This window comes from Devosia sp. MC1541 (assembly GCF_012847305.1).
GTDB lineage: Bacteria > Pseudomonadota > Alphaproteobacteria > Rhizobiales > Devosiaceae > Devosia.
In genome coordinates, this window is the sequence record NZ_JABBDZ010000009.1 from 1 (window position 1) to 113,392 (window position 113,392).

At 58.3% G+C, this 113,392-nt stretch carries 111 protein-coding genes, 1 tRNA gene, 1 rRNA gene and 2 riboswitches (1 of these 115 cut by a window edge); of the genes, 63 read left to right on the forward strand and 50 right to left on the reverse strand.

Annotated features, from left to right (window positions below; all coding sequences use genetic code 11):
* Positions 1-111 (forward strand): 5S ribosomal RNA (gene rrf, locus HKD40_RS10870); the annotation flags it as partial.
* Positions 112-574: 463 nt separating this feature from the next.
* Positions 575-2,230, forward strand: coding sequence for an alpha-glucosidase family protein (locus HKD40_RS10875; RefSeq protein ID WP_169195922.1), 1,656 nt, complete (start codon positions 575-577; stop codon positions 2,228-2,230).
* A gap of 48 nt (positions 2,231-2,278) precedes the next feature.
* Here HKD40_RS10875 and HKD40_RS10880 read toward each other — a convergent pair whose 3' ends face one another.
* Entirely contained in the window at positions 2,279-3,349 is a 1,071-nt protein-coding gene (locus HKD40_RS10880) for an AbrB family transcriptional regulator (RefSeq protein WP_169195788.1), read from the reverse strand.
* Between the two features lie 102 nt (positions 3,350-3,451).
* Entirely contained in the window at positions 3,452-4,621 is a 1,170-nt protein-coding gene (locus HKD40_RS10885) for a M20 aminoacylase family protein (RefSeq protein ID WP_169195790.1), read from the reverse strand.
* 247 nt (positions 4,622-4,868) lie between these two features.
* Between HKD40_RS10885 and HKD40_RS10890 the strand changes: the two genes are divergently transcribed.
* The 5 genes from HKD40_RS10890 to HKD40_RS10910 all read left to right on the forward strand — a co-directional run bounded on the left by HKD40_RS10890 (position 4,869) and on the right by HKD40_RS10910 (position 10,434).
* Positions 4,869-5,627: an electron transfer flavoprotein subunit beta/FixA family protein gene (locus HKD40_RS10890; RefSeq protein ID WP_169195791.1), complete on the forward strand. Its 759-nt coding sequence runs from the start codon at positions 4,869-4,871 to the stop codon at positions 5,625-5,627.
* The gene (locus HKD40_RS10895) at positions 5,627-6,553 is read left to right on the forward strand and encodes an electron transfer flavoprotein subunit alpha/FixB family protein (protein ID WP_169195793.1); all 927 of its coding nucleotides are present in this window, start codon (positions 5,627-5,629) and stop codon (positions 6,551-6,553) included. Before HKD40_RS10890 ends, HKD40_RS10895 begins: the two co-directional genes overlap by 1 nt.
* 96 nt (positions 6,554-6,649) lie before the next feature.
* Positions 6,650-7,834 (forward strand): amino acid aminotransferase, encoded by a 1,185-nt coding sequence (locus HKD40_RS10900; protein WP_169195795.1) that lies wholly within the window; start codon positions 6,650-6,652, stop codon positions 7,832-7,834.
* Between the two features lie 82 nt (positions 7,835-7,916).
* Entirely contained in the window at positions 7,917-8,975 is a 1,059-nt protein-coding gene (locus tag HKD40_RS10905) for an Mrp/NBP35 family ATP-binding protein (RefSeq protein ID WP_169195796.1), read from the forward strand.
* Between the two features lie 145 nt (positions 8,976-9,120).
* Positions 9,121-10,434: a GH1 family beta-glucosidase gene (locus HKD40_RS10910; RefSeq protein ID WP_169195798.1), complete on the forward strand. Its 1,314-nt coding sequence runs from the start codon at positions 9,121-9,123 to the stop codon at positions 10,432-10,434.
* Here HKD40_RS10910 and HKD40_RS10915 read toward each other — a convergent pair.
* From HKD40_RS10915 to HKD40_RS17900, 5 genes are all read right to left on the reverse strand, one after another.
* On the reverse strand, positions 10,431-11,996 hold the full coding sequence (locus HKD40_RS10915) for an ABC transporter ATP-binding protein (protein WP_169195800.1): 1,566 nt from the start codon (positions 11,994-11,996) through the stop codon (positions 10,431-10,433). The genes HKD40_RS10910 and HKD40_RS10915 overlap by 4 nt on opposite strands.
* Positions 11,997-11,998: 2 nt before the next feature.
* On the reverse strand, positions 11,999-12,826 hold the full coding sequence (locus HKD40_RS10920) for an ABC transporter permease (protein ID WP_199368608.1): 828 nt from the start codon (positions 12,824-12,826) through the stop codon (positions 11,999-12,001).
* A complete protein-coding gene (locus HKD40_RS10925; RefSeq protein WP_169195801.1) occupies positions 12,823-13,770 on the reverse strand; it encodes an ABC transporter permease in 948 nt (315 codons plus the stop codon). Before HKD40_RS10925 ends, HKD40_RS10920 begins: the two co-directional genes overlap by 4 nt.
* 75 nt (positions 13,771-13,845) lie before the next feature.
* Positions 13,846-15,321: an ABC transporter substrate-binding protein gene (locus HKD40_RS10930; protein ID WP_210257090.1), complete on the reverse strand. Its 1,476-nt coding sequence runs from the start codon at positions 15,319-15,321 to the stop codon at positions 13,846-13,848.
* A 132-nt stretch (positions 15,322-15,453) separates the two neighbouring features.
* Entirely contained in the window at positions 15,454-18,150 is a 2,697-nt protein-coding gene (locus HKD40_RS17900; protein ID WP_248306022.1) for a PAS domain-containing sensor histidine kinase, read from the reverse strand.
* 476 nt (positions 18,151-18,626) lie between these two features.
* Here HKD40_RS17900 and HKD40_RS10940 point away from each other — a divergent pair.
* Positions 18,627-18,703: transfer RNA gene (locus HKD40_RS10940), tRNA-His, on the forward strand.
* 371 nt (positions 18,704-19,074) lie between these two features.
* The gene (locus HKD40_RS10945; protein ID WP_169195803.1) at positions 19,075-19,326 is read left to right on the forward strand and encodes a hypothetical protein; all 252 of its coding nucleotides are present in this window, start codon (positions 19,075-19,077) and stop codon (positions 19,324-19,326) included.
* Positions 19,327-19,401: 75 nt separating this feature from the next.
* Here the strand turns inward: HKD40_RS10945 and rpsU are convergent, their stop codons facing one another.
* Both rpsU and HKD40_RS10955 read right to left on the reverse strand, forming a co-directional pair.
* Positions 19,402-19,659 carry a 30S ribosomal protein S21 gene (gene rpsU / locus HKD40_RS10950; RefSeq protein WP_169195804.1) on the reverse strand — a complete coding sequence of 86 codons (258 nt, stop codon included), beginning with the start codon at positions 19,657-19,659 and terminating at the stop codon, positions 19,402-19,404.
* Positions 19,660-19,793: 134 nt separating this feature from the next.
* Complete coding sequence (locus tag HKD40_RS10955) at positions 19,794-21,656, reverse strand: pilus assembly protein (protein ID WP_169195805.1); 1,863 nt, start codon at positions 21,654-21,656, stop codon at positions 19,794-19,796.
* A 501-nt stretch (positions 21,657-22,157) separates the two neighbouring features.
* On the opposite strand from HKD40_RS10955, the gene HKD40_RS10960 reads away from it, so the two are divergent.
* The 5 genes from HKD40_RS10960 (at position 22,158) to HKD40_RS10980 (ending at position 26,118) form a co-directional block, all read left to right on the forward strand.
* A complete protein-coding gene (locus tag HKD40_RS10960; RefSeq protein WP_169195806.1) occupies positions 22,158-22,421 on the forward strand; it encodes a hypothetical protein in 264 nt (87 codons plus the stop codon).
* 167 nt (positions 22,422-22,588) lie between these two features.
* Complete coding sequence (hisS, locus tag HKD40_RS10965) at positions 22,589-24,085, forward strand: histidine--tRNA ligase (protein ID WP_169195807.1); 1,497 nt, start codon at positions 22,589-22,591, stop codon at positions 24,083-24,085.
* A gap of 112 nt (positions 24,086-24,197) precedes the next feature.
* A complete protein-coding gene (locus tag HKD40_RS10970; protein WP_169195808.1) occupies positions 24,198-25,262 on the forward strand; it encodes an ATP phosphoribosyltransferase regulatory subunit in 1,065 nt (354 codons plus the stop codon).
* Positions 25,259-25,951 (forward strand): ATP phosphoribosyltransferase, encoded by a 693-nt coding sequence (gene hisG / locus HKD40_RS10975; protein WP_169195809.1) that lies wholly within the window; start codon positions 25,259-25,261, stop codon positions 25,949-25,951. The genes HKD40_RS10970 and hisG overlap by 4 nt, the downstream gene beginning before the upstream one ends.
* Before the next feature lie 2 nt (positions 25,952-25,953).
* The gene (locus HKD40_RS10980; protein WP_169195810.1) at positions 25,954-26,118 is read left to right on the forward strand and encodes a hypothetical protein; all 165 of its coding nucleotides are present in this window, start codon (positions 25,954-25,956) and stop codon (positions 26,116-26,118) included.
* Here HKD40_RS10980 and HKD40_RS10985 read toward each other — a convergent pair.
* Positions 26,115-26,510 (reverse strand): GtrA family protein, encoded by a 396-nt coding sequence (locus HKD40_RS10985; RefSeq protein WP_169195811.1) that lies wholly within the window; start codon positions 26,508-26,510, stop codon positions 26,115-26,117. The two genes, HKD40_RS10980 and HKD40_RS10985, sit on opposite strands and share 4 nt — an antisense overlap.
* Positions 26,507-27,454 (reverse strand): glycosyltransferase, encoded by a 948-nt coding sequence (locus HKD40_RS10990; protein WP_169195812.1) that lies wholly within the window; start codon positions 27,452-27,454, stop codon positions 26,507-26,509. Before HKD40_RS10990 ends, HKD40_RS10985 begins: the two co-directional genes overlap by 4 nt.
* Before the next feature lie 66 nt (positions 27,455-27,520).
* On the opposite strand from HKD40_RS10990, the gene HKD40_RS10995 reads away from it, so the two are divergent.
* Positions 27,521-28,270 carry a TSUP family transporter gene (locus HKD40_RS10995; protein WP_169195813.1) on the forward strand — a complete coding sequence of 250 codons (750 nt, stop codon included), beginning with the start codon at positions 27,521-27,523 and terminating at the stop codon, positions 28,268-28,270.
* Here HKD40_RS10995 and HKD40_RS11000 read toward each other — a convergent pair.
* The 3 genes from HKD40_RS11000 to groES form a co-directional block, all read right to left on the reverse strand.
* Complete coding sequence (locus HKD40_RS11000) at positions 28,267-28,500, reverse strand: BrnA antitoxin family protein (protein WP_169195814.1); 234 nt, start codon at positions 28,498-28,500, stop codon at positions 28,267-28,269. The two genes, HKD40_RS10995 and HKD40_RS11000, sit on opposite strands and share 4 nt — an antisense overlap.
* Positions 28,501-28,707: 207 nt before the next feature.
* Complete coding sequence (gene groL, locus HKD40_RS11005; protein ID WP_169195815.1) at positions 28,708-30,348, reverse strand: chaperonin GroEL; 1,641 nt, start codon at positions 30,346-30,348, stop codon at positions 28,708-28,710.
* A gap of 58 nt (positions 30,349-30,406) precedes the next feature.
* Positions 30,407-30,697: a co-chaperone GroES gene (gene groES / locus HKD40_RS11010; RefSeq protein ID WP_169195816.1), complete on the reverse strand. Its 291-nt coding sequence runs from the start codon at positions 30,695-30,697 to the stop codon at positions 30,407-30,409.
* A 186-nt stretch (positions 30,698-30,883) separates the two neighbouring features.
* On the opposite strand from groES, the gene HKD40_RS11015 reads away from it, so the two are divergent.
* The 4 genes from HKD40_RS11015 (at position 30,884) to HKD40_RS11030 (ending at position 32,932) form a co-directional block, all read left to right on the forward strand.
* Positions 30,884-31,243: a DUF427 domain-containing protein gene (locus HKD40_RS11015; RefSeq protein WP_169195817.1), complete on the forward strand. Its 360-nt coding sequence runs from the start codon at positions 30,884-30,886 to the stop codon at positions 31,241-31,243.
* Between the two features lie 105 nt (positions 31,244-31,348).
* The gene (locus tag HKD40_RS11020) at positions 31,349-31,540 is read left to right on the forward strand and encodes a hypothetical protein (protein WP_169195818.1); all 192 of its coding nucleotides are present in this window, start codon (positions 31,349-31,351) and stop codon (positions 31,538-31,540) included.
* A 20-nt stretch (positions 31,541-31,560) separates the two neighbouring features.
* Entirely contained in the window at positions 31,561-32,526 is a 966-nt protein-coding gene (locus tag HKD40_RS11025; RefSeq protein ID WP_169195819.1) for a DMT family transporter, read from the forward strand.
* 4 nt (positions 32,527-32,530) lie between these two features.
* Complete coding sequence (locus tag HKD40_RS11030) at positions 32,531-32,932, forward strand: hypothetical protein (protein ID WP_169195820.1); 402 nt, start codon at positions 32,531-32,533, stop codon at positions 32,930-32,932.
* An 84-nt stretch (positions 32,933-33,016) separates the two neighbouring features.
* Here HKD40_RS11030 and HKD40_RS11035 read toward each other — a convergent pair whose 3' ends face one another.
* Positions 33,017-34,450 carry a sigma-54 dependent transcriptional regulator gene (locus HKD40_RS11035; RefSeq protein ID WP_248306023.1) on the reverse strand — a complete coding sequence of 478 codons (1,434 nt, stop codon included), beginning with the start codon at positions 34,448-34,450 and terminating at the stop codon, positions 33,017-33,019.
* Positions 34,451-34,628: 178 nt separating this feature from the next.
* Here HKD40_RS11035 and HKD40_RS11040 point away from each other — a divergent pair, with 178 nt between their 5' ends.
* From HKD40_RS11040 to rsmD, 8 genes are all read left to right on the forward strand, one after another.
* Positions 34,629-35,843 carry an EAL domain-containing protein gene (locus HKD40_RS11040; protein WP_169195821.1) on the forward strand — a complete coding sequence of 405 codons (1,215 nt, stop codon included), beginning with the start codon at positions 34,629-34,631 and terminating at the stop codon, positions 35,841-35,843.
* A gap of 80 nt (positions 35,844-35,923) precedes the next feature.
* Complete coding sequence (locus HKD40_RS11045; protein WP_169195822.1) at positions 35,924-36,790, forward strand: TIGR01459 family HAD-type hydrolase; 867 nt, start codon at positions 35,924-35,926, stop codon at positions 36,788-36,790.
* Between the two features lie 4 nt (positions 36,791-36,794).
* Positions 36,795-37,766, forward strand: coding sequence for a bifunctional riboflavin kinase/FAD synthetase (locus HKD40_RS11050; RefSeq protein ID WP_169195823.1), 972 nt, complete (start codon positions 36,795-36,797; stop codon positions 37,764-37,766).
* 156 nt (positions 37,767-37,922) lie between these two features.
* Positions 37,923-40,847: an isoleucine--tRNA ligase gene (gene ileS, locus HKD40_RS11055; protein ID WP_169195824.1), complete on the forward strand. Its 2,925-nt coding sequence runs from the start codon at positions 37,923-37,925 to the stop codon at positions 40,845-40,847.
* A gap of 159 nt (positions 40,848-41,006) precedes the next feature.
* Positions 41,007-41,567, forward strand: coding sequence for a signal peptidase II (gene lspA / locus HKD40_RS11060; protein WP_169195825.1), 561 nt, complete (start codon positions 41,007-41,009; stop codon positions 41,565-41,567).
* Positions 41,568-41,641: 74 nt separating this feature from the next.
* Positions 41,642-42,355: a hypothetical protein gene (locus HKD40_RS11065; protein WP_169195826.1), complete on the forward strand. Its 714-nt coding sequence runs from the start codon at positions 41,642-41,644 to the stop codon at positions 42,353-42,355.
* Between the two features lie 129 nt (positions 42,356-42,484).
* Complete coding sequence (locus tag HKD40_RS11070) at positions 42,485-44,437, forward strand: pseudouridine synthase (RefSeq protein ID WP_169195827.1); 1,953 nt, start codon at positions 42,485-42,487, stop codon at positions 44,435-44,437.
* A 97-nt stretch (positions 44,438-44,534) separates the two neighbouring features.
* Positions 44,535-45,098 carry a 16S rRNA (guanine(966)-N(2))-methyltransferase RsmD gene (gene rsmD / locus HKD40_RS11075; RefSeq protein WP_169195828.1) on the forward strand — a complete coding sequence of 188 codons (564 nt, stop codon included), beginning with the start codon at positions 44,535-44,537 and terminating at the stop codon, positions 45,096-45,098.
* A 31-nt stretch (positions 45,099-45,129) separates the two neighbouring features.
* Here rsmD and HKD40_RS11080 read toward each other — a convergent pair whose 3' ends face one another.
* The 4 genes from HKD40_RS11080 to znuC all read right to left on the reverse strand — a co-directional run bounded on the left by HKD40_RS11080 (position 45,130) and on the right by znuC (position 47,970).
* Positions 45,130-45,780, reverse strand: a complete 651-nt coding sequence (locus tag HKD40_RS11080) for an outer membrane beta-barrel protein (protein WP_169195829.1) — start codon at positions 45,778-45,780, stop codon at positions 45,130-45,132.
* 93 nt (positions 45,781-45,873) lie between these two features.
* Complete coding sequence (locus HKD40_RS11085; RefSeq protein WP_169195830.1) at positions 45,874-46,284, reverse strand: Fur family transcriptional regulator; 411 nt, start codon at positions 46,282-46,284, stop codon at positions 45,874-45,876.
* A complete protein-coding gene (locus HKD40_RS11090; protein ID WP_169195831.1) occupies positions 46,274-47,092 on the reverse strand; it encodes a metal ABC transporter permease in 819 nt (272 codons plus the stop codon). Before HKD40_RS11090 ends, HKD40_RS11085 begins: the two co-directional genes overlap by 11 nt.
* 89 nt (positions 47,093-47,181) lie before the next feature.
* Complete coding sequence (znuC, locus tag HKD40_RS11095; protein WP_169195926.1) at positions 47,182-47,970, reverse strand: zinc ABC transporter ATP-binding protein ZnuC; 789 nt, start codon at positions 47,968-47,970, stop codon at positions 47,182-47,184.
* 170 nt (positions 47,971-48,140) lie between these two features.
* On the opposite strand from znuC, the gene HKD40_RS11100 reads away from it, so the two are divergent.
* Positions 48,141-49,118, forward strand: a complete 978-nt coding sequence (locus HKD40_RS11100; protein WP_169195832.1) for a zinc ABC transporter substrate-binding protein — start codon at positions 48,141-48,143, stop codon at positions 49,116-49,118.
* Between the two features lie 124 nt (positions 49,119-49,242).
* Positions 49,243-50,424 (forward strand): hypothetical protein, encoded by a 1,182-nt coding sequence (locus HKD40_RS11105; protein WP_169195833.1) that lies wholly within the window; start codon positions 49,243-49,245, stop codon positions 50,422-50,424.
* Between the two features lie 16 nt (positions 50,425-50,440).
* Here the strand turns inward: HKD40_RS11105 and HKD40_RS11110 are convergent, their stop codons facing one another.
* Positions 50,441-50,797 carry a DMT family protein gene (locus HKD40_RS11110; RefSeq protein ID WP_282567614.1) on the reverse strand — a complete coding sequence of 119 codons (357 nt, stop codon included), beginning with the start codon at positions 50,795-50,797 and terminating at the stop codon, positions 50,441-50,443.
* A gap of 112 nt (positions 50,798-50,909) precedes the next feature.
* Entirely contained in the window at positions 50,910-51,164 is a 255-nt protein-coding gene (locus HKD40_RS11115; RefSeq protein ID WP_169195834.1) for a DUF2164 domain-containing protein, read from the reverse strand.
* A gap of 98 nt (positions 51,165-51,262) precedes the next feature.
* Between HKD40_RS11115 and HKD40_RS11120 the strand changes: the two genes are divergently transcribed.
* The 3 genes from HKD40_RS11120 to HKD40_RS11130 all read left to right on the forward strand — a co-directional run bounded on the left by HKD40_RS11120 (position 51,263) and on the right by HKD40_RS11130 (position 52,709).
* Positions 51,263-51,934 carry a hypothetical protein gene (locus tag HKD40_RS11120; protein ID WP_169195835.1) on the forward strand — a complete coding sequence of 224 codons (672 nt, stop codon included), beginning with the start codon at positions 51,263-51,265 and terminating at the stop codon, positions 51,932-51,934.
* Between the two features lie 122 nt (positions 51,935-52,056).
* Positions 52,057-52,275, forward strand: a complete 219-nt coding sequence (locus tag HKD40_RS11125) for an alkylphosphonate utilization protein (RefSeq protein WP_169195836.1) — start codon at positions 52,057-52,059, stop codon at positions 52,273-52,275.
* A gap of 5 nt (positions 52,276-52,280) precedes the next feature.
* Entirely contained in the window at positions 52,281-52,709 is a 429-nt protein-coding gene (locus HKD40_RS11130) for a hypothetical protein (RefSeq protein WP_169195837.1), read from the forward strand.
* On the opposite strand, the gene HKD40_RS11135 is transcribed toward HKD40_RS11130, so the two are convergent.
* The 4 genes from HKD40_RS11135 to HKD40_RS11150 form a co-directional block, all read right to left on the reverse strand.
* Positions 52,690-53,214: a hypothetical protein gene (locus HKD40_RS11135; protein ID WP_169195838.1), complete on the reverse strand. Its 525-nt coding sequence runs from the start codon at positions 53,212-53,214 to the stop codon at positions 52,690-52,692. The genes HKD40_RS11130 and HKD40_RS11135 overlap by 20 nt on opposite strands.
* Positions 53,132-53,467, reverse strand: coding sequence for a DUF4282 domain-containing protein (locus HKD40_RS11140; RefSeq protein WP_169195839.1), 336 nt, complete (start codon positions 53,465-53,467; stop codon positions 53,132-53,134). The genes HKD40_RS11135 and HKD40_RS11140 overlap by 83 nt, the downstream gene beginning before the upstream one ends.
* Positions 53,468-53,547: 80 nt before the next feature.
* Positions 53,548-54,444 carry a cation diffusion facilitator family transporter gene (locus HKD40_RS11145; RefSeq protein ID WP_169195928.1) on the reverse strand — a complete coding sequence of 299 codons (897 nt, stop codon included), beginning with the start codon at positions 54,442-54,444 and terminating at the stop codon, positions 53,548-53,550.
* Between the two features lie 203 nt (positions 54,445-54,647).
* Positions 54,648-55,163: a bifunctional adenosylcobinamide kinase/adenosylcobinamide-phosphate guanylyltransferase gene (locus tag HKD40_RS11150; protein ID WP_248306024.1), complete on the reverse strand. Its 516-nt coding sequence runs from the start codon at positions 55,161-55,163 to the stop codon at positions 54,648-54,650.
* Between the two features lie 279 nt (positions 55,164-55,442).
* On the opposite strand from HKD40_RS11150, the gene HKD40_RS11155 reads away from it, so the two are divergent.
* The 9 genes from HKD40_RS11155 (at position 55,443) to HKD40_RS11195 (ending at position 66,062) form a co-directional block, all read left to right on the forward strand.
* On the forward strand, positions 55,443-56,384 hold the full coding sequence (locus HKD40_RS11155) for a BadF/BadG/BcrA/BcrD ATPase family protein (protein ID WP_169195840.1): 942 nt from the start codon (positions 55,443-55,445) through the stop codon (positions 56,382-56,384).
* Between the two features lie 11 nt (positions 56,385-56,395).
* Positions 56,396-57,877, forward strand: coding sequence for a glucose-6-phosphate dehydrogenase (gene zwf, locus HKD40_RS11160; protein ID WP_169195841.1), 1,482 nt, complete (start codon positions 56,396-56,398; stop codon positions 57,875-57,877).
* Position 57,878: 1 nt separating this feature from the next.
* Complete coding sequence (pgl, locus tag HKD40_RS11165) at positions 57,879-58,574, forward strand: 6-phosphogluconolactonase (protein ID WP_248306025.1); 696 nt, start codon at positions 57,879-57,881, stop codon at positions 58,572-58,574.
* Positions 58,575-58,695: 121 nt separating this feature from the next.
* A complete protein-coding gene (gene edd, locus HKD40_RS11170; RefSeq protein WP_169195843.1) occupies positions 58,696-60,510 on the forward strand; it encodes a phosphogluconate dehydratase in 1,815 nt (604 codons plus the stop codon).
* 295 nt (positions 60,511-60,805) lie between these two features.
* On the forward strand, positions 60,806-61,342 hold the full coding sequence (speG, locus tag HKD40_RS11175) for a spermidine N1-acetyltransferase (RefSeq protein WP_169195844.1): 537 nt from the start codon (positions 60,806-60,808) through the stop codon (positions 61,340-61,342).
* Positions 61,343-61,509: 167 nt separating this feature from the next.
* Positions 61,510-62,259 carry a 16S rRNA (uracil(1498)-N(3))-methyltransferase gene (locus tag HKD40_RS11180; protein WP_169195845.1) on the forward strand — a complete coding sequence of 250 codons (750 nt, stop codon included), beginning with the start codon at positions 61,510-61,512 and terminating at the stop codon, positions 62,257-62,259.
* Between the two features lie 72 nt (positions 62,260-62,331).
* Positions 62,332-63,699, forward strand: a complete 1,368-nt coding sequence (locus HKD40_RS11185) for a glutamate--cysteine ligase (RefSeq protein ID WP_169195846.1) — start codon at positions 62,332-62,334, stop codon at positions 63,697-63,699.
* Positions 63,700-63,763: 64 nt separating this feature from the next.
* Positions 63,764-65,038 (forward strand): phosphoribosylamine--glycine ligase, encoded by a 1,275-nt coding sequence (gene purD, locus HKD40_RS11190; protein ID WP_169195847.1) that lies wholly within the window; start codon positions 63,764-63,766, stop codon positions 65,036-65,038.
* Positions 65,039-65,180: 142 nt separating this feature from the next.
* Positions 65,181-66,062 carry a patatin-like phospholipase family protein gene (locus HKD40_RS11195; RefSeq protein WP_169195848.1) on the forward strand — a complete coding sequence of 294 codons (882 nt, stop codon included), beginning with the start codon at positions 65,181-65,183 and terminating at the stop codon, positions 66,060-66,062.
* A gap of 1 nt (position 66,063) precedes the next feature.
* Here the strand turns inward: HKD40_RS11195 and HKD40_RS11200 are convergent, their stop codons facing one another.
* From HKD40_RS11200 to HKD40_RS11210, 3 genes are all read right to left on the reverse strand, one after another.
* Positions 66,064-67,032, reverse strand: coding sequence for an NAD(P)-dependent alcohol dehydrogenase (locus tag HKD40_RS11200; protein ID WP_169195849.1), 969 nt, complete (start codon positions 67,030-67,032; stop codon positions 66,064-66,066).
* A gap of 118 nt (positions 67,033-67,150) precedes the next feature.
* The gene (locus HKD40_RS11205) at positions 67,151-67,585 is read right to left on the reverse strand and encodes a nucleoside deaminase (protein ID WP_169195930.1); all 435 of its coding nucleotides are present in this window, start codon (positions 67,583-67,585) and stop codon (positions 67,151-67,153) included.
* Between the two features lie 20 nt (positions 67,586-67,605).
* Positions 67,606-69,207: an alpha/beta-hydrolase family protein gene (locus HKD40_RS11210; protein ID WP_248306026.1), complete on the reverse strand. Its 1,602-nt coding sequence runs from the start codon at positions 69,205-69,207 to the stop codon at positions 67,606-67,608.
* A gap of 245 nt (positions 69,208-69,452) precedes the next feature.
* On the opposite strand from HKD40_RS11210, the gene mutL reads away from it, so the two are divergent.
* The 3 genes from mutL (at position 69,453) to ubiA (ending at position 74,143) form a co-directional block, all read left to right on the forward strand.
* On the forward strand, positions 69,453-71,357 hold the full coding sequence (gene mutL / locus HKD40_RS11215) for a DNA mismatch repair endonuclease MutL (protein ID WP_169195851.1): 1,905 nt from the start codon (positions 69,453-69,455) through the stop codon (positions 71,355-71,357).
* A 170-nt stretch (positions 71,358-71,527) separates the two neighbouring features.
* Positions 71,528-73,075 (forward strand): VOC family protein, encoded by a 1,548-nt coding sequence (locus tag HKD40_RS11220; RefSeq protein WP_169195852.1) that lies wholly within the window; start codon positions 71,528-71,530, stop codon positions 73,073-73,075.
* Positions 73,076-73,216: 141 nt separating this feature from the next.
* On the forward strand, positions 73,217-74,143 hold the full coding sequence (gene ubiA / locus HKD40_RS11225; protein ID WP_169195853.1) for a 4-hydroxybenzoate octaprenyltransferase: 927 nt from the start codon (positions 73,217-73,219) through the stop codon (positions 74,141-74,143).
* 169 nt (positions 74,144-74,312) lie between these two features.
* Here ubiA and HKD40_RS11230 read toward each other — a convergent pair whose 3' ends face one another.
* Entirely contained in the window at positions 74,313-74,825 is a 513-nt protein-coding gene (locus HKD40_RS11230) for a DUF6101 family protein (protein WP_169195854.1), read from the reverse strand.
* A gap of 255 nt (positions 74,826-75,080) precedes the next feature.
* Between HKD40_RS11230 and HKD40_RS11235 the strand changes: the two genes are divergently transcribed.
* Together HKD40_RS11235 and HKD40_RS11240 are read left to right on the forward strand one after the other, a co-directional pair.
* Entirely contained in the window at positions 75,081-75,920 is an 840-nt protein-coding gene (locus tag HKD40_RS11235) for a 3'(2'),5'-bisphosphate nucleotidase CysQ (protein ID WP_169195855.1), read from the forward strand.
* 12 nt (positions 75,921-75,932) lie between these two features.
* Positions 75,933-76,172 (forward strand): DUF4170 domain-containing protein, encoded by a 240-nt coding sequence (locus HKD40_RS11240; protein ID WP_169195856.1) that lies wholly within the window; start codon positions 75,933-75,935, stop codon positions 76,170-76,172.
* Positions 76,173-76,175: 3 nt separating this feature from the next.
* Here the strand turns inward: HKD40_RS11240 and HKD40_RS11245 are convergent, their stop codons facing one another.
* From HKD40_RS11245 to HKD40_RS11260, 4 genes are read right to left on the reverse strand one after another with little or no spacing between them, the layout of a single operon-like run.
* On the reverse strand, positions 76,176-77,381 hold the full coding sequence (locus HKD40_RS11245; protein ID WP_169195857.1) for a hypothetical protein: 1,206 nt from the start codon (positions 77,379-77,381) through the stop codon (positions 76,176-76,178).
* The gene (locus HKD40_RS11250; protein ID WP_169195858.1) at positions 77,332-77,553 is read right to left on the reverse strand and encodes a DUF2093 domain-containing protein; all 222 of its coding nucleotides are present in this window, start codon (positions 77,551-77,553) and stop codon (positions 77,332-77,334) included. The genes HKD40_RS11245 and HKD40_RS11250 overlap by 50 nt, the downstream gene beginning before the upstream one ends.
* Positions 77,554-77,600: 47 nt before the next feature.
* A complete protein-coding gene (gene xseA, locus HKD40_RS11255; protein ID WP_169195859.1) occupies positions 77,601-79,214 on the reverse strand; it encodes an exodeoxyribonuclease VII large subunit in 1,614 nt (537 codons plus the stop codon).
* A gap of 39 nt (positions 79,215-79,253) precedes the next feature.
* Positions 79,254-80,141, reverse strand: a complete 888-nt coding sequence (locus HKD40_RS11260; RefSeq protein ID WP_169195860.1) for a LysR family transcriptional regulator — start codon at positions 80,139-80,141, stop codon at positions 79,254-79,256.
* Between the two features lie 151 nt (positions 80,142-80,292).
* Here HKD40_RS11260 and HKD40_RS11265 point away from each other — a divergent pair, with 151 nt between their 5' ends.
* The gene (locus HKD40_RS11265) at positions 80,293-80,556 is read left to right on the forward strand and encodes a DUF1127 domain-containing protein (RefSeq protein WP_169195861.1); all 264 of its coding nucleotides are present in this window, start codon (positions 80,293-80,295) and stop codon (positions 80,554-80,556) included.
* Between the two features lie 212 nt (positions 80,557-80,768).
* Here HKD40_RS11265 and HKD40_RS11270 read toward each other — a convergent pair whose 3' ends face one another.
* On the reverse strand, positions 80,769-81,221 hold the full coding sequence (locus tag HKD40_RS11270; RefSeq protein ID WP_169195931.1) for an invasion associated locus B family protein: 453 nt from the start codon (positions 81,219-81,221) through the stop codon (positions 80,769-80,771).
* Positions 81,222-81,647: 426 nt separating this feature from the next.
* On the opposite strand from HKD40_RS11270, the gene coxB reads away from it, so the two are divergent.
* The 11 genes from coxB (at position 81,648) to HKD40_RS11325 (ending at position 94,106) form a co-directional block, all read left to right on the forward strand.
* Positions 81,648-82,505, forward strand: a complete 858-nt coding sequence (coxB, locus tag HKD40_RS11275; RefSeq protein WP_248306027.1) for a cytochrome c oxidase subunit II — start codon at positions 81,648-81,650, stop codon at positions 82,503-82,505.
* 23 nt (positions 82,506-82,528) lie between these two features.
* Positions 82,529-84,223 (forward strand): cytochrome c oxidase subunit I, encoded by a 1,695-nt coding sequence (ctaD, locus tag HKD40_RS11280; RefSeq protein ID WP_169195863.1) that lies wholly within the window; start codon positions 82,529-82,531, stop codon positions 84,221-84,223.
* 101 nt (positions 84,224-84,324) lie between these two features.
* The gene (locus HKD40_RS11285) at positions 84,325-85,218 is read left to right on the forward strand and encodes a heme o synthase (protein WP_169195932.1); all 894 of its coding nucleotides are present in this window, start codon (positions 84,325-84,327) and stop codon (positions 85,216-85,218) included.
* Between the two features lie 2 nt (positions 85,219-85,220).
* Positions 85,221-85,406: a hypothetical protein gene (locus HKD40_RS11290; protein WP_169195864.1), complete on the forward strand. Its 186-nt coding sequence runs from the start codon at positions 85,221-85,223 to the stop codon at positions 85,404-85,406.
* A complete protein-coding gene (locus HKD40_RS11295) occupies positions 85,406-85,969 on the forward strand; it encodes a cytochrome c oxidase assembly protein (RefSeq protein WP_169195865.1) in 564 nt (187 codons plus the stop codon). The genes HKD40_RS11290 and HKD40_RS11295 overlap by 1 nt, the downstream gene beginning before the upstream one ends.
* 2 nt (positions 85,970-85,971) lie before the next feature.
* Positions 85,972-86,808 (forward strand): cytochrome c oxidase subunit 3, encoded by an 837-nt coding sequence (locus HKD40_RS11300; RefSeq protein ID WP_169195866.1) that lies wholly within the window; start codon positions 85,972-85,974, stop codon positions 86,806-86,808.
* A gap of 63 nt (positions 86,809-86,871) precedes the next feature.
* On the forward strand, positions 86,872-87,651 hold the full coding sequence (locus HKD40_RS11305; protein WP_169195867.1) for an SURF1 family protein: 780 nt from the start codon (positions 86,872-86,874) through the stop codon (positions 87,649-87,651).
* 78 nt (positions 87,652-87,729) lie between these two features.
* Positions 87,730-89,124 carry a threonine synthase gene (gene thrC, locus HKD40_RS11310; RefSeq protein WP_169195868.1) on the forward strand — a complete coding sequence of 465 codons (1,395 nt, stop codon included), beginning with the start codon at positions 87,730-87,732 and terminating at the stop codon, positions 89,122-89,124.
* Between the two features lie 41 nt (positions 89,125-89,165).
* The gene (locus HKD40_RS11315; protein WP_169195869.1) at positions 89,166-90,428 is read left to right on the forward strand and encodes a pitrilysin family protein; all 1,263 of its coding nucleotides are present in this window, start codon (positions 89,166-89,168) and stop codon (positions 90,426-90,428) included.
* 5 nt (positions 90,429-90,433) lie between these two features.
* Positions 90,434-91,054 carry a GNAT family protein gene (locus HKD40_RS11320; protein ID WP_169195870.1) on the forward strand — a complete coding sequence of 207 codons (621 nt, stop codon included), beginning with the start codon at positions 90,434-90,436 and terminating at the stop codon, positions 91,052-91,054.
* A 172-nt stretch (positions 91,055-91,226) separates the two neighbouring features.
* On the forward strand, positions 91,227-94,106 hold the full coding sequence (locus tag HKD40_RS11325; RefSeq protein ID WP_169195871.1) for an EAL domain-containing protein: 2,880 nt from the start codon (positions 91,227-91,229) through the stop codon (positions 94,104-94,106).
* 16 nt (positions 94,107-94,122) lie between these two features.
* Here the strand turns inward: HKD40_RS11325 and HKD40_RS11330 are convergent, their stop codons facing one another.
* Entirely contained in the window at positions 94,123-94,698 is a 576-nt protein-coding gene (locus HKD40_RS11330) for a YqgE/AlgH family protein (RefSeq protein WP_169195872.1), read from the reverse strand.
* A gap of 113 nt (positions 94,699-94,811) precedes the next feature.
* Between HKD40_RS11330 and HKD40_RS11335 the strand changes: the two genes are divergently transcribed.
* The 3 genes from HKD40_RS11335 (at position 94,812) to HKD40_RS11345 (ending at position 96,825) form a co-directional block, all read left to right on the forward strand.
* A complete protein-coding gene (locus tag HKD40_RS11335; RefSeq protein WP_169195873.1) occupies positions 94,812-95,618 on the forward strand; it encodes a protein-disulfide reductase DsbD domain-containing protein in 807 nt (268 codons plus the stop codon).
* Between the two features lie 113 nt (positions 95,619-95,731).
* Positions 95,732-96,220 (forward strand): peroxiredoxin, encoded by a 489-nt coding sequence (locus tag HKD40_RS11340; protein ID WP_169195874.1) that lies wholly within the window; start codon positions 95,732-95,734, stop codon positions 96,218-96,220.
* A gap of 20 nt (positions 96,221-96,240) precedes the next feature.
* A complete protein-coding gene (locus HKD40_RS11345) occupies positions 96,241-96,825 on the forward strand; it encodes a hypothetical protein (protein ID WP_169195875.1) in 585 nt (194 codons plus the stop codon).
* A gap of 83 nt (positions 96,826-96,908) precedes the next feature.
* On the opposite strand, the gene gcvPB is transcribed toward HKD40_RS11345, so the two are convergent.
* From gcvPB to HKD40_RS11405, 12 genes are all read right to left on the reverse strand, one after another.
* Positions 96,909-98,453, reverse strand: a complete 1,545-nt coding sequence (gcvPB, locus tag HKD40_RS11350) for an aminomethyl-transferring glycine dehydrogenase subunit GcvPB (RefSeq protein ID WP_169195876.1) — start codon at positions 98,451-98,453, stop codon at positions 96,909-96,911.
* Entirely contained in the window at positions 98,450-99,793 is a 1,344-nt protein-coding gene (gene gcvPA / locus HKD40_RS11355; RefSeq protein ID WP_169195877.1) for an aminomethyl-transferring glycine dehydrogenase subunit GcvPA, read from the reverse strand. The genes gcvPB and gcvPA overlap by 4 nt, the downstream gene beginning before the upstream one ends.
* A gap of 8 nt (positions 99,794-99,801) precedes the next feature.
* Entirely contained in the window at positions 99,802-100,167 is a 366-nt protein-coding gene (gcvH, locus tag HKD40_RS11360) for a glycine cleavage system protein GcvH (protein WP_169195878.1), read from the reverse strand.
* A gap of 8 nt (positions 100,168-100,175) precedes the next feature.
* Positions 100,176-101,339, reverse strand: a complete 1,164-nt coding sequence (gene gcvT, locus HKD40_RS11365) for a glycine cleavage system aminomethyltransferase GcvT (RefSeq protein WP_169195879.1) — start codon at positions 101,337-101,339, stop codon at positions 100,176-100,178.
* Positions 101,340-101,389: 50 nt separating this feature from the next.
* Positions 101,390-101,485, reverse strand: a riboswitch (glycine riboswitch).
* Positions 101,486-101,573: riboswitch (glycine riboswitch) on the reverse strand.
* Between the two features lie 268 nt (positions 101,574-101,841).
* Complete coding sequence (locus HKD40_RS11370; protein ID WP_169195880.1) at positions 101,842-102,330, reverse strand: ATP F0F1 synthase subunit B; 489 nt, start codon at positions 102,328-102,330, stop codon at positions 101,842-101,844.
* A gap of 5 nt (positions 102,331-102,335) precedes the next feature.
* Positions 102,336-102,932 carry a F0F1 ATP synthase subunit B gene (locus tag HKD40_RS11375; RefSeq protein WP_169195881.1) on the reverse strand — a complete coding sequence of 199 codons (597 nt, stop codon included), beginning with the start codon at positions 102,930-102,932 and terminating at the stop codon, positions 102,336-102,338.
* Positions 102,933-103,033: 101 nt separating this feature from the next.
* On the reverse strand, positions 103,034-103,261 hold the full coding sequence (locus tag HKD40_RS11380) for a F0F1 ATP synthase subunit C (protein WP_169195882.1): 228 nt from the start codon (positions 103,259-103,261) through the stop codon (positions 103,034-103,036).
* Between the two features lie 64 nt (positions 103,262-103,325).
* The gene (locus tag HKD40_RS11385; protein ID WP_169195883.1) at positions 103,326-104,096 is read right to left on the reverse strand and encodes a F0F1 ATP synthase subunit A; all 771 of its coding nucleotides are present in this window, start codon (positions 104,094-104,096) and stop codon (positions 103,326-103,328) included.
* Between the two features lie 8 nt (positions 104,097-104,104).
* Positions 104,105-104,497, reverse strand: a complete 393-nt coding sequence (locus tag HKD40_RS11390) for an AtpZ/AtpI family protein (protein WP_169195884.1) — start codon at positions 104,495-104,497, stop codon at positions 104,105-104,107.
* Between the two features lie 223 nt (positions 104,498-104,720).
* Positions 104,721-108,176, reverse strand: coding sequence for an AAA family ATPase (locus HKD40_RS11395; protein ID WP_169195885.1), 3,456 nt, complete (start codon positions 108,174-108,176; stop codon positions 104,721-104,723).
* 87 nt (positions 108,177-108,263) lie between these two features.
* Positions 108,264-108,938, reverse strand: coding sequence for a thioredoxin domain-containing protein (locus HKD40_RS11400; protein WP_169195886.1), 675 nt, complete (start codon positions 108,936-108,938; stop codon positions 108,264-108,266).
* A gap of 86 nt (positions 108,939-109,024) precedes the next feature.
* A complete protein-coding gene (locus HKD40_RS11405; protein ID WP_169195887.1) occupies positions 109,025-109,540 on the reverse strand; it encodes a DciA family protein in 516 nt (171 codons plus the stop codon).
* A gap of 118 nt (positions 109,541-109,658) precedes the next feature.
* On the opposite strand from HKD40_RS11405, the gene HKD40_RS11410 reads away from it, so the two are divergent.
* Positions 109,659-110,696 (forward strand): A/G-specific adenine glycosylase, encoded by a 1,038-nt coding sequence (locus tag HKD40_RS11410; protein WP_169195933.1) that lies wholly within the window; start codon positions 109,659-109,661, stop codon positions 110,694-110,696.
* On the opposite strand, the gene HKD40_RS11415 is transcribed toward HKD40_RS11410, so the two are convergent.
* The 3 genes from HKD40_RS11415 to HKD40_RS11425 all read right to left on the reverse strand — a co-directional run bounded on the left by HKD40_RS11415 (position 110,693) and on the right by HKD40_RS11425 (position 113,092).
* Positions 110,693-111,184 carry a GNAT family N-acetyltransferase gene (locus HKD40_RS11415; protein WP_169195888.1) on the reverse strand — a complete coding sequence of 164 codons (492 nt, stop codon included), beginning with the start codon at positions 111,182-111,184 and terminating at the stop codon, positions 110,693-110,695. The genes HKD40_RS11410 and HKD40_RS11415 overlap by 4 nt on opposite strands.
* Before the next feature lie 80 nt (positions 111,185-111,264).
* On the reverse strand, positions 111,265-112,323 hold the full coding sequence (locus HKD40_RS11420) for a site-specific DNA-methyltransferase (RefSeq protein ID WP_248306034.1): 1,059 nt from the start codon (positions 112,321-112,323) through the stop codon (positions 111,265-111,267).
* Positions 112,324-112,483: 160 nt separating this feature from the next.
* The gene (locus tag HKD40_RS11425) at positions 112,484-113,092 is read right to left on the reverse strand and encodes a ribonuclease HII (protein WP_169195934.1); all 609 of its coding nucleotides are present in this window, start codon (positions 113,090-113,092) and stop codon (positions 112,484-112,486) included.
* 176 nt (positions 113,093-113,268) lie between these two features.
* On the opposite strand from HKD40_RS11425, the gene HKD40_RS11430 reads away from it, so the two are divergent.
* Positions 113,269-113,392: the 5' end (the start) of a hypothetical protein gene (locus HKD40_RS11430; RefSeq protein WP_169195890.1), read on the forward strand. The gene runs 458 nt beyond the window's last position; only the first 124 of its 582 coding nucleotides appear in the window; its start codon is at positions 113,269-113,271; its stop codon lies off the right edge, out of view.

The following is a 113,392-nucleotide window of genomic DNA, read 5'->3' on the forward strand; positions in this document are numbered from 1 at the left end:
TGGTTCTTGCGAGGAGCCCAAGACCCGATCCCATCCCGAACTCGACCGTCAAATTCCTCCGCGCCAATGGTACTAAGTCTCAAGACTTGGGAGAGTAGGTCACTGCAAGGTCTGCCAAAAACATAAACCTCTCTACGATCATCAAAACCAAATACAAAAAGCCCCGCTCACCAGCGGGGCTTTTTGCGTTTCTAACCTCCGCACAATTACCCCCACCTAACCTCCCCCGCAACCGGGGGAGGGACTGTAACGGTGTGCTGGGTTGGAGCTGCATGCCCGCAATAAGGACCCCTCATCCGGCCCACGAGGGCCGACCTCTCCCCGGAAGGGAGAGGTGAGAAGAGGTGCTTCCGATAATTCACAAAGCTCCATCCGCCAGGGCGGTAGAGGACTATGGTCATGAAGTTCCATAAGTTCTTATGGCCTCATGGTTTTGGGATCTTTGGCGCCGAATAATCATCTCGCGCGCGTCGACCACAGCTGCGTGATGGGCAGTTAACAGACCGCAGAGAACAGATTAGTGTGGCAAGCATTCAAAGCGCTTTGGGCGCAGCTTAGATGAGGCATGCGGACGATGACTGAGTGGTGGCGTGGCGGGGTTATTTATCAGGTCTACCCCAGATCGTTTGAGGACAGCAGTGGCGATGGGATGGGGGATCTTCCCGGCATCATCGACCGGCTCGATCATATCGCAAGTCTCGGTGTCGACTGCATTTGGCTGTCGCCGATCACCCAATCGCCGCAAGCGGACATGGGTTATGACGTGTCTGACTATAAGCAGGTCGATCCGATCTTCGGGACACTCGAAGACTTCGACGTGCTGATCGGCAAGGCGCACAGCCTTGGGATCAAGGTGATTATGGACCAGGTGGTGAGCCACACCTCTGATCAGCACCCATGGTTTAAGGAATCTGCTTTCTCACGCGATAACGCAAAGGCCGATTGGTATGTCTGGGCCGACGCCAAACCAGATGGCTCGCCGCCAAACAACTGGCTCTCGGTTTTTGGTGGGTCGTCCTGGGAATGGCATACGGCGCGGAAGCAGTATTATCTGCACAATTTTCTGACGTCCCAGCCTGACCTCAACTTCCATAACCCCGATGTTCAAGACGCGGTGCTGGATACAATGCGATTCTGGCTCAACCGTGGACTAGATGGGTTCCGTCTCGACACGGTGAACTACTATTTCCATGACGCCAAGCTTCGCTCGAACCCTGCTTTGCCGACCCCGGATGGGCAGCCGCTCACCAATCCTTACGACATGCAGTCCCACCACTTTGATAAGTCTCAGCCGGACAATGTCGCTTGGTTGAAGCGCGTGCGGGCGCTGCTGAACGAATATCCCGGCGCGACTTCGGTCGGCGAGGTGGGCGATGATGAGCGTGGGGTTGAGCTGATGAAGGCTTATACCTCCGGCACTGATCTGCTGCACATGTGCTATTCTTTCGATTTCCTCAGCCCCATCTTTACGGCCGAACACTTCCGCTCGAAGTTGGAAGCATTTTTTGCGGGTGGCGAAACGGGTTGGCCGTGTTGGAGCCTCTCCAATCACGACGTTATTCGCCCGATGACCCGTTGGGCCCAGCATGCTGTGTCGCGCGAGGATCTGAGCCGGCAGGCCGCGGTTCTGGTCATGACCGTCAAGGGCACCGTCGGCATTTATCAGGGCGAAGAATTGGGCCTGCCTGAGGCTGATATTCGCTTTGAAGAACTGGTCGACCCGCGTGGTAAGCGTTTCTGGCCTGGTGATAAGGGGCGCGACGGCTGCCGCACGCCCATGCCGTGGCAGGCCCATAAAACACATGGTGGGTTCACATCGGGAACGCCATGGCTGCCGATTAAGCACGCGCATTTGGAACTTGCGGTTGACGTTCAGAACGCCGATCCAAACTCGACCCTCAATTTCTTCCGTAAGCTGATTGCTTGGCGGAAGGCACATCCGGCGCTGCTGACGGGTGATATCGCATTCTTTGACACCGACGAGCCAGTCCTTGCTTTCCGCCGCTCGGCAGGAGATCAGGATGTGATCTGCGTCTTCAACCTATCGCCGGAAGCGCGGTCGGTGGACCTTGCAGGGGGCGATTTGGCGCTAGAGCCGGTTAGTCACAATGCGGTTGTGAGCGGTAGAGCGATTGATTTGGGGCCGAACGGAACGGCGGTTTTGCTAGTGCCTGCGGGCGAAGGTTCGGTGGCGTATCGAGCGCCAGCCCCTGCGGTTGCGGAGGAGTGAATTGCTCCGCCAATTGGAGGTTGGCTCATAGAGCTGGAGAGGGGGGCATTAGTGCCCCTTTTCTTTTGCCTCCAAACGGCGAATGAACAAGGCAACGGTTGGAATAGCGAAACTCAAAAGCAGCAGACGGATGACGTGATGCGCCGCGATGAAGGCGGTGTCATAGCCCATGGCAATCGCCAAAGCGCCGACGCCTTCGAGTGCACCGGGCGAAAGGGCGAGCCAAATTTGCGCCATGGGAATGTCGACCAATTGCGCAACGCCATAGGCCATGGCGGTGACGATTACCAGCATCACAGCTGTGGCGATGACCCCACCGAGGGCGGCGGCTTTAAATTCTAGCCAGGTGATTCCGATAAACCGTGAGCCGATCAGGGCGCCGGTGAGGATGAAGATGGTGACGACGAGTTGGTCGGGCAGGGGCTGGCTGTAGGCACCGCCCAGCTTGGCGATTGTTGCGGCCGCCATAGCACCCAGCACCATCCCTGCAGGGATTTTGAGTTTCACGAAAACGAGGCCCACGAGGGCGCAGCACAGCGCGAGCAGCAAGATCTGGGCTATTGAAAGGGGATCTCCGGCGGCCGGCAGATCAGGCGCTTGCACGGGCAGGAACATCGCGCCGATCGGGACTGCGATGGTGAGGAACAGAACGCGCATCACCTGTATGATGACGATCTGTCGGGCATTGCCGATGCCGGTCGCGGCAATCCCTAGAACGAAGGACAGGTGGCCCGGAAACGAGCTCAAATAGGCTGTGCCCGCGTCGAGCTTAAAAAGCTTGGTCAGCAGCCAGCCAGTGACCAGCACGATGATGATCAACTCGAGCGCCAGCGCTGCCAGCGACACCGGCCATTGTCCGAGCAACTCCAGACTATTGGGCGCGACGCTGGCGCCCATAGAAACGCCAATGAATACAAAAATGAGGTCACGCAACCAATCGGGCACGGTGACCGGGAATTTGAGTATCGCCGCAATACTGACGCTGATGGCGCTGCCCATCAGCCAGCCTGCTGGAAAGCCGATGAGCTCCGCACTGACCCCGCCCAAAATGGCAATCAGCAGAGTGCCAAGCGTGAACACCCCGCTTCGTGCGGCGGACAGTGAGGCTGGTGCGGACATCTGGGCTCTCAGACACGCCATACGCGGGGGCAGTGGCGTGGTGCTTCAAAAAAAACCGCCTCTTGGAACAAGAGACGGTTTGGGTGTGTATCAACGATATCCTTAGCGGACGGGCAGTGCTTTTTCGATGAGCCGCGCCCAGTAGCTCACGCCGACAGGAATGGCATCATCGTTGAAGTCGTAAGTGTCGGTGTGTAATTCGCTGCTCGGGCCATTGCCGATGAAGATGTAAGCGCCGGGACGCTCATTGAGCATGAAGGAGAAATCCTCTCCGCCCATAGAGGGTTCGCAGTCGTCGTTTACCCGGTCGGAGCCGACGACATCGCGCGCAACAGCGGCAGCGAAGGCGGTCTGATCGGCGGTATTGACGGTGACAGGGTAACCGCGTGCATACCGAATGGTCGCTGTCGCGCCAAAGCTTTGGGCAAATTGCGGAACCAATTCGGTGAGGCGCTGCTCAATGAAGTCTTGGACCTTTCCATCGAGCGTCCGCACTGTACCGGTCACTTTTGCGGTGCTGGAAATGACGTTGTCTGCTTCACCCGCTTCGATCATGGTGACGCTGAGCACCGCGTTATCCAGCGGGCTCAAATTGCGGGAGACGATAGACTGCAAAGCGGTGACCATTTGGGTCGCCACGATGATCGGGTCGATGGTCTGCTGAGGACGTGCCGCATGGCCACCCTGGCCATTGATGGTGATGTAGAACCGGTCGGTTGCGGCCATGATGCCGCCCGTCCGAATGGCGAAATGGCCGAGCGGCAGTCCGGGCCAATTGTGCATGCCGTAGAATTCATCAACGGGGAAGCGCTCGAGCAGGCCATCGTCAAGCATGACCTTGCCGCCGCCGCCGCCTTCTTCGGCTGGCTGGAAAATCAGCACGACACGACCATCAAAATTGCGTGTCTCTGCTAGATATTTTGCAGCTCCGAGCAGCATGGAGGTGTGGCCGTCATGGCCACAGGCGTGCATTTTGCCTTCCACGGTGGAGGCATATGGCGCGCTGGTCTTCTCGAAAATTGTCAGCGCATCCATATCGGCGCGCAGCCCAATCGAGCGTCCCGAAGTGTTGGTGCGCCCGTTGATGACAGCCACAACGCCGGTACGGCCAACGCCTGTTACCACCTCGTCCGCGCTGAATTCCTTGAGTTTTTCGGCGACAATGCCCGCAGTGCGATGAACGTCGAACAAAATCTCCGGATGGGCGTGCAGGTCGCGGCGCCAAGCGGTGATTTCGTCATGGAATTCAGCAATGCGGTTGAGGATAGGCATAGGCAAACCAAAGCAGGGGAAGACATGGCAGTGTCTCTGTCCTGTCCCTCGCCGTCAAGTTTTTGCGCGCCATGGCGGCGCTGGTGCAAGTGTATTTTGTGCCTTTCCGAGTAGCGGAGGCGACAAAGGCTTACAGAGCGGTTTGCTTTTCCAACAAAGCTGACGGCCTTAGCCCAAATTTCCTTTGCTTTGGGTTGCCCGCCCCAGCCATTTTTGCGATTGAAACTCCGGTATGACGGAGTAGCTCATGAAAATCCTCGTCGCGGTAAAACGTGTGGTCGACCACAACGTACGCATTCGCGTTCGCCCCGATGGTACGGGCGTCGAAACCACGGGCGTCCGCATGTCGATGAACCCGTTCTGTAAGCACGCGGTTGAAGCTGCTGTGCAATTGGCGGAGGCCGGGCACGCCACTGAGGTGGTGATCGTCTCCATCGGCCCAAAACCTGCCAATGACGTCATCCTCACCGCCCTCGCCATGGGCGCGCATCGTGGCATTCTGGTCGAAACCGATCAGGCATTGGAAACGCTGACCATTGCTAAGCTGCTGGCTAAGGTGGTCGAGGAAGAACAGCCTGACCTCGTGCTTTTGGGCAAGCAAGCCGTCGATGATGACAGCAATCACGTTGGGCAAATGTTGGCAGCGCTGACCGATCGGCCGCAGGCGACATTCGCATCCGAGATCAAAATTGCGGGCAGTGATTTGGAAGTCACCCGGGAAGTGGATTATGGGCGCGAGACGATCGCGCTCAGTTTGCCGGCCATTGTCACCGCTGACCTACGCCTCAACACCCCGCGCAATGCGGCACTTCCCATGGTCATGAAGGCGCGATCCAAGCCGCTCGCTGTTCGCGCCGTGAGTGAATTCGGCGTTGACCTCACCCCGCGCCTGACCGTGGAAAAAACAACACCGCCGCCCGAGCGCGTCGCCGGGACAAGTGTTGCGTCTGCAACCGAGCTGGCTTCGCTTATCGCGGCAGATATCAACGAGCTGGAGGCAATCTAATGAGCGTTCTTGTTCTCGCTGATCTCGACAACACCCAGCTTTCGCCCGCAACAGCGCGCGTCGTTGGCGCGGCCGCACAACTCGGCGCGGTTGATCTATTGGTGCTTGATCCTGCAGCAACATCGGCCGCGTCCGCTCTACAGGGTGTCGCTAAGGTGATTTCAGCGGCCGTTCCGCTTGAGGCCAAAGCCATCGCTGCGCTGCTCGAAAGCCTCGCGCCTCACTATGACTACATCGTCGCCAGCGCTTCGAGCGTAGGCAAGGATGTGATGCCGCGCCTCGCTGCAAAACTCGACATTCAACCGGTTACCGACATTATCGCTATTGAAGGCGCAAGCTGCTTCGTGCGTCCGGTCTATGCTGGCAATGCGCTCGAAACGGTTTCTGACAGTCAGGCAAAGCATGTCCTCACCGTCCGGGCCTCTGCCTTCCGCCCTGTCGCCGGAACTGGTTCGGCGCCTGTCGAAACCCTTTCTTCCACTGTCCCCGCAGCAGCCCGATTGATCGCGCAGCACCGCACTGAAAGTGATGTGCCAGATCTTTCGACGGCACAAGTCGTCGTGGGTGGTGGCGTGTCAGTCGGATCGGCTGAGGGGTTCAAGCTCATCGAAAATCTTGGCGCTGTGTTGGGTGCCGCCGTTGGCGCGACTCGCGCGGCGGTTGATGCGGGCTACGCCCCCAATGATTGGCAGGTGGGGCAAACCGGAAAAATCATCGCTCCAGATATTTATATCGCCGTCGGCATCTCTGGAGCCTTGCAGCATTTGGCAGGTATTCAGGGGGCCAAGAAGATCATCGCGATCAACAAGGACCCAGAGGCCCCGATTGTTAAAATCGCGGATGTCGCGCTGATTGGTGATCTTTTCGAGATCGTTCCCCAGCTCACAGCAGAACTGCAAAATCTGGGCGTATCCCGGCGCGGTTAAGTCCGCGCGAGAGGCGAACGCTTCTTGCCCAGCTTGCAATTGCAAAAATCCCGGCCCGGCCTATAAAGACCGTGCCTTTTCACCGGACGAAGCACAATGTTCGAAACACTTACTCAGGCCCCTAGCGACAAGATCCTTGCGCTGATGGGCGAATATGCCGCTGACCAGCGTTCCACCAAGATCGATCTTGGCGTAGGCGTTTACAAAGACGAGAAGGGCGTGACCCCGGTCATGACTTCGGTTCGTAAAGCTGAAGAGCGTATTCTTTCGAACGAAAAAACCAAAACCTACCTTGGCATCGCTGGCAACAAGGGCTTTGGCGCCGCTGTGCTCGATCTCATCTTTGAAGATGGCCTGGATCGCTCGCGTGTTCGTATCGCGCAGACACCAGGCGGCACAGGTTCGCTTTGGGTGCTGATGCAGCTGATCACCCGCGCGCGTCCGGGTGCTTCGTTCTATGTGTCTGACCCAACTTGGGCCAACCACGTGCCAATGGCAAAGCAGGCCGGTTTTGATCTCAAGACCTATCCTTACTTCGACACTGAAACGCGTGGCGTAAAGTTCGATGAGATGCTCGCGACACTCAACGGCCTCAAGGCTGGCGATGTTGTGCTGCTACACGGCTGCTGCCACAATCCAACCGGTGCAAACCTGACCCCGGCCCAGTGGGATCAGGTCGCTGATAGCCTCGTCCGCACGGGCGCACTGCCATTTATCGATCTGGCCTATCTCGGCTTTGGCGATGGCATCGAAGCTGACGCCTATGGCACCCGTAAGGTCATCGCTGCCGTGCCAGAAGCCGTTCTCGCCTTCTCGGGCTCGAAGAATTTTGGCCTCTACAAGGAACGCGTTGGTGCGGCCATTTTGGTTGCCCGCAATGCGGCTGAAGCCGATATTGCCAATTCGCAGATGCTCAATGTCGTGCGTGGCGCCTATTCGCAGCCACCTGATCACGGCGCTGAAGTCATCCGCACCATTCTCACGGACGCCGCGCTGCGGGCCGAGTGGGAAACCGAGCTGACCGAAATGCGGAATCGCATGATCTATCTGCGCGAAAAGCTTTCCGCAGCGATCCGCGAACGCTCCAACAGCACGGACTTCGACTTCGTCTCGAGCCACCGTGGCATGTTCTCGCTGCTTGGCTTGACCAATGAAGCGGTCGAAAAGCTCAAGCAGGAAAACGGCGTCTACATGACTGGTGACAGCCGCATCAACGTTGCCGGCCTGCCGGAAGCGAAGATGGGCGAACTTGCTGACGCTATTCTGGCCGTTAGCCGCTAAGCGTCTTAGCTGATGTATGCTGATGCACCCGCCTCTGTGTGGGTGCATCATTTTTTGATCCAGAACGAGGAATTGCAGCGCCATGGCTGACGTAGAACTGGCCGCCCGCATTAAAGCCGCGCTTTCTGAGGTCGAAATTCCCGGCGGCGGCGATCTCGCCAGCTATGCCGGGCTTTCCGAAATCATCGTTACGCCAAGCGCCATCGCTTTTGCGATTGCCGTCGCCCCTGGCATGGAAGCCGCGTTTGGGCCAACGCGGGAGCAGGCGGTTAAACGCGCGCAGGCCCTTGGTGGCGACCGCAAGGTTCTGGTGTCGGTGACGGGCGACAAGCCCAATGTCGCAAAATTCTCGCATGGCAAGGCTACCCCGCCGGGCAAAACCAAGGTCGATGGGATCAAGCGCATCATCGGCGTTGGATCGGGCAAGGGGGGCGTTGGCAAATCCACCACGTCAGTGAACTTTGCGCTCTCGCTCGCCGCCGAAGGCCTAAAAGTCGGCATTTTGGACGCGGACCTTTATGGCCCCTCCGTGCCAAAACTGCTCGGGCTTGAAGGCAAGCCCGCCATTCGCGATGACGGCATTTTCACGCCCCACGAAGCCTATGGCTTAAAAGTTATGTCGATCGGCTCGATGTTGGTCGAAGGGCAGGCGGTCGTGTGGCGCGGACCAATGGCGACCTCGGCGCTGCGCCAATTGCTGCGCGAAACCGATTGGGGCGATCTCGACGTTTTGGTCATCGACCTGCCGCCCGGCACCGGCGACATCCACATAGCTCTATTCCAGCAAACTATTGTCGACGGCGTGGTGATTGTCTCAACGCCTCAGGACTTGGCGCTCATCGACGCGCAAAAGGCCATCGACATGCTGGGCAAGATGCAGGTGCCAGTTCTCGGGCTGATCGAAAACATGAGCTATTTCATCGCTCCCGATACCGGCAATCGCTACGATATTTTTGGCTCTGGCGGGGCCGAACGCGCCGCAGCAACTATGGGCATTCCCTTTGTCGGGGCGATTCCTTTGGTCATGTCGATCCGCGAAAATTCTGATGCCGGCACACCTCCAGTTGTTGCAGTGCCAGAGGGCGCAGAAGCGCAAGCCTATCGCGCCATCGCGCGCAAAGTGATCACCACGCTGCGCTGATCTCCCGCTCACCACCAGCCCAATCCCTCCCCCGACTTCGGGGGAGGTTAGGTGGGGGCATACCAACTCGCACACCGCATTTATATCGATTGCATAGCGGGCTTCGCCAATGCTATCCGATTGCCCCAGTGCAGGAGGAGTGCCCATGTTTTCGTTCAATCGTCACGATTTCGGTCCCAATTTCACCTTTGGCGTGGCGACAGCCGCCTATCAGATTGAAGGTGGCCAAAAAGACGGCCGGGGCTCCTCTATTTGGGATAGTTTTTCCGCGACGGCTGGCAATGTTCACAATGGTGACACCGGCCGCGATGCCTGCAATCACTACGAACTGTGGCCGCAAGATCTCGATCTGATCCGAGACGGCGGCTTTGACGCCTATCGCTTTTCCTTCTCTTGGCCGCGCCTCATTCCGGAAGGGACTGGCGCGATAAACCAAGCTGGCGTCGACTTTTATGATCGTCTTATCGACGGCATGCTCGAACGCGGCATCAAACCCTATTCAACGCTCTATCACTGGGATCTGCCATCCACCCTGCAGGATCGCGGCGGTTGGATGAACCGTGACATTGCCAATTGGTTTGGCGACTACGCGACACTGATCGGGGAAAAATTCGGTGATCGCCTACACGCCACAGCCACGATCAATGAGCCGTGGTGCGTTGCTTTCCTCAGCCATTATCTCGGTGCCCACGCCCCCGGCTATCGCGACTTGCGCGCTGCAGCTCGGGCTATGCATCATGTGCTTTTCGCACACGGCACCGCCATTGACGCCCTACGCGCCACCGGCACGAAAAACCTCGGCATTGTGCTGAACTTGGAAAAGGCCGAACCGGCCACCGGCAAGCCCGAAGACCTTGCCGCCTTCAACATGGGCGACGCGCTGTTCAACCGCTGGTATCTCGGCGGCGTCTTTAAGGGTGAATATCCCAAGGAGCTGCGCGAATGGCTCGCGCCTTATCTTCCAGCCAACTATGAGGCCGATATGGGCGTTATTTCGCGTCCACTCGATTGGCTCGGCATCAATTACTACACGCGCGGGCTCTATAAAGCCTCGTCCAACCCCAATGTGCCAGCCGAGCAGGTCAAAGGCCCGCTCGAAAAAACCGATATTGGTTGGGAAATTTACCCGCAGGGTCTCACAGACCTCTTGGTGCGCGTCTCCAACGAATACACCAAGATCCCGATCTACATCACTGAAAACGGCATGGCCGAGGTCGAAGGCGACAATGATCCGCGCCGCGTGACCTATTACGAAGATCACCTCAACGCCGTGCGCACGGCTCAGGCAGCAGGCGCCGATGTGCGTGGCTATTTCGCTTGGTCACTGCTCGACAATTACGAATGGGCGGAGGGCTACAATAAGCGCTTCGGCCTCGTGCATGTCGATTACGCAACGCAAAAGCGTACGCCCAAGGCCAGCTTCCGCGCCTTCCAGGGCTTGCTGCATAACACGCGTTAAGCGGCGAAAACCTCGGGTAATCGTGCGGCCACCAGCGCTTTCGTCAGAGAGTGCTGGGGCTGCGCGAAGAGCTTCTGAGGCGCGCCTTCCTCGACGATTTGGCCCTTCTCCATCACCAGCACACGGTCAGCCATAGCGCCAACCATGTCGAGGTCGTGGCTGATGATGAGATAGCTCAAGCCATGCTCGGCGCGCAGTTTTGCCAGCAGCGCCAAAATATCCCCGCGAACGGAAACGTCGAGAGCCGACACCGGTTCGTCGAGCACCACAAGCTTTGGTCGCGTCACCATGGCGCGGGCAATGGCGAGGCGTTGGCGCTGACCGCCGGAAAATTCATGCGGGTATCGGTCGAGCATTTTAGGATCGAGCCCAACAGCGCTGATCGCCTCAACTAGCCGCGCGTGACGGTCAAGTGGCGAGAGCGCACCGCGCAAGGGCAGGGGCTCGCCAAGCGATTGCCCGATGGTCATACGCGGATCAAAGCTACCGAAGGGATCTTGGAAGACCAAGGAAATGTCGGCGCGGCGCGTTGGTGGCAGGTCTTTGCCGTGATAGCGCGTGCCATCAAACACGAATTGCCCCGAGGTGGCGCTGTCGAGACCAACGATCATGCGCGCCAATGTGGTCTTGCCACAGCCCGACGGGCCAACGAGTGCCAAGCACTCGCCTTTGCCAATGGAAAAACTCACATCTGAAACGGCTTTTACGGGCTCCTGGCGGCCAAAGAAGCGTCCGCCCTGTGCGTAGGCGCGCGTCGCCGCTTCCACGCTCAGAAGGGGCTCGGGGCCGACAAATGTCCCGTCGGTGAGGCGATCGATGCGCGTCGCCTTGAGCAGTTTTTGCGTATAGCTGTCCTTGGCATTGGCAATCACATCGGCAGTGGCGCCGATCTCGACCAGTTTGCCCTTCTGCATAACGCCCACGCGCTCGCAGAGCACCGCCACAGCCTTGATGTCATGGCTGATGAACAGAAGCGTCATCTGCCGCCGCGTGCTCACCTCTGCGATCAGATCAAGCACTTTGCGCTGCGTGATCACATCGAGCGCCGAGGTCGGCTCGTCGGCAATCAGCAATTCCGGCTCACCAGCCAAAGCCATAGCGATCATGGCACGCTGGCGCTGTCCGCCCGAAAGCTGGTGCGGATAGCGCTCGGCGTGTTTGGCCTCAAGCCCGACCTCATCGAGCAGCGCTGCAATTGCCGTGTCGCCACGCTTTGGTGCGTCAGAGAGCACAAGGGCTTCCTCAATCTGCTTGCCGATCTTCATCAGCGGATTGAGCGCCGTCATAGGTTCTTGAAAAACAAAGCCGATGTTTTGCGCGCGCAGACGCGCCATGTCCTGCTCGTCCTGCGGCAGCGGCGCGCCATCGAACAGAATACGACCGGAGACTTTGGCGAGGTCCGGCAACAGGCCGGCAATGGCCATCGCCGTCATCGATTTGCCAGACCCACTCTCCCCGATAATGCCGAAGCGCTCTCCCTTGGCAATCGACAGGCTCAAGCCGTCAACTGCCGCATAGGAGCCAAAGTGGATCGTGAGATTTTCAAGTTCAATGAGCGCCATGGTTACAGCCCCTCACGGCGCAGACGCGGATCAATCGCATCGCGAAGTCCATCGCCAGCCAGGTTAAGGGCGATGACGATCAGCACAATGGTGAGCCCTGGAATAATGCTCAGCATGGGCTGAATGAGGAAGAGGCTCTGCGCGTCGCGCAGCATCAGCCCGAGGCTGGTCGCTGGCGGTTGGGTGCCAAGACCAATGTAGGAAAGCCCCGCTTCCGAGAGGATGCCGAGCGAGAGCTGAATGGTCGCCTGCACAATGACCAGGCTCATGATGTTGGGCAGCAGATGCCGCGCCGAAATGGCGATATTGCCCAAGCCCGCGAGCCGTGCAGCCGACACAAAATCCTGCGTCGCGACGGCGAGCGCACCGCCGCGTGCCACGCGCGCAAAAACGGGTATGTTGAAAATACCAATGGCCACCATGGCGTTGATCTCGCCCGGCCCAATCAATGTGGTCATTAAAATAGCGACAATCACCGATGGAAAGGCGAACGTCAGGTCGGAAAACCGCAAGACCAACCATTCAACCGCGCCGCCCCACGCCGCGGCTGCAAGGCCGAGCGGCACACCGATGCAGAGACCAATGAGTGTACCTACAGCCGCAACAGAAAAGCTCGTCAGCGTGCCACTCATAATCAGCGAGAGCATGTCGCGACCAAGCTGATCGGTACCGAGCCAATGCTCGGCACCCATGGCTTGGAACCGACGTGACACGGCGATTTGCTCAATCGGGTAGGGCGTCCAGATGAGCGAGAGCATCCCCAAAAGCGCAAAGGCGAGCGCGGCGCTGAGGCCAATGACGAGGCTGGGGTGACGAAGCATATGTTTCATGTGCGCCCCCGCAAACGCGGATCAATCAGCACATAGGCAATGTCGGTGATCAGCATGGTCAGGCTCACCACCAGAACCAGTACCATGGTTGTCCCGCTCACAAGGATGAGGTCACGCTCAGAAATCGCCGTAAAAATCAGTCGTCCGAGGCCGGGAAGGTAGAAAACATTCTCGACAATAATGGTCCCAGCGACGAGAAACGCAAACTGCAGCCCGAGGATGGTCATCACCGGCAAGAGGGCGTTGCGCACCCCATGCCGCCACAACGCTTGGCTTTTGGTGAGCCCTTTTGCGCGGGCTGTTCGAATAAAATCTTGTCCAGCCATGTCCACCAGAGCCGTGCGCATGACGCGTGCCAGAATGGACGCCTGAGGCAGCGCAAGCGCGAGCCCGGGCAAGATCATGCCGCGCGCCGCCGCGCCGAAATCTTCACTCCAGGGCGTAAAGCCCCCGGTTGGCAGCCAACGCAGTGACACCGAAAAGACCAGCGTCAGCAACATGCCGAACCAGAAGTTTGGTATGGCGACACCCGTTTGCGCAGCGATCATCAGCGCCGTGTCGGCGGGCTTACCGCGGTTCTGCGCGGCCAAGATGCCAATGGGCAGACCAATGACGACGGAGACCATCATAGCGATGACGGTCAGAGGCAAGGTCACCTGCAGTCGCTCAACAATGAGCTGCATCACCGGCTGCTTCTGCGTCGCTGACACGCCGAAATCGCTGTTCATCATCCCCCACACCCAAGTGAGAAACCTCTGATAGGCGGGGGCATCAAGGCCCATTTGAGCGCGCAGCGCAGCGACGGTTTCTTCCCGCGCATTGATGCCCAGAATGAAGCGCGCCGGATCACCGGGCAGCAGATTCAACAGGAAAAAGATCACCAGCGCTGCGATCAGGAGCGTTGCGGCAAATCCGGCAATGCGGCGGGCGAGATAGAGGATCACGACAGCAAAAAACCTTCCCCGTGTTTGCGGGGAAGGCCGTAAATCGAAAAATTGTGGCTGACCTGTAGCAGTCGCTTATTCCGTCCAGTGAATGTCGCGCAACACCACGCCTTCAATCGGCGAGTTTTGCCACATGCCGTCGAGCTTGGCGTTCCAAACGCCGGTCTGTGGCAGCTGGAAGAGGTAACCGTTGACGGCGTCCTTGGCGATGATGGTTTGGATCTCTTGCACAAGACGCTTGCGTTCGGAGGGATCGATTGTGCCATTCAGCGTCTCGTTGAGGGCCTGAACTTCCGGGTTATCATAGCCGAAATAGTAGTTCGGGTCGGCATAGATGCCAATATCGAACGGCTCGACATGGCTGATGATGGTCAGGTCGAAATCCTTGTTGCCAAACACATCCTCCAGCCAAGGCGCCCATTCCATATTGATCAGCTCGAGTTTGATGCCGATCTGGGCAAATTCGCTGGCGATGATCTGGCCGGAGGTGCGTGCATAAGCTGGCGGTGGCAGCTTCAGCGTTGCCGAGAAGCCATCGGGGAAGCCAGCTTCTGCGAGCAGTGCCTTGGCCTTTTCCAAATCATAGGGATAGGTCGCGGTCAGGTCGAGATAGTCGGCGTGGTGTGGCGCGAAATGGGTGCCAATCGGCGTGCCATAACCATAGGTCGCGGCCACCAGCTCGTCACGATTGATCGCATGGGCCATCGCCTGACGGACCTTGAGATGGGTGAACGGTTCACGCTGGTTGTTGGTCGAGAGAATGGTCTCGCCTTCCGTCGTGCCGGTAACAATCTTGAACTGCGGATTGTTCTCGAAAATAGCCAGCGCCTCCGCACCAAAATTATTGGTGCCGTCGATGTCGCCTGCCAGGAGCGCATTGGTCATGGTCGCGGTATCGCCGATAAAGCGATAGGTCACCTTGGTGAGCGCCAAGGGCATGCCCCAATAGGCGCCATTGGCTTCCAGAACCACGCGGCTGCCGCGATCCCACTGCACGAAATGCAGCGGCCCGGTCCCAATCGGCTCGTTCGCGTTGTTTTCGGCGCTTTCTGGCGCAACGATCACAGCGTCGCCACGACCAATGTTGAAGAGAAACAGGCCATCCTGACGCTTGAGTTTGAACTCGACAGTGAGCGGATCAATCACGTTGACGCTGTCGATAACCTGATACAGCGCCTTCTGTGCGTTGACGCTGTCGTCAGCCAAGATCCGATCAAAGGTGAACTTTACGTCTTCAGCGTCAAAGCTCGTGCCGTCATGGAAGGTCACGCCTTCATTGAGCACGAAGGTATAAGCTTTGCCGTCCTCAGAGACGGCCCAGCTCTTGGCCAGACCGGGGGACACAGATCCATCCTGTTCGATGCGCACAAGCGCCTCAAACACGTTCTGGAACACAACGATGTCGATGGCTTCAGCCGCGCCTGCGGTCGGGTCGAGCGCTGGTGGCTCCAATACGACGCCGAGCTTGAGCTCGCTCGGTTGCGCCAAAGCGGCGGTGGTGGCCAAGATCAGGCCGGCGGTGGCCAGCGCTAGGGATTTGGTCATCGTCATGGGTGTCTCCTGAGGCCGAACTGTCCACGTCTCGGCAGAGATATGTATAGGCAAAACGCTTTGCGCACGCATCGCCCCTGTCTGTCAAACTTTTCGCCTATGTGGGCGCCGCAAAGGCGCTATGCACTCGGCTTAAGCTTGCGGAGAGAATGGCGTTTCGCTGTCGATGACGAGTGGTCGATCGTCGATCAGGTCAGAAGGGATGCGCAGGCTGAACAACATGCCATCGCTGCCTGCCGGATCAACGGTCAGTGTCACTGTGTTGACCGCCAAAAGCGAGCGGGTCAGCGCTAGGCCAACGCTGGAGCGGACGGGTGCAAGGCTCTTGCCATTGCGATCCAGACCATCGCGGAACACCACGAACCGTTCTGTCAGATCAACGGTTCGGGCTGAGCTGTCGCGCACCTGAATGGCGATAGCCCCATCGTCCAGACGATGCGCCGAAATCACCACTGCGCCGCCCTTGGGCGTCTGGTCGATTGCACTGGCGAGAAGGTTCAGCACGGCCTGCGCCAGCGATGCTCTATCGGCGGTGACGCGGGGGAGTTGTTCAGAGATCGCGTTGCGCACGATGACTCGCGCGGTGCTGGCTTGTTCGCGAATGCGGATCACGCAGCTTTCAAGAAGGCTCGTTAGATCAAGCGTCGCGCGTTGCGGCATGTAGCGCCCGTCACGCAAGCGCGAATAGTCATCGAGCTCATCCACGAGCGCCGCAATTTCTTGTCCGGCTCGCGCGATATCGTCGGCAAAACCGGCATAACGATCATCATCCAGTTCACCAAAGCTCTTGGTGCGCATGATGTCGGAAAAACCGATGATGGTGTTGAGCGGACGGCGAACGCCACGGCTGATACGGCCCAGAAGAGCGGGATCTACATCGCTAGAATTGGTGCGGACGGGCATGGTTTCGCGCTTCCGCACAAATCCAAAATAGCCCGAAATTATGCCTGCCTGTCCAAGCGCGAACAGTAGGAGGTCGGCTTTGCCATCGCGCATACGCAGGGCAAGGCATGGACGTGCTGATTCAGCAAAACGGGCAGGGCGCTCCATGAAGCGGCGGAGGGCTGGGGCGTCCTCATCGGCCACAATGCTGGAGAGCAGACGGCCCAGAATCGCTTTGCCACCACCCAGCGTTTGCGTGGCCGTATCATTGGCATCGCTGATCACGCCGGAGCGGTTCGCCTCGATATAGCCGTCCTGGCGCAAATCAGCGTAGCTGCGCGCAAAGTCTCGCACCGCATCCTCGTGGCTGGTGCGCACTTCGGACGTGCTGGCAGACAGCATAAGCGCGGGGCGGCCTTGCCAAGAGATAGACTGTAGGCGCGCGGTGACCGGCACCAGAGTGCCGTCGCGCTGTACGAGGTGATTGATCGGGCCAGCCTGCTGGTCTTCGCCTCCAAACGAAGGGAAAAGAGCGCCGAGCCCAGCCTGACGCAGAGCGTCGACACTCTCATAGGCCACCATTGCGGTAATGGCGCGGTTCGCAAACAGGATTTGCTGGTCGCGGAACACGAGAATGCCCAGTGGCAAACGGTTCAGAACCAGTGTCTCGCCGCCGAGATTGATCAGCGCGCCCGAGCCCGCAACCTGAGGCACATTGGGCTGGCGGGCTTTATTCTCCTGCGATGGCAAGCCACCGACGCGATCATTGAGAATGCGCGAGAGTTCATCGAAATTGTAGCGCGAGACGCGCTCGACGGTTTCAAGGTCCGGCACAGGCTCCGCAAGGGGCTCGTGGTCTGCCTCGTTCCGAGTCTTCTCGATAGGCTCGCTACCGTCGCTGTTGAGCACAAAGCGCGTTGGTTCCGAAGGCGTAGGCGGCTTGTGGCTCGCGACAAACCCTCGACCAACGATCTTGAACAGTTTTGGCGACTCAGGCGGTTGCTCGACAGCCTCGACAGCCTCGACAGCCTCGACAGCCTCGACAGCCTCGACAGCCTCGACAGCCTCGACAGCCTCGACAGCCTCGACAGCCTCGACAGCCTCGACAGCCTCGACAGCCTCGACAGCCTCGACAGCTTCGTCTTCGGGGACGAGTTGGAGGATGGTGGCGGGAGTGTCCGTAACTGCTGCGGGTTGCGTTACCGCTGGAGGCGTGTCGTCGCGCTCTGTAAGCGGGGCGAAAAGCGTATCGCCCTCGGACAGTTTGGCCACGAGATCGCTGAGACGACGTGCGACCTTTGTTGCCTGCTGAGCTGGCGCTGTGACTTGCACCGGCGCGGAATCGGCATCCAGCGCCTCTTGCCAGTGCGCAGGCTCATCAATGCTTGGATCGAGGTCAGGGCGCGGCGCGGGTTCATAAACCGCTTCAGCGTCGGTTTCCTGCCAGCTTTCCAACTCACGCAAATAAGTGTGGTCCGCCTCAATGGGCGGCAGGGGGTGTTCTAGCGACGCGTCTTCTGCCTCTAGCCCATCAGGGTCTATAGCGGGTGGAGCGTCGCTCGAAAGCGCTTGCGGCTCGTCCGCGCGTGTTTCAGCCTCAGGAGCCTCAGGAGCCTCAGGAGCCTCAGGAGCCTCAGGAGCCTCAGGAGCCTCAGGAGCCTCAGGAGCCTCAGCTGTCTGCGCGGTTTCTACGGCGTGTTGCTCGGCTTCGGCAGCAGCTTGAGCGAACTGAAGAACGCCCGCTGCCTCAAAAATCTCTTCAGAAATCGGGTCGACCGCAACGATCAGCAGCACGCTCTCGTCGTTTTCCCAAGCGAGAGGCGTGGTCGCGCATGTCGAAGAGGTTGGCTTTTCGCCCGCTAGAAACTGAATGCGCGCCAAGCTCGTACGGCCTAGTGACCCCAGTCGGATTGTGCGCTGAACCTGACCCTTAATGGGTTTGGCCAAGGGGGTACGCTTTAGACCGCTTTTTTTCACTTTCGCCAAAAACAGCTCGGCGGCAGCGTTGTGCCACAACAGCGTTTGCCCATCACCAGACCATAGCCATGACGGTCGCGAATCCGAAGCATGCGCAAGCACGCGATCCGCATTCGGCAATGTCGTCCAGCTATCGTTCATGGGCCGTATCGGTCCGATCCCTTAGCGCCTAAACCCTTGTCTCATTTCGGGACAAGATTTGGGCATACTTAATGAAACTTCAATAACGTGCTCACCACAACGAATCCAGTCAGACACGCAAGATCACATCTTTGTTCTATCCGCATGGTTAAGTGCCGATCCCTAATTATTGGTCACGAGGGCCGGAAACCGGGCACATTGCGACACGCTGTCCACAGCTAAAAATCGGTGCTTGTCAGATGCAAAATCTGACCGTATGTTCCGCCCAAGTTGAGGGAAATGCTTAGCACTTCCCCAGACGGTGTGCCGCCTTAGCTCAGTTGGTTAGAGCGCTAGATTGTGGATCTAGAGGTCCTCGGTTCGATCCCGAGAGGTGGTACCACCCCCAAATCATAACAATGATGTATGGTGGGCGCGCGAAACGTGTTATACGGCTTCGCTGATCGATTGTTTCCCGACTATCTCTTGAACAATCGCTCGATCATTCCTACGTAACCGTCGTGTTGTATCGACTGGTTACATTTCTACCTGTCAGGTTCCACTCTCCGGCAATTCGGCCTTCGCGAGTGGTCTGCAACTCTTTCACCCCTCTTATAGTTCGGTTCGTAAGCCAAGCTTTTGAGGCTTTGCGTGGTTATCGCGGCCATTGGGGCCCGCAGCGCACACTTTCCCTATCCTGCCGACACTTAGCTGCGGACGGCGCTCATAGCGCGTCCACGCCGGCTTTGTTGGCCGTACGACATGATGATGAAGATGATGAAAACCAATATTTTGAATACCCCCGGTCAATTGTTCCTGGGGTCTGATCTTGCAGCGGCGAAGGCACAAGGCCCGCGTCACTTCCGCAATTCCGGCAATGCGGTGCGCTTCGCTATGGAGCAGGCCGCGCCTGTGCACCTGCGTGGTGCTTTGCTCAAAGTGGATGGCCAGAGCTTCGGTCCGGCTCAGATTGCCAAAATGCATCAGGATCTGCTGATTGCAGGCAAAAAAATACGCGGCCTGTAAAGACCACGTTTAAACCGAATCGCTTCGGAATAGAGCCTGCCCTGTCAGCTGATGCGGACAGGGCGGGCTATTTTTTTAGTTAGCCGTACGGCCTGGAGCGCCTGCGCGCACTGGGCGCTTTGGTGCTGCAATCAGACCTTCACGGATTGCCTGCTTGCGAGCATTCTTGCGAGCGCGGCGAACAGCTTCACCCTTTTCGCGAACGCGCTTCTCAGAAGGCTTCTCGAAATAGTTGCGGAGCTTCATTTCACGGAAAATGCCTTCACGCTGAAGACGCTTCTTCAGAACGCGGAGGGCTTGATCGACATTGTTGTCGCGAACCTGTACCTGCAAAAATCTATCCTAACGTGGTGTGTTGCCTGACGAGCAGGCAGTGAGCTTGGTGCTTCTGGGAAGACGCCTTATCAGCATTTCTCGAAATGACCAAATGGAGTCAGCACAAGAATCACACTTCTCGTGCACTCAAATCACCGTGTAAGCCTCAAAGCGGTGATTTGGCGGGCGATTTGATCGAATGCGTCGTTCAACGATGCGGCATTGTCAGCGAGGAAATGGTTTGCCAGGCTCGACGCGCAGTTTTCAAGTGCGATCGCTGCTGGTGATCCTTTGGTGATTCCAAAGCCGACTGTGTAGACCTGTATGCCCGTGTTGTTTTTCATTGCCGTACAGTAGTCACTGGCTTGCTTGTAAGGGCCGCCGTTGGGGGACGCGCAATTGATTCTTTCGGCATTCCCGCTGCCGCCGGTGCTGCTGATCCCTGAAACGACACCATTGCAGTGAACCGTGTTGAATTCACCATCGGTCATGATGATGGCGGCCTTCATCAGGTGTCGTTGATGATAGGGGGCAGGTGCGCTCGTTGGCCAGACGTAACCAAAACTTGGTGCGAGCATATTCCAGCTCCACAATATGCCTGTGCTCCCAGAGGTTGATCCACCTGCTGTCAGGCCGTTTATCGCTGAGGTGAGCGTTGCCTTGCTCGTGGTCAATGGCACGATCTTGCTCGAGCTACACACGTTGCTATAGTCTGGGTCTGGATCGATATAGGGATAGTTGCGGCCCATAAATGTCGTGCTAGGCGGGTTATCTGTAGCGGCGTTTCGGGCCCGCTCAGTGGCGCAAGTGCTGATTTGCTGCACGCGTCGAGTGTACCCGATGTCGGTAAATTCGAATTCGACGCAGCCGACACTCTCGGTCTGCCAACGACACCAAAAGCGCCCGGTGTTGGCTTGATGGGTTTGGTTTCGATTGGGGGCAGTGCCCGTAATGACGAAACTATTGGCGGTTACAGCGCTGATGATGTGTTTTCGGTTGTTGTAGCTGGTCAGTCCAGCGACGTCTTGGACCCATATCTCTTCGCCCTCGGCGTAGCCATGCCCCGGCGAGGTGAACACAGCCATGCAGTCCGAGCGGCGGCATTTGGCAAAGCTTCCCTTGTTGGCAACAACAGAGTTGATACCTCCGCTAACGTCCAAGGTGAAAGTGTCTGTCGAAACGCTCGAGACGCGGAGTCTTTGCGTATCGAATTTGCTGACGCCGGTGTCGCGCACATAGACATAATCATTCACCCTGAGCCCGTGCCGGGATGAGGTGAACACTGCAGGATTGGCGGTCGAAATATTCGTGATGGCTTGGTAGCCGGTCGCTGTCCATGAAATGGTTTGAATGTCCCGCCGCGGACGTATCGGGCCTCTGATAGCCTCTTCATAGGGGGCAACATTGACCGACTGCGCATAAGGTACTAGCGCCACCTTGGCATAGTTTCCGGTTCTATTGAGCGCCAAGATTGTGTCGACGAGCGAGTGAGTTGCGTCTTTCAAAGTCTTTAGGCGCGTTGCGCCTGAAGGGAGCGTGATGCTCATTGAGCCGGTGACATCCAGCGCGATCGACACTTCGACATTGGCGATGCCTTTGGTGGCTTGCGAGGTTATTGTCGCGTAGAGCAGGTCAACGCCGACAAGTTTGACGAAAATGGTTTCGACGGCAAAGCTGCCAGAGAGCATCAGCTCGCCCTTGTCGCGGTTGACCACCACGGTATCTATCTTGGCTTTTTGGATACCTTGGGTACCGAGCCGCTCCAGCACCAGTGCCTCGGCCTTTGCGCGGATAGTCTCGTCGGTTTCGGCTGGATCGTTGATCGACGGCTGGAGGGCCAGTGTGGCCGCGTCGAGTGCCGTTTGCGAGCGGGTTCGGGCTTGCTCAAGGGTCACGTAGTCCACGACTGCGCCGCCCATGGCCACCAAGACAACTGCCATAATGCCAAATACAACTGCAAAGACGCCGCTGTCATCGCGGCGAAAGCGCTGTAGCAGTCGGCAAAATTGCAGCATAACCCTACGTCTCCTGATCTTTGTCACCAAAGAAAAGGTCGGTTTGCGCGCGCTTTCGCGCTGTAACGCCAACCAGCCTATGACCTCATGTGTTGGCTACAGTATCGATCTGAAACGAAAATTTTAGGTCAAACGAACTGGTTACTCTGCGGTAAAGCAAATCGTCTGGCGTTGTATCAAAGCAACACGTGGCGATGATCTGAGTAGATCGTGTCGAGATGGATTGCCTTACACCGGATCGTGACTTATCCATTCGTCATCCGTAACGCCAAACTGAGGAGGCGCAACATGACTGTAATGTTCCATCGCCATTTCTCGTTTGGTCTCCATCGCAGCTGGCTCGTCTAATCTCGCCAGTCGCCTAGGTCACATGCTGACCGCGGATATTTCAACTTTCACATCTCTTGCGCGCTGAAACCGGGTCGCTTTGCGCCCCTTTGGTCTCCAGCGCTTCATTCAATCCAATGAGGGCCGAAGCGTAAAACGCTTCGGAAGATCACTATGTCTATTGCCTCCGTCTCCCAGCCTCCAATCATCATGAAGCTGGAATTCTCAATCGCTGATGCAGTGCGCCAGCGCGGCCTGATTGCGGTTTTAGTTGCCGCGATCAGTGCTTGGGCTGAGCAGAAGCAAAACTATCCTGAGGTCCCACATTACCTGCGTGCAGACGTGGGTCTGTCGCCGGAAGACCACTTGAGCTCTCAATGGTTGGGCGTAGACCTGCACGCCTACCGCCTGCATCCCCCCAATAGGGGCTCGGTTTGAGATCATAAGGCGGTCGGACCACCGGCCGCCTAACGCTCACACCAAACACCAATCAGAGTCGGGGAGGGCATTTGGATCATTTTCTCCAAGTGCCAATTGTCCTCCCCTGTTGTCTCCCCCCGGCCTATCGTCTAGGAACAAGCCGACTTTCCGCAGGTTTTAAAAGCATGTCCGAAAAGACCAAGCTCATCACGCCACGTCTCCCACGTGGTTTCGAAGATCGTACTCCCGGCGATATCGCTGCCGTTGGCGCCATGATCGGCAAGATCAAGGCCGTGTACGAACGCTATGGTTTTGACCCGGTCGAAACCCCGCTGTTTGAATACACCGATACGCTCGGCAAGTTTTTGCCCGACACCGACCGTCCAAACGCGGGCGTGTTCTCGCTGCAGGACGACGACGAACAGTGGATGAGCCTGCGCTACGATCTCACGGCACCGCTCGCTCGCTATTTCGCCGAGAATTTTGAAACCCTGCCAAAGCCCTATCGGTCCTACCGTCAGGGTTATGTATTCCGCAATGAAAAGCCCGGTCCGGGTCGTTTCCGTCAGTTCATGCAGTTTGACGCCGACACTGTTGGCGCCGGTGGTCCGGAAGCGGACGCCGAAATGTGCATGATGATGGCTGACGTCATGGATGCGCTGGGCCTTCAGGGCCAGTACATTGTGCGCGTCAATAACCGTAAGGTTCTCGACGGCGTGCTGGCCACAGCAGGCGTTACCACGGACGAGCAAAAGCTCACCGTTTTGCGCGCTATCGATAAGCTCGATAAGTTCGGCCCTGAGGGCGTCAAACTCCTCCTCGGCGCGGGCCGTAAGGACGAGTCGGGTGACTTCACCAAGGGCGCGGGCCTGTCTGCTGAGCAGATCGATCCCATCATGGGCTATATCGACAGCGGTATTCCTGCTGACGGCGTTGAAAAGGGCTCCAACGAGCATGTTATCTCCACCATCAACACCCTCGCAGGTCTGATCGGTGGCTCGGAAGCGGGCTTGGCTGGCGTTCAGGAACTGGCGTCGATCTTCGGCCTCGTTAACGCCGCTGGCTTTGGCGGTCGTGTCATTCTCGACCCATCGGTCGTGCGTGGACTTGAATATTACACCGGCGCTGTCTTTGAGGTTGAACTGACCTTCAAGGTGCAGAACGAGAAGGGCCAGGACGTGGTCTTTGGTTCTGTCGGCGGCGGTGGTCGTTACGATGGTCTGGTCTCGCGCTTCCGTCGTGAGCCGGTTCCGGCGACAGGCTTCTCCATCGGCGTCTCGCGCCTTGCCAATGCGCTCAAACTCACGGGCAATCTTGCCACGACCGAGCCTGCTGGCCCAGTTGTCGTCCTGGTCATGGATAAGGACCAGATGGCTGGCTATCAGGCCATGGTCGCCGAGCTGCGCAACGCTGGCATTCGCGCTGAAATGTTCCTGGGCAACACCAAGAACTTTGGCAAGCAGGTCGCCTATGCCGACAAGCGCAACGCCCCGGCCGTGATCATCGAAGGCTCGATGGAACGCGAACAGGGCATTTTGCAGATCAAGGATCTGGTTGCTGGCAAGCAAGCCGCAGAAGGCATCACGGACAACGCTGAATGGAAGGCTGCCCGCCCGGGCCAGTTCGAAATCAAGCGTGAAGACCTCGTCTCTGCTATCCAGAAGCTCTTGAGCGAACAATGATGCTCGGAGCCGCCAACGAACGCCTTCTGTCCTCTCCCCTGCGGGGAGAGGTCGGCGCGCTGCGCCGGGTGAGGGGGGCTAACTTTCTTCTTCAGCTCGTGAGCGGTCTCCAATGACAAACGCCGCCTATCGTCGTTCCCAACTCGAAGCGCTGGTTGAAGCGCAGGGTGGCTATCGCGCTACCCCGCCCCTGCTCTTGAAGGCAGACCCATATTTCGATCTTGCAGGCGAAGAGTTCGGTCGCCGTCTGCTGCTCACCACCGACGTGACTGGCGCAGAATATTGCCTGCGCCCCGATTTTACCCTGCCCATCGTTGCCGACTATATCGCCAATGGCACCCGCGAACCGGCAGCCTTCTCCTATCTCGGCCCGATCTTCCGCCAGCGCGAAACCGGCCCCGCCGAATTTGAGCAGGCCGGTGTTGAACTCCTTGCTCAGCCCGACGGCGATATCGCGCTCGATCAGGTGCTCACCTTTGCCCGCGCGGCATTGCGCCTTTATGGCGTCAGCCCCGAAGTGCGCCTTGGTGGTGTTGGTCTATTTGAGGCGTTGCTCGCGCAGGCCGATATGCCGGCTGCTTGGCGTAGCCGCATTCGTCACCGTTTCGGCCACCAAGAAGCAATGGAGCGTTTGCTCTCTCGCCTCGAACAGAGCGGCGACAGCGCCAGCAGCGCTGTGGTGGAACGCGATGCCCTGATTGAAGACGTCACTGCGCGCATGGTTTCGGCTGGTCTCAGCCTCACCGAAGGCCGTACGCCAGAAGAAATTGCTGATCGCTATCTGGCCCAGCAAACGCTTGATGCGGAACATGTACCTGCCGCAACAATTGCCTTGCTGCGTACCTATCTCGCGATCAAGGGCGACGTGCTGACCGCGCTGCGCGAGATCGAAGCCTTGGGCGAAAAGCATAAGCTTTTCCTTGGCGCGCCTGTCCGTGCGATCCGCCGTCATCTCGATGGTTTGGGCGAAGCACGTGTCACCTTTGACGCTAGCTTCTCGCCGCGCCTCGATTATTACACCGGCATTGTTTTTGAGATGCGCGGGCAGGGCGATACAGTCCTTGCCTCCGGCGGCCAATACGATCGCCTCCTCGAACGCCTCGGCGCGACCGCCCCAATCGCAGCATCGGGCTGTGCCTTGTGGGTCGACCGTCTTGAAGCGGAGTGGCCAAAATGACCCTTACTCTTGCCGTTCCCTCCAAGGGCCGTCTCGAAGAACTGACCCGCGAATGGTTTGCCCATCGCGGTTTGACAATCACCCGTCCGGGAGGTGCACGCTCCTATCTTGGCGCCATTGAGGGCATGCCGGAGATCACCGTGCGCTTCTATCCGGCCTCCGAAATTGCGCGCGAGCTGATCCGTGGCAATATCGACCTCGGTGTGACCGGGCGCGATCTGATCCACGAAACCAGCGAAGCCGGTCCCGCATCGGTTGAATTCGTGCGCGATCTGGAATTTGGGCATGCCGACGTTGTTGTCGCTGTCCCGGAATCCTGGATCGACGTGACCCATTTCCACGATCTGGCTGACGTCGCCTCCGACTTTCGTTCGCGCCACAAGCGCTGGATGCGGATTGCCACCAAGTACATCACCATCACGCGCCAGCATTTTGAGCGCGCGGGTATTGCGGAATACCGTATCGTCGAAAGCCTCGGCGCCACCGAAGCGGCTCCCGCAGCGGGCGTCGCGGACATCGTCGTGGACATCACCTCGACCGGCTCGACGCTTGTCGCCAATGGCTTGCGTGTTCTGGAAGACGGGGTCATGCTCAAGAGTGAAGCCAATCTCATCGTCTCGAAGACCGCCCCTTGGGATGTGGAACGCAAGGCGATTTTGAGCGACCTTCTCAACAAGCTCGGGAACTAATCATGGAACTGGCGCTGATTTTGCTCGTCGTTTTGATCGGTGTCAGCGCCATTCTTTATTCGGGTTGGTACCCGCAAAAAGATCGGAAAAAAGCCCCGGTGGTGGCGCCTGAAGCGCCATCCGCTGATGTTGCACCTGCTGAAGCGCCAAGCGAGCCTCAGCCTTAACGCGATTTTTTATAGATCAGCTTATCGGCGGCAAGGAAGTTGACGCCGAGTCCGGCAATACTGCCCGCAGCGACAGCAAGCGTTAGGCCGAGGCTGGTATGGGGAACAATACTGGCGACTATGCCATAGGCGAGCCAGTTCATCCCAGCGCCCGGCAACATAGCCGTCAGATAGCGCAAAAACTCTTCGCCCTTGCTGACCCCAGTCCTGCGATCTTTAAATGTGACATTGCGGTTGATCACCCATGTGGTGCCAACACCGGCGAGGAAAGACAGCGCTCTTCCCCAGAACGGTCCGATGTAGGGCGCTGTTAAAACCAACACCCCAGCATCCACTACAAAGGCCAATCCGCCAGCGAAGGCGAAGGGCACGAGCCGCCGAACCGCACTCATTGTAGGGCCTGCGGTGCACGCATTTCAAGGTATCGCAGTCTCTTGGTTTCTCGTCGACCGGTGACTACGCTGTCTAGGATCACCGCGGTCGCGCCCAAAACAACCCCACATAAGACGCCAAATCCAGCCAGGATTGCGGTGGGGAACCGGGGCACAAGGCCGGTGTCGAGATACTCAATGATGATGGGCACGGCCAGCAGCATTGAGATGATAGCGATGATCGCCCCGGTGCAAAGATAAAGCTGTCGCGGTCGTTCTCGGGCATAAAGACGAACGATCATTTCCAGAATTCGCAGCCCATCGCGATATGTGCTGAGCTTGCTCGTCGAACCCTCGATGCGGCTGCCATAGGCGGTCGGCACTTCGCTATAGGGCGCGCGGAGCTCAAGCGCGTGAATGGTCAGCTCTGTCTCGATTTCAAAGCCCTGGGAGAGCGCCGGGAAAGATTTGACGAACCGGCGCGAGAGGACGCGATAGCCCGAGAGCATATCGGTAAACCCACTCCCGAAAATGCGGGCCACTGTGCCAGTCAGCAGCCGATTTCCAAGGACGTGACCCGGACGATATTCCTGCCCATCGCCAATGGGCTGGCGTGTACCAACAACGAGGTCTAACCCCTGGTCGAGGAGTTGGTCGACCATGAATTGGCTCTGGCTGGCGTCATATGTGCCATCGCCATCAGCCATGACATAAACGTCCGCATCGACATCGGCAAACTGCCTGCGCACAACATTGCCTTTTCCACGATAGGGCACATGCCGGACGATGGCACCCGCTGCCGCAGCGATCTCGGCCGTGTGATCGGTCGAGGCATTGTCGAAAACGTAGATGCTGGCTTCCGGTAAGGCAGCGCGAAATGCCGCTACCACGTCGGCGATGATGTTAGCCTCGTTGTAACATGGCAGGATAACCGCTACATGGTTGCCCCGATAAAGCTTGGTCACGCGTAATCTCCCCCCGGAAACGTGGCCATCTTACCGGCACATCATCAAAAAAAGTGTAACGATCCTATGCTCGATCCCTTGCTTCTTCTTGCCCTAATGGGTGTGGGCATGTTGGCAGGTTTTGTCGATGCGATTGCCGGGGGCGGGGGGATGATTGCGCTGCCTGCCATTATGGCGACCGGCATTTCGCCTGTAGCTGCGCTGGCGACCAATAAAATGCAGTCCATTATCGGCACTGGCATGGCGGGCCTCACCTATTGGCGTCGCGGCTTTGTCGACATCAAGAAGCTGCTGCCTGCGGTGGTGCTGACGTTTTTGGGCTCAATGCTGGGCGCTTTCACTGTCGCCTCGATCGACGTAACCTTCCTCACCGTCGCCGTACCAGTGGCGCTCATCGCCATTGCGCTTTACTTCTTATTCGCGCCAAAACTCTCCGATGCCGATCGTGTCGCGCGCCTGCCCGAGCACATCTTCATCCCGGTCATGGGTTTCCTGATCGGCTTTTACGATGGGATTTTTGGTCCCGGTACAGGTTCGTTCTTCTCGATTGGCTTTGTGGTCCTGTTCGGCCTCGGACTTACCCGCGCCACAGGCCACACCAAAATCCTCAACTGCACGTCCAACCTGGCAGCGCTCGTGATCTTCATCCCGCAGGGCCATGTTGTCTGGCCGTTCGCCATTGCTATGGCCCTTGGCCAGATCATCGGCGGCTATGTTGGCGCGCGCACCGGCATTAAGTTCGGCGCAACGCTGATCCGCCCCTTGGTCGTCGTCGTCTCGATTGCGATGGCCGTCAAACTGCTGTTCTGGCCTTAATCGAGGCCAGCAGCCGAACGCAGCGCAGCGTTGATACGGTCCTGCCAGCCGGGGCCGTCATCCTGAAAATGTTCCAACACAGCCCGGTCGAGCTTTAGGCTCACCAGCTCTTTGCCTTCGGGTGGCGCGTGGACACGCGCTGCAGGAGCCTCTGTGCTTGGCTTGCTGGTCGCCGCCTTGAAGGCCGCTTCAGCCGTATCGAGGGCGCTGGCGCGTCTTGGTGGTCGCATATGTATGGGTCCTTGTGTGAGCGCATTCTACACGCGCTAGGTCGTCCCGTCTCAATCACTCAAAAGAAAAGGCGCCGTGTTTCCACGACGCCTTTCCCGTTTCGCTTTAGACCGGTTGGTCTGAGCGTGTGGACTACTAGAAGTCCATGCCGCCATTTCGGGCCGGCTTGCCGGCCCGAACACCCAAAGTGATGGGCGTTTGGACTACTAGAAGTCCATGCCGCCCATGCCGCCCATGCCGCCGCCGCCTGGCATTGCCGGAGCGTCAGCCTTAGGGGCTTCAACGATGATAGCCTCGGTGGTGATCAGGAGCGATGCAACCGAAGCTGCGTCCTGAAGCGCGGTGCGAACGACCTTAACTGGGTCGATAACGCCGAGGGCAACCAGATCGCCGTATTCGTCGGTCGCAGCGTTGTAGCCGAACGATACTGCGTTGTTTTCGAGGATACGAGCAACAACGACCGAACCTTCAGCGCCAGCATTGTTCGCAATGGTGCGAACTGGAGCCTGAAGAGCGCGACGAACGATAGCGATACCAGCTTCCTGGTCAGCGTTCGCACCCTTAACGGTGATCGAGTTCGAAGCGCGCAGCAGAGCAACGCCGCCGCCTGGTACGATGCCTTCTTCAACCGCAGCGCGGGTTGCGTTCAGAGCGTCGTCAACGCGGTCCTTGCGTTCCTTAACTTCAACTTCGGTCGAGCCGCCAACGCGGATGACAGCAACGCCACCAGCAAGCTTAGCAAGACGTTCCTGCAGCTTTTCACGGTCGTAGTCCGAAGTGGTTTCTTCGATCTGCGCCTTGATCTGGCCAACGCGACCCTGGATGTCTTCCTGGGTACCAGCACCATCAACGATGGTGGTGTTTTCCTTGGTGATTTCAACGCGCTTGGCAGTGCCGAGCATGTCGATGGTCACGTTTTCGAGCTTGATGCCGAGGTCTTCCGAGATGACCTGACCGCCGGTCAGGATCGCGATGTCTTCGAGCATTGCCTTACGACGATCGCCGAAGCCTGGAGCCTTAACAGCTGCAACCTTGAGGCCGCCACGCAGACGATTCACAACGAGGGTCGCGAGTGCTTCGCCTTCGATGTCTTCTGCAATGATAAGCAGTGGACGCTGGGACTGAACAACGCTTTCGAGGATCGGCAGGATAGCCTGCAGGTTCGAGAGCTTCTTTTCGTGCAGGAGGATCACTGGATCTTCGAGAACCGCAGTCATCTTTTCTGCGTTGGTCACGAAGTATGGCGAGAGGTACCCACGGTCGAACTGCATGCCTTCAACGACATCAAGTTCGGTTTCAGCGGTCTTGGCTTCTTCGACGGTGATAACGCCTTCGTTACCAACCTTCTGCATCGCTTCAGCGATCATGTCGCCGATGGACGATTCACCGTTAGCCGAGATGGTGCCGACCTGAGCAACTTCCGAAGAGGAAGTGATCTTCTTGGACGATGCCTTGAGCGAAGCGACGACTTCGGCAACTGCCATGTCGATACCGCGCTTGAGATCCATTGGGTTGAAGCCAGCAGCAACAGCCTTCACGCCTTCGACAACAATTGCCTGGCCGAGAACGGTTGCAGTGGTGGTGCCGTCGCCAGCAACGTCATTGGTCTTGGAAGCGACCGAACGCAGCAGCTGTGCGCCGAGGTTTTCGAACTTGTCTTCAAGTTCGATTTCCTTAGCAACCGACACACCGTCCTTGGTGATGCGTGGAGCGCCGAAGGACTTTTCGATCACAACGTTACGGCCCTTTGGACCGAGAGTGACCTTAACAGCGTTGGCGAGAATGTTGACGCCACGGAGCATCTTTTCGCGAGCTTCGGCGGAGAACTTTACTTCTTTAGCGGCCATGGTGTGGCTCCTTAAGAATTCTAATTAATGGGAGAGACAGTCAAAAGCGGAGAGGCAATTAAGCCTCGATCACGCCCATGATGTCGCTTTCCTTCATGATGATCAGGTCTTCGCCGTCGACCTTAACTTCGGTGCCGCTCCACTTGCCGAAAAGCACGCGATCGCCTGCCTTTACGTCGAGGGCAACGGTCTTGCCAGCGTCGTCGCGAGCACCTGGGCCCACAGCAACGACGATACCTTCAGACGGCTTTTCCTTGGCGGTATCTGGAATGATGATCCCGCCCTTGGTCTTTTCTTCACTGTCAACGCGACGGACGACTACGCGGTCATGCAGGGGACGAAAGCCCATGGTAATATCCTCTTGGCATCATTTCTGAATGCAATTTTGCGCACTGTTAGCACTCGATACATCTGAGTGCTAACAGTGCTGCACTGGATATAGGAACGCCCTCCAAGTGGAGTCAAGGGACGTGAACCTAAGTTTTTTCTCGTGCGTTAGAGCGTCATGACAAACGTGGAAAATAAGGATAGCCCCATGTCCACACTCAACACACCGGGCCGGACCATAAGCCCCGTCTCAATTCGCGTTCATATCTTTTTTGACGGCGACGAAATCGCGAGCACTTCCAAAGCGCTAAAGCTCGAACAGCCCGGGCGTGAGACGCGCTACTACTTCCCCATTGAGGATGTTCACCCCTCGATCTTGGAGGCGTCTGATACCAAGCGGCAGGAGGATGGGCTCGGTGAAGCGCATTACTACAATATAAAGACCCTCACCGCCGATGGCGACGATTTAGCCTGGTACTACCCCTATGCCGAGGGTGATTACGCTGAGCTGCGCGATTTGATCACCTTTGGCGGCGATCGCATCTCTATTCAGGTGACAGGGGGCTAGGATACGGCTACTGGCACAGGCAAATCCGCATTTCGTGGCACCAGATCATGGAAATGCCCAACTCCCCCTCTTTCCCTTCCAATCATTCAAGGCCATAAGACGCATATGAGCGAACAATCGACACTTCAGATCAAACTGCGCCGCGTCGGCGGCGTTGGCGCAAACACCAACTGGCACTGGGAAGTCCAGGATGCGGAAGGCAAGGCCCTCAAGACTGGCTCTGCCGTCGGTCCTGAGCACAAGGCTTTCGCAACTGCCCGTATTGCTAAGGAAAAGCTGGAAGCGGCTGGCAAGTAAGCCCGCCGACAGGAGATAATGTGGATCTCTCGCCTCGAAATTCCAGCACCGCCGAACTAGGCGGCGTGGCCGGACCTCTCCGAGGCATTTTCCTTAAAATCCTGTCCGTATGCTGCTTCGTGGTCATGGCGACCATGTTGAAAGCCGCTGACACCATCCCCGCCGGGGAAATGGTGTTCTTCCGTAGCTTTTTCGCACTCGTGCCGGTCCTCGCGTTTCTTGCGCTGCGGGGCCGGCTCTCCACTGCTTTCAAAACATCGCGCCCCTTTGGGCATGTGTTGCGCGGGCTCATCGGCGTGTGTTCGATGGCGCTTGGCTTTTTCGCGCTGACCCGGCTGCCCCTGCCAGAGGCTACCGCTATCGGCTATGCCTCCCCGCTGGTTATTGTCATCCTCTCAGCCATTCTGCTGCACGAGCGCGTCTATACCTTCCGCTGGACGACGGTGATTATCGGTCTCGTTGGGGTGGTGATCATTCTGTGGCCACGCCTGACCATCTTCAGCGGCCAGTCCGGCGCTGATTCTGCAGAGACAATCGGCGCGTTAGCGGCCTTGGGGGCGGCTATTCTTTCCGCTTTTGCCATGTTGCAGGTGCGAAAACTCGTTCAAACCGAGCGCACTGAAACCATCGTGACCTATTTCTTTGTCAGCGCGAGCGTCCTGAGCCTCGTCACCTTGCCCTTTGGCTGGGTCATGCCAACGCCTGAGTTGGCGGCACTTCTGATTGGTGCAGGATTTTTTGGTGGGTTAGGGCAGCTCCTCCTGACATCCTGCTACCGTTACGCAGACATGTCGGTTATTGCACCGTTCGAATATGTCTCACTCCTCCTGACGATTATTATCGGTTATCTACTCTTTTCAGATGTACCGACGATCACCATGATCATCGGTGCGATCATCATCGTCGCCTCCGGCATTGCCGTAATCCTGCGCGAACGTTGGCTCGGCCTCGACCGGCGTCGCGCGAAAGAAGCTAGTACTCCTTAAGAAAATGCACAGCGCACCTTCAGCAGTTACCCTCACGGTCATCCTGGCCGTTTTCTCCCTCTTCCAGCTCGCACTCATCCTCGGCGCACCACTTGGCCAGTACGTATTCGGCGGCCAGAACAAGCGCCTCGAAGGTGGTCAGCGTATTCTCAGCCTCATCGCCATCGTTGTCGCGGCAGCTGTGAGCTACGCCGCACTCACCACCGTTGGTGTTTTCAGCGAAGAGATCCACAGCACCTATGTTCCTGACACAGGCCTAGTTGTGGCGATGTGGGGTTTTGCAGCAGTTGTTCTTTACTTCATGCTGACCCAGCTCAATTCCAAGAGCAAGGCAGAGCGCACCGTCATGGCTCCACTGTCTGCTGTTGTACTCGGCCTCGTATCGGTCGTCGCGTTCGGCCTCTAAGCCAAACCAACATTCGAAATAACAAAGGCCCCCGATTTTGTCGGGGGCCTTTTGTTTTGTGGTGATCGCGAAAGGGCAGGGGCGTTAGCCCGCAGCTGCCATTTCCGCCCAGTTCTGACGCTTGCGGTAGATCGTTGACGGGCTGATCTCGAGTGCTGCTGCCGCTAGCGAGATATTGCCGCCAAATATGGCCACTGCGTCTTCGATAATGCGCTGCTCTTGCTGCCACATGGGCTGCACCGTGCGGCGACCATCGGCGCGCGGCGATTCCACTGCAGACGGTGATACCGCGCGCGCTTCAATATCGGCTGTCGCGAGCATTCGTCCGGTAATGTCGCCACCATCGAACATCACCACGATCCGGCGGATCATGTTTTGAAGCTGGCGCACATTGCCCGGCCAGTCTCCACCGGCCAGTTGCTGGGCGGCATCGAGGGTGAAACCACCAAAAACCTTGTTCTCTTCCCGCGCATAACGCGCGAGGAAATGCCGAGCCAAAACCATGATGTCGCTCGGGCGCTGACGCAGGGGCGGCAAATGGATAGGCAGAACGTGGAGGCGATAGAAGAGATCTTCGCGGAACTTGCGCTCGGCAATCATCTGCATCGGATTGCGATTGGTGGCGCAAACCACGCGCACATCGACCTTACGTGTGGCCGTTTCGCCAACACGCGAAATCACGCCGGTCTGCAGGAAGCGCAAAAGCTTGGCTTGGAGCGAAAGGTCCATTTCGCCGATTTCGTCGAGGAACAGCGTGCCGCCATCGGCGAGTTCTGCTGCCCCCTTGCGATCTTCATGCGCCCCCGTAAAGGCACCCCGAACGACGCCGAAAAGCTCGCTCTCCATCAAATCGCGCGGAATAGCGGCGCAGTTGATCGCCACAATCGGCTTGCCGCTCCGCGGCCCTTTCTGGTGCAGCGCCTCGGCGCAGACGTCTTTGCCGGTGCCGCTTTCGCCCGTGATGAACACGGGTGCTGACGACGTCGCCACGCGCCCGATCTGCTCGTAAAGATACTGCATGGCGCTTGAGACGCCGACAAATCCACCGTAGTCGGCGACCCCGCTCTCGACGCTGGTTTCCATGCCAAGCGCCTTGGGGCGACCATGACGCTGGGCCAATTCGCCAATGCGCGCCGCCAGAGTTTCCCCATTAGTCGGTTTGGAAACATAATCGTGAGCGCCGGCACGCATGGCGGCTAGTGCCCCGCTCACCGAACCGCTGTCGGCAAGCGCAACGATCAAGGCCCCTTCTGCAAGGCGGACAAGGCGCGCCATGGCGTCCTCGGCACTAGCTGTAAGGTCTGTAAGGCTCGCAAGATCGGCGAGGATAATGTCGAACGACATTTGGCGAAGCAGGTCGTTGGCTGCTTTCCCGCAATCGACCACGCTGACTTTGGGGCTCACCAATAGGGCGGTTCTCAACGCGCTCCCTAAGCGACTTGCGCCTTCCGCGTCGCGGTCGATCAGCAAAAGCCGGCCGCACAGTGCGTGGTCGCAACCCGTGGTCATGCTTGTCATTACGCTCGAAACCCGTTTTCGTCCGCAGCCGGATCGTTTTTGTTGCCGCTGATTGTTCCTGATTAGGGTAAAGATTCCGTTGGTGTGGCATAGCGTCGTGCTTTTGCCGTCGCTGATGGGATGTTAAGACTCTGTTGTCGAATCCTAACAGCGGCGACCGAAGGTTAACGGGGCACTCGTGCAAGCACTGATTTATATTTTTATCGCACTCGCCTCGGCCTGCGTCGGCGGTCTGGCATATTTCGCTCTGACCTTCACACCGGCCAATGCCATTATCGCTGCGATTGTCTTCGCTTGCGTCTGCCTGCTTGCTGTTGAGCGCTCCCTTCGCGTCCGCACCGAACGCCGCCTTGAGCGCGCTATTCAAGAATTGTCGCGCCTGCTGTCGACCGACGCGCAAGCTGGTGCCGTACTGGGGCAGCGAATCAATACCTTGACCGATTTAAACCCCGGTCAGCGCCTCGATACCGTCGAGGCTGATATATCAGTTTTAGGGACCGTCATCCGTCAGGTCGCCGAGGCTGTTTCCGACATGGAAGAGCGCGTCGCCAAGGCGCAGCCCATGCCCGCTTACGACACCATCGGCACCCCGCCGCCCGCTCCCGCGATCAAAGAATCTGAACCGATCATTCCTGCGGACCTCGTGCGCACGGCGCTCAAGGAGAACCGTTTGGTTCATCACATCCAGCCAGTTCTGCGTTTGCCGCAGCGCCGCGCTGCTCTGTTTGACCTCACTCCGCGCTTGGTGATGGAAAAGGATGCGATCGCGGTTCCTGCTGATTTCATGCCGCGTCGCAAGGGTGACGATGTCCTGCGTCAGGTTGAGTATGCTGGCCTTGTCGAAGCCCTCACCATTGCACGCCGTTCGCGCAATGGCGGTCCTCTCGCCAAAATCAACGTCCCACTGTCCCGTGCTTCGCTCGATGACACCTCAGCCGAGCAATTGCTTGTAACCCTCGAAGGTCACCGCGAAGTGGCCGAGGCGATCACCTTCCTCTTCACAGAGGCGGATTGGTTCGATCTCGATGCCCGCGAACGTGGCTTTGTGGCGGCGTTTGCCCGCAAGGGCGTGACCTATAGTGTCGCCAACCTGCGCTCCCTACGCGTTGATGTGGCGGCCATGGCCGACATGGGGGTGAGCTCCGTGCGCATCGATGCCTCCCAGTTCATCGAGAACCCACAGACCTACACCGATTTCCACCTCAACGACGTCGCGGCTTATCTGGCCCGTCACGAGATCATGCTGGTGGCAACAGGGGTGGTGAACGAGCGTCAGATCGTCGAACTCTTGGACAATGATATTGTCTTGGTGCAGGGCGATCATCTGGCCAAGGCTGGGCCAATTCGCTCCGATCTCACTCTGTCGGCAGGACGTGCCAGCCGAGCCGTGTGATCTTCTCCGAGTTTTTGCTTGATCCTGGCGAAGAAAGTGCCACATAGGGCTCAACACCGTCGCCACGATCAAGGCAAATTATGACCTCGTCCCTGCCCAATATTACCGGTTTTTCCGAGATTTCGAGTCGCTATGATGCGGTTCTGAGCGATGTTTGGGGCGTCATTCATAACGGCATTCATGCCTTCCCCGAGGCCGTTGAGGCCTTGGTCAATTTCCGCAAGGGTGGGGGCCGTGTCGTGCTCATCACCAATGCGCCGCGCCCTTCTGCGCCCATCATTGAAATGCTGGACGAACTCGGCGTTCCGCGTGATGCCTATGACGACATCGTCTCCTCAGGCGACGCAACCCGCTCGATGATTGCCAAGTACAAGGGCAAAAACATCCATCACGTTGGTCCCGAAGCCAAGGATGATGCGCTCTATGAAGGTTTCGACCTTACCCGCACCGACACCGCTGCGGCAGATGTCGTTATCGTCACCGATCTCGATGATGATGATGATACCCCAGAAATGTACCGCGAACGCGCACAGGGCTGGTTAGCGCGTAAGCTTCCAATGATCGTCGCCAACCCTGATCGTGTCGTCGAGCACGGCGAAAAGATCATCTATTGCGGCGGCGCTTTGGGCGACCTCTATTCGGCCATGGGCGGCATGGTCTACATGGCTGGTAAGCCCTACGCCCCGATCTATGACGAAGCTTTGCGCTTGGCCGAAAAGGCCAATGGCGCTGCGCTTGATAAGTCTCGTGTCATCGCTATTGGCGATAGCGTGCGTACCGACGCGACGGGTGCGGCCCAGTTCGGCATTGACCTGCTGTTCATCACCGGCTCGATCCACGCCGCTGAGCTCGACGCATTCGGCAATCCTGATCCACAGGCCATTGCCGATCTCCTGGAGCCAAGCCGTGCCCGCACCGCTGGTTATCTTCCTCGATTGACCTGGTGATCCGGTGAGCTTTACCCGTCTTTCCAGCTTAAGTGGTTTCCCCGAGGCGGCGCGCGGCGCTTACTTCGCCATTGGCAATTTTGATGGCCTGCATCGCGGCCACCAAACCATCATCGCCAAATTGCGCGAGCGGGCGGCAGAGGCGGGCGTTCCTGCCTTTTTGCTCACCTTCGAGCCGCATCCGCGCGACGTTTTTGCACCCTTGCCTTATCTGTTCCGCCTCACCAATGGCGAGGCGAAAGCGCGTCTGGCGCAAGCCTTGGGCTTGGATGGCATTGTCATTCTGCCCTTCGATAAGCCGTTTTCCCAGATTGAGGCCGAAGACTTTGTGTCGACCATTCTGGTCGAGCAGCTCGGTGTAAAAGGCGTTATCGTCGGTGCGGATTTCCACTTCGGTCGCCAGCGTCGGGGCACGCCAGCCTTCCTGGCTGCCGCCGGTGCGCGCCTTGGCTTTGCCGTCGAACAGCTTGATCTGATGGATGAGGGCGATGAGCCCATCTCGTCCTCGCGTATTCGCGCAGCTCTCTCCGAAGGTGCTGTCACGGCCGCCAACCGTCTTCTGGGCTATCATTGGTTCTTTGAAGGCTGCGTGGTGCAGGGCGATCAGCGTGGCCGCGAACTCGGCTACCCAACTGCCAACACCATGACGCCGACAGGCTTCCAGCTTGCACAGGGCGTTTATGCCGTTCGCGCGCGCCTGGGCGATCGTCTGTTCGATGGCGTCGCTGCCTTCGGCAAGCCGATGTTCAACAATCAGCTCCCTCCATTTGAAACCCATCTCTTCGATTTCAACGAAGACATTTATGGGCAGACCTTGGAGGTTGCGCTGGTGGGTCACATTCGCGGCCAGGAAGTCTTTTCAGGCCTCGATGAGCTGATCACGGCGATGGATCGAGACTCCCGCAAGGCGCGACAGATTATCGCTGAGACCCAGCCCCTGTCCGAGGTTGATCGTCAGCTCGGCTTTTTCGGCTAAGCGCCCAATACAAGCGCTAAAGACAAGACGCGCATCGGCCACAGAAGTGCCCGGCCGGTGCGAACTCTGCCCTAGGGACGCAAATCAACCTTTGCCCCAGCGGCCTTGCCTTGCTACAACCCCCGCAATTCTTCCAAAAACCCCGATTGCCGATCCATGAACGATACCGCACAAGGCGCGACCGAAACCGATTATTCGGCCACGCTGTTCCTGCCGGAAACCAATTTCCCAATGCGCGCCGGGCTGCCCCAGCGTGAGCCAGACTGGCTCAAGCGCTGGGAAGACATGGACATTTACGCCAAGCAGCGCGAACAGGCGAAGGATCGCCCTTATTTCACGCTGCATGATGGCCCTCCATACGCCAACGGCAACATCCATATCGGTCACGCGCTGAACAAGACGCTGAAAGATATGGTGTCCCGTTCGATGCAGATGCTTGGCTTCAACGCGGCGTACGTGCCGGGTTGGGACTGTCACGGCCTGCCGATCGAATGGAAGATCGAAGAGCAGTACCGCGCCAAGGGCAAAGACAAGAACGAAGTTCCGGTTGTCGAATTCCGTCAGGAATGCCGCGCCTTTGCTGAAGGCTGGGTCGACATCCAGCGCGAAGAGTTCAAGCGCCTCGGCGTTTTGGGTGAATGGGACAACCCATACCTGACCATGAGCTTTGACGCGGAAGCCCAGATCGCGCGCGAGTTGATGAAGGTTTCCATGTCCGGCCAGCTCTATCGCGGCTCTAAGCCGGTGATGTGGTCGGTTGTTGAGCGCACCGCGCTCGCTGAAGCCGAAATCGAATATGCTGATTACGAGAGCGACACCATCTGGGTGAAGTTCCCTGTGATCGCCGGTGCGCATCAGGACGCTAAGGTTGTCATCTGGACCACCACGCCGTGGACCATCCCTGCCAACCGCGCGATCTCGTTCTCGAACCGTATCGCCTACGGTCTCTATGAGATCACCGACGCGCCGGAAGAAAACTGGGCCAAGATTGGCGAAAAGCTGATCATCGCTGACAAGCTCGTTGGCGAAGTCATGGCCAAGGCCAAGGTTTCCGCTTTCGAAAAGCGCGCAACCGTCACCGCTGAAGAGCTGAGTGCCATCACCGTTGCGCACCCACTGCGCGGCTATGCTGGTGGCTACACCTTCGACGTGGCTCTGCTCGATGGCGAACACGTCACCGACGACGCTGGTACCGGCTTCGTGCACACCGCTCCAGGCCATGGTCTTGATGACTTTGGCATCTGGATGGAATCGACCCGCCTCCTGCAGGATCGCGGCATCGACCCGGCAATTCCTTATGTTGTCGACGATGGTGGTTTCTACACCAAGGACGCACCGGGCTTTGATGGCGCGCGCGTCATCGATGACAACGGCAAGAAGGGCGATGCCAACAATCGCGTTATCACCGCTCTGGCTGAAGCTGGCGCGATGATGGCCCGTGGTCGCGTCAAGCACCAGTATCCGCACTCTTGGCGTTCCAAGAAGCCGGTGATCTACCGCAACACCCCGCAGTGGTTCGTCTATATGGATCGCGAGTTCGACGGCAAGGCAGGCGACACCCTACGCTCGCGTGCAATCAACGCCATCGATGCGACCAAGTTCTACCCTGCAACGGGCCAGAATCGTCTGCGCGCCATGATCGCCGATCGCCCTGATTGGGTTCTGTCGCGCCAGCGCGCTTGGGGCGTTCCGATCACCGTCTTCGTCAACAAGGCCACTGGTGAAATCCTTCGTGACGAACTCGTCAACGAACGCATCGCGCAGTCCTTTGAAGAAAAGGGCGCCGACGCTTGGTACTTTGATGGCGCTGCCCAGCAGTACCTCGGCGACGCGTATAACGCTGACGACTACGAGATGATCAAGGACGTCCTTGACGTTTGGTTCGATAGCGGCACGACCCATGCCTTCGTTCTGCGCAACAAGCAGAAGTGGCCGCATCTGAAGTTCCCGGCCTCGATGTATCTTGAGGGCTCGGATCAGCACCGCGGTTGGTTCCATTCGTCCCTGCTCGAAAGCTGCGCCACCAATGGCCACGCGCCATATGACAGCGTGCTGACCCATGGTTTCACCATGGACGGCGAGGGCAAGAAAATGTCGAAGTCCTTGGGCAACACCGTTGCGCCACAGGACATCATCAAGCAGTTCGGCGCTGATATCCTGCGCCTGTGGGTTGCATCCTCCGATTACACGGAAGACCTGCGCCTCGGTAAGGAAATCATCCAGACGTCGGTCGACAGCTACCGCAAGCTGCGCAACACCCTGCGTTGGCTCTTGGGCAATCTGGCGCACTTCAAGGCGGACGACGTTGTCGACGCCAAGGATATGCCAGAGCTCGAACGCCTCATGCTGCACCGTCTCGCCCAGCTCGATGCTGGCGTGCGCGCAGCCTACAAGGAATACGACTACCGCAAGGTCGTGACGCTTCTGTCGAACTTCATGAACATCGAGCTTTCGGCGTTCTACTTCGACATCCGCAAGGACACGCTCTACTGCGATCCGATCTCGTCCATTACGCGTCGTTCGGCGCTCACCGTTCTTGATCACCTGTTCAATGCGCTGACGGCTTGGCTCGCTCCGATCCTAGTCTTCACCATGGAAGAGAGCTGGCTCGAGCGGCACCCAGGCACAGAAAGTTCGGTTCACCTGCGTCTCTTCCCGGAAATCCCGGCAGAGTGGCAGGATGACACGCTGGCCGAAAAGTGGAACCTCATCCGCTCGGTTCGCCGCGTGGTGACCGGTGCGCTCGAAATCGAACGCCGCGAAAAGCGGATCGGTTCGTCGCTTGAAGCCGCTCCGGTGGTTTACGTTTCGGACGCTCGCTACACCGTTGCGCTCGAAGGTCAGGACCTTGCTGAAATCGCCATCACCTCGGCGATTAAGGTTCTGCAAAACGAAGGCCCTGTTGAAGCCTTCCGTCTGGACGATGTGGCCGGTATCTCTGTTGTGCCGGGCCTTGCTGAAGGCACGCGTTGCGCGCGCTCTTGGAAGGTTCTGCCCGACGTTGGTTCGGATGCAGACTATCCAGACGTCAGTGCCCGCGATGCGCAGGCTCTGCGTGAACGCGCAGCAGCAGGTCTATAGGTCTTTCTCCCGCTTCAATCCTTCCCTCACTTGAGGGGAGGATTTTTGCCTTTCTGAGCAAAATGCCTATCATCCCTGCGCAAGCGGAGCTTTGATGGGCGCAGCGCAGTCTTTGCTCACATTGGGGTGATCCCCTTGGGGCGTTAAACGGAGTTTTGGATGCATAGCTCGTTTCGCAACCCCTCGGTTCTCGCCTCCCTGATGGCTGCCGTTATTGTGTTCGGGATTGATCGTGCACAAAAGGGCTATCACATCGCCCAGGAGTGCTATGCCTTCGGTCAGGCGCTGTGCACGCAAATCCCGTTCGGCTATCGCCCCGTTGAAATGACGGGCTGGCGCGGCGGCGAGATTGTCCCAGTCACCAATTTCTTTGACTACGTTTTGGTCTGGAACACCGGCATTTCCTATGGCCTTCTCGATGGCCTGCCGGTCTGGGCTTTGGGCGCCATTATGCTCGTGGCGGTGGCGGCTCTGTCTGTCTGGTGGCTGCGCACGAGCGATTTTCTCGTTCGCGTGGGCTTGGCCTTCTGCATCGGCGGGGCGCTGTCCAATGCGCTTGATCGCTTGATGTATGGTGCGGTGGCAGATTTCTTCCACTTCTATTGGGGCAATTGGTCCTTCTATATTTTCAACATCGCTGATGTCGCGATTACGTTCGGCGTGATCTTGCTGTTTTTGGATATGTTCGGCTTTGGCCGAAATTCTGCCAAAACAACATGATCACGCTCGTGCCAAAATCTGGCTTTAGCCAATATTATGCGTTATAAGCACGCCAAGATCGTAAGGGACGTTGCATGCGTACTGGTTTGACAGGGCAGGTTTCTGCTGTTTCCGCTGCTGCACGAGTTCGACTCGTTGCATTTGGGCTTGTCGCGGCGCTGGCGCTGAGCGCATGCACGACCATGGAAGGCACCAATGCCCTCTCTGATTTCGGCACGTTTGAACGCGATGTCCTCAATCAGACCGCGCGAGGCGTCGGCCTCATTCCGGGCGACGCTCCCAAGGATGATCTGACGAATGCGCGTGCGCCTCTGGCCCTGCCGCGTTCCGGTGGTGCTCTGCCTGCGCCGCAGCAGGCGACGGCAGTTGCGCAGCTTCCTAAGGACAGCAACACCGTTCGTATCGACACCAGCAACATGTCTCAGGACGACATTACCCGCCTGCGCAATGCGCGTGTTGTCGACATGCGTACGCTCAGCGGTCGTGCTCTGACCGAAGACGAGGCGCGCCAGCTCACTGCTCGTATGAAGCAGAACAATATGGCTGTCACCGCGTCGAACAACCGTCCGCTTTACCTGCCACCTGCAGAGTATTTTACGCGTGTGGGTGATGCTCAGCTTGTGTGCCGCACGCCAGCTGGCGAGATCGTCTCCTTGCGTGACTCGCGCTGCCCAGGCGATGTCCGCCGCGCTATCGAACGGAGCGGCGCTGTAGCACTACCGCCATCCGCGAGCTCGTCGAACTCCGGCCCAAGCCTTGGACTGACTTCTAACGAGACAAAGCTCTAAGCGTAGCGGTCGTCACGCCAAACCGAATTTAGCGGTCGGATCTATCCGGCCGCTTTCCCTTTTTTTCCGCGCCGCCCGCCTAAGCCCCTGCATAGGCATTATGGGTCCCGCATGTTTTGAAAGTCCGCTATGAGCGACACTCCTAAACAACCCGAAGCCGCTGACCGTCTAGCCAAGGTCATCGCCCGCGCCGGCCTCTGCTCCCGCCGTGACGCTGAAGGCTGGATTGCCGATGGCCGTATTTCGGTGAACGGTAAGAAGGTCATTACCCCGGCCTTTAACGTTACCAGCCGCGACAAGATCGAAGTCGATGGCCTGCCACTCGCTGCCCGCCAAGGCACACGCGTTTGGCTCTACAACAAGCCTGCCGGCCTCGTTGTTACCGAAAAGGACCCAGAAGGTCGCCCAACGATCTTCGAAGCGCTCGACCGCATGGGTCTGCCGCGCGTCCTCACTGTTGGCCGTCTCGACATCAACACCGAAGGTCTGCTTCTGCTGACCAACGACGGTGGCCTCAAGCGCGTCCTCGAGCTGCCAGCCACCGGTTGGCTGCGTCGCTACCGCGTGCGTGCTTATGGCCACGTCACTCAGGCGCAGCTTGATGCGCTCAAGCACGGCATCACTGTTGACGGCATCCAATACGGTCCGATCACAGCAACGCTCGAACGCGAACAGGGCCACAACGTCTGGATGGTTCTTGGTCTGCGTGAAGGCAAGAACCGCGAAGTTAAGAACGTTCTTGGCTCGCTCGGTCTCGAAGTGAACCGTCTGATCCGCGTCTCCTATGGCCCGTTCCAGCTCGGCGATCTGGCCGAAGGCGGCGTCGAAATGGTCAAGTCCCGCATGCTGCGCGATCAGCTCGGCAAGAAGCTTGCTGAATCGGCTGGTGTCGATTTTGAAAGCGAAATGCCAGAGTACGTGCCGCCAGTTCGTGACGAGACCTATCGCGTCCGCTCCCCGCGTGACCGTGACCATGCCCGTCCAAATCCTGCCCGTGGCGCCCCGCCGCGTTTTGGCAGCCGCGATGAAGATCGTCCGACAGGCCGTACTCGCAAGGTACACTTTGACGACGACGGTCGCGCACCAGAAGCCTACGAACCACGCGCTCAGGAACGCGCGCGCTTTGATCGTGATGATCAGCCAGCGCGCAGCTTCGGCAGCGGCGCACCACGCGAAGACCGTGGTGATCGCGCTCCACGCGGTGACAAGCCATTTGGTGATCGTGCTCCACGTGGCGACAAGCCATTTGGTGATCGTGCTCCACGTGGCGACAAGCCATATGGTGATCGTGCTCCACGCGGCGACAAGCCATTTGGTGATCGCGCTCCACGCGGCGACAAGCCATATGGTAATCGCGCTCCACGCGGTGACAAGCCGTATGGTGATCGCGCTCCACGCGGTGACAAGCCGTTTGGTGATCGTGCGCCACGTGGCGACAAGCCATTCGGCGACCGTCCAAAGCGTGATTTCGGTGATCGCCCACAGCGTTCGGATCGTCCATTTGGCGACCGTCCAAAGCGCGATTTTGGTGATCGTCCACAGCGCTCTGAGCGTCCATCGGGTGAGCGTCCAGCACGCAGCTTGGGTGATCGTCCGCAGCGTTCGGATCGTCCGTTCGGCGACCGCCCACAGCGTTCAGAGCGTCCATCGGGCGAGCGTCCAGCACGCGGCTTCGGTGATCGTCCACAGCGCTCGGATCGTCCATTTGGTGATCGCCCACAGCGTTCAGAACGCCCATCGGGTGACCGTCCAGCGCGCAGCTTCGGTGATCGTCCACAACGCTCAGAGCGTCCCTCTGGCGAGCGTCCAGCACGCGGTTTTGCTGATCGCCCACAGCGTTCGGACCGTCCATCGAATGATCGCCCACAGCGCGATTACGGTGATCGTCCGCAGCGTTCGGATCGTCCAGCGCGTGGCGACAAGCCATTCGGTGACCGTAAGCCCTTCGGTGCAAAGCCGTTTGGCGCGAAGCCATTCGGCGGCAAGCCAGGTGGTGCACGTCCCGCCGGCGGTCGTCCGTCGAACTCGCGTCCATCTTCGGGCGGTCCTCGTCCGACCGGCCCGCGTAAGCCACGCGGCTAATCAGCAAACCTTTAGCCCCCGCGAAAGCGGGGGCTTGTCTATCTGTATTGCAAACCGAATGGCCGCTTAAGCGCCTAGATCGGTGGAGATAAAAACCATGCGCATCGTTGCCGGCAAATTCCGGGGCAAGCAGCTCAATTCCCCATCCGACGACAGCATCCGCCCCACCTCGGATCGCGCTCGCGAGTCGATCTTCAACATTCTAGGTTCGCGTCTGGGACCAGTGCTCGTTGAAAAGCGCGTGCTTGATCTGTTCGCAGGCACGGGCGCTCTCGGCCTTGAAGCCCTCTCGCGCGGCGCCGCGCACTGCACTTTCGTTGAAACCGGTGCTGAAGGGCGCGGCTTGATCCGCGATCACATTCAGGATTTTGGCGTGGCGGGCATCACCAAGCTCCTGCGCCGCGACGCCACGGCTCTGGGCACACCCGGTACCTTTGGCCAGTTCGACCTCGTCTTCCTTGATCCGCCCTACAGCCAGTCTCTGGGTGAAAAGGCGCTCATTGAGATTGCCGCTAACGGCTGGCTCGCCCCTGGCGCGCTGATCGTTTGGGAAGAATCTGCTGATGCCGAAGTCACCATTCCGGCAGGCTTTGAGCTGGAAGACACCCGCGAATACGGCGCTGCCGCTGTCCGCTTCCTGAGTTTTGGAGTTCGGACATAAAACTGAAAAAGCCGCCCGTGGGCGGCTTTTTTTAGAACTTGTAATTGATCCCGATGCGGACATCTTGGGTCTTGTCGATCTTGTAAATCGCATCTGACCAGTACGCCCAAGGGTGCTCTTTGCGGCCAAGGAAGTGCAGATTATACTCGGCTCTCACGGAAATATTGTCATTCAGCGCCACGTCGACGCCAGCGCCAATTGTTGGACCGACATATTGGGAGGTCATCGATTCGCGATCAGTGTCCGGTAGATGGCTTTCATATGTCAGCATGTTTACTGAACCGGTGCTGACACCCACTTTGCCATAGAGCAAGACGCTATCGAAAGCGTAGCCGAAGCGGGCCGTCAAGGACGCCAAGTTATTGACGGTCATCTCTTCGTAAGAGCTACCGTTATGGTTGTCATTGCCGTTGAGCTTGCCGAAGAGAACGCTGCCTTCAACCCCGAGTACAAAATTTTCGAAGTTAGTGAGGTAGCCGGCCTGTACACCGAGCATAGCCCCTTCCATGCCAAAGCTATTGCGGACTCTGTCTGGGCTGGTCACGAAAGATTTGTCGTTTTGGCTTGTTGTGTAAACGCCACTCACACCAGCATAGAAGCCAGACCAATCATGATCATCTTGCGCCCAAGTGGGCCCTGCAGTTCCCGCAGCCAACACGACGAATAGAATCAGTTTGTTCATAATTTAACCACTAAAATCTGTGGTTATTTTGGGGAAAAGTCCGGCGACGTCAAACGCAGAAGTGTTGCATAATGTTGAAGTTCATCTTCAGCATCAATTTTCTAAACAACTTTGGCACTTGCCGCGAATTTCCATGGTCGTGCGCTCCACCTTAAACCCGGTAGACTGCGCCCAGCCGCCCAAACGCTCTTCGATTACTGCATCCGCAAATTCATCAACCTTTCCGCAGTCCTCGCAAATCGCAAAAGCAATCAGCCCCTTGCGGTGACAATGCGCGTCAGCGCAGGCGACGAATGCGTTGAGCGACTCCAGCCGATGCGCCAGTCCGCGCTCCACCAGCTTGTCGAGAGCGCGATAAATCTGCAGCGGCGCTTTAATGCCCTCGATGCGCAAGCGATCGAGAATGTCATAGGCTGAAAGTGGGGCAGGGGAGGTGTTGAGCGCGCCCAGCACCAGTTCCTGATTTCGGGTCAGGTCCGTGGGAATGTCGTGACTATGCGCCATTGTGTTCTTTCCTCCCGAAAAGCCGTCCGGCCGGGACCAATAGTGACAGCAAAAACAGCACCAGCGCCATCACCACAATCGATGGACCTGAAGCCGTGTCCCAAGTGCGCGAACCGAAGAGCCCGCCAACCACGGCAATCATGCCCAAGCCTGAAGCGACGAGTGCCATCATTTCCGGCGTCGCACTCAACCGTCGCGCCGTTGCCGCTGGGATAATGAGTAGCGAGGTGATCAGCAAAACGCCAACCAGCTTCATGGAAATGGCGATCACACAGGCCATCAGCAACATCAGAATGACCCGGCTCACTTCCGGGCGCAGACCTTCAGCCTCGGCCAACTCTGGGCTGACTGTAGAGGCGAGCAGGGGCCGCCAATTGAGGATCAGCATAAGAAGGATCGCTGCGCCACCGGCATAGATGATGATGATGTCATCCAACGAGACCGCCAAAATATCCCCGAACAGGAAGCCCATCAGATCGATGCGCACCGTGGTCAGGAAACCCACGAGAACAAGGCCAACCGCCAGCGTTGCGTGGCTCAAAATCCCCAGCAGCGCGTCCACTGAAAGCGTGTTTTGGCGCTGCAAGACCAAGAGGGCCCCCGCCACCATTGCCGCCACCACAAAGACGCCGAGCGTCACATTCACCGAGAGCAGCATGGCCAGGGCGACGCCGAGCAGCGCTGAATGGGCCATGGTGTCGCCAAAGTAGCTCATGCGCCGCCAAATGACGAAGCACCCCAGAGGCCCGGTTACAGCGGCAAGCCCAATCCCTGCGATTAGTGCTCGAGAAAAGAAATCACCAAACATTTTTAGTCTTCGATCCTAGCAACATACGCAACTCTGCCTCCCTCCCCCTTGCGGGGAGGGACTGAGGGTGGGGGAACCTCATCACGATGTCACTCATGGCTATGCCCATGCTCGTGGTCATGCTTTGCGCCAACCACGCAGCCGTCATCGTGATGTTCGTGATCGTGGTGGTGCTCATAAATCGCCAGCGCCGAAGCGGCGCGCTCACCAAAGAGCTTGAGATAATTGGGGTCGCGCTTCACCGCATTGGGCGTGCCGCGACAGCACACATGGCCATTGAGACAAATGACCGTATCGGTCTCCGCCATCACTACATGCAGATCGTGGCTGATCATCAAAATGCCTGCACCAGTCGTGTCTCGTATTTCCCGGATCAACTGATAGAGCGCCACTTCGCCCGAAAAATCGACGCCCTGCACGGGCTCGTCCAGCACCAACAAATCGGGCTTGCGGATCATGGCGCGAGCGAACAGCACGCGTTGAAACTCCCCACCCGACAGCTCCTGCACGGCCGCGCCCAGTAAGCGCTTGGCCCCAACGGCGTCGAGCGCACGGATGATGTCATCCTTGGCGAATGTTCCGGTCAGCGTCATCAAACGCTCGACGGTCAGTGGTAAGGTCCAGTCGATTGCCAGCTTTTGTGGCACATAGCCAATGGTCAGCCCCGGTTTTCGCGATACCTCGCCCATGCTTGGCTTCAGAACACCCGTCACCATTTTGGCCGTGGTGCTCTTGCCCGAGCCATTGGGGCCAATCAGGGTCAAAATCTCGCCGCGCGCAATCGACAGATCAACGCCTTCCACCAACACCCGCGCGCCTTTGCGCACGCCGGCATTGGTGAGCGTGATGAGCTTTTCGCGTGTGCTGGCGCTGTTCATAGTCTTGTTCAACTCAAACTCACTTGGCCCGGGGTCTTCGGGGGGGCAGGCTGCGAACGTGATCGGTGGGAAGCAAGTTTCTCTAACCCACGCTCTTGACGCTTAGCTTTACGTTATAGCATAACATCGCCGCAAGCGTAATAACATAACATTACCCTGAAGGCATACAGATGACCAAGCTGCTCTCCCTCGCCGCGTTCGCGACCATGCTGCTCACCGGCACAGTTTTGGCTGCGCCCGATGTCGTTGCCTCCACCAAGCCCATCCATTCGCTGGTCACTGCAGTTATGGGCGATGTCGCCGCACCAATCTTGATCGTCAAAGGCGCAGCTTCCCCGCACACCTATTCGCTCCGCCCATCCGACGCGGCAGCGCTTGAGAGCGCTGATATCGTCTTCTGGACTGGCAATGGCTTTGAGCTGTTCTTGGCTGATGCCCTCAATACGCTGTCCACCAAGGCCCAAATTGTCGCCTTCGCCGATACACCCGGCCTGCAGCTTCTGCCCATGCGCGAAGGCGGAGCCTTTGAGGCGCATGACCACGATCATGCGAGCGAAACTGCTGAAGAGCACGCGGCTCATGCCCATGAGGATGACCACGCGCATGATCATGCGCACGACCATGGCTCTCATGGCGGAGAGGATCTGCATTTCTGGCTAGACCCACAAAATGCAATCCTCATCGTCGACTACATCGAAACAACACTGGTCTCGGCCGACCCGGACAATGCGGCAACCTATGTAGCCAATGCGCAAACCACCCGTGCCGCGCTTGAGGCGCTAACGGTCGAACTCGCGGCCCAACTGGCCCCAATTGCCGGAAAACCCTTCGTCGTCTTCCACGACGCCTATCAGTATTTCGAACAGCGTTTTGATCTCACCCTTGCGGGCACGGTCACCGTCTCGCCAGACGTTGCCCCCGGCGCGGCCCGCATTGATGAGCTTCGGCACAAGGTCTCCGAGCTTGGCGCAACCTGCGTCTTTGCCGAACCCAATTTCGAGCCCGCAGTGGTGCGCGTCATTGTTGAGGGCTCCGCCGCCAAGTCAGGCGTGCTGGATCCTGAAGGTTCCGCACTCCCCGAAGGTCCAGACCTGTATCCTGCAATGCTCCGCTCCATTGCCACCGGTCTTGTGGACTGCCTGACCTGACAACTCTCCCCCTTCATCCTATTCCGCCTGCACCCGCAGGCGGTCTCGGCGTCGTCCTGACGCCCGTCTTCGCACGCCTCTCATCTCTCGAAATGTAACGTTCTAACATATCAAGGATATTCCCATGCGCGTCGCCTTGCTTGCTGCTCTCCTCTTATCCTCGGCCAATGTTCCTCTCGCTTACGCCGAGGACACCCATTCAGTTTGGCGGGCCTTTGTCGCCGATAGCGCTAGCGCCAATGTTTCTGTCATTGATCTGGACAGTGACAAAACCATCGCGACCTATAAGCTTGCTGCTCCGGCAACGCTCTATGCCGCTAAGGGAAGGCATGCCGTTTTCGCTGTCCAGGGCAAAGCCAATCAGGTCCAAGCCATTTCGACCGGCCTGACCGTTGAAGACCACGGCGATCATGCCGACCTCAAACTAGGTGATCCCGCTCTCTTGGCCCCGCAAGCGGAAGGCCAAAAGCCCGCCCATTTCGTCGAACATGGTGGCAAGCTTGCCATCTTTTTTGACGAAAGCGGCAAAGTGCAGCTCTCCGATGCAACGCTCTGGCAAAAGGGAACATACGAGTCAGTGGAGCTCGACAGTGGCAAGCCCCACCACGGCGTTGCCGTTCCCTTTAATGGCGGTGCCATTGTCACTAAGCCGGTTTCGGAAGATGGCAAGCTGCCCAGTGGCTTTAATGTCTTTGACGCCAGTGGCGACATTGTCGGGACGACGGAGCTTTGCGCCGATGTTCACGGGGAAGCGTCATCAGGCGACGTTATCGCCTTTGGGTGTTCCGACGGGGTGCTGATTGCCAATGGGCCTAAGCCGGACTTTACGCTTCTTCCCTTCACCGACCTGCCCGAAGGGCGGGTAGGGACCCTTCTTGCCGGCAAGAGCCTCGACTATTTTCTCGGCAATTACGGGCCCAAGCATGTGGCCATTATTGAGCCCGAGGCCGAAACGCCAATTCGCCTCGTCAGCCTCCCAGACACGCGTGTTCATTTTGTTCTGAACGGCGAAAACGCGCGCTTCGCCTATCTGCTGCTCGCCGATGGTTCGGTGCAAGAGCTTGATAGTGTGCGCGGCGAGTTACTGCGCAAAGCCCAGGTGACGAAGGCTTATGCCACCGATGGCGGCCATGGCACGCCAATGCCGCGGATTGCTTATGCGGGCGACGAGTTGCTGGTCACCGATCCCGCCACGGGCAAAATCCACAAGCTCGATCTCAAAAGTTTTGCCGTGACCGGGTCGATTGAGCTTGGTGGTGCGCCCAGTTCCATTGCTGTTGTCGGCGGCGTTACCGCCGACCACTAGGCACAGAAAGGGGTCGCTATTTCAGCGGCCCCTTGAAAATGAAGAAGGCTCCGAGCGCGATCAGCGCAAAGCCAATGCCGTGGTTCCAGGTCAGCTTCTCACCGAGATAGAACACTGCGAACAGCACGAACACCGAGAGCGAAATGACCTCCTGAATGGTCTTCAACTCGGCGGCGGAAAACGTGCCATAGCCAATGCGGTTGGCCGGAACCGCAAGCCAATATTCGAAGAAGGCAATCGCCCAGCTCGCCAACACCACCACCCACATCGCTGCGTGGGGGAATTTGAGGTGTCCATACCAAGCGAAGGTCATAAAGACATTGGACGCAAGCAAGAGGCCAATCGGCGCAAGCGTGGCAAAGTTGAAGCCCAAGGCTTCCTCCAAAATCAGCTGAAGTGGTGCACTCTCATATCAGCATCTGGCCGTCTGCACAGTGGGTGTGTTGCGCCAGAGTTGCTCCCGGCGCATCAGCAAGGCGATCGCTTTAGCGGCGCGTGCGGGTGGTCTTTTCCAGCGAGAAAATCTCGTCGCTCACGTCGTCGATCTTCTTGCGCACCAGCGCCTGAGCGTCATGCAGACCGCGATTATAATAATGCGCCCCAATCTTTTCGGCGAAGAATTGAACCAGCAATTCAGCGGGAATGGAGCCGATATTGCTATCGAGTTCGTTCTGGAAATAATCTTGAACTTCCGCAACGATAATTTTCATTTCGTCGCGTTCGAATTTGATGGGTTTCATTGTCGGAGCCTTCAGCTTGCGTTCATCTGGCAAGGTGTTGTCTGCGATGCGTTTTGATGCATGCGCATATTCAAGTTCTGGGAGGAGGATTAACACTCATGCTGACCCGCCTGACTATCTCTACCCTAATCATATCGTCCTTGGCTTTGTCGCCCGTTGCCTTTGCAAAAACCAAGGATAAGTCCGCCACAGCACCACACACCGCGCCAGAACGCGTGCAATGCGAAGGCGTATTTGGCCCCGACGTTACCGTCGACATGATCATCTCGCACTTCGGCGCTGAAAACGTCGAGGCGCGTATAGAGGTCGACAGTGTCGAAGGCGTGCCTGTTTTCGGCACCTTGGTTTATGGCGACGATCCCGACCGCAAAATCGCTTTCCAATGGTTCGACGAGGCCAACACGCGTTTCGTCAGCTATGTCGACCTGCCGCCGACGCTGGCCACCCCCGAAGGTCTCTACGTTGGGCAAACGGCGGCTGAAGTGGCAGCACTCAATGGCGAGCCTGTTAGCTTTGCGGGCTTTTGGTGGGACTATGGCGGCTATGTCTTCCTGCACGAAGGCGGCAAGCTTTGGAACACCGAAGCGCCCTGTGTACCGATGATCCGCTTCGCGCCAACGGTGGAAGAACCGGACGTCGATGTCACGACGATTTCGGGCGACGTCACCGTCACGTCAGATGATCCCCTCGTCGCCAAAGTCGGCGTTAAGGTGCAGACGGCCGGCATGGGTTACCAATATCCCGAAGGCTATGAGAAGGCGAGCCCGTAGAGGAATAGCACTGCGACTGATCTGGGGCCCTTGGCCCCGTAGCCGATCTGTGCAAGGTGGTGAGACTGCCTGCTGGGCTCTCTTTTAGAAAGTGAGCTCCTTATTGAATTTAGGACGACACCGTGACTGAAATTACCCGCGACTCCAATGGCACCCAGCTCAATGACGGCGATAGCGTGACGCTGATCAAAGACCTCAAGGTCAAGGGGACTTCGGTAACGCTCAAGCGTGGCACCATGTGCAAGAATATTCGTCTCACCGAAGACACCGATCTGATCGAATGCAATGTCGAAAAGGTCAAAGGCTTGGTCCTGCGCACTGAGTTCCTCAAGAAGGCCTAGAGCTTATGTCGAAGTGGTCGGTCGACGGGCAAAGTCGGCGCTTGCTCGCTATCATCCTGCTCGGCCCGATCATCGGTGGGCTCGCGATGCTGGCGCTGAACGTCGTCGTCGAAGGCCTGCCTGAGATCGAATATCTCGGGCCGATCATCTTCATGTTTATGGTCTTCGGTTTCCTCTTTGGGGTGCTCCCCGCCATCCTTGCGGCTTTGGTCTATTTGCGCCTCGAACCGCGCCTCAAATCCGCGGCGACCCGGTGCGGTGCGGCCATAGGCATTGGCTTTACGACCAGCATGCTGGGCGTCTACCTGATCCTATTGTCGGTCGGCGGGGAAACCCTCTTTAGCGCTCCCGAGATTTTGCGGGTTGGCTTGTCGGGTGCCTTGGCCCTACTGTTCACCACCTCACCGTGGCGCGCTAGCAGCCCTCAGGCCTAAACGAGCGCGTCAGGCCTTCAATCACTGGCTCGATCGACGCTAAGTCGCGGATGTGGAATTCCATGCGGAAACCCGCATATTGCCCCGGCTCGCAAAGCTCAACGATCCGCTTGATGCTGATGCGGTGGTCGCGTTGCGCGGTGAGGGCGGACCAGTCTGGGGTGCTGGTGTTCATCCCCAGAACCCACCCCTGTGCTTCCAACTCCTGCGCTTGAGCCTCGGCCACTGCCTCAATGCCTAACGCGTTTTCCCCGGCCCAGAGCGAGAGCACCTGTTCGGCATCCAGCCGATAGTAAATCGCCCCCGTACCGTCTTCATTCGCACGACTGCTCTCAAAGCCCGGTGGTATGTCGATGGCATAGTGAAAGCTGGGGTTTTGATACTGCCCCCAAAATTGGCCGAGGGCAGGGGTGGCCCCAAAACTAGCGAGGATCAGTGCTCCGCCGATTATAGACAGGCTGAGGGTTGGGCGCGACTTGGTTGCGAATGTCTCGAAGCAGGTCATGAATTGAGAAGACCACTAAGATGAGCTCGACCGCAAGCCGCCAAATGATGGTTGCCGCTATGGTCAGAAAGATCACAATGACCAAAGACACAAAACCAGTCTGCGGTGTGCTGAGGCGCAAGTCACCCGTGTAGGTCAGCGCGTTATAAATCCCGGCCAGCGCAAACACACCAATGCAGATAAGTCCGATCCAATAGACGATACGCAGAAGCTTGGGGGCGATGTAGCTGTTCAGCGAAAGGATTGATCGCAATACCCCGTCCTCCTGAGAGTGGATCCTCAGGAAGACTAGTTTGGAAACAATAAGCCTCAGTAAATTGCCGTAGGTCTTATTTACAGGACCACGATGCCAGCGTGCTTGGCCTTGTCTTCTGGCTCAACGTGAATGGTGATCTGGCAGTCTTTGACCAGCTCTTTAAGCTTGGCTTCAATCCGGTCGCAAATCTCATGCGCCGCATCCACTGTCATCGCGCCCGGCACCACAAGGTGGAAGTCGATAAAGGTAATCTTTCCCGCCTGTCGCGTGCGGACATCATGGGCTTCTAGCGCGCCGTTTGCCGTGCACGCGATGGCCTCGCGAATAATCTTCTGCGTTTCTGCAGGCACGGCAACGTCCATCAGCCCGCCAACGCTGTCCTTGATCACACCCCACCCGGACCAGATGATGTTGAGCGCCACAAGGGCTGCAAGAATGGAGTCGAGCTGCGCAATGCCGGTCGCATAAACCAGCGCCAGGCCAATCAGCACGCCGATGGTCGACACCACGTCCGTCATCAAATGCTTGCCATCGGCTTCAATGGCAGGCGAGCGCGCCTGACGACCATGGCGGAGCAATACCATTGCCCACACGACATTGATCACCGTCGCACCCGCACTGATCGCCAAACCGAGCGTTGGTGCTTCGGGCATTTCCGGGTTGAGGAAACCCAGCACAGCTTCGCGCAGAATCAATATGGCCGCGACAATGATCATCACGCCCACGATCACCGCTGAGAAGTACTCGGCCTTGTGGTAGCCATAGGGCATGTTGGCATTGGCCGGACGCTGCGCCAGACGCACTGCGATCAGCGCCACAATGGCCGTCACCACATTGACGGTCGATTCAAGCGCGTCCGAATACAGCGCCACCGAGCCAGTCACCCACCACGCCCAGACTTTCAGGCCCAGAACGAGAACCCCAACAACCAGGCTGGTCGATGCTATAGCCAGTGTCTTGTTGGTGATCGCCATGGGCAAAGCTTCCTTGCGGCTGGTAAAAACCTGCCTTACGCCGCTCATGCCTGATCAGCAAGTGCTTGAATTTGCAAACGATTTTCAGAAGCATTCTGAGCAAAGTGCCACAGGCGGCAAGCCATTGATCGACAAGGGTGTTTCCAAAGCTTGCACCCAATCCACAGCTCTTGCGTCCACAAAAAATCCGCGCGCTGGACACTTCAGCTTAATCCGGCAGGCTTGCCTTTGATTGTCATCGGCATTCCGGCGACGACGAAATAGACGTCCTCACACACTTCGGCGAGCCTTTGGTGGGCCGAGCCTGCCAAGTCGCGGAACGTGCGCGCCATGGCAGTGTCGGGCTCAACACCTTGCCCCACTTCATCGGACACCAGGATCACCTTAGTGCCTTTGAGTTCGACCAGCGTGGCACACAGCTCGCTCACCGCATTGGCGACGTCATTATTCAGTTTCAGCATATTGCTGATCCACAGCGTCACGCAGTCCACAAAAATTACATCATGGTTTTTCGACGCTTTGATTAGCGCATGGCACAGCTCAATCGGCTCCTCAATCACGGTGTACCGCATGCCGCCAAGCTGATGCGCGGCGATCCGCTCACGCATGTCGCTGTCGCGCTGCGCGGTGGTGACCAGATAGGCCGGTGTTGTGCCGTTTCTCAGGGTTAGTCGTTCTGCAAAACCGGTCTTGCCGGATCGCGCGCCGCCCAGTACCAAGCAGTGTCTTTCCATCGGATTTTCCTTGCGGGCGGTCGTTGCGCCGAAACGTCGATGTCCCCTTCTCCAACTCACGCTCCGCACCATCTGTTCCCTCAGGAGCATAATGGTTTGAAAACACCCTGCGGAAGAGACGCATTTTATCCTGAATGCTACTTTCGTCTTAGCGGCTTTCGCATTATGGTCCGCCCCGAAAACAGGCCCTAGCTTGGGACCAATGCGGTCAGCTCCTCCCGGATTCTCGATCGCAGATCCCAGTCCATAGACGGAGTCCCATTCGTGGCGCGTTACTACCTTGGCGTCGATGGCGGCGGTACCAATTGCCGTGTCAGATTAGCGAACGAAAACCTCGAAGTTTTGGCTGAGGTTAAAAACGGTCGTTCCAACCTCCAGATCGATGGCGGCGAGCCTGCCTATCGTGCTATTCTCGATGGCACGCGCGATGTGTTCGCAGCCGCCGGTTTAGATTACGCTGAAACAGCCAATACCTATGCCTGCTTCGGCATGGCTGGTGGTCGTATGGATAGCGCACGCGAGGCTTTCGCCGCTCGTGTGTGGCCCTTCGCGGGCGTAAAGGTTTATGACGATATCGATATCGCCCACGCTGGTGCCCTTGGTGGCACAGAAGGTGGTGTGGTGATCATCGGCACCGGTTCCGCAGCCATGTCCTTGGTTGCAGGCACGCGCTATCAGGCCGGCGGTTGGGGCTTCCCAATCGGCGACCAGATGTCAGGTGCGATTCTGGGACGGGAACTCGTGCGTTACACTGTCGAGGCCGCTGATGGCTTGGTTGAGGGTTCCCCTCTCACCGCCGCCGTCACCGCAGCGCTCGGCGGTTCAAACCAGTCGATTATGACTTGGGCGTTCGCAACAGAGATGGGCTTGCAGCTCCTCAGCCGTGACGGTTCGGAAGGGTGCGACGATGCCCTGATCGGTCGCGCGCCGGGCGAGTACGGTAAACTCATGCCTTTGTTCTTCGACCATCTTGAGCAAAATGATCCAGTTGCCCTCAAGCTTCTGGCCATAGAGCTCAGCTATATCGATACCTACGTTAATTGGTTCAAATCCCATGGCGCGCAGGTTATGGCCATTGTTGGCGGCTTGGGGCAGCGTTTGTTCCCCCGCCTGCAAGAGCGCTATGGTGACTTTGTCGCCTTACCGAAGTACGAACCTCTGCATGGTGCGGTAATCCTCGCCAAACAGAATTTCGCCGCTAAATAAGGGCTAGTCCGTTGTCCAGTCGAATTATTCCAGTGCAGCCCTTTGATTATGTCGTGTTCGGTGCAACCGGCGACCTGACCAAGCGCAAGCTTGTTCCGGCGCTCTATCACCGTTTTAAAGATGGTCAGTTTGACGAGACGAGCCGCATCATTGGCGCGTCGCGTTCCAAGCTCTCTGAAGCCGAATTCCAGAAACTGGTGCGCGACGCGCTCCATACTTTTGTGGAAAAAGATTATCAGGACGAAGCCACAATCGAGCGCTTCGTCTCGATCTGCACCTATGTGCCGGTCGATGCCTCCAAGCCTGACGAGTCAGGCGATCTCGGCGCTGCTCTGCGCGATGACGCGAACATTGTTCGTGCCTTCTATCTGGCCGTAGCGCCCGATCTGTTCGAGCCCATCGCTGAGTATCTCAAGGCCAAGAAGCTTTACCGCCGCGACTCCCGCGTTGTGATTGAAAAGCCGCTCGGCCACGATCTGGAATCGTCGAAGAAGATCAATGACGGCGTCGCCAAGATCTTCCAGGAAGATCAGGTGTACCGCATCGACCACTACCTCGGTAAGGAAACCGTCCAGAACCTGCTGGCTCTGCGTTTCGCCAATACCCTGTTCGAGCCCGTCTGGAACTCGGCCCATATCGATCACGTGCAGCTCACCGTGGCTGAAAGCGTTGGTGCGGGCACCCGTGGTTATTATGACGAATCTGGCGCCCTGCGCGACATGATCCAGAACCACATGCTGCAGCTTCTCTGCCTTGTGGCGATGGAGCCACCAGCATCCGACGATGCCAACGCCCTGCGTGACGAAAAGCTCAAGGTTCTGCGCGCGCTGCGTCCAATCACCAATGGTGAAGTGGCGACCAAGACCGTGCGCGGTCAGTATCGTGGCGTTTCTTCGGAAACCGCCAAGGTCGCGTCCTATCAGGACGAGCTGCCAGAAGAAAAGAAGGGCAGCCGCACCGAGACCTTCGTGGCGCTCAAGGCCGAAATCGACAACTGGCGCTGGGCTGGCGTGCCGTTCTACCTGCGCACCGGTAAGCGCATGGCCGAACGCGTTTCGGAAATCGCCATCCAGTTCAAGCCGATCCCGCACTCGATCTTCGATCACGCCGAAGGCGCGCCGAAGGCCAATAAGCTGATCATCCGCCTACAGCCAGATGAAGGCGTCAAGCTGATGCTGATGATCAAGGACCCAGGTCCAGGCGGCATGCGCCTGCGCGAAGTGCCATTGAACCTTTCCTTTGCTGAAACCTTCTCCGAGCGTACGCCTGAGGCATACGAGCGTCTGCTGATGGATGTGATCCGTGGCAGCCAGACCCTCTTCATGCGTCGTGACGAGCTTGAAGCGGCGTGGTCATGGGTTGACCCGATCCGCGAAGGCTGGGAACGTTCGCCAGACGCTCCGCAAACTTATACAGCGGGCACTTGGGGCCCAACTGGTGCAGTCGCGCTGATCGAGCGCGATGGCCGCACTTGGTACGAAGGAACGAACTAACTTGACTATCGACCGTCGCAGCTTCGCCGATAAGCCCACCTTGGCCAAAGAATTGGCCGAGGCGGTGGCTGACCGCATTCGCCAGTCCATTGCCACCCGTGGCAGTGCGGCAATCGCTGTCTCCGGTGGCTCAACGCCTGGAAAGTTCTTCCAGGTTTTGGGCAAGACCAAAGACATCGAATGGGACAAGGTCACCGTCACCTTGGTTGACGAACGCTGGGTTGATGAAACCTCCGATCGCTCCAACGCGCTTCTCGTCAACGAGAAGATGCTGCAGGGCCCGGCGGCGGTCGCTCGTTTCTTGCCGCTTTATTCTGGTGGCGATGAGCCGACTGATGCGCAGGTCGCCAAGACCAACGCGCTGTTGTCGGCGCTGCCGGACACTTTTGCCGCCGTCATTCTGGGCATGGGGAGCGACGGTCACACCGCCAGCTTCTTCCCTGGCGGCGACACGCTCGACGCAGCGCTGACCCAAGAGGGCCCAACCCTCTCGATCCGCGCTCCGGGCGCAGGCGAAAGCCGCATTACCTTTACTCTGCCGCGTCTGCTCAAGACCGATTGCCTCTATCTGCACATTGAAGGGCAGGAAAAGGCTGACGTGCTTGAGGCTGCGCTGGCCGATGGTCCGGTGGCCGATATGCCAGTCCGGGCTGTGCTGCGCTCCGGCGCGCCACTCTCTGTTTACTGGTGTCCATAAACTCCTGGAGCGGTCCCCAATCGACCGCTCTGGCCGTTTGAGGCTGCCAGTCTTTTGATGCAAGGCCCATCCGCGCCAGCGGCCCCCCTTTGGCGCGTCCTTGCGAGCTATGGAGATCCAAATGAGTGTCCGTCAGGCTATCCAGGACGTGACCGACCGTATTGCCGCGCGCAGCCGTGATTCGCGCCGGGAATACCTCAACCGCCTCGAAGCGCAGCGTGAGACATCCGTCCACCGTGCCCATCTCGGTTGTGGCAACCTCGCACATGCTTTTGCCGCCTGTACTCCGGCAGAAAAAGCAGCTCTAGCGGGCAGCAAGACACTCAATTTGGGCATCGTCACCAGCTACAATGATATGCTGAGTGCCCATCAGCCTTACCAATTCTACCCAGACATCATCAAAGAAGCGGCCCGCGAAATCGGCGCAACCGCACAGGTTGCCGGTGGCGTTCCGGCCATGTGCGATGGCGTTACCCAGGGTTACGCTGGCATGGACCTCTCGCTCTTCTCGCGAGACGTCATCGCCATGTCGACCGCTATTGCGCTCTCGCACAATATGTTCGACGCCGCCGTCTATCTCGGCATTTGCGACAAGATCGTTCCCGGCCTCATGGTCGGCGCACTGACCTTTGGTCACTTGCCCGCCGTGTTTGTTCCTGCTGGCCCCATGCCATCGGGCCTGCCCAATGAAGACAAGAGCCGCGTGCGTCAGCTCTTCATGGAAGGCAAGGTCGGCCGCGCTGAACTCTTGGAAGCTGAAAGCAAGTCCTACCACTCGGCAGGCACCTGCACCTTCTACGGCACGGCGAACTCAAACCAGATGCTCATGGAAATCATGGGCCTGCACCTGCCAGGCGCAAGCTTCATCAATCCCGGTACGCCGCTGCGCGATGCGCTGACCCGCGAAGCGACGCGCCGCGCCCTCTCGCTCACCGATCAGGGCAATAATTACACGCCAATCGGTCACATCGTCGATGAGAAGGCCATCGTCAACGCTATGGTTGGCCTGCATGCGACCGGTGGTTCGACCAACCACACCATGCACATCATCGCCATTGCTGCCGCTGCCGGTCTGAAGGTCACTTGGGACGATATGAGCGACCTTTCGGATGCGACCCCGCTTCTGGCGCGCGTCTATCCAAATGGCGTGGCCGACGTGAACCATTTCAATGCGGCTGGCGGCATGGGCTTCCTCATCAAGGAACTGCTCTCCGATGGCTATCTGCACGAAGACGTCAAAACCGTCTGGGGCACGGGCCTTTCGGGCTATGGCGTTGAAGCCAAGCTTATCGAGGACAAGCTAGCCCACACGCCCGCTCCCGATGAAAGCGCGCTGCCAAAGGTTCTGACCTCGGTCAAAACCCCATTCCAGACCTCTGGTGGCTTAAAGCTTCTCACCGGCAATCTCGGTCGTTCCGTCATCAAGGTGTCGGCTGTTAAGCCTGAACACCGCATCGTTGAAGCCCGCGCGCGCGTCTTCCACGGCCAACAGGCCATGCAGGACGCGTTCAAGGCCGGCGAGCTGACCGGCGATGTGATCGCCGTCGTTCGCTTCTCCGGTCCCAAGGCCATGGGCATGCCCGAGCTGCATAAGCTCACCCCAGCCCTCGCCATCCTTCAGGATCGCGGCTTCAAGGTTGCTTTGGTTACAGACGGCCGCATGTCCGGCGCCTCGGGCAAGGTCCCAGCCGCCATCCACATGACCCCAGAAGCCATGCAGGGGGGGCCGATTGCCAAAATCCGCGACGGCGATTTGATCCGCCTCGACGCTGAAGCGGGCACGCTGACCTTCCTTGGCGACCAGGTCGAATTCGACGCCCGTCCTTCGGCCTCGGAAGATTTGACCAATGAACACTGGGGCACCGGCCGCGAACTCTTCGCCGGCTTCCGCGCCCTCGTCGGCGCCGCCGACCACGGCGCCAGCGTCTTCAGCTAAGCCCGATTTATAACATGAATGCAAAAAGGCCCCCACCGGGGCCTTTTTTATGCCTTTCCCTTTGGAGCCAAAATCGCCTTCTCAGGTGAAGACCCTTCTTCTCCCTCCCCTTGAGTGGGAAGGCCGGGGTGGGGTGATTGCATCCCTCCATCTACCTCGCCCTACGGTGCTACGCAGCGGCGGCACACTCGGTCCAATCCCTCCCCCTACCAGGGTGAGGTTAGGTGGCGGTAACGCCCCCCGGATCAAAACCCGCCCTTACGTCGTTCCTCTCCAAATCAGTTTTGGAGCCTTCATGTCTGCCCCCGATAGCTTTCGCCTGCGTCCGCTGGAACGCGAGGATCTGCGCTTCGTGCACAGCCTCGACAACAATGCCACCGTCATGCGCTATTGGTTTGAAGAGCCGTTTGAAACTTTTGACGAGCTGCTGGGTCTTTACGAAGACCACATTCACGATCAAACCGAACGCCGTTTTGTCGCCGAAGACGCGGGTACGCCCGTCGGCCTCGTAGAGCTGGTGGAAATAAACCACATTCATCGCCGCGCCGAATTCCAGATCATCGTCGCCCCCGATCATCAGGGCAAAGGCTATGCGGGAAAAGCGGCCCGCGCAGCGCTCGAATACGGCTTTGCGGTCCTAAACCTGCACAAGCTCTATCTCGTCGTCGACAAGGACAACGCCCGCGCGCTCCACATCTATCAAAAACTCGGCTTCATCATCGAGGGCGAGTTGAAAGACGAGTTTTTCGTGCACGGTGAATACCGAACCGTCCTACGCATGTGCCTATTCCAAGCCGATCACCTCAAGCGCCTAGCCTCAGAAAAGGCCTAGGACACACACCGTCCCTCCTGCCTCCCCCGCGACGGGGAGGGGCCGGGGCGGGGCGGCTAAACCCCGCAAGCCCCCTCGTGACGATTGGACCATCAAAGGTGCCGATCAGCTCTTGCACCCCAGCCGAGGAGCGCGGATATGTGGGGCAGAGTTGAGAGAGTAAGACTATGCCCCGGTCATTTGCACAATTGCAGCGCGTGTTTGTCGCCAACGATCTAACGCTTGGTGCGAGCGTCGAGATGAACAAGGACCAGTCCCTTTACCTCGCGGCTGTCCTGCGCAAATCCGTGGGCGACGAGGTGGTGCTCTTTAACGGTCGCGACGGCGCTTGGCTTTGCCGTCTCACATCCGATTCAAAAAAGCATGTGATCCTGCAAACCGTCGAGCAGATCGCCCCGCAGTCCCCAGCAACCGACTTCTGGTATGGCTTCGCGCCGCTCAAAAATGAGCGTCTCGATTATGTCATCCAAAAAGCGGTGGAGATGGGCGCGAGCACCATCCAGCCGGTGATGACCGAATATACGCAAGTCCATCGCCTGAAGATGGAACGCCTTTCCGCCAATGCCATTGAAGCTGCCGAGCAATGCGAGGTTCTCAATGTGCCTGAAATTGCGCCTGAAGTGACGTTGACGCGACTGATCGAAACTTGGGGCGAGGTACACGGCGACCGCATTCTGATTTTTGCCGATGAGGGCGAAGCATCGTCTTCCCCTGTTCAGCAACTGACAAATATTGCAGGCCAAAAATTTGGCCTGATCGTCGGTCCGGAGGGTGGGTTCTCGGACGCAGAGCGCGAAAAACTGCGCTCATTAGAATATGTTAGGCCGATTAGCCTAGGTCCTCGCATCCTGCGCGCGGATACGGCGGCGGTGGCTGCAATGGCGGTTATCCAAGCGACCATCGGTGATTGGCGATAAAAGGCGATTGCTTTCCGCCTTGCGGTGGTTATGTTCGCCGCGCACTTTATGGTTGCAAGCTTCGAGGACTATATGGCCGGCGCCAAAACCACTCCGCTGATTGAATCGCGTAACGACCTCATCGAGGCAATGTCGCGCGGGTGCAAACCCGCAGATCAGTGGCGCATTGGCACCGAGCACGAAAAGCACGTCTTCTATACCAATCCGCTGGATTCGGTCCCTTATGCCGGTGACCGCGGGATCAAGGCTCTGCTTGAGGGCGTGGCCAAGGAAACCGGCTGGACGCCCTTCTATGATGGCGAAAACGCCATTGGCCTGAGCAATACCGCAGGCGCTGGCGGCGTGTCGCTTGAGCCGGGTGGTCAGTTTGAGCTGTCGGGTGCGCCACTCGAAACCATTCACCAGACCGCCGATGAACTGGCGCAACACATGGCCATTTCCAAAAAGGTGGCCGGTGAGCTGGGCATTCACTTCCTCGGCCTCGGCGTAACCCCACTGTGGTCCGTCGAGCAGATCAAGGCCATGCCAAAGTCGCGCTACGGCATCATGACCGACTATATGGGCCGCACGGGCACGCTCGGGACATCGATGATGTACCGCTCGGCCACAGTGCAGACCAATCTCGATTTTTCGAGCGAAGCCGACATGGTCAAGAAGCTGCGCGTCTCGGTTGCGCTGCAGCCGATTGCGACCGCGCTCTTTGCCAATTCGCCCTTCGTCGATGGCAAGGACAGTGGCTTCCTCAGCTTCCGCAGCCACATCTGGCTCAACACCGATAATGACCGCACCGGCATGCTCCCCTTCGCCTTTGAAGAAGGCTTTGGGTTCGAGCAATATGCCGATTATGCGCTCGACGTCCCGATGTACTTCGTCATTCGCGACGGCAAGTACATCAATGTTGCGGGCGAAAGCTTCCGCGCTTTCCTCGATGGTGCGCTGCCGCAGCTGCCGGGCGAAAAGCCAACCATTGGCGATTGGGAAGATCACCTCTCGACCATTTTCCCCGAAGTGCGGATGAAGCAGTTCCTCGAAATGCGCGGCGCTGACATGGGCGACGAACGCCATGTGGTGGCGCTCTCCGCCTTCTGGACGGGCCTGCTTTATGACGAAACCTCGCTCGAAGCCGCGTGGGAGCTGGTCAAAAACTGGACGCATGAAGAGCGCGAATATCTGCGCTCCGAAGTCCCGCGTCTGGGGCTGAACACGCCGTTTGATCGCTCAACCCTGTTCGATATCGCAGCACAAGCTGTGGGCATCGCTTCGGCGGGACTGGCGCGCCGCAATCGTCTCAACGCCAAGGGCGAAGACGAAAGCATCCACATTGCACCGCTCGAAGAAACCGTACGCAGCGGAAAGAGCCCGGCCGAAGTGTGGCTCGACCGCTTCCACAACGAATGGAACGGCGACATCACCCCCATCTTCAAGGCCGCTGAGCTTTAGGAAGCTCTTGCCCTAAAGCTCCGTCTCGTCCATACGCCTCCATACATTAGCGATGGAGGCGAGTATGCGCGTTTTGGTCATTGGTTCCGGTGGTCGTGAACATGCGCTCGCTTGGAAGATCGCGCAGTCGCCACAGGTCGCGGCGGTCTTTGTTGCGCCGGGCAATGGCGGAACAGATGGCGTCGCCACCAATCTTTCCATCGACGTCACCGACCATGCCGCGGTCATCGCTGCGGCCAAAGACCAAAACATTGATTTCGTCGTCGTCGGCCCCGACGCACAAGTGGTCGCCGGTCTCGGCGACGATGTGCGCGCCGCGGGGATCGCCTGCTTCTGCCCCTCGAAAGAAGCGGGCCAGCTCGAAGGCTCTAAGGGTTTTACCAAAGCCCTCTGCGACGAGTTCGATATTCCCACCGCTGGCTATGCCCGCTTTGAAGATGAAGCCAGCGCGCTGGCCTATCTCTACACCGCTGGCGCCCCCATTGTGATCAAGGCTGATGGCCTGGCCGCTGGCAAGGGCGTCACTGTCGCCATGAATGTGGAAGATGCAGAAGAAGCAGTTATTGATTGCTTCTCCGGCGCCTTTGGCGCATCGGGCGCAAGCGTCGTCATCGAAGACTTTATGGAAGGCGAGGAGGTCAGCCTCTTTGTTCTCTGCGACGGCGAAGCGATCTTGCCGCTGACCACGGCGCAGGATCACAAGCGCGCCTTTGATGGCGATGTTGGCCCGAACACGGGCGGCATGGGCGCGTATTCGCCAGCGCCCGTCATGACCCGCGAAGTTTATGACGAGGTCATGAAAACCATCATTGAGCCGACCGTACGCGGCATGGCGCAGCGCGGCACGCCCTATGCTGGTGTGCTCTATGCCGGGTTGATGCTCACAGCCGATGGTCCCAAGCTTGTCGAATACAACGCGCGCTTTGGCGATCCGGAAACGCAAGTGCTGATGATGCGCATGAAGAGCGACATTGTTCCGCTGCTCTACGCTGTCGCCACCGGCACACTGGCAGGCAAGGATGTCGAGTGGCACGACCAATATGCGCTGACCGTGATCATGGCGACCAAGGGCTATCCCGGCGACTATCACAAGGGCAGCGAGATCTTTGGCGCTGAAGGGCTCGACACTGACAATTTGATGGTCTTCCACGCCGGAACAAAGCGCGATGGCACCCGTTTATTGGCCAATGGGGGGCGAGTGCTCAATGTCACCGCTCTCGGTGGTACGGTGAGCGAGGCGCAGAAGCGTGCATATGCCGGTGTGGATGCCATTTCTTGGCCAGAAGGCTTCGCCCGCCGCGACATTGGCTGGCGTGAGATTGCCCGCGAAGGCAACTGAACCCTTTCTCAACCCGCCCTCAGTAAGCTCGGCGCGTTCGGACACGAACCGAGCGCAGACGGGTTCTGACCTCACACCTCGTCACCTTCGAGGATTGGCTTACGCCCAAGCTCTGCGCGCCGGAGAGAAGGAGCGGAGCCAAATGGTGTTTTCTGGTGGCCCACGCATTGGCATTGCGCTCGGCGGTGGTTCGGCCCGTGGGCTGACGCATATTCCCTATATTGAGGCGATGGATGAGCTTGGGCTCAAACCGAGTGTCATCGCTGGCACCTCCATTGGCGCGCTCATCGGCGCTGGCTGGGCTTCGGGAATGACCGGGCAAGAGCTGCGCGAGCATTCCATCAAGGTCTTGGGAACCATGCGGATCATCGCTGGGCGCCTGTGGTCAACCCAGGTGCGCGGATTGGGGAGCCTCTTCAAGCAAGGCATTCCCACTCAGCTCGACGGCATGCATGTCGTCGAGGCTTTCTTGCCCGAGCATTTCCCGACAAGCTTTCATGAGCTGAAAATCCCCCTGCGTGTCGTCGCCACGGATTTTCGCAGCTGGCACCAAGTGGTGTTTGCCCAGGGCCTCTTACAACCCGCAATTGCCGGATCGATTGCCATCCCCAGCCTCTTCAAGCCGGTGCTGCATGCCGGACATATGTTGGTGGATGGCGGCGTGGTCAATCCTCTGCCGCTCGACCAAGTCGATTTGGACAGCGACTTCACCATCGGCATCGATGTCGTCGGCGATCCATCCGAAGGGCTCAATCGAACCGATTTTGGCGCGATTGATATGTGGTTTGGTTCGGCCTCAATCATGATGCACTCGCTCACTGCTCATATGATCGCCGCCTATCCGCCAGACATGTATATCCGCCCCAAGGTCGCCAGCTTTGGCGCGATGGAATATTGGCGGGTGAAGGATATTCTGGCCAGCGTCGAAGGCGAGAAGGACCGCTTCAAGCGGCTGCTGGCCCAGCGCATCGAAGACTATATTCAGGGACGCTTGGAGGCGGCACAACCCGCTCCGCGCTCATAGCCTATTGGTGCATCACCACAACTGTTCCGCGCTTCTGCTTGGATTGCGCCCGCGCATGTGCATCGGGCAATTGCGGGAACGGAACGATGGTGTCGATGAGGGGCGTAAAATGCCCCTTTTCTGCAAGCTCAGCGAGAAGGGAAATGTCTTCCACGCGCTCGGCCGCAGGCCCTGCGATCATCTTGGTGCCGTGAGGGCCGGGGACAAGCGCGGCGAGCATTTCCTTGAGCGTGCCCGCGACCGACAAATAGCGCCCCTTGGGCTTGAGCAAGCGCTGGGCGGACTTGAAATCCAGGGCATCAGCGCAGTCCGCGATAATATCAAACCCCAGATTAAGACCGGCGAGCGGGGTGATTTTATAGTCGATCACCCGGTCGAACTTCCGCTCACTGAGCAGATCGATATTGCCCGTACTGGTCACAGCGCTCACACGCGCGCCACGATGCTGGGCCAATTGCGCCAAGGCATGGCCAACAGTGCCCGTTGCCCCAATAATCAGTATGCTCTCGCCGGGACGGAGCTTGGCCTGACGCAGAAAGTGCAGCGCCGTTGAACCGCCAAAGCACAGCGCCGCGCCTTGTTCAAAACTCAGACCAGCGGGCAGCTTGGCGATACGGCCATTGGCGGGCATAGCGATGAACTCGGCATGAGCGCCCATCTTGCCACCGGGGAAACCGAATACACGGTCCCCCACCTGAAAGCGGCTGACCTCTGCACCTACGGCCTCAACGACGCCTGAAAATTCCGTGCCCATAATCGGCTGGCGGGGGCCGGACCAGCCTAAGGCGAGCCGGGCCATCGTGCGCATCCCTTTGGGTATATCAAAGCCGCGCACCCGAACATCTCCCGAGTTGACGGAGCTGGCGATGATGCGGACCAAAACCTCGTCCGAGGCCGGTTCTGGTTTGGTAACATCCTCAAGGCTCAGAACATTCGGCCCGCCGTATCGACGCGCGACATATGCCTTCACACCGCACCACCCTCAAAATGTCTTGGGATTGTTTCGCTAGTCTTATTCTATATTTTCCGGCGTGAAATCAGAATTTACTGCCAAAGAGCAGAGCTCGCAGCCTAACGCGATGATTCAACTACGAAGTACGTAGTTTTCGAAAGAAGCTTATCAACATATTTTCTGCGCGCTCCGCCGATAGGCCCGAAATAACTTCGGGTCGATGGTGGCAGGTTGGCTGATCAAAGAGGCGTACGCCGTTTTCGACAGCACCGGCCTTCACATCCTCAGCCGCATAATAGACGCGCCGCACTCGGGCGTGGGCGATGGCCCCGGCGCACATGGCGCAGGGTTCCAGCGTCACATAGAGATCGCATCCATCGAGCCGCCCCGTGCCGCGAACAGCCAGGGCCGTGCGAATGGCCAGAAACTCGGCATGGGCTGTTGGGTCCTTCAGCGCCTGCATGCGATTGCGTTCTGCAGCCAGAATGCGCGTCCCCTCGACAACCACCGCACCGACAGGCGCTTCCCCCAGTGCTGCAGCCTCTTCGGCCAGCGACAGAGCAAGCTCCATAGGTTTTAAGGTCGTCTCAGTCACTGATTGCTCGGGTGATAATCGTCAATATTGATCGCCGCTTTGAGCGCATTGATGGACTGGGCGTCCCATCCCGGCGGATCGGTGACCGCCACCCAGGCGTCAATGTAGTCGTGCGGCGAATAAACGTGTCCGTACCCCACGGGCGCAGTTTGCGCCAGAGCCGCATCCACCGCCAGCTGTAGGAAGGTGACGATCGGATACCAGTTCAGCGCAGGGGAAACATCGGGCCCGGTGGGTTGGCTCAGCCAATCAGGCCGCGTCCAATCGGTGTCAAAATTGAAGAACACAATCGGATCGGAGGCGTATTGCAGGAACACAATCCGCATCGGCCCCCATGGCGTATCGTCCCAGTCTTCGGGGCGCGATTGGTTCATGAAGCGCACGGCCGAGCTATTGCCAAACTTTGGCAGCCACTGCGGTGTCCCCGCAAGGCGGAAGTCCGTCGCATGTTTCCAGATCGGGCTCGAAAACGGTGGTCCCGCCCACAGCGCGCCATCAAACGGGTCGCCCAAAACATCATAAACGGTCGTGGCGTTTTGTGAGGCGATTGCGCCAAGGCTGAGCCCGTGCAGATAGAGCTTGGGCCGAGAGGTTTTGGGCAGCGTCGTCCAATATTGATAGACGGCGCTAAACAATGCACTGGCCGTTTCCGCACCATATTCGGGCTCGATCAGCAGCGAGAGCACGCTGGGGAGATAGGAATATTGCACAGCAACCGTCGCGACATCGCCGTGGAAAAGATACTCCAACGTATCAATCGCGGCAGGGTCCACCCAGCCCGTTCCCACCGGCATAGCAAGGACCAAAGCGGCGCGGTCAAAGGCTCCGATCCGCTTGAGCTCGTCGAGTGCCAATTGCACCCGCGCCTCGACATTGGGCGCTGACCGCAGACCGACATAGGTGCGCAGTGGTTCAATCGCTGGCCGGCCGGTCACTTGCGTGATGTCCTCGGCGCTCTTGTGATCCAAGAGATAGCGACGACTGTCGCGACCAATGGTTTCCCATTCAATCAGCGACTGCGGGGACCCCGTTTGATGCCACTCAGCTGGCGGCGCAGCATCGGTCGAAATCACCGCGTCGAGTTGCTCATAAAATCGCTCAGCACCGCGCAAGGCAGCGCGCCAAACCAGATTGTTGAACAGCAAAGTCACGACCAGACCGACGAGCGTGATCGACAGGACCAAGGCCACCCGCCGTGGCATGTGCGGCATCAGCCAGGACCAGACCAGACGAATGAGTGTGACCAATGCTTTTCCAACCACCAGAAAGGCGATGGATACGGGCGCTGCGACGAGGGCGATGATGAGGGGCTGATATTCGTCCACCTCCGGCAGGCCCATGACGGCGCGGACCGAGTTCTGCCAGCCGGTCGTCCAATAGAGTGCGATCAGCACCAGCGCGATGCACCCCAGCGCAGCGGTAATACCCAAAACACGGGTGATCCGGCCGGGCGGCACTCGCAGCCCCAGAAAGCCCCAGAACCAATGGATAAGATTGCCAAAGCCATAGCCAACGGCAAAACACGCCCCCGACAGCACGCCTTGCGCAACTTCGGATCGCGGCAGCAGTGATGGTGTCAGTGAGGCGGCAAAAAACATCGCGCCGACCAACATGCCGGGCGGAGACAGGTGGACTGCCAGCGCATCCCAAAAACTATTTAACCGGCGTCCCCAGTCCGTGAACGCCCGACGCAGCCCATTGCTCATGGGGCTAGCAGAACCCGAGACGATGCTGGGGTCAATGCTGAAGTGGCCGACGTCGTGAACATCGATAGGCGAGGGGGCGCAGCAGGGGTCGGCAGCCGGGTCTGGCTCCCCTATAATTGGGCTAAGGAGAATCGCTCTTGTCCATTCGCCAGCTACCCGAAGACCTCATCAATCGTATCGCCGCCGGTGAGGTGGTCGAACGCCCTGCAAGCGTTGTGAAGGAGTTGGTTGAAAACTCCATCGACGCTGGTTCGCGCCGCATCACTGTCACCACCGCCAATGGCGGCATGGACCTCATCCGCATCACCGATGATGGTCATGGCATGGACAAGGCCGATTTGTTGCTGTCGGTCGAGCGGCATGCCACCTCAAAGCTGGCGAGTGACGATCTCGACGATATCTGCACCATGGGTTTCCGCGGTGAAGCGCTGGCCTCAATCGGCTCCATCGCGCGCCTCTCTGTCGCCTCGCGCCCGGCTGATGCCGAAAGTGGGCTCGAAATCGTCGTCGATAACGGTCGACGCAGCGGCCCTGTGCCCAAGGCGATGAACCGTGGCACGGTGATCGAGGTGAAGGACATTTTCGCCAATGTCCCGGCCCGTCGCAAATTCCTCAAAACTGCCCGGTCAGAGACCGCTGCCATCACCGATGTGATGAAGCGGCTGGCCATGGCCAATCCCGAAATCCATTTCATCCTCGAGGGCGCGGATCGTCAGACGCTGAACTGGCCAGCCCTTTCCAGCGAAGGCGCGCTCGCGGGCCGTCTCAGCCAGGTGATGGGCGCCGATTTCGTTGAAAACGCTGTGCAACTGGCCTCGGCTCGCCATGGTGTGGTCGTTGCCGGCATGGCCGGTCTGCCGACCTATACGCGCGCCAATTCGCTCTCCCAATTCTACTTCGTCAACGGTCGTTCGGTGAAGGACAAGGTCTTGGTCGGTGCCGTGCGCGCCGCTTTCGCCGACTATGTCTTCCGCGATCGCTTCCCCGTCATTGCCCTCTATATCGCCATTGATCCCGGTGAGGTGGATGTCAACGTCCACCCCGCCAAAGCCGAGCTTCGCTTCCGCGATCAAGGCGCGGTGCGCAGCGCCGTCATCAATGGCATTGGCGCGGCGCTTGCCGCAGCGGGCTTTAAAGCCTCCTCCAGCGTTGCCGATGATATTTTAGGCGCGTTCACCGCACCCGAACTCTCCGCACCCAATGCGCTGGGCGATGGCCTTGCCGCGCCCGCCATGCCCGCCTTGGATTTTGGCGCGCGCCCCACCAATTATGCCAGCCCCGGCTTCGATGCTGGCCGCTCCCCAGCCTATACTTATGCGGCCACCGGCGGCTCCTTCTTCCGCAAGGACGATGGTCGCGCCCCGCTCAATTATGATGGCAAACCCGGCGCTCTCTCCGGCTTCACCGCCCCCAGCGCACGCGTTGAAACGGTCGTTGCCGAGGCCCCGCCTGCCCAGGAATTTCCGCTCGGCACCGCGCGGGCGCAGATGTTTGACAATTACATCATCGCCCAAAACGACACCGGCCTCTTGCTGGTCGATCAGCACGCGGCTCACGAGCGCCTCGTTTATGAGCGCTTTAAAGCGCAAATGGCGTCCGGTCCTGTGGCGAGCCAAGCCCAGCTTATCCCGGTCATTGTCGAGCTGCCCGAGGAAGACTGCCAGCGCCTTGAAGAGGTGTCCGAACAGCTCGAAAAATTCGGGCTTTATCTCGACCGTTTTGGCCTAAGGGCCATTGCAGTGCGCGAAACACCCGCCATTTTGGGCAATTCCGATGTCCATGGGCTGGTGCAAGATCTGGCCGATGGCCTCGCCGAATGGGAGAGCACTGCCGCTCTCACCGACCGCATGGAAGAGATCATCGCCCGCATGGCCTGCCACGGCTCAGTACGGTCCGGGCGTCGTTTGCGCGTCGATGAAATGAACGCTCTGCTGCGCGACATGGAAGCGACGCCACACTCAGGCCAGTGCATCCATGGTCGCCCGACCTATGTCGAACTCAAGAAAAACGACATCGAACGCCTCTTCGGCCGCAGCCGATAAGAAGCGTACGGCCGCTGAACCGTTCCATCCCACCAGCCGTCACCCTCGGGCTCGACCCGAGGGCTCTACACTTCCTGCCCCAATATTCGGTGCTCCCCTCCCGCTGCTGAATTGATGCATCTATCATTCAGGCTTTATCGTTATCGCTGTAGGACATTTAGGAGCCGCGCATGACTTCAGGCATTCACCACGTCACCCTGATCACCGCCGCCATACAGCCCAATGTGGATTTTTATGTCGGTTTTCTCGGGCTGAGGCTGGTGAAGCGCACGGGCGGATATGAAGATGCCACCCAGCTCCATCTCTTTTACGGCGATTATGCCGCCAATCCCGGATCGTTGATCACTTTCCTTGCTTGGGAAGGTGGCTCTAAGGGCCAGGCTGGCGCGGGGCAGGTCAGCGAAATGGCACTTGCCGTGTCGCAAGGCTCAATTGGCTTCTGGATCGAGCGCGCGCTCTTGTTTGGCGTCAAAGTTGAAGGCACGGGCCAGGAGTTCGGCGAAACGGTTCTGCGCATGCGCGATCCGGACGGGGTGATGGTGAAACTGGTCAGCGCTGATCTGCCCGCTCTCGATATGCCTGTTGGCGATATTCCGAGCGAACACGCGGTGCGCCGCATTCGTGGCGTCACCATGCTCTCCGACGTTCAGGAAGAAACCACTGCCTTCATGAGCCAGTATTTCGGCTTCAAGACTGCCGGGCGCGAAGGCCCCATCGTGCGCATGACCTCCGACATTGGCGATGTGCTCGATATTCGTGACGCCTCTGGCTTCTGGCCCGGCGTCGCGGGTGCTGGAACCGCTGATCACGTCGCGGTCCGCGCTGTCGATGCCGACGAAGTGCTGGCGGTGGAAAAGGAGCTGCGCAAGCTCAATTCCAGCATCACCAATGTCCATGACCGCAATTATTTCACCTCGCTCTATGTGCGCGAGCCGGGCGGAACATTGATCGAAATGGCCAGCGACGGCCCCGGCTTTACCACTGACGAGAGCCTTGAAAAGCTTGGGCGAACGCTCTTTGTGCCGCCCGACACCAGTGATCCGGAAGGGGTAAAGGTCATGCTGCCCCAGTTTGGTCTGCCGGGCGAAGACCGCGTGGTCTATCGGGACCTCATCTACACCCACCGAATCTTTACCCCTGAAAATGCCGATGGCATGGCCATCGCCCTCATGCATGGCACGGGTGGCAATGAAGCCGACCTGATGCCTTTGGCCCATCGCGCCGCCCCCGAAGCGACGCTGCTTGGCATTCGTGGTCGCAGCACGGAAAGCGGCGTGCAACGCTGGTTCCGCAGCTTTGGTCCCTCGATCTTTGATCAGCAGGATGTGCGCTTTGAATCCGGCGCGCTCGAGGCCTTCTTTGAAGAAGCCAAAAAGGCCTATGCCTTTGATGAAAAGCACTTTGTGGCTTTGGGCTATTCCAATGGCGCCAATCTTTTAAGCTCGGCTATGCTGCTCCACCCCGGCCTTGTGCAGCGTGCGGTTCTCATTCGCCCAGTCATGGTGCTCTCAGAGCTGCTAGACAGTGATTTGGCCGGTGTTTCTGTGTTGATTGTCTTGGGTGAGACCGACGCTTTCCGCGCACAGGGCGAAAAACTGGCAAGTGTCATGATGGACCGCGGCGCGCAAGTCACCGTAAACATCGTCAACGGCGGTCATGACCTCGGGCCCGAAGACGCGCCCGCCATTAGCACTTGGCTCTCCAACACCGCCGCTTAGCCGCCCCAAGCCCGCAACCCTCGGGTCACCCCCGAGGGCTGCGGCAGAACTTCCCCCAATCCACACCCCGTCCGAAACACCCTCTTCCCTCAACCCGCCCAGCCCCTTAATACTCCGCTAACCATATTCGCAGGGGTCATCATGGCTGTTTCACCTGGCACTGTTGCCGACGCCAAGAAAAACAATTGGCTCGATCAATACGCGCCCGAACCCGTAAAACCCTATGGTCGCTTGGCGCGTTGGGATCGCCCCATCGGTATTTGGCTTTTGTTCTGGCCCTGCGTTTGGGGTCTGGGCCTCGCCGCTGTCTATCAGCCCGAGCGCGGCTTCGATTGGTTCGCCGCCATTCTCATGCTGATTGGTGCTGCCCTGATGCGCGGCGCGGGCTGCACCTTTAACGACATTGTTGATCGCGACATCGACGATAAGGTTGCCCGCACCCGTTCGCGCCCGATTCCCTCGGGACAGGTCACCGCCAAACAAGCGCTGATTTTCCTCGTCGCGCAGACTTTGATCTCCGCTGTTATCCTTTTCCAGTTCAATCGCTTCACCGTTTGGGCCTGCGTTTTCTCCCTGGTTCTGGTCGCCATCTATCCCTTTATGAAGCGCGTCACCTGGTGGCCGCAGGCCTTTTTGGGCCTCGCCTTCTCCTATGGCGCACTCGTGGGCTTTTCGAGCCAGATCGGCGGGCTCACTTTGGCACCGATACTGATGTATGCGGGCACGATTCTCTGGGTCATCGGCTATGACACCATCTACGCCCTGCAAGATGTTGAGGACGATGCGCTGGTTGGCGTTAAATCCACGGCCCGCCTATTCGGTGCTAATGTCGGCCCTGCGGTCGCCACGCTCTACGTTGGCGCCTTTGTTTTCTGGATCGCCGCAGCGGTTACGGCCGGGGCAGGGGTGATCTTTGCCGTCATCGCGCTCATCGGTGCGGGGCTCTTGGCGTGGCAGCTTTATACGCTCGACGCGACCAAGGCCGATAACCCGCTCGTTCGGTTTCAGAATAACCACTATGTCGGCATTGTTATTTCACTGGCGCTGCTCGCCGAGTGGGTGTGGTAACGCGCCCCTATCGGCCTAAGCGCGGCCATTCCCCAGGCCATAATGTGCCGGCAAGGTGCCAAGCCTAGGCCCATTGAGGCCCATAAAAGGCCCCACCAAAATGCAGAAAGGGTCAGTCGCACCACCGACTGACCCTTTTCTATAGGTCTGCATGGGTATGGAGGTCTTCTTAAGCCTCAAGCTGGCCGGTCTGACGGCGGTTGAGGAAACGCGGGCGGCGGGCTGCGTCAGCGGCAAGGCGGCGGCGCGGTGCGGTCTGGCCGACCATAACGCCATCAACCTGCTGCGTGTATGGCATGTAAGAGCCATCGCCAGCCTTGATGAACAGCGGCAGGCGGAGCTTCTTGCCCCAGTTCTGCCACTCGGCAACGACGTTCAAATTGCCTTCTTCTTCAAAGACTTTGTAGTTCAGTTCATGGTCTGCGTGGACGAGTTCGATCACGCTGGTGAGCATGCCTTCGTCCGAGATTTTGGTGGCAACAGCAACACCAACGAACTCAGTCACGGGCACTTTCACCTTAATGGCGACGCCGCTCTGTTCAAGCTGCTTGCGGACGGTAACGGTTTTCACCGGTTCGCGGTGGCCGTTGTCGTTTGCGCCTTCGAAACGCTGCCCAGCGAGTGCCGAACGGGTGAAGGTGAGCTGAACTGAGGAGCCTTCCATCGCAACGCCAAAAACCATTTTTCTGCCTTCCTGTAACTTCGAGAGCTTGTTTTTTTGTGCTCCGTTATGCCCCCAACTTAGCGCCGATGATTACCTAGGCCCTTAATCGGTTGGGTTAAGTTTATCTTGCTTTTCCGAAGGGTTAGCAGGACGTAACACCGAGTCATGACCCGTTAACTGCGCCCATTGGCAGAGCGTTTACTCTACTGTTTCCCCCCCTTGCCTTGAGCGCACTTGTCCTCAGGCGGGAACGGGCCTAAAACCCCCGCAACCATGCCGGCTTATTCCAGAAGTTACAGTGATGATCTGGAGCTGCTCCGCTCCACTGCGGTCGCAGCGGGCCTCATTGCGTCCAGCTTTTTCCGTCGTGATATAAAGACTTGGACCAAAGAGAACTCCTCCCCAGTCAGCGAAGCCGACATAATGGTCGATCGCTTCTTGGCCGCGAACCTGTTGCAGGCGCGCCCCGACTACGGCTGGCTCTCTGAGGAAACCGTCGACAATCCTAGCCGTCTCGATAGCGCCCGCTGCTTTGTGGTTGATCCCATTGATGGCACACGCGCTTTCCTGCGCGGCGAGGAATATTGGACCATTTCCATTGCGGTGGTGGAACACGGCGTTCCTGTCGCCGGCGTTGTCTATGCCCCAGCGCTCGACGAAATGTATGACGCTGTTAAAGGCGGTGGCGCGCGCATGAACGCCCGCCCATTGCAGCGCAGCCGCCGTGCGGGCGCTTTGCCGATGATCCCTGCGCCCGGTGCAGTTCATCAGGAAATTCAAGCCACTGGCCTCGATTACACGCGCGGCCCTGCTTATCCATCCTTGGCTTACCGCCTTGTGCAGGTCGCCACCGGTCGCCTGGACGCCGCTGTTTCGCGCCGCGGATCGCAAGATTGGGATATTGCCGCCGCCGCGCTAATCCTGAGCGAAGCGGGGATGGATTTTGCCGATGTCTGCCTTGGCTACCCCCAATTTAACAAGCGAGATGTGCGTCACGGGGCTCTTGCGGCCCTCTCGGACATCAGCCTAAAACCAGTTATCCACGCTGCCCTGATCAAGGTTTATGGTTGTCCAGAACCGCAGGGTTGCGAAACTGACCAACAACCAACCTGAATCGAGAATAGAATGGCTGCTACACCGGATCAGCAACTCCTCCACCTCGTTATTGGTGGCGAACTATCGAGCCTTGAGGGCGTGACCTTCACCGATCTCGATAAGGTGGATATTGTTGGCGTTTATCCCAATTACGCCGCTGCCTATGCGGTTTGGAAGCAGAAGGCACAGATGACCGTTGATAGCGCGCAGACGCGCTACTTCATTGTTCACCTGCACCGCCTGCTCAACCCAGAGCAAACTGGTCAGTAAGAACTAAGTCTTTGAAACTCCAAGTGAATTTAATATGGCGGTCAGGGCTCCTTGGCCGCCAATATTGTTTTGGCCAATGGCCCCGAGACGCATCCGCAACTTTGGGTTGCCGATCAGCCGGATAATGGCCGAGCCGAGTTGGTCGACATCTGCGTCCACCACAAGACGGGCATCGCCGAAAAGCTTTTGCTCATCTTCAAAGCGTGAACGCCGATCCCTTTGATTGATAAAGGTAATCGCAGGCTTGCCTAGGCCCAGCGATTGGATCGTGGCAGTCCCGGCCTGGCTCAGAACAAAGTCCGACGTGGCCAAGAGATTGCCCATCGCCCGGCCACGCGCCATATGCACGGTGATGTCACCATCGGTCAGTTGCCCGAGGTCATCGGGTTCCGAGCTTAAGTGATGCGAGCGTTGCAGACCGGCCGCTTTTGCCAGTTCGTCAATCTGCACACTACCGGCAACAGCGAGGAAAATATCCGGCATCAGCTCCGGCACAACCTGCCGCAAGCCGTTGATTTGCAGCGCGAAACTTTCAGCGGTGAGGGCGCGGCTGCCGGGCAGCAGGGTCACCGCCAAAGCGCTGCGTCGACGCGATGCCGCGTCATAGGATCCGTGCGGAATGGTATCCATCATCAGATTGCCGGGAGCGGAGGCATTAACGCCATCCTCGCGCAACATCGCAGAAAGGTTTTCGGCGCGGCAGAACACGAGGCTACACGCCTTGGCAATGGCCTTGCGTTCAAGGCCCGAATAGAGCCGCGCCGCGCCCGTTTTATAAACGTCGATATAGACCAAGTCGCGATAGCCGGTCACGAGGCCAGCCAGCACGCCCACCATGTCTCCGACCACGATGACGCGATCATAGTTCCCGCGCATTTTTCGCAGGAATTTCAATGCTGGTGGAACGGTGAGCAGACCGCCGTTGACGATATCGCGGCGCAGTGAGCCCTTCACATTGCGCCAGCCTTCAGAGGCCAGCGACGCGCGTGGGCCAACGACGCGGCAGATGCCGTCATAAGCCTTGCCGCTGCCAATCATAGGATAAGCATCCGCCTCAATCGAGGAGGGAAACTGGGAAATCACCTGCGCGGCAATAGCGTCTTCGCCATGCCCGTTTGAGATGATGAGGAAGCGCTGACGCGTCGTTGCCTCGCTCAACTCAATTGCCTCGGCCGAAACGTTCAAACGCCTCAGTGGCCGCTGCAGCATCGGCGTAAGCTTCCTGCCGATCAACGCTCCAATAGTGCAATTCGTCGAGCGGAATGGTCTTGCCGGTTATGGCGCAGCGCACGAAAGTGCCTGACTTAATAAGCTTATAGTCGCCATCACCATAAAGCAGGGTCGCTTCGCTCGGCGTGAAGCCTTTTTCGAAGATGTTCATATCGACCTCCTAGCCGTGTGCTGTCCTATAGCCAATTCACCGGAGCCTCAAAAGAGGCTTTCCTGCCCGCCCCCATCAGGATTACGCGATGGTTTGCGTTTCGCTGGTGGCGCGCCGGAAACCGTAGCGTTCAAATCGCCATCAACGAAAGTGAGCTTGAGACTATCCCCAGGTTTAGCCCCAGTTTTGCTGGTCACAATCTGCCCGGCCTCATCTTGCACCAAGGCATAGCCACGCGCCAAAACATTCCGATAGCTCAATGTTTCCAGCAGCTTGGTCAGCTGATCGACCTGCTGGCGGCGCCCTTGGGTCAGTTGTGCGGCGGTTATGTCGAGGCGCTTTTCCAGTGGCGCCAAAAGACTCTGGGCCTGACGTAAATCGGCCCGCAACGGCTGTGGCGATAGGCGTGGCAAAACCCGTGCGAGTGCTGTGTGTTTGCGCTCAAATGCGGTTCGCGCTGCGTCCGGCAAACGCCGGGCGCGCGGATCATAGGTGAGGCGTGCGCGCTCAACCGATTTCATCAGTCCGCCTTCAGCGTGGCGGCCAAGGTTTTTGAGGCGATCGCTCAGTTCGCTATGGCGTTGGCGAATAATGCGCGGCTGCAATGCCCCCGACGCTGTGCCAAAGGCCATGCGGCGCGACTGCACGAAATGTCGAAGCGCACCAGAGAGTTGGCTCGATGCCAGATCCAGAGACTGTCGCTGGTTTGAAATCAAATCGCTGGCGCGGGGCAGCCCCGCCGAGGCGGCGCGGAGGCGATCCTTGAGCGAGAGCAACATGCGCCGCGCGGCCTGCCGCTGACGCCCGCCGTGGTCATCAACATAGGCAATCAGTTCGGCCCGAACCGGCACAGCGGCTTCCGCTGCAGCCGTTGGCGTGGGCGCCCGCATGTCCGAGGCATAGTCGACAAGTGTCGTATCGGTCTCGTGGCCGACAGCGGTAATAACGGGAATGTCGGAGCCCGCGACCGCGCGCACAACCGCTTCTTCGTTAAAGCCCCAAAGATCTTCAATCGAGCCGCCCCCGCGGGCGACGATGAGCAGATCTGGCCTTGGGATAGCGCCGCCCGGTTCGAGGGCGTTAAACCCTTCAATCGCATTGACAACTTCTGGCGCGCTGGTTTCCCCCTGAACGCGCACGGGCCACACCAGCACATGGCTGGGGAAGCGGTCATCGAGGCGGTGCAAAATATCGCGGATCACCGCGCCGGTCGGTGATGTGATCACACCGATAACGCGCGGCAGATAGGGCAGGGGGCGCTTGCGCTCGCGCGCGAACAGACCTTCTGCCAAAAGCTTTTTGCGGCGTTCTTCCAAGAGCGCCATCAGCGCGCCAGCACCAGCCGGTTCGATATTCTCGATAACGATCTGATACTTAGAAGAACGCGGGAAGGTCGTCAGGCGACCCGTCGCGATAATCTCAAGCCCTTCTTGTGGCTTGAAGCTGAGCTTGGAAAAGCTCCCCTTCCAGATCACAGCGTCAATCGTCGCGCCTTCATCCTTAAGGGTGAAATAGGCGTGACCCGAGGAATGTTGGCCCCGGAAGCCGGAGATTTCACCGCGCACGCGGACATGACCGAACTCGTCCTCGACCGACCGCTTTACCGCGTGGGCGATCTCGGTGACGGTAAACTCGGATGCATTGGTCAGAACCTGAGACATGTCCTCTGGTGCGATAAAAGAGTGCGGATCGTCAAGCCGCTACTCGGCGGCGTCCAAGCTTTGTGGCTGATCAAGATTGCCCATGGATTGTACAATATGTTTGGCTAGGGCGTCATAGATGCCGCCATAAGCGTGGGAGGCCCGCAGCAGGGCGATCTGCGCATCGCCAAGGTGCGGGAGGCCCTGCGCCTCGCCAACTACCCGCATACCCGGCTGCAAAGCGCTTTCCGGCAGAAAGCCGATGGCCAGATCGGAAAGAACCGCCGAGCTGATCGCTGTGGCGTTGGACGAGGTATAGGCGATGCGATAATCGATGTTCGATCGATCGAGCGCCGCCAAGGCGTCCTTGCGCCACCGGCAAAACGATGGCCCGGAGGCGATTGCGATGGGTTCACTGGCCATGGCGCGGCCGCCGTGGCTCGCCACCCAGAACATTTTCTCGGTGCGGAACAGCTCGCCAAAGTTCTGCTGGGTGCCTTGGGTGAACACAATAAGGTCATAGCGCCCGGCCTTAAGGCCGGCGATCAGCTCTTCTGAGGCCATGCAGGCCACATCAACCGCGATCTTGGGGTGGGTGCGCTGAAAACTTGAGAGAATTACCGGCAGCAGGCGCACCGCATAATCGTCCGGCACGCCGAAGCGGATAGAACCTGCAAGGTCCGCATCGTTGAATTGATCAAGGATTTCAGCATTGGTGCGCAGCATTTTGCGCGCCCGCTCATAGAGAATTTCCCCGTGATGGGTCATTGTGACGGTGCGGCCGTCGCGCGTGAGCAGCGGGTGGCCGAGGCGCTCTTCGAGCCGCTTAATCTGCATGGATACTGCAGATTGTGTCTTGTTCACCCGGCGCGCCGCCTCGGTGAAACTTCCGCAATCGGCAATGGCACAGAAGCTTTGCAGCTGATCGAGGTCGAGCGGGGAAGCCATGATTGCTTTCCATCACAAATATTGATCACAAAAATGAAATCTATTTGTTGGACGAATGGCTGTCTAGCTTCTATCTCCATCACATCGGCGCATTTCAGCGACGGCCGCCACCTCCCGACCGGCGGCATCCTTTCGCAATTGGAGACTTTAGATGGCTCTCTCGCTCCCCGGCGAGCAGTCAGTCACGGCTGGCTCGTCATACAATCCCGTCCGCATTCTCGTGCGCTGGATCAAAAATGCCGCAGCCAATCGCCGTCGCGGCGTGGCCCTGCGTCCGCTATCTGAGCTCGAACCACATCTGTTGCGTGATCTAGGGATCAGCAGGTCAGATATTACTGATGCGCATCAGGCAACCGGTGCGCGCACGCCAGCAATGGTGTTGAACGCTGCCCGCGCCCGTAGCGCGCAGCTGTAGCCAAACGAGATTAGCAGGTCCTTGGATCTGCTCACGGCGTTGGTCTGGGTGATTGCCTCATCCCGGCCTACGAAAGGACTGGTCCTCCAGTCCCGTTTCCTGACAACTCGCCGGGTATCCTTTCGAGGACCCGGCATTTTTTTGTCCGGGAATACAAAAAGCGCGCTGCAGAGGTCTGCAACGCGCTCAATTCACAGTTTTAAATCAGTCTCTTAGGGAAGAGCTGCAAGCCCGTCCTTAAAGCCGGCCAAGGACACCGGAATGCCCACGCCTTCTTCAGGGGTTTTGAACACGACGAAAATTGCTTCGCTGCCTTCTGACAGCGTCGAGATCAATTCGTCGTCCAGCTCAACTTCAGCGATGCAGCCGTTCGGCAAGCAGCGCACGAATGCGACGCGGCCCATGTCCGTGCCGTCAACGTTAAGGCCCAGACCATTCGGCAGGAGCACGCCGAGAGGCGCCAGAACGCGCAGCAAACGGGCTTCTCCGTCAGCAGTCTTTAAGACGATAACCGACAGGCCAACGTTGGGCTGATCTTCAGCCAAGACATTCTGAATGATGGCACATTGTTCAGCGGTCGCCCCTGGTGGGGTGTCACAGCTCAGCTGCCAGTCGCCATGTTCGGCACGAATGGTGCCTTGCGACAGCGCTGGTGAAACGCTCATGGCGGCGAGAGCCGCGCTCAGGAGACCAATCCGTTTTGCCCAGATCAACACTCTATTACCTCTCCTGAGAATCGGGATTGATTTCCCAACGTGCACAGTTGCCGAAAAAGCCTCGGCGGTGTCAACCAAAGCCCCGTATTCCGGCTCTTTTTTACGGTCAAACAAGGCGAGTATGAGGCGAAAGGGTGTCCTGTCGGCACCTTTTGCCGCACGAGAGTTGAGTGTGGCCGCAATAGACTCTCGTGCGGCTATATGATTTACGGTCTTTCCAGAGTATTTCGCTCCGAGGTTGAGTCGGGGCGGCGTTAGCTATGCCGCTATTCAAACCCCCTCATTCTCGGTGATAGCCGCCAGAACATGTCGACAAGGGGGTATATGGTGACCGGGCAGTTCTTTAAAAAGATGGGTGCCGTTTCCGCGGCCGCAATGGCACTTCTGCCAGCGGTGTCGGGTGCCCAGGAGCTCGGCACGGGGCAGCCCGCCCCAGGCCAGTTTAATCTCCAGGGTTCCGTGACTCCGATCATGGACTCAATCACAGCATTCCACGATGGTGTGCTGATGTGGACGATCACGCTGATCGTTCTCTTCGTGCTTGCGCTTTTGATAATCGTGGCTCTGCGTTTCAACGCAAAGTCAAATCCGGTTCCTGCGCGCTTCACGCACAACACGCTCATCGAAATCGTTTGGACCGTTCTACCGGTCTTGATTCTCGTGATCATTGCGATCCCGTCCTTCGGCGTTCTCTCTGATCAGATGACCACGCCAGATGGCGACCGTAAGTATCTTGGTGCGAACGTCTTCTCCATGGGTGAAGTCGAAGTTCCAGCTGCGTCGCTGACCGTCAAGGTTTCGGGTGAGCAGTGGTACTGGAATTACGAATATGTCGATCAGGGCGTTGGCTTTGACTCGAACATGGTTCGCGATGCCGACCTTCAGGATGGTCAACCACGGCTGCTTGCTGTTGATAACAACCTGATCGTTCCAGTTGGTGCAACCGTTCGTCTGCAGGTCACTGCAAGCCCATCGGGTGTGATCCATGCTTGGGCAGTTCCGTCCTTCGGCGTTCTTATGGATGCTGTTCCGGGTCGCCTGAACGAAACTTGGTTCAATGCTCGTGAAACTGGTATGTTCTATGGTCAGTGCCGCGAACTGTGCGGTAAGGATCATGCTTACATGCCAATCGGCGTGCGCGTTGTGACCGCAGAACAATTCGACACCTTCATTAAGGCATTCGCCGAAAGCCGTGACTACGGTGCTTCTGTAGCACTTCTGCCGGCACTGTAATTTAGGGGTCAGAGGAAACACACATGGCAAATACTGCTCACCTCGAGGCCAATGCGACCGGGCATGATCATGCCTCGCATGACCATCACACCCCGACCGGCTGGCGCCGTTGGGTCTACTCGACGAACCACAAAGACATCGGGATCATGTATTTGATCTTCTCGATCTTTGCTGGTGTTGTCGGTGGCCTGCTTTCGGGCGCAATGCGCGTCGAACTGCAAGAGCCTGGCATTCAGATCTTCCACGGCATGGCTGCAATGGCCTACGGCGTTGATGGCGATGCTGCCCTGGATGCTGGTAAGCACATGTTCAACGTGTTCGTTTCCGCGCACGCTCTGATCATGGTGTTCTTCACCGTTATGCCTGCGACCATGGGTGGCTTTGCCAACTATTTCGCTCCGCTGATGATCGGTGCGCCGGATACCGCGTTCCCGCGTATCAACAACATCGCTTTCTGGCTCCTGCCTCCAGCGCTGCTGCTCACTGTTCTTTCGATGTTCTTCGAAGGTCCATCGGGCGCAATGGGCTTCGGTGGCGGTTGGACGGCTTACCCACCACTGGCAACCTCGGGTCACCCAGGTCCTGCAACTGACTTCGTGATCTTCTCACTGCACGTTGCTGGTATCTCCTCGATCCTTGGCGCGATCAACCTGATCACCACCATCCTGAACATGCGTGCACCGGGCATGACCCTGCACAAGATGCCACTGTTCGCTTGGTCGGTTCTCGTGACTGCGTTCCTGCTGCTGCTCGCGCTTCCAGTTCTTGCTGGCGCGATCACCATGATGCTTACCGATCGTAACTTCGGCACCTCGTTCTTCTCGCCTGAAGGCGGTGGTGATCCGGTCCTGTACCAGCACCTGTTCTGGTTCTTCGGTCACCCTGAAGTTTACATCATGATCCTGCCGGGCTTCGGCATCATCAGCCACATCGTTGCAACCTTCAGCCGCAAGCCAGTCTTTGGCTACATGGCAATGGCTTACGCTATGGTTGCTATCGGCTTCGTTGGTTTCGTTGTGTGGGCTCACCACATGTACACCACGGGTCTCAGCCTCGACGTACAGCGTTACTTCGTTGCAGCAACCATGGTTATTGCGGTTCCAACGGGTGTTAAGATCTTCTCGTGGATCGCGACAATGTGGGGTGGCTCGATCACCTTCCGTACCCCAATGCTCTGGGCAATCGGCTTCATCTTCCTGTTCACCGTTGGTGGTGTAACCGGCGTGGTGCTGTCGAACGCTGCTGCTGACCGTGCTCTGCACGACACCTACTATGTGGTTGCTCACTTCCACTACGTGCTGTCGCTGGGTGCTGTGTTCTCGATCTTCGCTGGCTGGTACTACTGGTACCCCAAGATGTTCGGCCACATGTACTCCGAGTTCCTTGGCAAGCTGCACTTCTGGGTGATGTTCGTTGGTGTGAACCTGATCTTCTTCCCGCAGCACTTCCTCGGCCTTGCTGGCATGCCGCGTCGTTATGTCGACTATCCGGATGCTTATGCTCTGTGGAACCGTGTCTCCTCGATCGGCTACTACATCACCTTCGTCGCTATGGTCATCTTCTTCTACGCAATGTGGGAAGCTGCCCGTAAGAAGCGCCCAGCTGGTGATAATCCGTGGGGTGATGGTGCAACGACCCTGGAATGGACCCTGTCCTCCCCACCGCCGTTCCACCAGTTCTCGACCCTGCCACGCATTGACAGCAAAGACGCTCACTAAGCGTTCGGCATAATTAGAACTCTGCGGGCCGCGTTACGACGCGGTCCGCTCTAAAGGAAAGTCCAGTGGCCTATATCGACAACAATACAAATTCGACCGTGATGGCGGGCGGAGCACGCGTAGAGGACTATATCTCGCTGCTGAAGCCGCGCGTGATGTCGCTCGTCGTATTCGTTGGTCTGGTGGGCATGCTGGTTGCTCCAGGCTCGATCCATCCCGTTGTTGGGCTGATCGCCATTGCCTGTATCGCCATTGGCGCAGGTGCCTCTGGTGCGCTTAACATGTGGTACGATAGCGATATCGACGCCATCATGAGCCGTACCGTTAATCGTCCTATTCCAGCCGGCCGTATGCAGCGCAATGATGCGCTGACCTTCGGTGTGGTGTTGTCCGTTTTCTCGGTGATGTTGCTGACGCTCGCGACCAATTGGTTCGCTGGAGCCTTCCTCGCCTTCACCATTTTCTTTTATGTCGTCGTCTACACGATGTGGCTCAAGCGCACGACGCCGCAGAACATCGTTATTGGCGGCGCCGCTGGTGCCTTCCCACCAATGGTTGGCTGGGCTGCCGTGACCGGTGACGTCTCTTGGGTCAGCTTCTCGCTGTTCCTCATCATCTTCCTGTGGACCCCTCCGCATTTCTGGGCGCTGGCGCTCTACAAGCAGGGTGACTACGGCGCGGCTGGCGTTCCTATGATGCCAAACGTTGCTGGTGAAAAATCCACCCGCGTTCAGATTTTCGTCTATTCGCTGCTACTGGCGCTCTCGAGCGTTGCGCCAATCCTTCTCGGGTTCTCGAGCTGGATTTACGGTGTGGTTGCGTCTGTTGTGGCTGTTGGCTTTGTTTGGCACGCCACCCGTCTGCTGCTGGCAAACGAAAGCGTTGAAATGCGCAAACGTGCCCGTGGTCTCTTCACCTATTCGTTGAGCTATCTGGCCATCCTCTTTTTGGCCCTGCTCGTCGATAATTTTGCTCTGCGCATGGGAGTCCTATAACCATGAGCAAATTAGTAGGCGCAAAGCTTGCGCCAAACGATTTGACCGAAGAACAGATGCTCGCATTCCGCAAGCAGCGGGCCCGTCGCTCTTGGGCGCTGGCGCTGGCCTTGGCCATGTTCTGCATCACCTTCTACGTGCTGACCATCGTCAAGTTTGGTCCTGCAATCTTTGATCGGGCGCTGTAATGGCTGACGTTGCAGGTCTAAGTCACGCTCCCCAGAATCCGAAGAATAAGCGCACAGGTATTGTTCTTGCGTCGCTTGCTATCGGCATGGTGGGTCTGGCTTTTGCTTCTGTTCCGCTTTACCAGCTGTTCTGCCAGGTCACTGGTTATGGTGGCACGACACAAAATGCCGACGGTAACCCCAAGGGTGTTATCGACCGCGCCATGAGCACGCGCTTCGACGTTAATGTTGATCGTGCTCTGCCATGGACCGTGAAAGCTGCGCCGATCTCGACCGACCAGATCGGTCAGGTTCGTACTGTGAATTACATAGCGACCAACAATTCCGATAAGCCTACGACCGGCATGGCTGTGTTCAATGTGGCTCCGGATAAAGCTGGTATCTATTTCAATAAGATCCAGTGCTTCTGCTTCAATGAGCAGACACTGCAGCCGGGCGAAACCGTGGAAATGCCCATCGTATTTTTCGTTGATCCCGATCTGGACGAGAACCACGAACTCGCCACGATAAAAGAGATCACACTCTCGTATACCTTCTACGCTTCAGACAGTGAGGGAAGCTGAACATGGCCGCCATAGAAAAGAACCATGAATATCACATGGTCGAACCCAGTCCCTGGCCGTTCGTCATGTCCGCCGCAATCTTCATTATGGCGGTAGGCGCGATCTTCTGGATGCAGAATTGGACCCCATGGGTCTTCGCCATCGGCACCGCCGGTGTGCTCTACACCATGTACGCATGGTGGAGCGACGTTGTTAAGGAAGCCGAGAACGGCGTTGATCATACCCCAGTCGTGGTTATGCACCACCGCTATGGCATGATCCTGTTCATTGCTTCGGAAGTCATGGTTTTCGCCGGTGTCTTCTGGGCATATTTCGACGGTTTCTTCCGTTACGATGATATTGAACAGTACGCTCGTGTCGCGGCAACCGGCGGTCATTGGCCACCAACCGGCATCGAACTTTTCGATCCGTTCCACCTGCCACTCTTTAACACCCTCCTGCTGCTGACCTCGGGCACCACCGTGACCTGGGCACACCATGCGCTGCTCGAAGGTGATCGCAAGGGTCTCAAGTGGGGTCTTGCACTCACCGTCGCTCTCGGCGTTGTCTTCACTTACGTTCAGTACCTTGAATACAGCCACGCTGGCTTCTCGTTCACTGGCAACATGTACGGTTCGACCTTCGTGGCTGCGACCGGTCTGCATGGTTTCCACGTGATCGTCGGTACGGTGTTCCTGGCCGTTTGCCTGCTTCGCGCAATGAAGGGCCATTTCACCCCACAGCGTCACCTCGGCTTCGAGTTCGCTGCTTGGTACTGGCACTTCGTGGACGTTGTTTGGCTGTTCCTCTTCGCCACCATCTATATCTGGGGTGCATGGGGCGTTGCCCTGAGCCACTAAGCCTCGGCTTAGACATGAATAGGGGCGCGGCATTGCTGCGCCCTTTTTTGTTGGAGATTGACGATGCCATCGCCCTCAGCTGTTTTGCCAAAGCGCCGCGGTTTGAAGTTGACCGACTATTTGTTCGCCGCGATCATGCTGGCCCTCGCGGGCACATGCGTGTTCTTGGGCGGCTGGCAGATGGACCGCTTGGCTGAGAAGGAGGCGTTGATCGCAGCTGTCGATCAGCGTTTGGATGCGGAGCCAGTCCCCGTACCGAGCGTCGACCAGTGGCAGCAGCTTGAGCCCGATGACTGGAATTTTACCCCGGTCAGCCTAACCGGCACATTCCGCTACACGCAGACCATAACTGTCTTCACCAGCCTCACCGATCCGCGTGGTCCCTACAAGGGGCCCGGCTATTGGGTGGTCACCCCGTTTGAGTTGGTCGATGGTGGCACGGTGTTCGTCAACCGTGGCTACGTTCCACAAGAATTTCAGGAACAGGCAGCGCTTGGCGACCTGCACGGCGATGATCCGGAAACGATCACGATTGTTGGCCTCTGGCGTCAGGATGAACAGCTTGGCTGGATGACCCCAGAACCCAATACCTCAGACCGGGTCGAATGGGTTCGCAACATCGCCCGCATGGGGACAATGGTTGATCCTGCCTTGGCTCCACTGGCGCCGTTTTACGTTGATATGCTGGCGGGTGAACCCGGCGTTCTCCCACAGGCAGGCGAGACGAAAGTCACCTTCACCAATAATCACCTTGGCTATTCCATGACTTGGTATGGTTTCGCCATCATCGCTGTTCTAATGCTGGGCTATTGGCTCTGGCGACAGGCGCGAAGAGAAGTCTGACTTTGACTGTGGCGAAAGCTTGCAGCTCTCGTCGGCTTTGACTAGGTTGCAGCAATTCTAAAAGGGCGCTTTCCCTCGATGCAGTTTGTTTCTACGCGCGGCCAGGCGCCTGCGCTTGGTTTCTCCGATGCCGTTCTCGCAGGTCTTGCTTCGGACGGTGGTCTTTATGTGCCGCAAACTTGGCCGCAGTTCACTCATGCGGAAATTGCGAGCTTTGCTGGTAAGCCTTATGCGGAGGTCGCTTATGCAGTGATCTCTCGCTTCACTAGCGATGAAATCCCAGCCGAGACCCTAAAGCGCATCATCGAGGAAGCTTACGCCACTTTCCGCCATCCTTCGGTGGCGCCGCTCGTAGAACTTGAGCCCGGCCACTTCGTCCTCGAGCTGTTCCACGGCCCGACCTTGGCCTTCAAGGATGTGGCGATGCAGTTCCTCAGCCGCATCATGGATCATATCCTGGCCGAACGCGGCCTGCGGGCAACCATTGTCGGCGCCACTTCAGGCGACACGGGGTCAGCGGCTATTGAAGCCTTCCGTGGCCGCGACACCACTGACATCTTCATCCTGCACCCCAAGGGGCGTACGTCGGAAGTTCAGCGTCGTCAGATGACGACCGTGCTCGATTCCAACGTTCACAATATCGCGCTTGAAGGCACCTTTGACGATTGTCAGGACGCCGTCAAAGCCATGTTCAACAACCATGCTTTCCGCGATCGCGTGCGCCTGTCGGGCGTCAACTCGATCAATTGGGGCCGCATTGTTGCGCAGATCGTCTATTACTTCACCTCGGCTGTCGCGATTGGCGCGCCGCATCGCAAGGTGAGTTTCACGGTCCCGACCGGTAATTTCGGCGACGTCTTTGCAGGCTACTGCGCCAAGCAGATGGGCCTGCCGGTCGAAAAACTGATCATCGCCACCAATGCCAACGACATCCTGCGTCGTACCCTCGATACCGGTCGCTATGAGATGAACGGCGTCGCGCCGACCATCTCGCCATCGATGGATATTCAGATTTCCTCGAACTTTGAACGTTTGCTGTTTGAAAGCGCCGGACGTGATGCTGAAGGCGTATCGCGCATGATGGCTGGGTTGAAGCAGTCTGGCGGGTTCGATCTTCCAGCAAATGCCATTGCGGCCATCCGCAAGGACTTTGCAGCCGGGACCACCGGCGAAGCGGAAACCAGCAAGGTTATCGCGGACACGCAAGCCCAGAGTGCTTATCTTCTCGACCCTCACACGGCGGTCGCCGTTGGCGTGGCACAGGCTCAGCCAAAGTCTGAAGTGCCGATGATTTCGCTCTCGACTGCGCACCCGGCCAAGTTCCCGGCAGCAGTTGAAGCCGCATCCGGCATCAATCCTCCGCTTCCATCGTGGTTGGCGGATCTTTACGATCGTGAAGAACGGCTAACTGTCCTTGCGAATGATCAACAATTGATCGAAGATTTTATCGGCGCTCGTAGCCGCGCGAACTAACAAGGGGCTGCAGCTTCGGCTGAAGGCTCAGGAGGACCAGTGTGAGCGTAAAATCGACTACTCTTGATAACGGCATGGTCGTGTTGACTGATGACATGCCGCATCTGGAAAGCGCTTCTCTGGGAGTTTGGGTCCGCGCCGGTGCGCGCTCCGAGCGCAAAACCGAGCATGGTGTCTCGCACCTCTTGGAGCATATGGCTTTCAAGGGGACGCACACCCGCACTGCGCTCGAAATTGCGGAAGCAATTGAAAATGTGGGCGGCGATCTCAATGCTGCGACTTCCATTGAACACACAGGCTATTTCGCTCGCGTGCTCAAGGACGACGTCGTTCTCGCTGCCGACATCCTCTCCGACATTCTGCAGAACTCCAAGTTCGATGAAGACGAACTCGCTCGCGAAAAGCAGGTGATTGTTCAGGAGATTGGCGCTGCCCGCGACAATCCCGACGACTATGTCTTTGACATGTTCCAGCAGGCTGCTTTCCCCAATCAGCCGATTGGCCGCACCATTTTGGGCACTGCGGAATCGGTCCGGGAGTTCTCTGCCGACACGGTCCACAAGTATATGCGCCGCAACTATGTGGGCGACCACATGGTTTTGGCCGCAGCTGGCAATGTCGATCACGATGGCCTTGTCGAGGTCGCGCGCAGCCGCTTTGCTGATTTGACGCCAAATGGCGCTCCAGCGCCGCAGCGCGCCGAATATCAGGGCGGGGAAGCGCGTGTCTCCTCGGATCACGAGCAGGCCCATATCGTTCTGGGTTTCCAGGGCCGCGCCTATAATTCTGATGGGTTCTACGCCTCGCAAGTGCTCGCTTCCATTCTCGGCGGCGGCATGAGCTCGCGTCTCTTCCAAGAGGTGCGTGAAAAGCGTGGCCTTTGCTATTCGGTCTATGCCTTCCACTGGGCCTTCGCCGATAGCGGCGTCTTCGGCGTTGCAGCAGCAACCGGCGAAGAAGAAGTGCCCGAGCTGATCCCTGTCGTGCTCGATGAGCTTCGTCGTGCCACCGAGACCATCACCGATGAAGAAGTGATGCGCGTCCGCAATCAGATTCGCGCCGGGCTCCTCATGTCGCTCGAAAGCCCATCGGCGCGCGCTGGCCAGTTGGCCCGTCAGCAGATCCTTTGGGGCCGCACGATCCCGATGGCTGAAACAGTGGAACGCATCAACCGCATCACTGCGGCGCGCGTGCGGGAAGTGGCGGAACAAATCTTCACCACCGGTGTCCCCACACTGGCCGGCATCGGTCCGATTGATCATCTGGCCGACGTTCAAACCATTGGCGAAACCCTAAAGCGGTAATCATCATGCTCTGGCCTTGGTCATCTCCAGCATCGCTGGTTGTGTTAAAGGCCGGAGACATTACCCTCCGCTTGCCCGCTATGCGCGACTACGATCAGTGGGCAACGCTGCGTCGGCAAAGCTATGATTTCCTCCGTCCCTATGAACCCCGCTGGTCTGAAAAGGATTTGGCGCGACGTATCTACGCCCATCGCGTCAAGCGCGCGCGCATCGAGGCGGAAGAAGGCACGGACTATACGTTCTTCGTTTTCCTCCACGACGGACAAAAGGATATCCTCGTTGGCGGTGTGACGCTTTCCAACATCCGCCGCCGTGCCGCTCAGTTCGCCAATCTTGGCTATTGGATGGGCCAACGCTATGCGGGGCAGGGGATTATGAGTCGTGCCGTCGCACTCCTCATACCCTTCGCCTTTGAGACGCTGGATTTACACCGCCTCCACGCGGCCTTCATTCCGAACAACCGCGCGTCCCGCCGTGTTCTCGAAAAGAATGGTTTCAAGGAAGAGGGGTTTGCCGACCACTATTTGCAGATCGACGGGCGTTGGGCCGACCATATTTTAATGGGGCTTTCGCGCGAGCGCTGGATGATGTTGTCTTGGCAAAAATCAACGCAGCGCTACGTCTGATCCACATGTTGCTTCCTCGCAACAATGTCAGAAGCTTGTCGCGTCATGGTTTCTCCCGTACCAAGTTAATCGATCCTCTGGAGGATGAACCGACCAAGCTGTGTCAGAGATTGTTTTCACGATCTGCGACCGTTGCCATAATGAAGCCTAGCGCAGGATTTAACTGCCTCTAATGCGTCATCTGTTTGCACTCGCGACCGTGTTCGCGCTCGCTCTGTTTAGCCTAGCGCCAGCGCAAGGTTTTGAAGTCATTTCCGTCCCCGAGGACGTGAAGGCTGTGAATTTGTCGGATGTTGTCGAAATTGTTCCCGGTCAGGATGGCCGTGTGCAGCTTTCGACCGCGCCGGACAGCAGCGGCATCATCCGGCGCATTGAGGTGTTGGCCAACGAGCTGGGCACCAATCCAAGCTTTGCCTTGTTCGCCTTGCGCAACGACAGCGATCAGCAGATCGAACGCTTGTTGGTTTCCCCTTATTACCGCCTGCCTGATTCTGGGGTGCTGACACCCGATTTGGGGCAAAGCCGCATCACCACCGTCACGCCAAGCTCTGGCATCCGCCCAGAACGCGTCGTCGACCCGGAAGCGGACGTATTTGAGGTGACGCTCGACCCGGGCGCCACCATGACCGTGATCGCTGAGCTGAGCGGCGCCAGCCTGCCAGAGCTGTACCTCTGGGAGCCGAACGCCTACCGCGACTACGTGAACTCGTTCACCCTGTTCCGTGGCGTGGTCCTCGGCGTTGCCTCGCTCGCAGCGGTGTTTCTCACCATCATGTTCGTGGTCAAGGGACGCGGCGTATTCCCGGTCACTGCCGCGTTTGCATGGGCGGTATTGATCTACCTGCTGATCGATTTTGGCATCCTCGGGCGCATTCTCAACCTGCCTGCTGACGGCGTTCAACCATGGCGTGCGGCGGCGGAGGCGCTCTTAGCGACAACCCTTGCCGGGTTCTTGTTTATCTATCTCAATCTACACCGCTGGCATCTGCGCTTCGTCCATTTGGCGATGGGGCTCGCCGCGCTGTTTCTCGCTCTCTTTGCCTTCGCTTTCTTCCAGCCCGCCATTGCCGCAACCATTGCGCGTGTGGTTCTGGCCATGCTCGGCGTTTCTGGCTTCTTCTTGATCCTGATGCTGGCTTTGCGCGGCTATGACCGCGCTGTGCTGCTGGTCCCCACGTGGATTATCTTTATCGCCCTGCTGTTCTATTCTTGGCTCGTTATCTCGGGTCAGGTGACCAATGATATTGCCCAGCCAGCCGTAGCTGGCGGCTTGGTGCTCATTGTCATGCTCTTGGGCTTTACGGCGGTCCAACACGCCTTCTCTGAAGGTCAGGTGACCATTGGCACCCTGTCCGAAGTGGAGCGCCGTGCGCTCGCCCTCACGGGTTCGGGCGACTTCGTCTTTGATTGGAATATCGAGCGCGACCGCGTCACCGTCAGTGATGAACTGGCGACGCGCCTCGGCGAAAAGCGCGGTGCGTTGCGCGGCGCCATCAAGCGCTGGCTCGACCGTGTGCATCCCGAAGACCGCGATCGCTTCCGTACCGCTTTCGATACGCTGGTTGAGCTGCGCCGCGGCAAGGTTTCCGCCGATATGCGGATTGCCGGTCACGATGGCAATTTCCGTACCTTCCGCATGCGCGTAAAGCCCGTTCTGGGTGGCGACGGCCAGGTCAACCGTATCGTCGGTACGTTGCAGGATGTCACTGAAGATCGTGCTGCGCGCGAACGTCTCTTGCATGACGCTGTGCACGATAGCCTGACTGGCCTGCCAAACCGTCAGTTGTTCTTGGATCGCCTGGATCGCGCACTGGTCCGTGCCCGCGCGCCGGGTGGGATCAAGCCGGCCGTGTTCCTTATCGACATTGATCGGTTCATGGAGCTTGAGGAGCGCATTGGCCACTCCGCAGCAGATTCGGTGCTGCTGGCCATTTCGCGCCGTATCTCGCGTCTGATGCGCCCGCTTGATACGCTTGCCCGCGTGACCGGCGATCAGTTCGCCGTCATCTTGGCGTCGGAACAGGCGGCCGCAAAAATCGCTGAAACGGCTGAGCAGATCCGTAAGGCTCTCAAGCAGCCTTTCAACTTTGGTGATCGTGATTTGATGCTGACCGCCTCTATTGGCGTCACCATCTACGACAGCAACCCGTCCACGCCTCAGGATGTGCTGCGCGACGCCGAACTGGCGATGTATTACGCAAAGCGTCTGGGCGGCGATCGTATCGAAGCCTATCGCGCTTCGGCCCGCTCCATTGCCTCGTACAACAAGGCCAGTGAAGAAGACCTCGAACGCGGTCTCAAGCTGGGCGAGCTGCAGGTTCAGTTCCAGCCGATCATGGACATCCATTCCGGCCAACTTGCCGGGTGTGAAGCGCTGATGCGCTGGAACCATCCAACCCGTGGCATCGTCACGCCCGATGAGTTCGTGCCTTTGGCCGAGCGCTCTGGTCAGATCAGCCGTCTGGGTCGCCTCGCCTTTGAACAGGCCGCAGCTCAAGCCCGTGAGTGGATGACGACGATTGGCTTGCCCGAGAATTTCTTCATCTCGGTTAACCTCTCGCCGTCCCAGCTCGCCAACGACAATATCCTCAACGATATGCGCAGCCTCTTGGCGCAAGATCGCGACTTGGCGAATTACCTCAAGCTCGAAATCACCGAAAGTCAGGTGATGACCAATCCTGAGCACTCAGCCTTCATGCTCGAAGCGCTGCGCAATCTGGGACTTGGCATCGCGCTCGATGATTTCGGTACGGGTCACTCCTCGTTTAGCTATCTGCACCGCTTCCCAATCGACACCATCAAAATCCCAGCGAACTTTATCCGCTTGGGCACGGATTCCGGCATTGCCAACACGCAGGCGCCGATCATCCGCGCCATCGTCAGCATGGCGACTGATCTTGATTTGATGGTGATCGCTGAAGGCGTTGAGACGCTGGACGAGATCGAGCGCTTGCGTCAGCTCAACTGCCGCTATGCGCAGGGCTTTGCGTTCTCGGGCGCTATCAGTGGCGTTGAACTGGGTAAGAAACTCGCAGCACAACTCGGGCGCTAAGCCCGAGTTTGTCGCCTTAGCCGTGCCCGACGGCTGAGCTTAGCGAGGCGGGCGTGATCCGCAGGCTATCAAGCGCGTGCTGATAGCGCTTTTCTGGTGGGACATCGAATAGCAGAGCCCGGTCATAGGGAATGGTCAGCCAGCCATTAGCGGCGATTTCATCTTCCAATTGGCCGGGGCTCCAGCCGCAACACCCCAGAGCAAACAGCGAGCGCTGCGGAGCCGGGCCATAGGCCATGGCGCGCATCACATCCAAGGTTGCCGTTAGCCCAACGCCATCGTTCACCTTATAGGTATTGCCGCTGGTGTAATCGCCGGTGTGCAGCACAAACCCGCGTCCCTTTTCGACCGGTCCGCCACGCAGGACAATGCGCTCGCCGTTTGAGTCTGGCAGGCGCTTGGTCGATTGCGGGGCGCTCAGGTCCAATTCGTCGAGCACGTCAGCAAAGGTCATGGTCTCAAGTGGTTGGTTGACCACGAGCCCCATCGCGCCCTCGTCGCCGTGTCCGACGACAAAGATGACGCTTTCCGTAAAATTTTCATCGTCCATGTCAGGCATGGCGATGAGGAAGTGACCTTCGAGCGAATTCATATGACTATTCTAGAATGCTAGAGCCTGAGTGCCAAGCGCGGCATACGCTAAACTCATCATGCTCGCTTACATCATGCCTTTGTTTTTCCATGTTATCTGTGTTCCAATGGGTCATGCGCTCAATTGTTTCCCTCATTTTTTTACTGTCAGCCGCGCCAGTTATTGGCGCAGAGACCCCTTGGGTCGAGATCGCGCCTGCGGTTGAAGTGCGTCTCATTAGCGATGGGAATGTTGATTCTGAGGGTAAGACTTGGGCCGGTTTAGAGCTGAAAATGCCGCCGACCACGAACACCTATTGGCGCGTTCCAGGGCAGGCGGGTTTTGCCGCGCAGTTTGATTTTGGGAAAAGTGAGGGGGTTACGGACGTCGCCGTCCACTGGCCCTATCCAGAGCGCAAACGCATCGGCAGCCTTCTCGATTATGTGTATCACGGTGACGTCATCCTCCCCTTTGAGGTGGATGTGTCCGACCCGTCGGGCACCCTCAAGCTCGATGCCGTTCTCGGTATCTGCGAAGAAATTTGCATTCCCGCGCAAGTTAATTTTGAGCTCGACCTTAATACGCATCAAGCTGACCGCGCCAATGCTTCACGCCTGAAGCAGGCCTTGGCAGATGTCCCAATCGCGTGGGACCAAGACAGTCCTGCCTATGGGGCATTGGGTTTGAACGCAGATGGCAAGAGCGTCTGGGTTCGCGACCTCTCAGCAGAAATCGATCCGGACAGCGTCATCATCGATATGGGCCCCTCCGGTCCAGTATTTGGTGCGCCGCAAAAAAGCCTTGGGGAGCCCCTAGTCCTGCTTCCCATATTGAACAAAACCGACAATAGTGCCTTGGAAGGTCAGACTGTGGAGATCACATTCATGACCGATCAGGGAGCCTATGCGGTTCGCGGGATGATTGAGCCAGCCACCGACTAATGCTGCATGCTGTTGTTGCAGCCTTTGACTTGCTTGTGATCCTAGAAGCGCATATCGGATGACTAGTATTTGAGGTAGGGCGGCGTATCCGCCAAATAGGGGCCAATCCAACGATGATTGAACGCGGCAATCCGATCCCTTCAGTTGGGATCAAGTTGGTAACGGCAGAAGGCACCACCGATGTCGATAGCGCTGCAGCGCTCGGCGAAGGCTTGGTCGTTCTGTTCTCAGTCCCCGGTGCATTTACCCCAACCTGCCACGTCAATCATCTGCCCGGCTTCCTTGCCAATGCTGAAAAGCTTCGCGCGGCCGGCGTGACCAAGATTGTTTGCGCCGCAGCCAATGATGCTCATGTCATGAAGGCTTGGGCCGAAGCGTCCAACGCGCTCAATGAAATTACCTTCATCGCCGATGGCAATGCGGACTTTGCGAGCGCTCTCGGGCTTGATCGCGATTTCAGCGCCTTTGGCATGGGTCATCGCTATGCGCGCGCCGCTATGATTATTCGCGATGGTGTCGTTGATGCCGTGTTTGTCGAGGATGCGCCTGGCGTTAATGCCAGCGGTGCCCCGGCTATTTTAACTGCGCTCAACGCAGCCTGAGCTTCTGGAGACAGCTTTAGATGATGAACTCCCTAGTCTCCACGCTCCGCATTGGCTCCGCACTTGGCTTTGCCACGCTTCTGGCTGGCTGCTCCATGGGCAGCATGTTCGGTGGCAGCTCGTCGTCCAATGCTGGCCTACAAAACGCGACAGCAGCGCCAATTGCCGTTGCCAGCGCACAGACCAACGCCTTGCCAGTCATCGCTACGGAATGCCCTGCCATTAAGGTCCGTCTCGGCGGCGAGGCCATGTATTTTTATGGCGGCGGTCGCACCGGCGACGCCCGCGCGCTCCAGTATCAGGGCGTGATCGACCAAGCGACGCGCAACTGCGTGGTCTCCAACGGTCAGATCACCGTCAACATGGGCGTCAGCGGTCGTATTCTGCTCGGTCCTTCCGGCAAGCAGACCTCGGTCAACGCACCGATCCGTTTTGCGGTCGAACGTGACGGTCAGGCGATCTTCTCGGAAAAATACAACGTACCCGTGGCACTGACGCCTCCGGCTCAAATGTCGGAATTCGTCAAGGTCGTCGAAAACGTCAAGATCCCATACCTGGGCGGCGAAAGCATCACCATCTGGGTCGGCTTCGACCCACGCGGCTAAGACCCTCGCCTAAGCGCTCTGCGCGACAGGCAGGAGCTTCTGACATGATATAAAAAAGGCCCGGATCGCTCCGGGCCTTTTCTTTATTCAGCGGCCTTTGGCATTTCGGCTGCTCGTTCCCACTTGAGGATCGGCTGACGCGCCGCACGCGTTTCATCGAGACGTCGACGCGGTGCCTTCATCGGTGCGCCGGTGAATCGAGCGGCATTGCCAGATTTTGCCTCGGTGGCCAGCTCCGCCATGACATCGCAGAAGCGGTCCAAGGTCTGCTTGCTTTCGCTTTCTGTCGGCTCGATCAGCATCGCCCCGTGCACAACCAGAGGGAAGTACATGGTCATTGGGTGGAAGCCCTCGTCGATCAGTGCCTTGGCAAAATCGAGCGTGGTGACGCCGGTGTCCTTGAGGAAGCTGTCGTCAAACAGGGCTTCGTGCATCGTCGGGTAGTCCGGGAAGGGCACCGAGAACAGATGCTGAAGCCGCGCCTTGACGTAGTTCGCGTTGAGGACAGCGTCTTCTGCCGCCTGCGCCAGTCCGTCAGCGCCATGGCTGAGCATATAGGTCAGCGCCCGCACATACATGCCCATCTGCCCGTGGAAGGCCGTTACGCGGCCCAGAGCTTGGTTCTCGACATGCTCGACCAGTTCCAGCCCCTGAGCGCCCTTGCGGACAAACGGCACGGGTGCGAAAGGCGCCAGCGCTTCGGACAGGACCACAGGGCCTGCGCCCGGTCCGCCCCCGCCATGTGGCGTCGAGAAGGTCTTGTGCAAGTTGATGTGCATGGCGTCGATGCCGAGATCGCCCGGACGCACCACGCCCATAATGGCGTTAAAGTTCGCGCCATCACAGTAGAAATACGCCCCTGCATCGTGGATCGCCTTGGCGATCTCGATCACCTGCGGCTCGAACAGCCCGCAGGTATTGGGGTTGGTCAGCATGATCGCAGCGACGTCTGGCGCAATTGCAGTCTTCACCGCTTCCACGTCTACGGTGCCGTCTGCCTTGGCTGGCACTGGCTTAACCGTATAGCCGAGGAAGGCCGCCGTGGCCGGATTGGTGCCATGCGCACTTTCCGGAACCAGAACGACGTTCCGGTGGCTTTCGCCCTTGGCGTCCTGCGCAGCCTTGATGGCCATCATGCCCAGGAGTTCGCCATGCGCACCCGCCTTGGGCGATAACGCGACAGCGGCCGTATTGGTCAAGGTCATCAGCCAGTGGCTGAGTTCATTCATTAGTTCGAGCGCGCCCTGAACCGTCGAGACAGGTTGCAGCGGGTGAATGTCCGAAAAGCCCGGCAAGCGCGCAGTTTTTTCGTTCAGCCGCGGGTTGTGCTTCATCGTGCACGATCCGAGCGGATACATGCCGCTATCGATCGAATGATTGAGCCGCGACAGGCGCACGTAATGGCGCATGGCTTCCGGCTCAGTCAGTCCCGCGAGGTCGAGCTTGGTTTTGCGTTCAAACCCACCCAGACGCGCAGTGGTGATTTCAACATCAGGCAGATCAACGCCGGAATGTTCGGTATCGCCAATTTCAAACAGCAGCGGCTCATCGGGCAGCAGTGCCGAACCTGATGCGCCAGTACTGGCAGTGCCCACACCGGTCGGGCGGCCTTGCGTATTCATGCTCATGCCAATACCTCCGAAAGCGCCGCTGTCAGGGCTGCAATATCGCTCTCCGTTGTCAGCTCGGTTGCAGCGAGGATGATGAGGTTTTCAACGTCTGGATCGTTTGGCAGCAGGCGGCTTGCCGGAACCCCAGCCAAAATGCCCTTGCGCGCCAGTGCTTCCACCACCTGATCAGCAGGCTTGCCCGTGCGGATGGTCATTTCATTAAAGAACGTTTTGTTCAAAACGCTGACGCCCGTAACGCTCGCCAGTGCGTCGGCAAGCTTGATGGCGTTCGCGTGGTTGAGCCGCGCGAGGCGCACAAAGCCCGCTTCGCCGAGCAGTGCCATGTGGATGGAGAAGGCGAGGGCACAGAGCCCCGAGTTGGTGCAGATATTGCTCGTCGCCTTTTCGCGGCGGATATGCTGCTCGCGGGTCGAAAGGGTCAGCACAAATCCGCGGTTCCCGTCGGCATCGACCGTCTCACCGCACAAACGTCCAGGCATTTGCCGGATGTATTCCTTCTTGCAGGCCATCAGCCCGAGGTACGGTCCGCCAAAGTTCAGAGCGTTGCCAATCGATTGCCCTTCGCACACGACAATGTCTGCCCCAAGCGCACCAGGAGCCTCGAGAAGGCCCAAGGACACGACTTCAGTGACAACCACAATGAGCAGCGCCCCAAAAGCGTGAGCGGCGTCCGCTGCGGCTTTAAGATTGCGCAGGTGGCCATAGAAATCCGGGGTCTGGATGACGATGGCGGCAGTGTTGCCGTCGATCTGCTCCAGAATGTCTCCCTGTCCCTCGGGGGAAGGGGAGAGGCAGACGAGATCGGGATCATCCTTGAGATAGGCTTTTACCACATCGCGATAATGCGGATGGAGGCCGCCCGAGAGCAGAACGCGGTTTTTGCGGGTGATGCGGCGCGCCATCAGCACCGCTTCGGCTGTTCCGGTCGATCCGTCATAGAGCGAAGCGTTGGCCACATCCATGCCGGTGATCTTGGCCACCTGCGTCTGGAATTCGAAGAGCATCTGCAATGTGCCCTGCGAGATTTCCGGCTGATAAGGCGTATAGGCCGTCAGCCATTCTGAACGCTGGATAAGGTGGTCCACGGTCGCTGGAATATGGTGCCGGTAAGCGCCAGCGCCAACGAAGAATGGTCCATTGCCTGCAGCATGGTTCTTGTTCGCCAGCGCCCGCATATGCGCTTCAACCAGGAACTCAGGACTATGGGCTGGCAGATCAAGGGTGAAACTCTTGAGTGCGGAGTTTGGCACGGCGCTGAACAGCGCCTCAACATTGGCCGCGCCAATGGTGCCGAGCATGTCGGCACGTTCGTGGGCAGAGTGGGGAAGATATCGCATCGAGGGTCTTACTTCGTCATATCTGCGTAGGCAGCGGCATCGAGCAAGCCATCCAGCTCGCCGGCATCGGCGATCTCGATCTTGTAGATCCAACCGGCATTTTCCGGATCGGTGTTGATCAAGCCTGGCTCGCCGCTCAGCGCTTCATTGACTTCGGTAACGGTGCCCGCAACTGGAGCGTAGATTTCCGATGCCGCTTTGACCGATTCAACCACGGCTGCTTCATCGCCCTTCTTGAGGACTTTGCCGACGCTTGGCAGCTCGACGAAAACAATGTCGCCAAGCGCGTCTTGAGCGTATGGCGTGATGCCGACAACGCCCGTGGTGCCTTCAACGCGGATATATTCGTGGTCCTGGGTAAACTTGGTGGTCATCTGGGGCCTCAGATCGATTTGCGGAAATAACGGTGTGGGACGAATGGCGTCTCAACAACTTCGGCGGCTTGCGCTCGGTTGCGGACGAGAACCTGTAATTTGGTGCCGGTGGCGACGTGTTCTGGGCTGACAAAGCCCAGAGCTATGGCCTTGTTCAGCGATGGCGCAAAGCCGCCACTGGTGACGACACCGATGACAGTGCCTGCGCTATCGGTAATGTCAGCGCCTTCGCGCGCAGGGGCGCCCTCGATGATCATGCCAACGCGCTTGCGGCTCAGCTGGCCATCGCGCTCTGCCAGAATGCGCTGCGCACCCGGAAAATCAGCGGCTTCCCGACGGCGCTTCGATACGGCAAAGCCTAATCCTGCTTCGATGGGGGAGATCGTTTCGTTGAGGTCATGCCCATAAAGCGGCAGGCCAGCTTCGAGGCGAAGACTGTCCCGAGCACCAAGACCGATGGGTTTGACCCGATCATCTGTGAGAAGGGCATCCCAGAAATCTTCGGCATGTGCTGCGGGGGTGAGAATTTCAAAACCGTCTTCGCCGGTATATCCAGCGCGCGCTATGGTCACCGGAATTGTGTTCCAGCTCATATTGGCGTGGGTCATAAACCCAAGTTGGACCGCGTCCGGGATAAGACCGGCAATAACGTTTACCGCTTCAGGGCCTTGCAGTGCGAGAAGGGCGTTGTCATGATCCGCGCGTACAAGAACGGCGCTGTCGCGCAGTGCCTTCTCGATCAGCGCGAAGTCGCCATCCTTGGTCCCGGCGTTGACCACCACATAAAGCACACCGGCCTCATCAGGCGACCGGGCGATCATCAGATCGTCTATAATGCCGCCCTGTTCATTGAGCAGGAGTGAATAGCGGATTTGCCCGGGTTTGAGACTGGCAATGTCCCCGCAAATGAGAGGTTCGATCAGCGCGGAAACTGCGGCGTGATCGGCTTCGGCGTCGCCGCTTGGCGCGTTTAGACGGACAAAGCTCGGTCCCATATGGCTGACGTCGAACAGGCCGGCATTGTCGCGGGTCCACTTGTGCTCGTTCATTATCCCACTGGGATATTGCACGGGTAGGGCATAGCCCCCGAACGGGACGATGCGGCCGCTCGCAGCGACGTGTTTTTCGTAAAGCGGGGTCTGATGTAGGTCTTCTGGGCCTGAAGATGCCATGAACAACTCGGGTTAGAGGTCAGCACGATGTCCTCCGCTGTCGCGGAGTGCGTGCCCCCTCTGTCCTTGCCCTGAGAGATTTCCTGGCTGAGCGCCAGTTGCTCCTTCGGTGGAATTGGCTCGGCCAATTCGCTTTCCAGAGTGTTCGTTTAACTGCGGTCCGTTTGCCTGAGAGTTTCCGGGGCGGTTGCTCCTTCGGCGCTGGCAGTAGCCAGTCTCTCCCGCAGTTGCCCGGACCATGCGCGAGTTTTGCGCCTGCGTCAATTCGGCATGGTCGTTTTTGGTCCGGATCGCGAGGTGTGGCTGGTAAGTGCCCCACCCAACCTCGCCTGAACGACGGAGGAGGGGCATTCCGGTGCTCGTGGCAGCCTTTGCGCGCACTCGGTCCAATCGCTCCCCTTTTCAGGGGGAAGCTAGGAGGGGGTATTCGTCACCGAAGCGCCAAAACAAAAAAAGGCGGACATTGCTGCCCGCCTTTAAATTCGGTTGTCTAATATCAGACTTAGTTGAGCTTGGTGCTCACGTCCGCGATAGCTGCGTCGATGATCTTGCCGCCATTGCGGTTCATTTCATCGGAGAGCACAACGCGGGCGGCTTCCACTGCCAGATCTGCAGAGCGCGCGCGGACTTCCGCGATTGCCTGCGATTCTGCCTGGGCGATCTTGTCTTCCACAGCCTTGGTGCGGCGGGTTACGAGCTCTTCCAGCGAAGCCTTGGCTTCAACAGTCAGGCGGTTCGCTTCTTCCTGAGCCGAAGCGATGATGTCCTGAGCGTCCTTCTCAGCAGCAATACGCTTCTGTTCGTATTCAACGAGCAGGGCAGCTGCGTCCTGGCGGAGGCGCTTGGCTTCCGACAGATCGGTTTCGATCTTGGCGATCTGCTTATCGAGCATGCCGCCGATGATGCGTGGCAGGCCGAGGTAAACCAGCAGGCCAATGAAGATCACGAGGCCTACGAGGGCGAAAAAGCTATTGTCCATCCAGTATGGCATGGCGATCAACCCTTCACCTTAGCAACGGCAGCGCGAATGCTGTCGGCAGAAACGTCGCCAACGATCTGGCTAACGACAGCCTGTGCGGTGTCGGCAGCAATTTCATCAACGTTAGTGAGTGCGGCAGCCTTGGTCGCTGCGATACGCGCTTCAGCTTCGGTGACCTTGGCGGTCAGTTCTGCTTCTGCAGCGGTACGCTTTGCAGTGATGTCGGCATTGATTGCGTCGCGTGTCTGGGCAGCGATCGCCTGAGCCTTAGACTTGGCTTCGGCAAGTGCCTTTTCATACGATGCGATTGCAGCGTCGGTCTTCTGACGGTCGGCGTCGGCAGCAGCGAGGTCCGCTGCGATCGTCGCCTGGCGTGTCTCGATGGTCTTACCGACCTTCGGGAGTGCCAGCTTGCTCATCAGGAGGTAGAGCGCTGCGAAACAGATTGCGAGCCAGAGCAACTGGCTGGGGAAGGTAGCCGGATCGAATGGCGGGAACACGTCTGAGTGACCGTCACCATGCGAAACAGTTGCATGAGTGTCTGAGTGGTCAGCGTGGACCGCGGTGTCGTCGGTCGGCGTTGCCGCTTCTTGAGCGTAGGCTTGCGTTACCATCTGGTCGGTGTCCCGTTAATTCCGGTCATCCGGCGTGAGGCCAGATAAAGCGCAGCCGGACAAAATATCCGGCTGCGGAATTGATCGCTTAAAGTTGCTAATTAAGCAACGAACAGCAGGATCAGAGCGACCAGGAACGAGAAGATGCCCAGTGCTTCGGTCATAGCCATACCGAAAATCAGGTTACCGGTCTGGCTTGGAGCAGCAGACGGGTTGCGCAGTGCGCCCGAGAGGAAGTTCGAGAAGATGTTCGACACGCCGAGGGCGGCACCAGCCATACCCAGGGTTGCGATACCGGCGCCGATCATCTTTGCGGCTTCAACGTCCATTTGTTTGTCCTTTCGAGGGTCAAAGTTTACCGGCGAAAAGCCGCCGTTTGAGAGACTCAACGTCTTAGTGTGATGGGTGAACCGCGTCGTTGAGGTACATCGAAGTCAGAACTGCAAACACATAGGCCTGCACGACTGCGACGAGGAGTTCGAGTGCTGTGATTGCAACCGTCATGATGAGCGGCAGCAGTGCACCCAGCCAGCCGAGAGCGCCAAGGGCACCAAGGCTAACTACGAAACCAGAGAAAACCTTCAGGGTGATGTGACCGGCAAGGATATTGCCGAACAAACGAACCGAAAGGCTGATTGGGCGCGAGAGGAACGAAATGATCTCGATCGGCACCACAATCGGCAGGACGTAGCCGGGAACACCCGACGGTACGAACAGCTTGAGGAACTTAAAGCCGTGACGGAAGAAACCGTACACGATCACAACACCGATCACGAGGAACGCCAAAGCGGCAGTAACGATGATGTGGGAGGTTGTGGTGAAGAAGTATGGGAACATGCCGAGGAGGTTACCCACGAGCACGAAACCAAAGAGCGAGAATACGAACGGGAAGAACTTCATGCCTTCCGTGCCCGCTGAACTTCGCAACATATTGGCGACGAAACTATATAGAAGTTCGCCGGCCATCTGGAACCGGTTTGGTACCATCGCCGCACGCGATGAGGAGAGAACCATGAAACCAGTCAGGATCACCACCGTAACGGCCATAAACAGGGCCGAATTGGTGAACGAGAGATTCAGTGCGGTACCAGCGGCCTCATCTCCGACATGAATCGGAATCAGATCGGTGATGACAAACTGGTGGATCGGGTCAGTACCGGCCATGGAGCCCTCTAAGCGTCATCTTTATCGTCGCGCTTCGCGTCAGCAGGGCCTTCATTGGTCCCAACCGTCGAAGCGGCATTCATTTCGTTCGCTGTACGAACGACATTTTTGACGCCTGCTGCAAAGCCTACGATCAATAAAATGATCATGGCCCAAGGCGTCGTTCCTAAACCAAGGTCGATGAGATAACCCATTACGGCTCCCACCAAAATTGCCGCTACGAACTCGGAGCCCATGCGCATGCCGCGGGCCATTCCATTCGCATCTGCTGAAGCGCCACCAGCAACGTTACCGTTCGCTAGATCGCGCTCCTTCTTGGCCGAAGCGATGCGTGATGCAAGATCGCGCGTCGCGTCGCGGGCACTTTTCGGCTGACCTTGGTCGTCCGGAGGTATGTTCATCCGCAACTCCCTATAGTCGGCTTTTCCGGAGGATTTCCGGTCGCCCTTTAAGTCGCGCGCAACATAGTGGTGGCCCCGAAACGTGTCAAGGCGCGCTGCGACTGTGTAAGTTATTGTTGTCGCGCCTGAATTTTGAATGTTTGAGGGGTGCGGCATGCTGTCCTGCGCGCAAGAGTGGCGAAGTGGTGGCGGCACGTGAAGATTCTTAAGAATTACCGAGAGCCTAGGCGGTCTCTAGGTAGCTTTCCGCGGTTTGCAGATCGACAGAAACGAGCTGGCTGACCCCGCGTTCTGACATCGTGACCCCGAAAAGCCGATCCATCCGTGCCATGGTTATTGGATTATGGGTAATCACCATAAAGCGAGTTTGGGTCCGGTGTCGCATCGAGTCGAGTAAATTGCAGAATCGCTCGACATTGGCGTCATCGAGTGGCGCATCCACTTCGTCGAGCACGCAGATGGGGGCGGGGTTGGTCAGGAACACCGCAAAAATGAGGCTCATGGCGGTTAGCGCCTGCTCACCCCCAGAGAGAAGCGTCATGGTTTGAGGCTTCTTGCCCGGTGGTCGGGCAATAATTTCGAGACCTGCTTCGAGCGGGTCATCGCTTTCCACAAAGGTCAGCTCTGCCGTGCCGCCGCCGAACAGCGTGGTGAAGAGCTCTTGGAAATGCGCATTGACCTTGCCGAAGGCCTCATTGAGCCGCGCGCGCCCTTCGCGATTGAGATTGCCGATGGCCACACGCAGTTTGGCGATCGCCTCAATGATATCGTCGCGGTCTCGCACCATGGTGTCGAGCTTTTCTTGAATCTCCTCGGCTTCTTTCTCTGCCGATAGGTTCACCCCACCCAAACGCTCGCGTTCGGCCTTGAGCCGCTCGAGCTTGTGTTCGGTTGGTTGCTCCGCGGGCAGCGGTTCTTCCGGGCGAATGCCTGATGCTTCCAGCGTGCGGCTTGCCGGAATGCCGAGGTTCTCTTCGGTCTGCCGCTCAATCTGCAGGCGCTGGCTGATGATCCCCTTGAGCCGCTCTTCGACGCGGGTAAGCTCAATGCGGACATTATTGAGAGCATCGTTTGCGGCCTTGACCGCTCGGTCGGTCTCCCGCCACGCGGTTTGTGCATTATTCAATCGTTCGACGGCGGCTTGGTGATCCTCGCTGGCGATGTCGATTTGCTCATCGAGCTGGGCTTTGCGTTCGTCAAACCCGTCTGGCGAATCTGCCATATCGGCGAGTTGGTCCTGCACATCGGCGGTGCGGTCATCAAGTGTCGCCAATTGATTGCGCGCGCCATCAAGGCGGCGCTGCCAGGAGGCCATGTCTCGCGTCAACTGCTCAAGGCGCGTCGTACGCAGGCGCTTGGTTGATTCGAGCGTGTTGAGGCTGAGGCGCGCCGCATCGGCTTTTTCGCGCAGAACAACGACATGGCTTTGTGTCGCCTGAGCCGCCGCAGCCATCGTGTCTTCATCGGCCAGATCTGCCAAAGCGTCGAGCGCGGCCTGTTCGGCCATTTCCGCGTCACCCACACTGCTCGCCACGCGGAGTTTTGCATCTTCCAGCGTCGATTTGCGAGTGGTGAGATCGGAAAGAGCGCGCTGGGCTTTGTCGAGTTCAGCCTGCGCCGTGGCGATAGCGTGTTGCGCAGTGCGCCACGCTGCCCGACATTGCCGTTCGCTGCCCCGTGCTCCGTCAAGCGCTGTCGCGTGAGCATCGACCTCGCGCTTCCAGGCATTGCGTTCGCCCTTTGCGCGAATGATGTCTTCATCCAGCTCAACGAGGCGGTTCTTTTGCGCCAGACGCAGCGCCGCTGCACTCGGTGCATCAGCTGCAGCAATCAAACCATCCCAGCGCCAAACAGCCCCTTCAAGTGTCACCAGTCGCTGCCCGGGCTTAAGGGCTCGGATTAGGCTTGGGCCGTCTGCCGCATCAATAAGACCAATCTGGTCAAGACGACGCTTGAGTTGCGGCGTGCCCGAAACATAGCGCGATAAGGGCTCTGCCCCTTGCGGCAGGTTCGGATCTTCACTGCGGTCTAGGGCTGGGGACCAATGGATCGGCGCGTCACTGTCCGATGAAGCTTCGAGATCATCGCCCAATGCCGCGCCGAGCGCAGTTTCATACCCCGGCTCAACCTGCAGCTCATCGACGATAGCGGGCCACGTCCCCGTGCCCGTCACCAGCATTTTATTGAGCGTCGCCGCTTCCGCCTCAAGGCTCGTCACCAGCGTTTCCAGCTCGCCAAGGCGCGGTCGCGCGCCATCGAGCTTTTCTTGCGCGAGGTGAACCTTGGCTTCCGCCTCCACCGCATTGGCCTCAGCGATTTCGGCTGCCTCTTGCGCACCCTCTAAAATATCGCGTCGTGCCGAAACGGTCTGGTCCGCGTTGAGTGCATCGATCACACGCTGATAGTCGCTTTCCAGATCGGCCAACTGCTGGGCGAGGCTGCGTTTGCGCGTCATGGCCTCTTGGGCATTGCGCTGCGTTTGGCTGCGCATTGCGCGCAATTGCGCCAAAGCTTCGGTTGCCTGCCGGGCCGCAGCGTCCGCTTGCGTGACCGCGGCTTGCGCCAACTCAGCCTCTTGGCGGGCGGTTACGCTCTCGTCCTGCGATCCTTCAAGTTCATATTCGAGATCAGCGCGCTCATTATTATAGGAGTCTATCGCTGCTTCGCATTCCGCAACCAGCGCACGCTCACGTTGGCCATCGGCTGCGATCTGCTGCAGCCGGTTTTGCAGCTCAACACGCCGCTGGCTCATGCGCCGTGCTTCTTCGGCCAATTGCTCTGCTAAAATCGTATAGCGTTGCAGCACCGCTCCGGTCACAGCTTCCCGCTCCCGCAGCGGGGCAACTGCGGCTTCGGCCAGTTCGGCGGCCTTTTGGGCCTGGTGTTCGGCGTGGGTGGCATCCGCCAGTTGACGAATGATCACCGCCTGCGCTGCTTCAGTTTCTTTCTCGGCGACGCGCGCCGCAACCCAGCGGATATGAAAGAGTGTCGCCTCCGTGCGCCGAATATCCCCTGACAGGGCGCGATACCGCGTGGCCAGACGCGCCTGCCGCTTGAGGGTTTCAAGCTGGCTTTCGATCTGCGCGACCACATCGTCAACGCGCTCAAGGTTGGTTTCAGCCGCCCGAAGCCGGATTTCCGCCTCGCGCCGCCGCGAATGCAGGCCCGAAATCCCCGCCGCTTCTTCAAGCAGTGCTCGGCGCGCCGTGGGTTTGGCCGAGATAAGTTCGCCGATCTGTCCCTGCCGCACCATAGAAGGAGAGTGCGCACCCGTGGAGGCGTCAGCGAACAGCATCTGCACGTCACGTGCCCGCACTTCTTTCCCGTTCACCCGATAGACAGAGCCGGCTTCGCGCTCAATCCGGCGCGTCACTTCCAAAACATCGGCTGAGTTCAGCGCTGCTGGCGCGCTGCGGTCGGTATTATCCAGCACCAGCGTCACTTCGGCAGAATTGCGCGCCGAGCGATTGCCCGAGCCGGAAAAGATAACGTCGTCCATGCCCGAGGCGCGCATGGCCTTGTATGAGCTCTCGCCCATCACCCAGCGCATCGCTTCGACGAGGTTCGATTTCCCGCAGCCATTGGGGCCGACAATGCCTGTCAGGCCTGGCTCCATGACGAGCACGCTTTCATCGGGGAAGGATTTAAAGCCGTGAAGCTTGAGCCGCTGAAATTTCATGACGGCGCGCGGCAACGCAAAAGAGGGCGCGCTATGCGCACCCTCTCAAATCTTATGTCTGCGCTAAATTGCTCAGACAGGGCCGAATTACTGCGCCGCTGGAGCGACGAAGTCGGCAGGGACCAGCGGGTCGATGGCTTCAGCCAGCTGTTCGAGCGACTTACCGCCAGAAAGCGTCTTGCCGTTGACGTAGAAGGTCGGGGTCCCGGAAAGGCCAAACTCATTCACTGCTTGTTCGCGCTGCGCTTCGATACCAGTGAAGATAGCCTGATTCGTCAGAGCAGCGTTGAAGCTCTCTTCGGTGAAGCCCAACTGCAGCGCGACAGCGTAGATCGCGTCGCGTGGCTTATCCGACATGCTCCATTCGTTCATGGTCTTGAAGTAGGTCGCGATGACATTGTGGTAGTTGTCTTCGCCAGCAGCTTCAGCAAGCAGGAAGATGGCCGCGTCGATTGCGTTACGCGCAAACGGACGGACGATGAATTTCACCTTGCCGGTTTCGATATACTGTTCCTTGAACGGGCCATAAACGTTGTTATGGAACGCCGCACAGTGCGGGCAAGTTGGCGATGCATATTCAATCACGGTGACAGGCGCGTCGGCATTGCCTTCGAACTTGTCAGCAATGTCGCCAGCAGGAGCCATAAGCTTGGCAACATCGACCATATCACCATCAGCAGCCTGTGCTGCGGAAATGCCAGCAACGCTTACCGCCGACGCGGCAGCTGCAAGAATGAGTGTATCGCGGCGATTGAACTTCACGTTTAGCTCCTAATTCCAATTTTGCGGACACTACACTGGAGAAAAGTGTCGGCAAGAGGGCTTTGACATCAACAGGCGTTGATCGCCTATGTTTTCCGTTTCGTTTCAGCCCTGCGTGCGAGCGCTAGGCCAAGGGTTGTGAGCGACTGACGCAAGCTGTCGTCTTCGATTGTCTCAGTCAACTTGCCTACTTTTGCCAAGCTTTCTGGGCTCGGTTCGTAGGCCTTATCGGTCTTTGGACCTGAATTGGCGATGAACGGTTCTGCCGAAAGGCGCACCTGGTCCACCAGTACATATCCAAAATAAAGGTTCACCGCCTTGGCGATGTTGGCCGCCTCATGCTGGGCAAACAATGCAGTGCCCGGCGCGCAGCGGATATAAAGAGTAGCGCCTTCAGCGCTATTGGCAATTTTGGGCCAGCTCAGCTTGTGTGGCTGGGTTGTTTCGTCAAAGGGGCGCGGCGCGATATTGCGCCACTGGGTAAGAATATCCCGACCGGCAAAGCCGCGCTTGCGCAGCACGGGGTCGAGCGCGCCCGACAGAGCGTCCGCCACCGAGGTCGCCCTATTGCGCCGCTTATATTCGGGTAGTTTGTCTGCCATGCCCCAAATATGGTCACGGACGGCACCCAGACAAGTGAATTCGCGGTAATGCTACGGGGCTTGCCAGAAAACTGTGCCCGGCATAGGTCACCTTATGCCCCTTTCTGCCCCCCATCCCATCGATTCAGACGGCGTTCTGCGCTGGTACGACACTCATGCGCGCGATCTGCCTTGGCGCGTTTCGCCCGAAGCGCGCAAACAGGGGATAAAGCCGGATCCCTACCGGATCTGGCTCAGCGAGGTCATGCTGCAGCAGACAACTGTTGCAGCGGTAAAAGCCTATTTCACCCGCTTCATCAGCCTTTGGCCAAGCGTGCATGATCTGGCGGCAGCCCCGCTCGACAGCGTGCTGCGCGAATGGGCGGGCTTGGGATATTATGCCCGGGCGCGAAATCTTCACGCCTGTGCGGTCGCGGTGGTCGCCGAGCATGGCGGCACATTTCCGCAAACCTCCATCGCTCTCCAGGGCCTACCCGGCATCGGCGCCTACACCAGCGCGGCGATCGCTGCCATTTGCTTTGATGAAGAGATCGCCGTGCTCGATGGCAATCTCGACCGTGTCTTGGCTCGCTACTACGCTCTCGATATTCCGGTCCGCGACGCCAAACCCGAGCTCCGCTCTGCCTTGCAGCTTGCTGTTCCCTCGCGCGCTGGCGACTTTGCTCAGGCCATGATGGATTTGGGGGCCACGATTTGCGCGCCCCGCACTGCATCCTGCCTGATTTGTCCTTTGCATGATGGCTGCGAAGCCCGCCAAGAAGGCCAGCCGCTGGTCTATCCCGTCAAACCGGTCAAAGCCGAAAAGCCTGTCCGCAAGGGCCATGCTTTTGTCATGCTCGATAGTGCAGGCGATGTTTATCTGCGCACCCGTCCGAGCAAGGGACTGCTCGCCAGCATGACCGAAGTGCCGACGTCTGTTTGGGGCGATAGTCTGGGCGAGCCGCTATATCCCGTCTCCGCCGATTGGCGCCCGCGCGGGCAAATCGTCCATGTCTTCACCCACTTCCGGCTGGAGCTGGAAGTCTGGTCTGCTGTTGTGCCGAGTGACGCATTGTCCGAAGGCTGGTGGGCAGAGCCTCAGGGGCTCAGGGGCGAGGCCTTGCCGACGCTTTTCCGCAAAGTTCTGGCGGCTGCAGGTTTTGAGAACGCCGTCTAAAGCCAGAGCAAGCCCATTGGGACGACATCGTCCCAAGCGTTCTGAATGCACACGGCCTTGCGCCTTAATCCCTCACGCTCAAATCCGAAGCGCTCATAAAGGGCAATGGCCTTCGTATTGCTGGCATAAACCTCAAGCTCAATCCGCTTGAAGCCTTCTTCTTTTGCCGCTGCGAGTGCCGATTTCATGAGCGCGCTCCCAACGCCTCTCCCCCGAAAACCACTCATGACGCCCATGCCGAGGCTGCCAACATGCCTCGCCATATCGGGTTCGCGGCAGATATCGCACCAGCCGATGACCACATCTTGGTTCACCGCAACCAAATGCGGGTTCCGCCTTTCAATGTTGTGGGCGACGAAGTTTCGGGTGCGTTCGATGGGCGGCGCATCGGTCATACGCAGATATTTCTGCTCCCGAGCTACAGCGCCCAGCACAGCATTATACCCCGCTGCATCGCCCAAGGTGATGGCGCGAATAGTGACCACCATGTCTCATCCCCCAGCAACAAAAAGGCCGCTGGCGAACCAGCGGCCATATAGTAGCCTGACGAATGCTTTGGAGGTCAACCTCAGGCAGAAAGTCGGTCGAGTTGTTGGCGGATGCCTTCCCGAAGACTATCAATCGGGGCGACAGCGCCGTTCTGTTCGTGGTGCCAGAAAGTCCACCCGTTGCATGACTCAGCTCCAGTCACCAGAGCGCCGACCTTGTGGATCGAACCCTGATGGTGGCCTGAGACGAGTGAGCCGTCTGCACGAACCATGGCAGTGAAACGTCGTTGGCTATCAAAAAGTTCAGCGCCGACTTCAATTAGTCCCTGTTCAACCAAGGAACCGAATGGAATGCGCGTTTCTTTGCGCTTCGGCTTAATCTGTTGCAGCGCTTCGAAAACACCTGGGCGAATGGCGGCGATACGCTCACGTGCACCCTTGATGTAATTTTCTTCGCGGTCGATCCCAATAAAGTGACGACCCAATTTGCGAGCGACCGCGCCAGTTGTGCCGGTGCCGAAGAATGGATCGAGCACAATATCGCCTGGCTTAGTAGTCGCGTTCAGGATGCGGAACAGCAGCGCTTCCGGCTTCTGCGTCGGATGCAGCTTGCTGTCGTCTTCACCCTTGAGGCGCTCATTGCCGGTGCAGATCGGGAAGAGCCAGTCAGACCGCATCTGCGTGTCGTCATTGGCCAGCTTCATGGCTTCATAGTTGAAGGTGACGCGGCTCTTCTGGCTTTTGGCAGCCCAGATCAGCGTCTCATGCGCATTGGTAAAGCGTGTGCCACGGAAGTTCGGCATCGGATTGGCCTTGCGCCAAACGATGTCGTTCATCATCCAGAACCCAAGGTCCTGCAATGCCGTGCCAACGCGGAAAATGTTGTGGTAGGAGCCGATGACCCACATCGCCCCATCGGGCTTCAAAACGCGGCGGGCAGCAGCCATCCAAGCGCGTGTGAACTCATCGTAATGGGCGAAGCTTTCAAACTTGTCCCAATCGTCATCGACGGCGTCGACTTTGCTCTGGTCCGGGCGGGTGAGGCCCTGTTCCAGCTGCAAATTGTATGGGGGATCTGCGAAAATGAGATCGATAGAGCCGGCCGGCAAGCTGTTCATATGGTCGATGCAATCGCCCATGAGGACAGTATCGATCGGAAGACGTGAAGTCTCCCTTTCCGCATCGGTCTTGGCGACCGTACGCGCGGTACTCAACATGCTCTTAACCCTAACGCAATACTAACAAGCCCGTTATAGCGTGCTGAAGTTAATGGAGCGTTCTTAATGGGTTAGCGAGGAGTTAATTCTCCAATTCTCTCGCATTACCTGCCGCAAGCAGGGCCGCTATTGGGGCGAATTCACTGCGGTGGTGGCGACATGGGCCGTTTAATTTCAAGGCCTTCATATGCGCAGCGGTGCCATATCCCTTGTGGCCGGAAAAGCCAAAATGGGGCGCGTCAGCATCCATAATGGCACACATGCGGTCGCGCGTGACCTTGGCGACAATAGATGCCGCCGCAATTGACACGCTGCGCCCGTCACCACCGACCAGAGCAATTCCGGGACAGGGCAGGGCCGGTGGCACATCGCGCCCATCGATAAGCGCGCGGTCGGCCTTTTGCGGGAGGGCTGCAACGGCCTTGGCCATAGCCGCAAGCGTCGCCCCACGAATGTTGAGGGTTTCAATGTCTGTCGGCGGCGCGCTCACGATAGCGACGTCGGCGCAGGCCATGATCTCTTCATAAAGCGCCTCGCGCTTGGCCTCGGTCAGCTTCTTACTGTCGTTGAGCCCTTGCGGGATGCGGTTGGGGTCCAAGCGAACAGCCGCAACCACCACAGGCCCTGCAAGGGGGCCACGTCCTGCCTCATCGACACCAGCGACATAAAGTGCGCCGCGCTCGAGCAGCATGGTCTCATGGCTAAAGTCCGGCCCGGCAGCGGGGGCGGTGAAAAGATCTGCTGGAGCTGTGTGAAGATCTTTTCGCTTTGCCATAGGGATACCTCAAACCAAGCCGATTGTTGGTATCGGCAAGCCCAGCAGGTTGATACAAGAGTCTGGTTGAGGAGCAAAGGAGAGGAGTTCACGTGCGTCGATCTGGTTTCGCTCTTGTCCCATTGCTGTTTTGCGTCTCAGCCGCCGCTCAGCCGTTTCAGCATTCGTCGGGCGAGTATCGCGAATACAATCGCGATTGGCTCGCTGCCTGTCCCA

Coding starts and splice junctions, on each gene's coding strand:
- HKD40_RS10875 (WP_169195922.1), top strand. CDS start 575: ATGACTGAGTGGTGGCGTGGCGGGGTTATTTATCAGGTCTACCCCAGA.
- HKD40_RS10880 (WP_169195788.1), bottom strand. CDS start 3,349: ATGTCCGCACCAGCCTCACTGTCCGCCGCACGAAGCGGGGTGTTCACG.
- HKD40_RS10885 (WP_169195790.1), bottom strand. CDS start 4,621: ATGCCTATCCTCAACCGCATTGCTGAATTCCATGACGAAATCACCGCT.
- HKD40_RS10890 (WP_169195791.1), top strand. CDS start 4,869: ATGAAAATCCTCGTCGCGGTAAAACGTGTGGTCGACCACAACGTACGC.
- HKD40_RS10895 (WP_169195793.1), top strand. CDS start 5,627: ATGAGCGTTCTTGTTCTCGCTGATCTCGACAACACCCAGCTTTCGCCC.
- HKD40_RS10900 (WP_169195795.1), top strand. CDS start 6,650: ATGTTCGAAACACTTACTCAGGCCCCTAGCGACAAGATCCTTGCGCTG.
- HKD40_RS10905 (WP_169195796.1), top strand. CDS start 7,917: ATGGCTGACGTAGAACTGGCCGCCCGCATTAAAGCCGCGCTTTCTGAG.
- HKD40_RS10910 (WP_169195798.1), top strand. CDS start 9,121: ATGTTTTCGTTCAATCGTCACGATTTCGGTCCCAATTTCACCTTTGGC.
- HKD40_RS10915 (WP_169195800.1), bottom strand. CDS start 11,996: ATGGCGCTCATTGAACTTGAAAATCTCACGATCCACTTTGGCTCCTAT.
- HKD40_RS10920 (WP_199368608.1), bottom strand. CDS start 12,826: ATGAAACATATGCTTCGTCACCCCAGCCTCGTCATTGGCCTCAGCGCC.
- HKD40_RS10930 (WP_210257090.1), bottom strand. CDS start 15,321: ATGACGATGACCAAATCCCTAGCGCTGGCCACCGCCGGCCTGATCTTG.
- HKD40_RS10945 (WP_169195803.1), top strand. CDS start 19,075: ATGATGAAAACCAATATTTTGAATACCCCCGGTCAATTGTTCCTGGGG.
- HKD40_RS10955 (WP_169195805.1), bottom strand. CDS start 21,656: ATGCTGCAATTTTGCCGACTGCTACAGCGCTTTCGCCGCGATGACAGC.
- HKD40_RS10960 (WP_169195806.1), top strand. CDS start 22,158: ATGTCTATTGCCTCCGTCTCCCAGCCTCCAATCATCATGAAGCTGGAA.
- hisS (WP_169195807.1), top strand. CDS start 22,589: ATGTCCGAAAAGACCAAGCTCATCACGCCACGTCTCCCACGTGGTTTC.
- HKD40_RS10970 (WP_169195808.1), top strand. CDS start 24,198: ATGACAAACGCCGCCTATCGTCGTTCCCAACTCGAAGCGCTGGTTGAA.
- hisG (WP_169195809.1), top strand. CDS start 25,259: ATGACCCTTACTCTTGCCGTTCCCTCCAAGGGCCGTCTCGAAGAACTG.
- HKD40_RS10980 (WP_169195810.1), top strand. CDS start 25,954: ATGGAACTGGCGCTGATTTTGCTCGTCGTTTTGATCGGTGTCAGCGCC.
- HKD40_RS10985 (WP_169195811.1), bottom strand. CDS start 26,510: ATGAGTGCGGTTCGGCGGCTCGTGCCCTTCGCCTTCGCTGGCGGATTG.
- HKD40_RS10995 (WP_169195813.1), top strand. CDS start 27,521: ATGCTCGATCCCTTGCTTCTTCTTGCCCTAATGGGTGTGGGCATGTTG.
- HKD40_RS11000 (WP_169195814.1), bottom strand. CDS start 28,500: ATGCGACCACCAAGACGCGCCAGCGCCCTCGATACGGCTGAAGCGGCC.
- groL (WP_169195815.1), bottom strand. CDS start 30,348: ATGGCCGCTAAAGAAGTAAAGTTCTCCGCCGAAGCTCGCGAAAAGATG.
- groES (WP_169195816.1), bottom strand. CDS start 30,697: ATGGGCTTTCGTCCCCTGCATGACCGCGTAGTCGTCCGTCGCGTTGAC.
- HKD40_RS11015 (WP_169195817.1), top strand. CDS start 30,884: ATGTCCACACTCAACACACCGGGCCGGACCATAAGCCCCGTCTCAATT.
- HKD40_RS11020 (WP_169195818.1), top strand. CDS start 31,349: ATGAGCGAACAATCGACACTTCAGATCAAACTGCGCCGCGTCGGCGGC.
- HKD40_RS11030 (WP_169195820.1), top strand. CDS start 32,531: ATGCACAGCGCACCTTCAGCAGTTACCCTCACGGTCATCCTGGCCGTT.
- HKD40_RS11035 (WP_248306023.1), bottom strand. CDS start 34,450: ATGACAAGCATGACCACGGGTTGCGACCACGCACTGTGCGGCCGGCTT.
- HKD40_RS11045 (WP_169195822.1), top strand. CDS start 35,924: ATGACCTCGTCCCTGCCCAATATTACCGGTTTTTCCGAGATTTCGAGT.
- ileS (WP_169195824.1), top strand. CDS start 37,923: ATGAACGATACCGCACAAGGCGCGACCGAAACCGATTATTCGGCCACG.
- lspA (WP_169195825.1), top strand. CDS start 41,007: ATGCATAGCTCGTTTCGCAACCCCTCGGTTCTCGCCTCCCTGATGGCT.
- HKD40_RS11065 (WP_169195826.1), top strand. CDS start 41,642: ATGCGTACTGGTTTGACAGGGCAGGTTTCTGCTGTTTCCGCTGCTGCA.
- HKD40_RS11070 (WP_169195827.1), top strand. CDS start 42,485: ATGAGCGACACTCCTAAACAACCCGAAGCCGCTGACCGTCTAGCCAAG.
- rsmD (WP_169195828.1), top strand. CDS start 44,535: ATGCGCATCGTTGCCGGCAAATTCCGGGGCAAGCAGCTCAATTCCCCA.
- HKD40_RS11080 (WP_169195829.1), bottom strand. CDS start 45,780: ATGAACAAACTGATTCTATTCGTCGTGTTGGCTGCGGGAACTGCAGGG.
- HKD40_RS11085 (WP_169195830.1), bottom strand. CDS start 46,284: ATGGCGCATAGTCACGACATTCCCACGGACCTGACCCGAAATCAGGAA.
- HKD40_RS11090 (WP_169195831.1), bottom strand. CDS start 47,092: ATGTTTGGTGATTTCTTTTCTCGAGCACTAATCGCAGGGATTGGGCTT.
- znuC (WP_169195926.1), bottom strand. CDS start 47,970: ATGAACAGCGCCAGCACACGCGAAAAGCTCATCACGCTCACCAATGCC.
- HKD40_RS11100 (WP_169195832.1), top strand. CDS start 48,141: ATGACCAAGCTGCTCTCCCTCGCCGCGTTCGCGACCATGCTGCTCACC.
- HKD40_RS11105 (WP_169195833.1), top strand. CDS start 49,243: ATGCGCGTCGCCTTGCTTGCTGCTCTCCTCTTATCCTCGGCCAATGTT.
- HKD40_RS11115 (WP_169195834.1), bottom strand. CDS start 51,164: ATGAAACCCATCAAATTCGAACGCGACGAAATGAAAATTATCGTTGCG.
- HKD40_RS11120 (WP_169195835.1), top strand. CDS start 51,263: ATGCTGACCCGCCTGACTATCTCTACCCTAATCATATCGTCCTTGGCT.
- HKD40_RS11130 (WP_169195837.1), top strand. CDS start 52,281: ATGTCGAAGTGGTCGGTCGACGGGCAAAGTCGGCGCTTGCTCGCTATC.
- HKD40_RS11135 (WP_169195838.1), bottom strand. CDS start 53,214: ATGACCTGCTTCGAGACATTCGCAACCAAGTCGCGCCCAACCCTCAGC.
- HKD40_RS11145 (WP_169195928.1), bottom strand. CDS start 54,444: ATGGCGATCACCAACAAGACACTGGCTATAGCATCGACCAGCCTGGTT.
- edd (WP_169195843.1), top strand. CDS start 58,696: ATGAGTGTCCGTCAGGCTATCCAGGACGTGACCGACCGTATTGCCGCG.
- speG (WP_169195844.1), top strand. CDS start 60,806: ATGTCTGCCCCCGATAGCTTTCGCCTGCGTCCGCTGGAACGCGAGGAT.
- HKD40_RS11180 (WP_169195845.1), top strand. CDS start 61,510: ATGCCCCGGTCATTTGCACAATTGCAGCGCGTGTTTGTCGCCAACGAT.
- HKD40_RS11185 (WP_169195846.1), top strand. CDS start 62,332: ATGGCCGGCGCCAAAACCACTCCGCTGATTGAATCGCGTAACGACCTC.
- purD (WP_169195847.1), top strand. CDS start 63,764: ATGCGCGTTTTGGTCATTGGTTCCGGTGGTCGTGAACATGCGCTCGCT.
- HKD40_RS11195 (WP_169195848.1), top strand. CDS start 65,181: ATGGTGTTTTCTGGTGGCCCACGCATTGGCATTGCGCTCGGCGGTGGT.
- HKD40_RS11205 (WP_169195930.1), bottom strand. CDS start 67,585: ATGGAGCTTGCTCTGTCGCTGGCCGAAGAGGCTGCAGCACTGGGGGAA.
- HKD40_RS11210 (WP_248306026.1), bottom strand. CDS start 69,207: ATGTTTTTTGCCGCCTCACTGACACCATCACTGCTGCCGCGATCCGAA.
- HKD40_RS11220 (WP_169195852.1), top strand. CDS start 71,528: ATGACTTCAGGCATTCACCACGTCACCCTGATCACCGCCGCCATACAG.
- ubiA (WP_169195853.1), top strand. CDS start 73,217: ATGGCTGTTTCACCTGGCACTGTTGCCGACGCCAAGAAAAACAATTGG.
- HKD40_RS11230 (WP_169195854.1), bottom strand. CDS start 74,825: ATGGTTTTTGGCGTTGCGATGGAAGGCTCCTCAGTTCAGCTCACCTTC.
- HKD40_RS11235 (WP_169195855.1), top strand. CDS start 75,081: ATGCCGGCTTATTCCAGAAGTTACAGTGATGATCTGGAGCTGCTCCGC.
- HKD40_RS11240 (WP_169195856.1), top strand. CDS start 75,933: ATGGCTGCTACACCGGATCAGCAACTCCTCCACCTCGTTATTGGTGGC.
- HKD40_RS11245 (WP_169195857.1), bottom strand. CDS start 77,381: ATGCTGCAGCGGCCACTGAGGCGTTTGAACGTTTCGGCCGAGGCAATT.
- HKD40_RS11250 (WP_169195858.1), bottom strand. CDS start 77,553: ATGAACATCTTCGAAAAAGGCTTCACGCCGAGCGAAGCGACCCTGCTT.
- xseA (WP_169195859.1), bottom strand. CDS start 79,214: ATGTCTCAGGTTCTGACCAATGCATCCGAGTTTACCGTCACCGAGATC.
- HKD40_RS11260 (WP_169195860.1), bottom strand. CDS start 80,141: ATGGCTTCCCCGCTCGACCTCGATCAGCTGCAAAGCTTCTGTGCCATT.
- HKD40_RS11265 (WP_169195861.1), top strand. CDS start 80,293: ATGGCTCTCTCGCTCCCCGGCGAGCAGTCAGTCACGGCTGGCTCGTCA.
- HKD40_RS11270 (WP_169195931.1), bottom strand. CDS start 81,221: ATGAGCGTTTCACCAGCGCTGTCGCAAGGCACCATTCGTGCCGAACAT.
- coxB (WP_248306027.1), top strand. CDS start 81,648: ATGGCACTTCTGCCAGCGGTGTCGGGTGCCCAGGAGCTCGGCACGGGG.
- ctaD (WP_169195863.1), top strand. CDS start 82,529: ATGGCAAATACTGCTCACCTCGAGGCCAATGCGACCGGGCATGATCAT.
- HKD40_RS11285 (WP_169195932.1), top strand. CDS start 84,325: ATGGCGGGCGGAGCACGCGTAGAGGACTATATCTCGCTGCTGAAGCCG.
- HKD40_RS11290 (WP_169195864.1), top strand. CDS start 85,221: ATGAGCAAATTAGTAGGCGCAAAGCTTGCGCCAAACGATTTGACCGAA.
- HKD40_RS11295 (WP_169195865.1), top strand. CDS start 85,406: ATGGCTGACGTTGCAGGTCTAAGTCACGCTCCCCAGAATCCGAAGAAT.
- HKD40_RS11300 (WP_169195866.1), top strand. CDS start 85,972: ATGGCCGCCATAGAAAAGAACCATGAATATCACATGGTCGAACCCAGT.
- HKD40_RS11305 (WP_169195867.1), top strand. CDS start 86,872: ATGCCATCGCCCTCAGCTGTTTTGCCAAAGCGCCGCGGTTTGAAGTTG.
- thrC (WP_169195868.1), top strand. CDS start 87,730: ATGCAGTTTGTTTCTACGCGCGGCCAGGCGCCTGCGCTTGGTTTCTCC.
- HKD40_RS11320 (WP_169195870.1), top strand. CDS start 90,434: ATGCTCTGGCCTTGGTCATCTCCAGCATCGCTGGTTGTGTTAAAGGCC.
- HKD40_RS11325 (WP_169195871.1), top strand. CDS start 91,227: ATGCGTCATCTGTTTGCACTCGCGACCGTGTTCGCGCTCGCTCTGTTT.
- HKD40_RS11330 (WP_169195872.1), bottom strand. CDS start 94,698: ATGAATTCGCTCGAAGGTCACTTCCTCATCGCCATGCCTGACATGGAC.
- HKD40_RS11335 (WP_169195873.1), top strand. CDS start 94,812: ATGCGCTCAATTGTTTCCCTCATTTTTTTACTGTCAGCCGCGCCAGTT.
- HKD40_RS11340 (WP_169195874.1), top strand. CDS start 95,732: ATGATTGAACGCGGCAATCCGATCCCTTCAGTTGGGATCAAGTTGGTA.
- HKD40_RS11345 (WP_169195875.1), top strand. CDS start 96,241: ATGATGAACTCCCTAGTCTCCACGCTCCGCATTGGCTCCGCACTTGGC.
- gcvPB (WP_169195876.1), bottom strand. CDS start 98,453: ATGAGCATGAATACGCAAGGCCGCCCGACCGGTGTGGGCACTGCCAGT.
- gcvPA (WP_169195877.1), bottom strand. CDS start 99,793: ATGCGATATCTTCCCCACTCTGCCCACGAACGTGCCGACATGCTCGGC.
- gcvH (WP_169195878.1), bottom strand. CDS start 100,167: ATGACCACCAAGTTTACCCAGGACCACGAATATATCCGCGTTGAAGGC.
- gcvT (WP_169195879.1), bottom strand. CDS start 101,339: ATGGCATCTTCAGGCCCAGAAGACCTACATCAGACCCCGCTTTACGAA.
- HKD40_RS11370 (WP_169195880.1), bottom strand. CDS start 102,330: ATGCCATACTGGATGGACAATAGCTTTTTCGCCCTCGTAGGCCTCGTG.
- HKD40_RS11375 (WP_169195881.1), bottom strand. CDS start 102,932: ATGGTAACGCAAGCCTACGCTCAAGAAGCGGCAACGCCGACCGACGAC.
- HKD40_RS11380 (WP_169195882.1), bottom strand. CDS start 103,261: ATGGACGTTGAAGCCGCAAAGATGATCGGCGCCGGTATCGCAACCCTG.
- HKD40_RS11385 (WP_169195883.1), bottom strand. CDS start 104,096: ATGGCCGGTACTGACCCGATCCACCAGTTTGTCATCACCGATCTGATT.
- HKD40_RS11390 (WP_169195884.1), bottom strand. CDS start 104,497: ATGAACATACCTCCGGACGACCAAGGTCAGCCGAAAAGTGCCCGCGAC.
- HKD40_RS11395 (WP_169195885.1), bottom strand. CDS start 108,176: ATGAAATTTCAGCGGCTCAAGCTTCACGGCTTTAAATCCTTCCCCGAT.
- HKD40_RS11405 (WP_169195887.1), bottom strand. CDS start 109,540: ATGGCAGACAAACTACCCGAATATAAGCGGCGCAATAGGGCGACCTCG.
- HKD40_RS11415 (WP_169195888.1), bottom strand. CDS start 111,184: ATGGTGGTCACTATTCGCGCCATCACCTTGGGCGATGCAGCGGGGTAT.
- HKD40_RS11420 (WP_248306034.1), bottom strand. CDS start 112,323: ATGGGCGATTGCATCGACCATATGAACAGCTTGCCGGCCGGCTCTATC.
- HKD40_RS11425 (WP_169195934.1), bottom strand. CDS start 113,092: ATGCTGCTCGAGCGCGGCGCACTTTATGTCGCTGGTGTCGATGAGGCA.